The 115343-nt window shown below is 44.1% G+C and carries 116 protein-coding genes, 17 tRNA genes, 2 rRNA genes, 1 pseudogene and 1 riboswitch (1 of these 137 running past the window's edge); of the genes and pseudogenes, 95 read left to right on the forward strand and 41 right to left on the reverse strand.

The genetic code is table 11. The features are described from left to right. From CW370_RS00005 to CW370_RS00090, 18 genes are all read left to right on the forward strand, one after another. Positions 1 to 85 (forward strand): 23S ribosomal RNA (locus tag CW370_RS00005); the annotation flags it as partial. A gap of 111 nt (positions 86 to 196) precedes the next feature. Further along, positions 197 to 312 (forward strand): 5S ribosomal RNA (gene rrf, locus CW370_RS00010). Positions 313 to 321: 9 nt separating this feature from the next. Then, positions 322 to 396: transfer RNA gene (locus CW370_RS00015), tRNA-Asn, on the forward strand. A 5-nt stretch (positions 397 to 401) separates the two neighbouring features. After that, positions 402 to 493: transfer RNA gene (locus CW370_RS00020), tRNA-Ser, on the forward strand. Positions 494 to 527: 34 nt separating this feature from the next. Continuing rightward, positions 528 to 599, forward strand: a tRNA-Glu gene (locus CW370_RS00025). A gap of 9 nt (positions 600 to 608) precedes the next feature. Then, positions 609 to 684 (forward strand) — tRNA-Val (locus CW370_RS00030). Positions 685 to 693: 9 nt separating this feature from the next. Further along, positions 694 to 770 (forward strand) — tRNA-Met (locus CW370_RS00035). An 11-nt stretch (positions 771 to 781) separates the two neighbouring features. Continuing rightward, positions 782 to 858 (forward strand) — tRNA-Asp (locus tag CW370_RS00040). Between the two features lie 12 nt (positions 859 to 870). Next, positions 871 to 946 (forward strand) — tRNA-Phe (locus CW370_RS00045). Positions 947 to 951: 5 nt separating this feature from the next. Further along, positions 952 to 1024: transfer RNA gene (locus CW370_RS00050), tRNA-Thr, on the forward strand. 22 nt (positions 1025 to 1046) lie between these two features. Then, positions 1047 to 1131, forward strand: a tRNA-Tyr gene (locus tag CW370_RS00055). A gap of 5 nt (positions 1132 to 1136) precedes the next feature. Beyond that, positions 1137 to 1210 (forward strand) — tRNA-Trp (locus tag CW370_RS00060). 24 nt (positions 1211 to 1234) lie between these two features. Beyond that, positions 1235 to 1310 (forward strand) — tRNA-His (locus tag CW370_RS00065). 9 nt (positions 1311 to 1319) lie between these two features. Further along, positions 1320 to 1391 (forward strand) — tRNA-Gln (locus tag CW370_RS00070). Between the two features lie 49 nt (positions 1392 to 1440). Continuing rightward, a tRNA-Gly gene (locus CW370_RS00075) sits at positions 1441 to 1515 on the forward strand. A 5-nt stretch (positions 1516 to 1520) separates the two neighbouring features. Beyond that, positions 1521 to 1591 (forward strand) — tRNA-Cys (locus CW370_RS00080). 7 nt (positions 1592 to 1598) lie between these two features. Further along, positions 1599 to 1687: transfer RNA gene (locus CW370_RS00085), tRNA-Leu, on the forward strand. A 264-nt stretch (positions 1688 to 1951) separates the two neighbouring features. Next, positions 1952 to 2033, forward strand: a tRNA-Leu gene (locus CW370_RS00090). Between the two features lie 78 nt (positions 2034 to 2111). On the opposite strand, the gene spo0M is transcribed toward CW370_RS00090, so the two are convergent. Further along, a complete protein-coding gene (gene spo0M / locus CW370_RS00095) occupies positions 2112 to 2888 on the reverse strand; it encodes a sporulation control protein Spo0M (protein WP_024572631.1) in 777 nt (258 codons plus the stop codon). Between the two features lie 141 nt (positions 2889 to 3029). Here spo0M and CW370_RS00100 point away from each other — a divergent pair, with 141 nt between their 5' ends. Continuing rightward, a complete protein-coding gene (locus tag CW370_RS00100) occupies positions 3030 to 3233 on the forward strand; it encodes a hypothetical protein (RefSeq protein WP_024572630.1) in 204 nt (67 codons plus the stop codon). A gap of 74 nt (positions 3234 to 3307) precedes the next feature. On the opposite strand, the pseudogene CW370_RS21440 reads toward CW370_RS00100, so the two are convergent. Beyond that, positions 3308 to 3579: pseudogene (locus tag CW370_RS21440) on the reverse strand (spore coat protein). A 41-nt stretch (positions 3580 to 3620) separates the two neighbouring features. On the opposite strand from CW370_RS21440, the gene CW370_RS00110 reads away from it, so the two are divergent. Both CW370_RS00110 and thiC read left to right on the forward strand, forming a co-directional pair. Continuing rightward, the gene (locus CW370_RS00110) at positions 3621 to 4313 is read left to right on the forward strand and encodes a Type 1 glutamine amidotransferase-like domain-containing protein (protein WP_024572628.1); all 693 of its coding nucleotides are present in this window, start codon (positions 3621 to 3623) and stop codon (positions 4311 to 4313) included. Between the two features lie 69 nt (positions 4314 to 4382). Beyond that, positions 4383 to 4490: riboswitch (TPP riboswitch) on the forward strand. Positions 4491 to 4622: 132 nt separating this feature from the next. Further along, the gene (gene thiC / locus CW370_RS00115) at positions 4623 to 6395 is read left to right on the forward strand and encodes a phosphomethylpyrimidine synthase ThiC (protein WP_024572627.1); all 1773 of its coding nucleotides are present in this window, start codon (positions 4623 to 4625) and stop codon (positions 6393 to 6395) included. 37 nt (positions 6396 to 6432) lie between these two features. Here the strand turns inward: thiC and CW370_RS00120 are convergent, their stop codons facing one another. Beyond that, positions 6433 to 7788, reverse strand: a complete 1356-nt coding sequence (locus tag CW370_RS00120) for an FAD-binding oxidoreductase (RefSeq protein WP_024572626.1) — start codon at positions 7786 to 7788, stop codon at positions 6433 to 6435. 250 nt (positions 7789 to 8038) lie between these two features. Between CW370_RS00120 and senS the strand changes: the two genes are divergently transcribed. Next, positions 8039 to 8236 carry a transcriptional regulator SenS gene (gene senS / locus CW370_RS00125; protein ID WP_003245192.1) on the forward strand — a complete coding sequence of 66 codons (198 nt, stop codon included), beginning with the start codon at positions 8039 to 8041 and terminating at the stop codon, positions 8234 to 8236. Between the two features lie 26 nt (positions 8237 to 8262). On the opposite strand, the gene katA is transcribed toward senS, so the two are convergent. Further along, positions 8263 to 9714, reverse strand: coding sequence for a catalase KatA (gene katA / locus CW370_RS00130; protein ID WP_014476225.1), 1452 nt, complete (start codon positions 9712 to 9714; stop codon positions 8263 to 8265). A 407-nt stretch (positions 9715 to 10121) separates the two neighbouring features. Between katA and CW370_RS00135 the strand changes: the two genes are divergently transcribed. The 6 genes from CW370_RS00135 (at position 10122) to rpsN (ending at position 14906) form a co-directional block, all read left to right on the forward strand. After that, complete coding sequence (locus tag CW370_RS00135; RefSeq protein ID WP_024572625.1) at positions 10122 to 10889, forward strand: ABC transporter ATP-binding protein; 768 nt, start codon at positions 10122 to 10124, stop codon at positions 10887 to 10889. Positions 10890 to 10906: 17 nt separating this feature from the next. Continuing rightward, complete coding sequence (locus CW370_RS00140; RefSeq protein ID WP_024572624.1) at positions 10907 to 11905, forward strand: aliphatic sulfonate ABC transporter substrate-binding protein; 999 nt, start codon at positions 10907 to 10909, stop codon at positions 11903 to 11905. Further along, on the forward strand, positions 11902 to 12732 hold the full coding sequence (locus CW370_RS00145) for an ABC transporter permease (protein ID WP_080263052.1): 831 nt from the start codon (positions 11902 to 11904) through the stop codon (positions 12730 to 12732). The genes CW370_RS00140 and CW370_RS00145 overlap by 4 nt, the downstream gene beginning before the upstream one ends. 22 nt (positions 12733 to 12754) lie before the next feature. Then, positions 12755 to 13885: an FMNH2-dependent alkanesulfonate monooxygenase gene (gene ssuD / locus CW370_RS00150; protein WP_101169432.1), complete on the forward strand. Its 1131-nt coding sequence runs from the start codon at positions 12755 to 12757 to the stop codon at positions 13883 to 13885. A gap of 102 nt (positions 13886 to 13987) precedes the next feature. After that, positions 13988 to 14524, forward strand: a complete 537-nt coding sequence (locus CW370_RS00155; RefSeq protein WP_029878548.1) for a hypothetical protein — start codon at positions 13988 to 13990, stop codon at positions 14522 to 14524. A 112-nt stretch (positions 14525 to 14636) separates the two neighbouring features. Continuing rightward, entirely contained in the window at positions 14637 to 14906 is a 270-nt protein-coding gene (gene rpsN / locus CW370_RS00160; protein ID WP_024573218.1) for a 30S ribosomal protein S14, read from the forward strand. A gap of 17 nt (positions 14907 to 14923) precedes the next feature. On the opposite strand, the gene CW370_RS00165 is transcribed toward rpsN, so the two are convergent. After that, positions 14924 to 15397 (reverse strand): membrane protein, encoded by a 474-nt coding sequence (locus tag CW370_RS00165; RefSeq protein ID WP_014476230.1) that lies wholly within the window; start codon positions 15395 to 15397, stop codon positions 14924 to 14926. A gap of 1 nt (position 15398) precedes the next feature. Then, positions 15399 to 15599, reverse strand: a complete 201-nt coding sequence (locus CW370_RS00170) for a helix-turn-helix transcriptional regulator (RefSeq protein WP_009966860.1) — start codon at positions 15597 to 15599, stop codon at positions 15399 to 15401. A gap of 193 nt (positions 15600 to 15792) precedes the next feature. Here CW370_RS00170 and CW370_RS00175 point away from each other — a divergent pair. Continuing rightward, positions 15793 to 15866 (forward strand) — tRNA-Gly (locus tag CW370_RS00175). Between the two features lie 90 nt (positions 15867 to 15956). Here CW370_RS00175 and CW370_RS00180 read toward each other — a convergent pair. Further along, positions 15957 to 16580 carry a B3/B4 domain-containing protein gene (locus CW370_RS00180; RefSeq protein ID WP_024573217.1) on the reverse strand — a complete coding sequence of 208 codons (624 nt, stop codon included), beginning with the start codon at positions 16578 to 16580 and terminating at the stop codon, positions 15957 to 15959. Positions 16581 to 16662: 82 nt separating this feature from the next. On the opposite strand from CW370_RS00180, the gene queG reads away from it, so the two are divergent. The 19 genes from queG (at position 16663) to CW370_RS00275 (ending at position 32899) form a co-directional block, all read left to right on the forward strand. Beyond that, positions 16663 to 17823, forward strand: a complete 1161-nt coding sequence (queG, locus tag CW370_RS00185; protein ID WP_024573216.1) for a tRNA epoxyqueuosine(34) reductase QueG — start codon at positions 16663 to 16665, stop codon at positions 17821 to 17823. Between the two features lie 66 nt (positions 17824 to 17889). Next, entirely contained in the window at positions 17890 to 18825 is a 936-nt protein-coding gene (locus tag CW370_RS00190) for an amidase domain-containing protein (RefSeq protein WP_072592515.1), read from the forward strand. Between the two features lie 37 nt (positions 18826 to 18862). Beyond that, the gene (trmL, locus tag CW370_RS00195) at positions 18863 to 19345 is read left to right on the forward strand and encodes a tRNA (uridine(34)/cytosine(34)/5-carboxymethylaminomethyluridine(34)-2'-O)-methyltransferase TrmL (protein WP_003233442.1); all 483 of its coding nucleotides are present in this window, start codon (positions 18863 to 18865) and stop codon (positions 19343 to 19345) included. A gap of 125 nt (positions 19346 to 19470) precedes the next feature. Next, a complete protein-coding gene (locus CW370_RS00200; RefSeq protein ID WP_014479247.1) occupies positions 19471 to 20112 on the forward strand; it encodes a YhbD family protein in 642 nt (213 codons plus the stop codon). Beyond that, entirely contained in the window at positions 20103 to 20816 is a 714-nt protein-coding gene (locus CW370_RS00205) for a bactofilin family protein (protein ID WP_029946417.1), read from the forward strand. Before CW370_RS00200 ends, CW370_RS00205 begins: the two co-directional genes overlap by 10 nt. Positions 20817 to 20827: 11 nt before the next feature. After that, complete coding sequence (locus tag CW370_RS00210) at positions 20828 to 21535, forward strand: polymer-forming cytoskeletal protein (protein ID WP_024572712.1); 708 nt, start codon at positions 20828 to 20830, stop codon at positions 21533 to 21535. A 349-nt stretch (positions 21536 to 21884) separates the two neighbouring features. Next, entirely contained in the window at positions 21885 to 23780 is a 1896-nt protein-coding gene (gene prkA / locus CW370_RS00215) for a serine/threonine protein kinase PrkA (protein ID WP_014476240.1), read from the forward strand. Between the two features lie 179 nt (positions 23781 to 23959). Beyond that, on the forward strand, positions 23960 to 25138 hold the full coding sequence (gene yhbH / locus CW370_RS00220) for a sporulation protein YhbH (RefSeq protein WP_003233432.1): 1179 nt from the start codon (positions 23960 to 23962) through the stop codon (positions 25136 to 25138). 159 nt (positions 25139 to 25297) lie between these two features. Further along, the gene (locus CW370_RS00225) at positions 25298 to 25762 is read left to right on the forward strand and encodes a MarR family transcriptional regulator (protein ID WP_003233431.1); all 465 of its coding nucleotides are present in this window, start codon (positions 25298 to 25300) and stop codon (positions 25760 to 25762) included. Positions 25763 to 25797: 35 nt separating this feature from the next. Then, complete coding sequence (locus CW370_RS00230; RefSeq protein WP_014476241.1) at positions 25798 to 26463, forward strand: HlyD family efflux transporter periplasmic adaptor subunit; 666 nt, start codon at positions 25798 to 25800, stop codon at positions 26461 to 26463. A 40-nt stretch (positions 26464 to 26503) separates the two neighbouring features. After that, on the forward strand, positions 26504 to 28102 hold the full coding sequence (locus tag CW370_RS00235; protein ID WP_003233429.1) for an MFS transporter: 1599 nt from the start codon (positions 26504 to 26506) through the stop codon (positions 28100 to 28102). 22 nt (positions 28103 to 28124) lie between these two features. Next, positions 28125 to 28655 (forward strand): NAD(P)H-dependent oxidoreductase, encoded by a 531-nt coding sequence (locus CW370_RS00240; RefSeq protein WP_003233428.1) that lies wholly within the window; start codon positions 28125 to 28127, stop codon positions 28653 to 28655. A gap of 12 nt (positions 28656 to 28667) precedes the next feature. After that, positions 28668 to 29042, forward strand: coding sequence for a hypothetical protein (locus tag CW370_RS00245; protein ID WP_003233427.1), 375 nt, complete (start codon positions 28668 to 28670; stop codon positions 29040 to 29042). Then, positions 29042 to 29197 (forward strand): hypothetical protein, encoded by a 156-nt coding sequence (locus CW370_RS00250; RefSeq protein ID WP_003233426.1) that lies wholly within the window; start codon positions 29042 to 29044, stop codon positions 29195 to 29197. The genes CW370_RS00245 and CW370_RS00250 overlap by 1 nt, the downstream gene beginning before the upstream one ends. A 4-nt stretch (positions 29198 to 29201) precedes the next feature. Then, on the forward strand, positions 29202 to 29963 hold the full coding sequence (locus CW370_RS00255; protein WP_024572922.1) for a hypothetical protein: 762 nt from the start codon (positions 29202 to 29204) through the stop codon (positions 29961 to 29963). 2 nt (positions 29964 to 29965) lie between these two features. Beyond that, positions 29966 to 30331, forward strand: coding sequence for a GntR family transcriptional regulator (locus CW370_RS00260; RefSeq protein WP_015252495.1), 366 nt, complete (start codon positions 29966 to 29968; stop codon positions 30329 to 30331). A gap of 1 nt (position 30332) precedes the next feature. Beyond that, on the forward strand, positions 30333 to 31031 hold the full coding sequence (locus CW370_RS00265) for an ABC transporter ATP-binding protein (protein WP_015252494.1): 699 nt from the start codon (positions 30333 to 30335) through the stop codon (positions 31029 to 31031). A gap of 16 nt (positions 31032 to 31047) precedes the next feature. Beyond that, the gene (locus CW370_RS00270) at positions 31048 to 31965 is read left to right on the forward strand and encodes an ABC transporter ATP-binding protein (RefSeq protein ID WP_024572923.1); all 918 of its coding nucleotides are present in this window, start codon (positions 31048 to 31050) and stop codon (positions 31963 to 31965) included. Then, positions 31958 to 32899, forward strand: a complete 942-nt coding sequence (locus CW370_RS00275; protein ID WP_024572924.1) for an ABC transporter permease — start codon at positions 31958 to 31960, stop codon at positions 32897 to 32899. The genes CW370_RS00270 and CW370_RS00275 overlap by 8 nt, the downstream gene beginning before the upstream one ends. A 90-nt stretch (positions 32900 to 32989) precedes the next feature. Here CW370_RS00275 and cspB read toward each other — a convergent pair whose 3' ends face one another. Next, positions 32990 to 33193 (reverse strand): cold shock-like protein CspB, encoded by a 204-nt coding sequence (cspB, locus tag CW370_RS00280; protein WP_003224086.1) that lies wholly within the window; start codon positions 33191 to 33193, stop codon positions 32990 to 32992. A 435-nt stretch (positions 33194 to 33628) separates the two neighbouring features. Between cspB and CW370_RS00290 the strand changes: the two genes are divergently transcribed. Continuing rightward, positions 33629 to 34459, forward strand: coding sequence for a MetQ/NlpA family ABC transporter substrate-binding protein (locus tag CW370_RS00290; protein WP_024572925.1), 831 nt, complete (start codon positions 33629 to 33631; stop codon positions 34457 to 34459). A gap of 2 nt (positions 34460 to 34461) precedes the next feature. Here the strand turns inward: CW370_RS00290 and dgcK are convergent, their stop codons facing one another. Further along, positions 34462 to 35541 (reverse strand): diguanylate cyclase DgcK, encoded by a 1080-nt coding sequence (gene dgcK / locus CW370_RS00295; protein ID WP_003233417.1) that lies wholly within the window; start codon positions 35539 to 35541, stop codon positions 34462 to 34464. Positions 35542 to 35713: 172 nt separating this feature from the next. Between dgcK and tcyP the strand changes: the two genes are divergently transcribed. Continuing rightward, positions 35714 to 37105 carry an L-cystine transporter TcyP gene (gene tcyP, locus CW370_RS00300; protein ID WP_003244685.1) on the forward strand — a complete coding sequence of 464 codons (1392 nt, stop codon included), beginning with the start codon at positions 35714 to 35716 and terminating at the stop codon, positions 37103 to 37105. Positions 37106 to 37145: 40 nt separating this feature from the next. On the opposite strand, the gene CW370_RS00305 is transcribed toward tcyP, so the two are convergent. Then, positions 37146 to 37592, reverse strand: coding sequence for a hypothetical protein (locus CW370_RS00305; protein ID WP_029946540.1), 447 nt, complete (start codon positions 37590 to 37592; stop codon positions 37146 to 37148). 149 nt (positions 37593 to 37741) lie between these two features. Here CW370_RS00305 and CW370_RS00310 point away from each other — a divergent pair, with 149 nt between their 5' ends. Together CW370_RS00310 and CW370_RS00315 are read left to right on the forward strand one after the other, a co-directional pair. Continuing rightward, on the forward strand, positions 37742 to 38311 hold the full coding sequence (locus CW370_RS00310) for a YhcN/YlaJ family sporulation lipoprotein (protein WP_024573573.1): 570 nt from the start codon (positions 37742 to 37744) through the stop codon (positions 38309 to 38311). Between the two features lie 120 nt (positions 38312 to 38431). Next, positions 38432 to 39400: a hypothetical protein gene (locus tag CW370_RS00315; protein ID WP_024573574.1), complete on the forward strand. Its 969-nt coding sequence runs from the start codon at positions 38432 to 38434 to the stop codon at positions 39398 to 39400. Here the strand turns inward: CW370_RS00315 and CW370_RS00320 are convergent. Next, entirely contained in the window at positions 39332 to 39985 is a 654-nt protein-coding gene (locus CW370_RS00320; protein ID WP_024573575.1) for a spore coat protein, read from the reverse strand. The two genes, CW370_RS00315 and CW370_RS00320, sit on opposite strands and share 69 nt — an antisense overlap. An 82-nt stretch (positions 39986 to 40067) precedes the next feature. Between CW370_RS00320 and yhcR the strand changes: the two genes are divergently transcribed. Next, complete coding sequence (gene yhcR / locus CW370_RS00325; RefSeq protein WP_101169433.1) at positions 40068 to 43712, forward strand: endonuclease YhcR; 3645 nt, start codon at positions 40068 to 40070, stop codon at positions 43710 to 43712. Beyond that, positions 43709 to 44305, forward strand: coding sequence for a sortase SrtA (gene srtA, locus CW370_RS00330; protein WP_024572803.1), 597 nt, complete (start codon positions 43709 to 43711; stop codon positions 44303 to 44305). The genes yhcR and srtA overlap by 4 nt, the downstream gene beginning before the upstream one ends. A gap of 29 nt (positions 44306 to 44334) precedes the next feature. Here srtA and CW370_RS00335 read toward each other — a convergent pair whose 3' ends face one another. Then, positions 44335 to 45243, reverse strand: coding sequence for an RluA family pseudouridine synthase (locus tag CW370_RS00335; RefSeq protein ID WP_024572802.1), 909 nt, complete (start codon positions 45241 to 45243; stop codon positions 44335 to 44337). Between the two features lie 110 nt (positions 45244 to 45353). Here CW370_RS00335 and CW370_RS00340 point away from each other — a divergent pair, with 110 nt between their 5' ends. From CW370_RS00340 to yhdA, 13 genes are all read left to right on the forward strand, one after another. Then, complete coding sequence (locus tag CW370_RS00340; RefSeq protein ID WP_003233401.1) at positions 45354 to 45749, forward strand: YhcU family protein; 396 nt, start codon at positions 45354 to 45356, stop codon at positions 45747 to 45749. A gap of 136 nt (positions 45750 to 45885) precedes the next feature. Further along, positions 45886 to 46308: a CBS domain-containing protein gene (locus CW370_RS00345; protein ID WP_003245462.1), complete on the forward strand. Its 423-nt coding sequence runs from the start codon at positions 45886 to 45888 to the stop codon at positions 46306 to 46308. A 126-nt stretch (positions 46309 to 46434) separates the two neighbouring features. Continuing rightward, positions 46435 to 47097, forward strand: coding sequence for an HAD family hydrolase (locus CW370_RS00350; RefSeq protein ID WP_003245030.1), 663 nt, complete (start codon positions 46435 to 46437; stop codon positions 47095 to 47097). Between the two features lie 15 nt (positions 47098 to 47112). Then, entirely contained in the window at positions 47113 to 48654 is a 1542-nt protein-coding gene (locus tag CW370_RS00355; RefSeq protein ID WP_003239590.1) for a bifunctional GNAT family N-acetyltransferase/carbon-nitrogen hydrolase family protein, read from the forward strand. A gap of 420 nt (positions 48655 to 49074) precedes the next feature. Further along, on the forward strand, positions 49075 to 50427 hold the full coding sequence (locus CW370_RS00360) for an aspartate aminotransferase family protein (RefSeq protein WP_101169434.1): 1353 nt from the start codon (positions 49075 to 49077) through the stop codon (positions 50425 to 50427). A gap of 27 nt (positions 50428 to 50454) precedes the next feature. Further along, positions 50455 to 51033: a glycerol uptake operon antiterminator GlpP gene (gene glpP, locus CW370_RS00365; RefSeq protein ID WP_101169435.1), complete on the forward strand. Its 579-nt coding sequence runs from the start codon at positions 50455 to 50457 to the stop codon at positions 51031 to 51033. A gap of 178 nt (positions 51034 to 51211) precedes the next feature. Continuing rightward, positions 51212 to 52036 (forward strand): glycerol uptake facilitator protein GlpF, encoded by an 825-nt coding sequence (gene glpF, locus CW370_RS00370; protein ID WP_003233386.1) that lies wholly within the window; start codon positions 51212 to 51214, stop codon positions 52034 to 52036. Between the two features lie 18 nt (positions 52037 to 52054). Then, positions 52055 to 53545, forward strand: a complete 1491-nt coding sequence (gene glpK, locus CW370_RS00375; protein WP_003233384.1) for a glycerol kinase GlpK — start codon at positions 52055 to 52057, stop codon at positions 53543 to 53545. Between the two features lie 140 nt (positions 53546 to 53685). Continuing rightward, positions 53686 to 55353 carry a glycerol-3-phosphate dehydrogenase gene (glpD, locus tag CW370_RS00380; RefSeq protein WP_015715569.1) on the forward strand — a complete coding sequence of 556 codons (1668 nt, stop codon included), beginning with the start codon at positions 53686 to 53688 and terminating at the stop codon, positions 55351 to 55353. 129 nt (positions 55354 to 55482) lie between these two features. Continuing rightward, positions 55483 to 57228: a phosphoglucomutase gene (pgcA, locus tag CW370_RS00385; protein ID WP_042977697.1), complete on the forward strand. Its 1746-nt coding sequence runs from the start codon at positions 55483 to 55485 to the stop codon at positions 57226 to 57228. Between the two features lie 148 nt (positions 57229 to 57376). Beyond that, entirely contained in the window at positions 57377 to 58516 is a 1140-nt protein-coding gene (gene yhcY, locus CW370_RS00390) for a two-component system sensor histidine kinase YhcY (protein WP_024573283.1), read from the forward strand. Next, the gene (yhcZ, locus tag CW370_RS00395) at positions 58513 to 59160 is read left to right on the forward strand and encodes a two-component system response regulator YhcZ (RefSeq protein ID WP_021479675.1); all 648 of its coding nucleotides are present in this window, start codon (positions 58513 to 58515) and stop codon (positions 59158 to 59160) included. Before yhcY ends, yhcZ begins: the two co-directional genes overlap by 4 nt. Continuing rightward, complete coding sequence (gene yhdA / locus CW370_RS00400; protein ID WP_101169436.1) at positions 59157 to 59681, forward strand: FMN-dependent NADPH-azoreductase; 525 nt, start codon at positions 59157 to 59159, stop codon at positions 59679 to 59681. Before yhcZ ends, yhdA begins: the two co-directional genes overlap by 4 nt. A 14-nt stretch (positions 59682 to 59695) precedes the next feature. Here yhdA and CW370_RS00405 read toward each other — a convergent pair whose 3' ends face one another. Beyond that, entirely contained in the window at positions 59696 to 59938 is a 243-nt protein-coding gene (locus CW370_RS00405) for a YhdB family protein (protein WP_003233373.1), read from the reverse strand. A 200-nt stretch (positions 59939 to 60138) separates the two neighbouring features. On the opposite strand from CW370_RS00405, the gene CW370_RS00410 reads away from it, so the two are divergent. Further along, complete coding sequence (locus CW370_RS00410) at positions 60139 to 60462, forward strand: YqzG/YhdC family protein (protein ID WP_014476269.1); 324 nt, start codon at positions 60139 to 60141, stop codon at positions 60460 to 60462. A 41-nt stretch (positions 60463 to 60503) separates the two neighbouring features. Here the strand turns inward: CW370_RS00410 and lytF are convergent, their stop codons facing one another. From lytF to CW370_RS00425, 3 genes are all read right to left on the reverse strand, one after another. Then, positions 60504 to 61970: a peptidoglycan endopeptidase LytF gene (lytF, locus tag CW370_RS00415; RefSeq protein WP_101169437.1), complete on the reverse strand. Its 1467-nt coding sequence runs from the start codon at positions 61968 to 61970 to the stop codon at positions 60504 to 60506. 153 nt (positions 61971 to 62123) lie between these two features. Continuing rightward, a complete protein-coding gene (gene nsrR, locus CW370_RS00420; RefSeq protein WP_014479293.1) occupies positions 62124 to 62564 on the reverse strand; it encodes a nitric oxide-sensing transcriptional repressor NsrR in 441 nt (146 codons plus the stop codon). 106 nt (positions 62565 to 62670) lie between these two features. Continuing rightward, positions 62671 to 64197: a mechanosensitive ion channel gene (locus CW370_RS00425; RefSeq protein WP_423779684.1), complete on the reverse strand. Its 1527-nt coding sequence runs from the start codon at positions 64195 to 64197 to the stop codon at positions 62671 to 62673. Between the two features lie 162 nt (positions 64198 to 64359). On the opposite strand from CW370_RS00425, the gene spoVR reads away from it, so the two are divergent. Further along, positions 64360 to 65766, forward strand: a complete 1407-nt coding sequence (gene spoVR / locus CW370_RS00430; protein WP_003233364.1) for a stage V sporulation protein SpoVR — start codon at positions 64360 to 64362, stop codon at positions 65764 to 65766. A gap of 29 nt (positions 65767 to 65795) precedes the next feature. On the opposite strand, the gene phoA is transcribed toward spoVR, so the two are convergent. After that, positions 65796 to 67172 carry an alkaline phosphatase PhoA gene (phoA, locus tag CW370_RS00435; RefSeq protein ID WP_029946211.1) on the reverse strand — a complete coding sequence of 459 codons (1377 nt, stop codon included), beginning with the start codon at positions 67170 to 67172 and terminating at the stop codon, positions 65796 to 65798. Between the two features lie 537 nt (positions 67173 to 67709). Here phoA and lytE point away from each other — a divergent pair. Next, positions 67710 to 68714: a peptidoglycan endopeptidase LytE gene (gene lytE / locus CW370_RS00440; RefSeq protein WP_003244816.1), complete on the forward strand. Its 1005-nt coding sequence runs from the start codon at positions 67710 to 67712 to the stop codon at positions 68712 to 68714. Between the two features lie 69 nt (positions 68715 to 68783). On the opposite strand, the gene citR is transcribed toward lytE, so the two are convergent. Then, positions 68784 to 69659 carry a transcriptional regulator CitR gene (gene citR, locus CW370_RS00445; RefSeq protein ID WP_003233357.1) on the reverse strand — a complete coding sequence of 292 codons (876 nt, stop codon included), beginning with the start codon at positions 69657 to 69659 and terminating at the stop codon, positions 68784 to 68786. A gap of 108 nt (positions 69660 to 69767) precedes the next feature. Between citR and citA the strand changes: the two genes are divergently transcribed. The 4 genes from citA (at position 69768) to CW370_RS00465 (ending at position 74934) form a co-directional block, all read left to right on the forward strand. Continuing rightward, positions 69768 to 70868: a citrate synthase CitA gene (gene citA / locus CW370_RS00450; protein ID WP_024573277.1), complete on the forward strand. Its 1101-nt coding sequence runs from the start codon at positions 69768 to 69770 to the stop codon at positions 70866 to 70868. A gap of 73 nt (positions 70869 to 70941) precedes the next feature. Then, positions 70942 to 71811 (forward strand): SDR family oxidoreductase, encoded by an 870-nt coding sequence (locus CW370_RS00455; RefSeq protein WP_015483011.1) that lies wholly within the window; start codon positions 70942 to 70944, stop codon positions 71809 to 71811. Between the two features lie 251 nt (positions 71812 to 72062). Then, positions 72063 to 73460, forward strand: a complete 1398-nt coding sequence (gene bcaP, locus CW370_RS00460; protein ID WP_003245791.1) for a branched-chain amino acid transporter BcaP — start codon at positions 72063 to 72065, stop codon at positions 73458 to 73460. A 118-nt stretch (positions 73461 to 73578) separates the two neighbouring features. Further along, the gene (locus CW370_RS00465; protein WP_003245615.1) at positions 73579 to 74934 is read left to right on the forward strand and encodes a sodium-dependent transporter; all 1356 of its coding nucleotides are present in this window, start codon (positions 73579 to 73581) and stop codon (positions 74932 to 74934) included. Between the two features lie 33 nt (positions 74935 to 74967). On the opposite strand, the gene pdxR is transcribed toward CW370_RS00465, so the two are convergent. Continuing rightward, positions 74968 to 76377 (reverse strand): MocR-like pyridoxine biosynthesis transcription factor PdxR, encoded by a 1410-nt coding sequence (gene pdxR, locus CW370_RS00470; RefSeq protein ID WP_024571733.1) that lies wholly within the window; start codon positions 76375 to 76377, stop codon positions 74968 to 74970. 109 nt (positions 76378 to 76486) lie between these two features. Here pdxR and CW370_RS00475 point away from each other — a divergent pair, with 109 nt between their 5' ends. Continuing rightward, positions 76487 to 76915, forward strand: a complete 429-nt coding sequence (locus tag CW370_RS00475; RefSeq protein ID WP_009966899.1) for a GNAT family N-acetyltransferase — start codon at positions 76487 to 76489, stop codon at positions 76913 to 76915. Positions 76916 to 76946: 31 nt separating this feature from the next. Here the strand turns inward: CW370_RS00475 and CW370_RS00480 are convergent, their stop codons facing one another. From CW370_RS00480 to sigM, 3 genes are read right to left on the reverse strand one after another with little or no spacing between them, the layout of a single operon-like run. Continuing rightward, positions 76947 to 77237, reverse strand: coding sequence for an anti-sigma-M factor (locus CW370_RS00480; protein WP_003233341.1), 291 nt, complete (start codon positions 77235 to 77237; stop codon positions 76947 to 76949). Then, positions 77225 to 78301, reverse strand: coding sequence for an anti-sigma factor (locus CW370_RS00485; protein ID WP_015252469.1), 1077 nt, complete (start codon positions 78299 to 78301; stop codon positions 77225 to 77227). Before CW370_RS00485 ends, CW370_RS00480 begins: the two co-directional genes overlap by 13 nt. Further along, positions 78291 to 78782 (reverse strand): RNA polymerase sigma factor SigM, encoded by a 492-nt coding sequence (gene sigM, locus CW370_RS00490; protein ID WP_003224177.1) that lies wholly within the window; start codon positions 78780 to 78782, stop codon positions 78291 to 78293. The genes CW370_RS00485 and sigM overlap by 11 nt, the downstream gene beginning before the upstream one ends. Positions 78783 to 78978: 196 nt before the next feature. On the opposite strand from sigM, the gene akrN reads away from it, so the two are divergent. Further along, positions 78979 to 79974, forward strand: coding sequence for an aldo/keto reductase AkrN (gene akrN / locus CW370_RS00495; RefSeq protein ID WP_003245422.1), 996 nt, complete (start codon positions 78979 to 78981; stop codon positions 79972 to 79974). Positions 79975 to 80108: 134 nt separating this feature from the next. Then, entirely contained in the window at positions 80109 to 80708 is a 600-nt protein-coding gene (locus CW370_RS00500) for a 1-acylglycerol-3-phosphate O-acyltransferase (protein WP_003233335.1), read from the forward strand. 68 nt (positions 80709 to 80776) lie between these two features. Here CW370_RS00500 and CW370_RS00505 read toward each other — a convergent pair whose 3' ends face one another. Both CW370_RS00505 and cueR read right to left on the reverse strand, forming a co-directional pair. Next, positions 80777 to 82111 carry a hemolysin family protein gene (locus CW370_RS00505; protein WP_009966903.1) on the reverse strand — a complete coding sequence of 445 codons (1335 nt, stop codon included), beginning with the start codon at positions 82109 to 82111 and terminating at the stop codon, positions 80777 to 80779. A gap of 60 nt (positions 82112 to 82171) precedes the next feature. Continuing rightward, on the reverse strand, positions 82172 to 82603 hold the full coding sequence (gene cueR, locus CW370_RS00510) for a Cu(I)-responsive transcriptional regulator (RefSeq protein ID WP_010886460.1): 432 nt from the start codon (positions 82601 to 82603) through the stop codon (positions 82172 to 82174). Between the two features lie 155 nt (positions 82604 to 82758). On the opposite strand from cueR, the gene CW370_RS00515 reads away from it, so the two are divergent. Continuing rightward, the gene (locus CW370_RS00515) at positions 82759 to 83940 is read left to right on the forward strand and encodes a pyridoxal phosphate-dependent aminotransferase (protein ID WP_024572997.1); all 1182 of its coding nucleotides are present in this window, start codon (positions 82759 to 82761) and stop codon (positions 83938 to 83940) included. 326 nt (positions 83941 to 84266) lie between these two features. Beyond that, positions 84267 to 85652 carry a hemolysin family protein gene (locus tag CW370_RS00520; RefSeq protein ID WP_003233322.1) on the forward strand — a complete coding sequence of 462 codons (1386 nt, stop codon included), beginning with the start codon at positions 84267 to 84269 and terminating at the stop codon, positions 85650 to 85652. A gap of 13 nt (positions 85653 to 85665) precedes the next feature. On the opposite strand, the gene crcB is transcribed toward CW370_RS00520, so the two are convergent. From crcB to CW370_RS00535, 3 genes are read right to left on the reverse strand one after another with little or no spacing between them, the layout of a single operon-like run. Next, positions 85666 to 86022, reverse strand: a complete 357-nt coding sequence (gene crcB / locus CW370_RS00525) for a fluoride efflux transporter CrcB (protein WP_024572970.1) — start codon at positions 86020 to 86022, stop codon at positions 85666 to 85668. After that, a complete protein-coding gene (locus CW370_RS00530; protein WP_029946195.1) occupies positions 86019 to 86414 on the reverse strand; it encodes a fluoride efflux transporter FluC in 396 nt (131 codons plus the stop codon). Before CW370_RS00530 ends, crcB begins: the two co-directional genes overlap by 4 nt. Beyond that, positions 86401 to 87132, reverse strand: a complete 732-nt coding sequence (locus CW370_RS00535) for a glycerophosphodiester phosphodiesterase (protein ID WP_021479659.1) — start codon at positions 87130 to 87132, stop codon at positions 86401 to 86403. Before CW370_RS00535 ends, CW370_RS00530 begins: the two co-directional genes overlap by 14 nt. Positions 87133 to 87365: 233 nt before the next feature. Here CW370_RS00535 and CW370_RS00540 point away from each other — a divergent pair, with 233 nt between their 5' ends. The 3 genes from CW370_RS00540 to srtN all read left to right on the forward strand — a co-directional run bounded on the left by CW370_RS00540 (position 87366) and on the right by srtN (position 89550). Next, on the forward strand, positions 87366 to 87473 hold the full coding sequence (locus CW370_RS00540; RefSeq protein WP_009966908.1) for a YhdX family protein: 108 nt from the start codon (positions 87366 to 87368) through the stop codon (positions 87471 to 87473). A gap of 148 nt (positions 87474 to 87621) precedes the next feature. After that, complete coding sequence (gene mscY / locus CW370_RS00545; RefSeq protein ID WP_015383218.1) at positions 87622 to 88737, forward strand: small-conductance mechanosensitive channel protein MscY; 1116 nt, start codon at positions 87622 to 87624, stop codon at positions 88735 to 88737. Between the two features lie 69 nt (positions 88738 to 88806). Further along, positions 88807 to 89550, forward strand: a complete 744-nt coding sequence (gene srtN, locus CW370_RS00550; RefSeq protein WP_024571683.1) for a sirtuin NAD-dependent deacetylase — start codon at positions 88807 to 88809, stop codon at positions 89548 to 89550. A gap of 23 nt (positions 89551 to 89573) precedes the next feature. On the opposite strand, the gene CW370_RS00555 is transcribed toward srtN, so the two are convergent. Then, a complete protein-coding gene (locus tag CW370_RS00555; protein ID WP_021479657.1) occupies positions 89574 to 90422 on the reverse strand; it encodes a polysaccharide deacetylase family protein in 849 nt (282 codons plus the stop codon). A gap of 284 nt (positions 90423 to 90706) precedes the next feature. Here CW370_RS00555 and dat point away from each other — a divergent pair, with 284 nt between their 5' ends. Further along, on the forward strand, positions 90707 to 91555 hold the full coding sequence (gene dat / locus CW370_RS00560; protein WP_024571682.1) for a D-amino-acid transaminase: 849 nt from the start codon (positions 90707 to 90709) through the stop codon (positions 91553 to 91555). Positions 91556 to 91597: 42 nt separating this feature from the next. Here dat and nhaC read toward each other — a convergent pair whose 3' ends face one another. Further along, positions 91598 to 92959: a Na+/H+ antiporter NhaC gene (nhaC, locus tag CW370_RS00565; RefSeq protein ID WP_024571681.1), complete on the reverse strand. Its 1362-nt coding sequence runs from the start codon at positions 92957 to 92959 to the stop codon at positions 91598 to 91600. 126 nt (positions 92960 to 93085) lie between these two features. Continuing rightward, positions 93086 to 93586: a universal stress protein gene (locus CW370_RS00570; protein WP_015252456.1), complete on the reverse strand. Its 501-nt coding sequence runs from the start codon at positions 93584 to 93586 to the stop codon at positions 93086 to 93088. 163 nt (positions 93587 to 93749) lie between these two features. On the opposite strand from CW370_RS00570, the gene CW370_RS00575 reads away from it, so the two are divergent. The 3 genes from CW370_RS00575 to bmrD all read left to right on the forward strand — a co-directional run bounded on the left by CW370_RS00575 (position 93750) and on the right by bmrD (position 97806). Then, a complete protein-coding gene (locus CW370_RS00575; RefSeq protein ID WP_010886461.1) occupies positions 93750 to 93911 on the forward strand; it encodes a hypothetical protein in 162 nt (53 codons plus the stop codon). A 119-nt stretch (positions 93912 to 94030) separates the two neighbouring features. Beyond that, positions 94031 to 95788 (forward strand): multidrug ABC transporter ATP-binding protein BmrC, encoded by a 1758-nt coding sequence (gene bmrC, locus CW370_RS00580; protein ID WP_017695382.1) that lies wholly within the window; start codon positions 94031 to 94033, stop codon positions 95786 to 95788. Continuing rightward, complete coding sequence (gene bmrD / locus CW370_RS00585) at positions 95785 to 97806, forward strand: multidrug resistance ABC transporter ATP-binding protein/permease BmrD (RefSeq protein ID WP_024571680.1); 2022 nt, start codon at positions 95785 to 95787, stop codon at positions 97804 to 97806. Before bmrC ends, bmrD begins: the two co-directional genes overlap by 4 nt. Before the next feature lie 49 nt (positions 97807 to 97855). Here the strand turns inward: bmrD and CW370_RS00590 are convergent, their stop codons facing one another. From CW370_RS00590 to spaC, 6 genes are all read right to left on the reverse strand, one after another. Then, positions 97856 to 98476: an SDR family oxidoreductase gene (locus CW370_RS00590; protein WP_024571679.1), complete on the reverse strand. Its 621-nt coding sequence runs from the start codon at positions 98474 to 98476 to the stop codon at positions 97856 to 97858. Positions 98477 to 98514: 38 nt separating this feature from the next. After that, a complete protein-coding gene (locus CW370_RS00595) occupies positions 98515 to 98640 on the reverse strand; it encodes a hypothetical protein (RefSeq protein WP_003245136.1) in 126 nt (41 codons plus the stop codon). 104 nt (positions 98641 to 98744) lie between these two features. Next, on the reverse strand, positions 98745 to 98948 hold the full coding sequence (sspB, locus tag CW370_RS00600) for a beta type acid-soluble spore protein SspB (protein WP_003233287.1): 204 nt from the start codon (positions 98946 to 98948) through the stop codon (positions 98745 to 98747). Positions 98949 to 99157: 209 nt separating this feature from the next. Further along, on the reverse strand, positions 99158 to 99376 hold the full coding sequence (locus CW370_RS00605) for a YheE family protein (protein ID WP_010886462.1): 219 nt from the start codon (positions 99374 to 99376) through the stop codon (positions 99158 to 99160). Positions 99377 to 99525: 149 nt separating this feature from the next. Next, positions 99526 to 100887 carry a spore coat associated protein YheD gene (gene yheD, locus CW370_RS00610; protein WP_024571678.1) on the reverse strand — a complete coding sequence of 454 codons (1362 nt, stop codon included), beginning with the start codon at positions 100885 to 100887 and terminating at the stop codon, positions 99526 to 99528. Then, positions 100877 to 101968 (reverse strand): spore coat associated protein SpaC, encoded by a 1092-nt coding sequence (spaC, locus tag CW370_RS00615; protein WP_003245845.1) that lies wholly within the window; start codon positions 101966 to 101968, stop codon positions 100877 to 100879. The genes yheD and spaC overlap by 11 nt, the downstream gene beginning before the upstream one ends. Before the next feature lie 266 nt (positions 101969 to 102234). On the opposite strand from spaC, the gene CW370_RS00620 reads away from it, so the two are divergent. Further along, positions 102235 to 103368: a DUF445 domain-containing protein gene (locus CW370_RS00620; RefSeq protein ID WP_024571677.1), complete on the forward strand. Its 1134-nt coding sequence runs from the start codon at positions 102235 to 102237 to the stop codon at positions 103366 to 103368. A 92-nt stretch (positions 103369 to 103460) separates the two neighbouring features. Beyond that, the gene (locus CW370_RS00625) at positions 103461 to 103814 is read left to right on the forward strand and encodes a YlbF family regulator (RefSeq protein WP_003224239.1); all 354 of its coding nucleotides are present in this window, start codon (positions 103461 to 103463) and stop codon (positions 103812 to 103814) included. A gap of 43 nt (positions 103815 to 103857) precedes the next feature. Here the strand turns inward: CW370_RS00625 and CW370_RS00630 are convergent, their stop codons facing one another. After that, positions 103858 to 104931, reverse strand: coding sequence for a DNA alkylation repair protein (locus CW370_RS00630; RefSeq protein ID WP_024571676.1), 1074 nt, complete (start codon positions 104929 to 104931; stop codon positions 103858 to 103860). Positions 104932 to 105416: 485 nt separating this feature from the next. On the opposite strand from CW370_RS00630, the gene CW370_RS00635 reads away from it, so the two are divergent. Further along, positions 105417 to 106283 carry a Cof-type HAD-IIB family hydrolase gene (locus tag CW370_RS00635; protein ID WP_003233277.1) on the forward strand — a complete coding sequence of 289 codons (867 nt, stop codon included), beginning with the start codon at positions 105417 to 105419 and terminating at the stop codon, positions 106281 to 106283. A gap of 111 nt (positions 106284 to 106394) precedes the next feature. Then, entirely contained in the window at positions 106395 to 107900 is a 1506-nt protein-coding gene (locus tag CW370_RS00640) for a coproporphyrinogen III oxidase (protein WP_024571674.1), read from the forward strand. A gap of 17 nt (positions 107901 to 107917) precedes the next feature. On the opposite strand, the gene khtU is transcribed toward CW370_RS00640, so the two are convergent. The 3 genes from khtU to khtS all read right to left on the reverse strand — a co-directional run bounded on the left by khtU (position 107918) and on the right by khtS (position 110020). Beyond that, a complete protein-coding gene (gene khtU / locus CW370_RS00645) occupies positions 107918 to 109135 on the reverse strand; it encodes a K(+)/H(+) antiporter subunit KhtU (RefSeq protein WP_003233272.1) in 1218 nt (405 codons plus the stop codon). Positions 109136 to 109141: 6 nt separating this feature from the next. Then, on the reverse strand, positions 109142 to 109639 hold the full coding sequence (gene khtT, locus CW370_RS00650) for a K(+)/H(+) antiporter subunit KhtT (RefSeq protein ID WP_003233269.1): 498 nt from the start codon (positions 109637 to 109639) through the stop codon (positions 109142 to 109144). A 63-nt stretch (positions 109640 to 109702) separates the two neighbouring features. Continuing rightward, on the reverse strand, positions 109703 to 110020 hold the full coding sequence (gene khtS, locus CW370_RS00655) for a K(+)/H(+) antiporter modulator KhtS (protein ID WP_015383234.1): 318 nt from the start codon (positions 110018 to 110020) through the stop codon (positions 109703 to 109705). 185 nt (positions 110021 to 110205) lie between these two features. Between khtS and CW370_RS00660 the strand changes: the two genes are divergently transcribed. Next, entirely contained in the window at positions 110206 to 110973 is a 768-nt protein-coding gene (locus tag CW370_RS00660; protein WP_024571673.1) for an enoyl-CoA hydratase, read from the forward strand. Positions 110974 to 110993: 20 nt separating this feature from the next. On the opposite strand, the gene CW370_RS00665 is transcribed toward CW370_RS00660, so the two are convergent. Further along, entirely contained in the window at positions 110994 to 111179 is a 186-nt protein-coding gene (locus CW370_RS00665) for a YhzD family protein (RefSeq protein WP_015715596.1), read from the reverse strand. A 126-nt stretch (positions 111180 to 111305) separates the two neighbouring features. On the opposite strand from CW370_RS00665, the gene CW370_RS00670 reads away from it, so the two are divergent. The 4 genes from CW370_RS00670 to sbcE form a co-directional block, all read left to right on the forward strand. Next, positions 111306 to 112202, forward strand: a complete 897-nt coding sequence (locus tag CW370_RS00670) for an ABC transporter ATP-binding protein (RefSeq protein WP_003233262.1) — start codon at positions 111306 to 111308, stop codon at positions 112200 to 112202. Next, on the forward strand, positions 112195 to 113454 hold the full coding sequence (locus tag CW370_RS00675) for an ABC transporter permease (RefSeq protein WP_024571672.1): 1260 nt from the start codon (positions 112195 to 112197) through the stop codon (positions 113452 to 113454). The genes CW370_RS00670 and CW370_RS00675 overlap by 8 nt, the downstream gene beginning before the upstream one ends. A 106-nt stretch (positions 113455 to 113560) precedes the next feature. Continuing rightward, positions 113561 to 114787, forward strand: a complete 1227-nt coding sequence (locus CW370_RS00680; protein ID WP_024571671.1) for a metallophosphoesterase family protein — start codon at positions 113561 to 113563, stop codon at positions 114785 to 114787. Between the two features lie 4 nt (positions 114788 to 114791). Next, positions 114792 to 115343, forward strand: partial view of a DNA repair/recombination ATPase SbcE gene (gene sbcE / locus CW370_RS00685; RefSeq protein ID WP_080262589.1) — the beginning only. It continues 2340 nt past the right edge of the window; 552 of the gene's 2892 nt are visible here — the first part of the coding sequence; its start codon is at positions 114792 to 114794; its stop codon lies off the right edge, out of view.

Below are 115343 nucleotides of genomic sequence, written 5' to 3' on the forward strand. Positions count from 1 at the left end.
AAAGATGATCAGGTTGATAGGTCTGAGGTGGAAGTGTGGCGACACATGGAGCTGACAGATACTAATCGATCGAGGACTTAACCATATTTTTGAATGATGTCACACCTGTTATCTAGTTTTGAGAGAATAAGTTTTTTCAAAAAACACTTGATTTTCTCAAGAATACATAGTATAATGTTAAATGTCACTGAAATTGTCTGGTGATGATGGCGAAGAGGTCACACCCGTTCCCATGCCGAACACGGAAGTTAAGCTCTTCAGCGCCGATGGTAGTCGGGGGTTTCCCCCTGTGAGAGTAGGACATCGCCAGGCAGACTTCATTCCGCAGTAGCTCAGTGGTAGAGCTATCGGCTGTTAACCGATCGGTCGTAGGTTCGAATCCTACCTGCGGAGCCATTATTGGAGAGCTGTCCGAGTGGTCGAAGGAGCACGATTGGAAATCGTGTAGGCGGTCAACTCCGTCTCAAGGGTTCGAATCCCTTGCTCTCCGCCACTGATACTTATACATAATTACAATTGAAAGTCTGGGCCCGTTGGTCAAGCGGTTAAGACACCGCCCTTTCACGGCGGTAACACGGGTTCGAATCCCGTACGGGTCATTATATGATGGAGGATTAGCTCAGCTGGGAGAGCATCTGCCTTACAAGCAGAGGGTCGGCGGTTCGAGCCCGTCATCCTCCACCATTATATCATCGCGGGGTGGAGCAGTTCGGTAGCTCGTCGGGCTCATAACCCGAAGGTCGCAGGTTCAAATCCTGCCCCCGCAACCAAATTTTAAAATGGTCCGGTAGTTCAGTTGGTTAGAATGCCTGCCTGTCACGCAGGAGGTCGCGGGTTCGAGTCCCGTCCGGACCGCCATTTAAATACTTAGGCTCGGTAGCTCAGTTGGTAGAGCAACGGACTGAAAATCCGTGTGTCGGCGGTTCGATTCCGTCCCGAGCCACCACCTATGCCGGTGTAGCTCAATTGGTAGAGCAACTGACTTGTAATCAGTAGGTTGGGGGTTCAAGTCCTCTTGCCGGCACTGTTTTTTCAAAATTTAATGTGGAGGGGTAGCGAAGTGGCTAAACGCGGCGGACTGTAAATCCGCTCCCTCAGGGTTCGGCAGTTCGAATCTGCCCCCCTCCACCATTTATAGGGGCATAGTTTAACGGTAGAACAGAGGTCTCCAAAACCTCCGGTGTGGGTTCGATTCCTACTGCCCCTGCCAAATTTATGACATCTTGAGATTATGGCGGTTGTGGCGAAGTGGTTAACGCACCAGATTGTGGCTCTGGCACTCGTGGGTTCGATTCCCATCAATCGCCCCATATTATCATTGGGCTATAGCCAAGCGGTAAGGCAACGGACTTTGACTCCGTCATGCGTTGGTTCGAATCCAGCTAGCCCAGTCTAACTTTTTATATCAACTGCATATAGTGTATTAAGTCCATTAAAAATGCGGAAGTAGTTCAGTGGTAGAACATCACCTTGCCAAGGTGGGGGTCGCGGGTTCGAATCCCGTCTTCCGCTCCAATTACGGCGGCATAGCCAAGTGGTAAGGCAGAGGTCTGCAAAACCTTTATCCCCGGTTCGAATCCGGGTGTCGCCTTCTTATTGCCGGGGTGGTGGAATTGGCAGACACACAGGACTTAAAATCCTGCGGTAGGTGACTACCGTGCCGGTTCAAGTCCGGCCCTCGGCACCAATTTTACTTACATGGTAAGTTGAATTGGTGTTTGTGTTTTATCATTATAACTAATCATATTAATGATCTACATAAGTAGATCATTTTTTAATGCTTTGATTTATCATAACAAGCTAAGTTCCGAGGCCTATTATAAAGCGGCTGTTGAACTAGTCTCTCAACACTTTTATTTTATATTTCCAAAAAAACTTTTTTGAAATACGTTGACACTTTATGAGATCCATGATATATTTATATTCGTCGGTTAGATACGACGTAAAACTTGCCGGTGTGGCGGAATTGGCAGACGCGCACGACTCAAAATCGTGTTCCTTCTGGAGTGTCGGTTCGACCCCGACCACCGGTATACTGAAAAACCCGTTTCTTAACAGAAACGGGTTTTTATTTTTTATTAAAGAAAAGGAGCCTCGGCTCCTTTTTATACTTACTCAGCGTATTGGTCTAGGATCTCTTCTAGCACCTCTTCTAGCTCTTCTGTATCTTCAAGCTCTGATTGGCTGAAACGGACGCGTACAAGCTGTTCTCCGTCATTATACATCTCTTCCAGCCACCCTCGGAGTCCTCTTGCTCTGCGGTCGACTTCGAAAATGATTTCCAAACCGTCTTCGTCTAAAAGGAAAATGAGCTCTAATTCATCAAGCATCTGACGATAATATCCGGAAGTCGGAACGAATTCGAATTCCTGAACGAACGGAAGACGACGCTGGAAGTAGGGCGCTTGTTCGCAGTCTGCTTCGTTAAGACGGAAGCCCAGGTTTTCGATTGCTTCAAGCACATTTTCAATCCAAGGGTGCGCTTCAACGAAAATGCGGTCATGATCGGATTTATCGATACCGCCTTGAATGTCAAGGTCTGTCACCACGGCAACCTCTACTTTCCCTACAGTGATCGGCGTATCTAGAGGCAGAGTGAATGTGAACGGAAATTGATGCTCTTCACCAGGCTGAATGGTAAATGAACCAGTGACCCGGAAAGAATGAATTGTAGCGTATTTCCGGTGCTCTTCATCGTCTTTTACAATGACATACCGTGTAATAAGCTGTAAATCGATATAACGGATGTCCTGAGCGATTTTTCCGCCTTTGACATGTATCGTTCCCTGTACTTCTTCTCCAGGAAAATATGCGTCTTTCTCTAAAATAGTATCAACTTTTGCTGCTCCAATTCCGGCACTTGCCGCAAGCTTCTTAAAAAGTGACATGTTAGATCTTCCCCTTTTTCTTTTTTCTCAACAGATATACGTAAGAAGGAGGAAAAAAGATTCATTCGATCCATACTTTTTTCCTATTATTCGTCTCGGCCTAGGGACAGACTAAGAATAATATTGAAAATAAAGGAGTGGATGGAAGTGAATAAAGAAAGTTTGGTTGCAGATGAATTACACAGAATGTTTTTGGCCGGTGAGCTGCAAATCACAGTAGAGGAGGATATAAACAGTATTTCCGAAAGGCTGAGAAACTGTGATCTCAGTTTAGACCGATTAAGCGGTGAAGACGCGTTTATAAAAGAAACGGTAAACGAGGCTTTAAGAAGAGTGGAGCAATAAAAAAGAGACGGCATCTCATCTTTGAGATCCCGTCTCTTTTTGTGGTCTTTACTGCAAGATAAAAGCGTAATTGCTCACCCGAGCCACCCCTTTTCTAACAGAAGATCTGACAGTTCATCATGGAGATAAACAGTTGTTTCTAATTGATCATGCAATGCTCTTCTGATGTGGGGATTTTCGGCTTCTGTTATTGCGACAGTGTATTTGTTAATGCTGGTTTTTATTGTTGTTAACAAATCAAGAATATCTTTGGGACAAAGACTTTGTTCAATGGGAAACCACCTCCTTTGTTTTTTAGCAGCTCCTGATAAGAAAGTATTTGACTTTGTTTCTTGCTTCTATACAAAATGCTATAATAAGCAACAAATTTTGTTGGGGGGTGTGATGATGAAGCAGATTATTGCGATGGGGGGCGGGGGTTTTTCGATGGAGCCGGATAATTTGTCCCTCGATCAATATATCCTCAATCAATCAAAACGAGAGCAGCCTCGTATTTGTTTTTTGCCGACGGCGAGCGGAGATTCCCAAAACTATATTCAGCGGTTTTATCATGCATTTCAAACATTGGATTGTGTGCTGTCTCACTTATCTTTGTTTAAGCCGTCATCAACAGATTTAGCTTCTTTTGTTATGGAAATGGACGTGATTTATGTTGGCGGTGGAAATACGCGGAATTTACTTGTGTTATGGAAAGAGTGGGGGCTGGATCATATTCTCAGGGAAGCATGGAAGAACGGTGTGGTTGTAGCTGGATTAAGTGCCGGTGCGATCTGCTGGTTTGAAGAAGGGGTGACAGATTCAGCCGGACCGCTGACAAGTTTGAAAAGTTTAGGTTTTTTGCAAGGGAGCTTTTGTCCCCATTATGACGGGGAAAAGGATCGGAGACCGGCATACCACCAGCTGATATCTAACAAGTTCTTATGCAGTGGCTATGCAGCGGATGATGGGGCTGCTCTCCATTTCATAAATGATCAGCTGTTTCAGACTGTGAGTTCAAGGTCGGGTGCAAAGGCATATCGGGTGATGATGGCTGAACATGAAATAGCTGAAATCCCGTTGCCGGCCAAATATTTAGGGTGAAATTGGCTGAATATTATCTATATTCCTCTTTTTTTCAGATTGATTTTATGATAAGATGAGTGCGAAATCAATAGTTACTGGGGGTGCCCGCTTTCGGGCTGAGAGAGAAGGTAAGCTTCTTAACCCTTTGGACCTGATCTGGTTCGTACCAGCGTGGGGAAGTAGAGGAATTGTTTTTGTTATTGTCGTGCTGGGCAATAATATGTTTCTTTCTGACTGTAACCGGGTTCATTTATATGAATCCGGTTTTTTGTGCTGGTTATGGGCTTGATTTTGTCCTTTCAAACGTAGAGAGGGGAAGGAAAAGTAATGCAAAACAATTCAGTGCAGCAAGCCAACATTTCCATTATGTCAAGTTTTTCAGGCAGCAAGAAGGTATACGTGGAGGGTTCTTCTTCGGACATCCAAGTGCCGATGAGGGAGATTGCATTGAGTCCGACGACGGGATCGTTCGGCGAAGAGGAAAACGCGCCTGTGCGTGTCTATGATACAAGCGGACCGTATACGGACCCTGAAGTAACCATTAATATTCAAGAAGGATTAAAGCCGCTCCGCCAAAAATGGATCACAGAGCGCGGTGACGTGGAAGAGTATGAAGGTCGGGCTATAAAACCAGAAGATAACGGTTATAAAAAAGCAAATCCAAACGTAAGCTACCCAGGATTAAAGCGGAAACCGCTGAGGGCGAAGGCAGGTCAAAATGTCACTCAAATGCACTATGCAAAAAAGGGGATCATTACACCTGAGATGGAATTTATCGCCATTCGTGAGCATGTGTCTCCTGAATTCGTCAGAGACGAGGTAGCCAGCGGCCGGGCGATTATTCCTTCAAACATTAATCACCCTGAAAGTGAGCCAATGATTATCGGCCGGAATTTTCATGTGAAGATTAATGCGAATATCGGGAATTCAGCGGTTACGTCATCCATTGAAGAAGAAGTGGAAAAAATGACGTGGGCCATCCGCTGGGGAGCAGATACAATGATGGATCTCTCTACCGGAAAAGATATTCATACGACGCGTGAATGGATTATCCGCAATTGCCCCGTGCCTGTGGGAACTGTTCCGATTTATCAGGCGCTTGAAAAAGTAAACGGCGTAGCGGAGGATTTAACGTGGGAGATTTATCGTGATACGCTAATCGAGCAGGCAGAGCAGGGAGTGGATTATTTTACGATTCACGCGGGTGTTTTGCTTAGGTATGTACCGCTGACTGCCAAACGGACAACTGGTATTGTGTCACGCGGGGGAGCGATTATGGCGCAGTGGTGTCTGGCTCATCATCAAGAAAGCTTTTTATACACACATTTTGAAGAAATCTGTGAGATTATGAAAACGTATGATATTGCTTTCTCTCTTGGGGATGGTTTGCGTCCCGGATCAATTGCTGATGCCAATGACGAAGCGCAGTTTGCTGAATTAGAGACGCTTGGAGAGCTGACGCAAATTGCCTGGAAGCATGATGTTCAGGTGATGATTGAGGGTCCTGGACATGTTCCGATGCATAAAATCAAAGAGAACGTCGATAAACAAATGGACATTTGTAAAGAAGCGCCTTTTTACACATTGGGGCCGTTGACAACGGATATTGCTCCGGGATATGACCATATTACTTCAGCGATCGGAGCGGCGATGATCGGTTGGTATGGGACAGCAATGCTTTGTTATGTAACGCCGAAGGAGCATTTGGGGCTGCCAAACCGTGATGATGTTCGTGAAGGAGTCATTACATATAAGATCGCTGCGCACGCTGCGGACCTTGCAAAAGGGCATCCCGGAGCGCAAATCCGGGATGATGCGTTATCGAAAGCCCGTTTTGAATTCCGCTGGCGGGATCAGTTTAATTTATCTCTTGATCCGGAGAGAGCCCTTGAATACCATGATGAAACCCTGCCTGCTGAAGGAGCAAAAACCGCTCACTTTTGTTCCATGTGCGGTCCGAAATTTTGCAGCATGAGAATTTCACAGGATATTCGGGATTATGCGAAGAAAAACGATCTCAGTGAAGCAGAAGCCATAAATAAAGGATTAAAAGAAAAAGCAAAAGAGTTTGTTGAGACGGGAAGCAATTTATATCAATAAAAAAGATGAAGATGGAGAATGCTCCATCTTCATTTTTTTAGAAAAACAGAGAGCGTCGAAGCGGCGGAATGCTCTGTTCAAAACGGAATACATTTTCGGGATCATATTTCGTTTTGACACGGCGGAGTCGTTCAACGTTTTCGCCGTAATATGTTCTTGGCCAGTTTCTGATTTCGATATCTGGCCAATTTACGTAGTCTCCCATCGTTTCTCTCGAAAGGGACGTTCTCAGCCCCTCAATCCAGCGGACGTTTTGTCTTTTTTCTCCAGGGGATGTCCAGTTTGTTAAGTATTCCTGGGCGATGATTGCATCACGATAATAAAATGCCGTTTGGTCGGGAGCGATCCGTCCGGCTGCCCCGCCGAGTGCTTGCTGCCAGACACTGGCGTTTTGATTCGGAGCGTGCTCTAAAAAGTGTTTTATTGTTGAAATCGCACGTTCTGATAATGGCTTTTCAATGAAAGAGCCGGAGCGTTTCATTTTTTGAGGCTGATTGCCTCCCGGGCTGTTAAAAAAGGTTACCGCTTCGATGAACGGCATTGTTTTTACCATTCCGCTTGTTGGGCTTCCTGCTTTCAATAAAGGCTTTAACAGTTTTTTTAACTCTGTTTTTGGCCCGACAAATTGGCCGAGGGCTTCTATGCGGTTTACTTCTTTAGGCCAAAACTCTATTGATGATGTAAGCCGGTCATCTGTATACGGGGCCCAGTGCTGCCACGTGTTAAATACTTCCTCAAAATCATCCCATCCCCATGTTATAGAAAAAATCGACACTTGAGAGATGGGCACTGCTTTAAATGTCATGGAGGTGACTATGCCGAAATTGCCTCCTCCGCCTCCCTGAGACGCCCAAAATAAGTCTGGATGATTTGAACAGCTGACTGTAATCAGATCAGCGCCCTCTTTTTCGTCTGCTACGATCATCTCAAGCTGCACGAGGCTGTCGCAAGTAAGGCCGGCAGCCCTTGTTAAAAGTCCAATTCCCCCTCCGAGAGTTAAACCTGTGAGCCCTACATTAGCAATGGTGCCTGCGGGAAGCGTCAGGCCGTATTGCCAGAGTGTCCGATAGACTTCTCCCAATTCAGCCCCCGCTTCAATATAGGCCAGCTTTTTATCCTGATTCACAGTTATTTTTTTCATTTCGCTTAAATCAATAACAAGACCGTTATTTAAAAGGGAAAAGTTCTCATAGCTGTGTCTGCCGCCTCTAATACGGAAAGGCACACGGTTTTCACGCGCCCATTTCAGCGCATTGAGTGCATCCTGTTTGTTTTGGCAAAACACAATGATGTCAGGATACCTTTCTAAGCTTAGGTTAATATTGGTTCTTGCTTCGTTATAGTCCGGATCATCCCGTGTCACGATACGTCCGGTCAATTTTGTTTTTTCCACACTCCCACATCTCTTTCTCTCGTATTCTAGTTTCTCTAGCTTATGCGTCAGGGGAAAAGAGTGTATAAGGAAAAAGCGGGGATGCAATCTGATACAGTGTCAACACCCTCAAAAAATAGTTGACAGGTCGGTATTGTATGAATTAACATGGTCAGTACAAATTTTTCAAATTTATCGCGCTGATCGGAACACCGAAGGCTCTTATCGTTTAGATAAGGGCCTTTTTTGTATGAAAAAGGAGGGATTATTGATGGGAGTCAAAAAAGAAAAGGGGAGAAAACGATTCAGGAAGCGAAAAACCTACGGGAATCAGATTTTGCCGCTTGAGCTGCTGATTGAAAAAAACAAACGAGAGATTATAAACAGCGCGGAGCTCATGGAAGAAATTTATATGAAGATTGATGAGAAGCATACGCAATGTGTAACTAAATATAAAAAAACCCGCTGATTACAGCGGGTTTTTGCATTTCTACATTAAGCATCTTTTTTAATCGGCAATCCAAGGCCTTCTGCCACGCGTTTTCCGTATTCAGGATCCGCTTTGTAGAAGTGCTCGATTTGACGAAGCTTGATTTCTTCTTTTTCTACCGGCTTCATAGCATTAACGATATTTTCAACAAGGCGGGTACGTTCATCTTCACTCATTAAACGATACAGATCACCGGCTTGAGTGTAGTGATCGTTGTGATCGTAGCTTACGCTGTCAGCGATACCTTGTACCGGATATGCTGCTTGCTTATCCTCAGGTGACTCTTTTGGACCGCCGAAGCTGTTAGGCTCGTAATACACAGATCCGCCGCCGTTATCGTCAAAACGCATTTGTCCATCACGCTGATAATTGTTTACTTTGTTGCGTGCGCGGTTGATTGGCAGCGCTTGATGGTTTGCACCGACACGGTAGCGGTGTGCATCATGATAAGCAAACAGTCGGCCTTGAAGCATTTTATCCGGTGAAACATCAATACCAGGCACGAGTGTTCCAGGTGAAAATGTCGCTTGTTCTACCTCTGCAAAGTAGTTTTCCGGATTCCTGTCTAGAACCATGCGTCCGACCTCGATTAACGGGTAGTCTTTTTGAGACCAAACTTTTGTGACATCAAACGGATCGAAACGATACGTGTTTGCATCTTCTAAAGGCATGATTTGCACATATAGTTTCCATGCAGGATAATCACCGTTTTCGATTGCATTGAAAAGGTCTTCTGTATGGTAATCAGGGTTTTCACCAGCAATTTTTGCTGCCGTATTGACATCAAGGTTTTTCACGCCTTGTTCCGTTTTAAAGTGATATTTAATCCATACGCCTTCGCCTTCGGCATTTGTCCATTTGAATGTATGGCTTCCGAAGCCGTGCATGTGGCGAAGTGTTGCAGGAATTCCGCGGTCAGACATCAGGATTGTCACTTGGTGAAGTGACTCTGGTGAAAGTGACCAGAAATCCCATACAGCCGTAGGGTTTTTCAGGTGTGTTTTAGGATCTCTTTTTTGTGTATGGATGAAATCAGGGAACTTAATCGCATCGCGGATAAAGAATACAGGCGTATTGTTGCCGACGATGTCGTAGTTTCCTTCTTCAGTATAAAATTTAACAGCAAATCCGCGCGGGTCGCGAACTGTGTCAGCAGAGCCAAGTTCACCGGCAACTGTTGAGAAACGGATGAACAACGGTGTGCGTTTGCCGACTTCAGAAAGGAAAGCGGCTTTCGTGTATTTTGTTACGTCGTTTGTCACTTCAAAATATCCGTGTGCGCCTGCTCCTTTGGCGTGAACAACACGTTCAGGAACACGTTCTCGGTTGAAATGGGCCAATTTTTCGAGTAGATGTACATCTTGAATTAAAGTTGGTCCGCGAGAACCGGCAGTCATTGAGTTTTGATTATCTCCAACCGGAGCGCCCCAGCTAGTTGTCAGTTTATTTGAACTCATGTTATCACCTCTTGGAATTTATAAGAACATAATATCATCTCTAAGTAAAAAGTCAATATTATTTTATAATTATTATAAAATAGTTATCTCTATTAAGCGATATCTAGTATTGAAAGTGTGGAGAAACCTTGTTGGAACAGCTTTTTATGGTACTTGGTAATTTTTGAAGAAATAATTTTTTCTTCTCTATTTGCGAAATAAGCAGAGTAAGTGATAAACAAGGATATCAAAAATCGTATTTAAAAAAGAGTTGACATATCGGAATAATTTGAATTAACATGTTATTCAAACAAAAAAACAATTGGGCAGCTGATCGGACCGCCGAAGGCTCTCATCTCTACAAGAACAGAGATGGGGGCCTTTTTGTTTTTTTTGAAGGCGGGGTTGGCAGAAAGAGAGGGATAAAAGTGGCTGTGACCATCAGCATCAAAGAAAAGGCATTTGTTCAAGAGGGCCGCAAAAACACGGTCTTAGAGAACATAGAATTATCAATCGCACCAGGCGAATTTCTAACGCTTATCGGACCGAGCGGGTGCGGAAAAAGCACCCTGTTAAAGATTATTGCAGGGCTTGATTCTGAATATGACGGGAGTGTTGAAATTAACGGCCGCAGCGTAACAGCTCCGGGTATTCAGCAAGGATTTATTTTTCAGGAACACCGCCTCTTTCCTTGGCTGACTGTTGAGCAGAATATTGCCGCCGACTTGAATTTGAAGGACCCAAAAGTCAAACAAAAGGTGAATGAACTGATCGAGATTGTCAGATTGAAAGGATCGGAAAAAGCATATCCGCGCGAGCTGTCAGGCGGCATGTCACAAAGAGTAGCCATCGCCCGGGCCCTTCTGCGGGAGCCTGAGGTGCTGCTTTTAGATGAACCGTTTGGTGCACTCGACGCATTTACAAGAAAACACTTGCAGGACGTGCTGCTGGATATATGGAGGAGGAAAAAAACAACGATGATTCTCGTGACTCATGATATAGATGAATCTGTTTATTTAGGAAATGAGCTTGCGATCCTTAAGGCCAAACCGGGGAAAATCCATAAGCTGATGCCCATTCACCTGACGTATCCGCGGAACCGGACGACTCCGGATTTCCAGGCGATCAGACAGAGAGTGCTGTCGGAATTCGAGAAAACAGAAGATTTGGAGTACGCAGAAGGATCAGGGATATAGAAAGGGCGGAAGCGGAAATGAAAAAAGGACTCATTGTATTGGTTGCCGTTATTTTTCTGCTCGCAGGCTGTGGAGCAAATGGAGCCAGCGGTGACCACAAACAATTGAAGGAAATTCGTATTGGTATTCAGCAAAGCTTAAGCCCGCTTTTGATCGCAAAGGAAAAAGGCTGGTTCGAAGATGCATTTGAAAAAGAAGGCATCAAAGTGAAATGGGTGGAGTTTCAAAGCGGTCCGCCCCAATTTGAAGGCCTTGCGGCAGACAAACTTGATTTTTCTCAAGTCGGTAATTCGCCTGTGATTGCTGGACAGGCGGCAGGCATTGACTTTAAAGAAATCGGTTTGTCTCAGGACGGTTTGAAAGCAAACGGCATCCTTGTCAATCAAAACAGCGGCATTCAAGACGTTAAGGACTTAAAGGGAAAGAAAATTGCAGTCGCCAAAGGCAGCAGCGGGTTTGATTTTTTGTATAAAGCGCTTGATCAAGTGGGGTTGTCAGCTAACGATGTGACAATTATTCAGCTTCAGCCTGATGAAGCAGCTTCCGCATTTGAAAATGGATCTGTTGATGCCTGGTCCATTTGGGAGCCGTACTTGTCCTTAGAAACAATGAAACACGGAGCAAAAATCCTTGTGAACGGAGAAAGCACAGATTTATATTCACCGGGTTTTACTTTAGTAAGAACAAAGTTTTCAGAAGAGCATCCAGACGAAGTGGTCCGTTTTCTGAAGGTGTTTAATAAAGCCGTTGTATGGCAAAAGGAACATCTGGATGAAGCAGCGGACTTGTATTCTGACATTAAAGATCTCGATAAAAAGGTCGTCGAAAATGTGCTGAAAAATACTGAACCTCTGAATGAGGTCATCAGTGACGACATTGTGAAAGCGCAGCAGGAAACAGCAGATTTTCAATTTCGAACAAAGGCGATAGATAAGAAGATTGATGTGAAGGATGTTGTCGATAACACTTTTATCAAAAAAGCATTAAAGGAACATTCCTCAGGAGGTGATCAATGATGAAAGCAGAGGCTGCGGGCTCGCTGCCCAAAACGAATGCGGAAGCGGTGCGAAAAAAGCCCGGAAGGAAGAGATACGGCTGGATGAAGGGGATTTTACTGCCCGCTGTCATCATTGCCATCTGGCAGGTCATCGGCGGGCTGGGGGTTGTGTCCGCTACAGTGCTGCCTACACCTGTTACGATTGTTCTGACCTTTAAGGAGCTTATTTTGTCCGGCGAACTGTTCGGCCATCTGCAAATCAGCATTTATCGGGCGGCACTTGGTTTTTTGCTTGGCGCGGGGCTTGGATTGATGATCGGGATTTTGGCCGGATTCTCCAAACGGACGGAGCTGTATCTTGATCCGTCGTTGCAAATGCTTAGAACCGTACCTCATCTGGCCGTCACGCCGCTGTTTATTTTATGGTTCGGATTTGACGAAGTATCTAAAATTTTGCTGATTGCGCTCGGTGCCTTCTTTCCTGTCTATATCAATACGTTTAACGGCATCCGCGGGGTTGACGCGAAGCTGTTTGAAGTCGCCCGGGTGCTTGAATTTAAATGGCATCAGCAGATATCCAAAGTGATATTGCCGGCAGCCCTGCCCAATATATTGCTAGGCATTCGCTTATCGCTCGGCATTGCATGGCTCGGGCTCGTTGTGGCAGAGCTGATGGGCTCAAGCTCGGGAGTCGGCTATATGATCATGGATGCGAGACAGTTTTCACAAACGAATAAAGTCTTTGCAGGGATTATCATTTTTGCAGTGGTTGGAAAGCTGACGGATTCCTTCGTCAGGCTGCTGGAACGAAAGCTGTTAAAGTGGAGAAACAGCTACGAAGGATAAAAGATATAAAGGGGAGATGAATATGGAAATTCTTTGGTTTATACCGACTCATGGAGACGCGAGATATTTAGGATCTGAAAGTGATGGACGGACTGCGGATCATCTTTACTTTAAACAAGTCGCGCAGGCGGCAGACAGGCTGGGATATACAGGAGTTCTTCTGCCAACGGGAAGATCGTGCGAGGACCCGTGGCTTACAGCGTCGGCGCTGGCAGGAGAAACAAAGGACTTAAAGTTTTTAGTCGCGGTAAGACCTGGTTTAATGCAGCCTTCTCTGGCAGCCAGAATGACATCAACCCTAGACCGCATTTCAGACGGCCGGCTGCTGATCAACGTTGTGGCTGGGGGCGATCCGTATGAGCTGGCAGGCGATGGCCTGTTTATCAGCCATGATGAGCGCTATGAAGCAACAGACGAATTTTTAACCGTTTGGCGGAGACTTTTGCAGGGAGAAACGGTTTCCTATGAAGGAAAGCATATAAAAGTGGAAAACAGCAATCTGCTTTTCCCGCCGCAGCAAGAGCCGCATCCGCCCATCTATTTCGGTGGTTCGTCACAGGCTGGGATTGAAGCTGCCGCAAAGCATACAGACGTATACTTGACATGGGGTGAGCCGCCTGAACAAGTAAAAGAAAAGATAGAGAGAGTCAAAAAGCAAGCGGCAAAAGAAGGGAGATCCGTTCGATTTGGCATTAGGTTGCATGTCATTGCCCGTGAAACTGAACGAGAGGCGTGGGAAGCGGCAGAGCGCTTGATCAGCCACTTGGATGATGACACCATTGCCAAAGCGCAGGCAGCTTTGAGCCGTTACGACTCTTCAGGCCAGCAGCGGATGGCCGTCCTTCATCAAGGCGATCGGACGAAACTTGAAATCAGCCCGAATCTGTGGGCGGGGATCGGCCTGGTCAGAGGAGGGGCAGGAACAGCTCTTGTCGGTGATCCGCAGACGATTGCCGACCGGATAGCGGAGTATCAGGCACTCGGCATAGAATCGTTTATATTCTCCGGCTATCCGCATTTAGAAGAAGCGTATTATTTTGCAGAGCTTGTATTTCCGCTTTTGCCGTTTGAAAATGATCGGACGAGAAAGCTTCAGAACAAAAGGGGAGAAGCGGTAGGAAACACTTATTTTGTCAAAGAGAAAAATGCATGAGTTTAACTAAAATACAGTCCCCGAACATGGTATGATATTCAAAAAAAGGGGGCTTTTTTTCTGAAAACATTGAGAAGCGCGGCAGTCATTTGCCTCATAGCTATGCTGTCAGCATGCGGACATTCAAAACAGATGGAAATCAAAGCGGCGGACATATCAGAACTTGAAAAAAACAGAATGGATGTTGCAGCTTCACAGGCATTCACTGCTGAAGCCGTCAATATCGGTGAAGGTATTTCTTCAGCTGACATGTACATCGAACATTATCAAAAGGGAAAGCTTGTTGAGAGGTTAGGACCGGCTAGTGCAGATTATTCAGAGGAAAAACCCGATACCATACAATTTGTTTATTTTGAGAATGAAGAGGGGGCAGGAAAGAATAAACATACCACCATTCATTTTGGCATTGTGGATAAACAGGGAAATATAGCGGCTGATTCATCGGTGAAACGCGACGATAGCACAACACGGGAAATGACTCAGAATATTTCATCGCCGGAACCGATTACTTTCGAGAAGCCTGCTTTGATCGGCAGCAGTATTAGAGGGACTGACGAGACAATGCACACCTCTGAACATAAAAAAGAGCTCATTAAGCATCAAGATGCGTTACTGTATTATGTGGAATTGCATCATTAGAATGGGCGGCTTCAGGCCGTCTGTTTTACAAAGCGGTATGCTTGCTTTTTTGAATGGTGCATGATACATTTTAAATCGTAATAATTTCGATTTAAAAGGGAGGCTATGTGACTTGGCTAAAAAATCAAAAGTGGCAAAAGAGTTAAAACGCCAACAGCTTGTTGAACAATACGCTGATATTAGACGCGAGTTGAAGGAAAAAGGAGATTACGAGGCACTCAGCAAGCTGCCAAGAGATTCAGCACCGGGAAGGCTTCACAACCGCTGCATGGTAACGGGGCGCCCGAGAGCATATATGAGGAAGTTTAAAATGTCCAGAATCGCTTTCAGGGAGCTGGCCCATAAAGGCCAGATTCCCGGTGTGAAAAAAGCAAGCTGGTAAGAAAAAACTCCGGCCGATTACAGCGCGCCGGAGTTTTTTTCGTTTTTCTTGAAAGAGATGACGTAGGAAAGGTGCTGGATGATCATGATGATAAACACAATAATAATAGGGAAAAACGGAATACGCGATTGAAAAAGCGGATAAAAAATGAGAAGAACGGCTGCGGCAGGCAGCGAGAAGTAGACAGCGATATATGACGCGCGGCATGCTTTTGCCGTCATCATCTGCTCTCTTTCATCCTGCTCTTCAAACTCATCAGGCAGAAGAAGCTGCTTTCTGGCAGGGCGGCTTTTTTTCTGTAAGTACAAATAAACCGCAGACGCCGCAACAAACAGAATAAAGGGGGTGAGGTTTAATTCAAATACCATCCCGCCGCTCTTTGTGCCGAAAAAAGATGCTATGCCTTCTGAGGCTTCAAAGTATGAAATCAGCGTCCAGCATGCAAGGCCAAATAATACAAGGTGAAAAGCTGCTTTTGTTTTCATGCTCATCTTAGTTTTCCTCCTCTAACCAAAAGACATCCTCCATTTTCATGGAGAAGGCTTTGCAGATTTTCAGTGCTAACAGCAGTGAGGGAACATAATCGCCTTTTTCAATCGCTGCCACAGTCTGTCTTGTGACGCCGACCGTTTCTCCGAGTTTTTCCTGAGAATAGCCGAAGCGTGCCCTCAGCTCTTTTACTTTATTTTTCATCATGACGTCTGTCCCCTTCACTTTCTCGATTGATTATATTGTATAGTATACTTAACATTATGTAAATGAAACTTAACAAATTTACAAAAAGATAACTTTTTTTCGACAAAATTTTTATATTCCCTTGACGAAAAATAAATAAACATGTAATATAAAAAAAGTCAGAGCGGTACTGTTACTGACAACCACAAATGCGGGTGTAGTTTAGTGGTAAAACCTCAGCCTTCCAAGCTGATGTCGTGAGTTCGATTCTCATCACCCGCTCCATACATACGTTATTAACGCAGTGTTTCGTTTCTCAGATAAACGAAGTATTGCGTTTTTTTATGTAAAAAAGAACACGACATTCGTGTTCTTTTACGTAAGCCAATGTACTGTATGGGTGCCGCCGTGAATTTGTTCAAACATTTTCGTTAATGATGATAAGAGGTTAACAGCGCTGCTTTTCTCAATAGATGGCGGGAAAAAAATGATTTGCAGCATATTCTTAGTCTCGTTTGAAACGGGATAGTGGTTGACGCTGTTTTTGAAATCGCCAAAAATGCCGTTTTCATCAGAGAAAAGCAGTATATTTTCTTTTTCTCCCAATGAGATTTGGACCGGCTCATGAAGCTTTCCGGCATCATAAATCATAATAGGCAGAGAATATTTTAATGCGAAAAAATCGATTGTGTCATGGGCCGAATCTTTACTTTCCATGAATTGTTCCTTGGATATCGGGACCAGCATGTCCTCCATTGGGGTTGTTTCTCCCTCAAATGAAGGGTTAAGCTGTTTAAAGAGTTCCTGCCATTCCTTGACGAAGGATTCATCGGATATACCGCCGTCCGCATAGTCGAAAAACAAGGATTCTTGAAACAGGCGGAGTCTGCCTTTCAGCATTTGCGGTGAGGAGCCGACTTCGATATTCTCATAAATGACAGCAGCTGCATGTAAGCCGGCCGCACGTTCAGTAATAACAGAATCAAGTTTGATATTCACTAGCATTCACTCCAGTTACGTGATATCAACCTATTATAAACGCTGTATCGTTTTATCACAAAGAAAGGAGGCTGTGCAAAACATGAACGTTTATCAGCTCAAAGAAGAATTAATTGAATACGCGAAAAGCATTGGCGTGGACAAGATTGGTTTTACGACCGCTGATACTTTTGACAGTTTAAAAGACCGTTTGATTCTTCAAGAATCACTCGGCTATCTCTCCGGCTTTGAAGAGCCAGATATCGAAAAAAGGGTGACGCCGAAGCTTCTTTTGCCGAAAGCGAAATCAATAGTGGCAATTGCTCTCGCATATCCTTCCAGAATGAAGGATGCGCCGAGAAGCACGAGAACTGAGCGCAGGGGCATTTTTTGCAGAGCTTCCTGGGGAAAAGACTATCATGATGTGCTGAGGGAAAAGCTTGATCTGCTGGAGGATTTTCTAAAAAGCAAGCATGAGGATATCAGAACGAAGTCAATGGTTGATACAGGTGAATTGTCTGATCGCGCCGTTGCGGAACGTGCCGGAATCGGATTCAGTGCGAAAAACTGTATGATCACAACACCCGAGTATGGCTCTTATGTGTATTTGGCGGAAATGATCACAAATATCCCTTTTGAGCCTGATGTGCCGATTGAAGATATGTGCGGGTCCTGCACGAAATGTTTGGACGCCTGTCCGACGGGAGCACTGGTTAATCCCGGGCAGCTTAATGCGCAGCGCTGCATCTCTTTTCTGACCCAGACAAAAGGATTTTTGCCTGATGAATTCCGGACAAAAATCGGAAACCGCCTGTACGGGTGCGATACGTGCCAAACGGTATGCCCTCTCAATAAAGGGAAGGATTTTCATCTACATCCGGAAATGGAGCCTGATCCTGAGATTGCCAAACCGTTATTGAAGCCTCTTTTGACCATCGGTAATCGGGAATTTAAGGAGAAATTCGGGCATGTCTCAGGTTCTTGGCGCGGGAAAAAACCGATTCAGCGAAACGCCATTCTCGCGCTTGCGCATTTTAAGGATGCTTCCGCACTGCCTGAATTGACGGAACTGATGCACAAGGATCCGCGTCCTGTCATCAGGGGGACAGCCGCATGGGCAATCGGAAAAATCGGAGACCCCGCCTACGCGGAAGAGCTTGAAAAAGCGCTGGGAAAAGAGAAGGATGAAGAGGCAAAGCTGGAAATTGAAAAAGGAATTGAGTTGCTAAAAGCTTCAGGCATGACTAAACAAGGCCTGTCCTGACATACGTATAGAGCAGAAGGAAAAAACACTTGAGATCATCCAAGTGTTTTTTCTCTATAAAAAAGTATGGCGGGTGGGGTGAGCTTGAAGCACATTTTAGAACAATTAGCGGAGGAGCGGCTGGGCTTTCTGGTTAACGGGCATGCTATGAGACAGGAGTCTCAAGTCGGAGACCTTAAAGTCATGGAGCGTAAGAAAAAGCTTCTGGAAAAACGTAAAGTTGACATCATAAAAGCGAAAGCAAAGGCCGTGATTAATCATGTGCGGGTTGAGGATGACGGAACGACCTGCCTTTCGTATACCATCCATTACGAATACGTGTGTAAGGAACAAGATGACAGCTTGTATATAGAAGAGCACATAGAGGAGCGAATGGCTTTCCTGTATGATCACATTTTGATTAGTGATCAGGAAATTGCGAAAAAGCCGGCTGGATTTCATGAAGGGACCAGTATTATTGACTATTCTGAAGCTGAAGAGGAAAGAGAAGCGTTTGGCAGGGCTTTTCAATACGATCGTCTCGGCGCTGTCCAATATGCCGAGAAATTTTGGAACAAGCGCAATCCTGCTTATAAAAATTTCAGCGATAACTGTACAAATTTTATTTCTCAGTGTCTTCATGCAGGAGGCGCGCCGATGCGCGGTCATCCGAACAGGGGATCAGGCTGGTGGATGAAACAAAGCTCATGGAGCTACAGCTGGACGGTGGCGCACTCTATGAAAATGTATTTGTCGAATTCAAAGGCCGGACTGCGTGCGGTGCGGGTGAAATCAGCGGAAGAACTGATGCCGGGCGATGTGATTTGCTATGACTTCGAAGGAGACGGCCGCTTTAATCATACAACGATTGTCGTGGCAAAGGACAAAGGCAATATGCCGCTTGTCAACGCCCAGACCTATGACAGCCGGATGAGGTATTGGTCATATGAGGATTCTACGGCATACACGCAGTCAATACGATATGCCTTTTTTCATATCGTTGATGATACGACAAAAGAGTAATTAATGTTATAATGATGGGCGGATAAGAAAAACAGAGGTGAACATTGTGGCATTACATGTCGTTTTATATCAACCAGAAATTCCCGCTAACACAGGGAATATTGCACGTACTTGTGCAGCAACCAATACAACGCTACACCTGATTCGTCCGCTCGGCTTTTCAACGGATGATAAAATGCTGAAGCGTGCCGGACTCGATTATTGGGAGTTTGTTAACGTTGTGTATCATGATTCGTTAGAAGAATTGTTTGAGGCATATGAAAAAGGCCAGTTTTTCTTTATTACAAAATTTGGCCAGCAGCCTCATACATCATTTGATTACACTGATCTTGACGAGGATTATTTCTTCGTGTTCGGAAGAGAAACAAGCGGTTTGCCAAAGGATTTAATTCAAAATAATATGGACCGCTGCCTGCGTCTTCCGATGACAGAGCATGTCAGATCGTTAAATCTGTCCAATACTGCCGCGATTCTTGTTTATGAAGCGCTGCGCCAGCAAAATTACCGTGATTTAAAATAGTGAAAAAACCCGCTCATCGATGATGGGCGGGTTTTTTTGCGGATGTTGAAATGCTTTGTTTCGTTTTTGGGCTTAACAACGTAACAGTGTTATGTTACAATGTACCCATCAAAGGAGCTGGACTTATGGAAGAACAATTAATCTCTAAAAAAGAATTACTTGAAAGAACATCGATTTCATACGGTCAGCTGTATCGATGGAAGCGGAAAAACTTAATACCTGAGGAATGGTTTATTCGTAAATCCACATTTACAGGGCAAGAGACGTTTTTTCCGAGAGAGGAGATTTTAAAACGTATATCAATGATTCAAAAGATGAAAGAAAATTTGTCTTTGGATGAAATGAGGGAAATGCTGTCGCCGAAAATGAAGGATGTCAGCATGACCGCTGATGAATTGCTTCATAAAGGTTTGGTTTCAAGGCCTGCTCTTGAAGCCTATTCAGAAGACGGAGGAAGTCCGGTTTTTTCATCCAGCGATTTGCTTTCGCTATATGTGCTTGAGGGACTGCTGCAGTCTGGAAATGTCAGCCTTGCAGAAGCAAAAATGGCTGCAGAGGTATTAAAGAAGCATGATAATGAAGAGATTGAAAAACAGACGGAGCTGATTGTGCTCCGCAAGCTCGGTGTCACAACTTGTTTTATAGCGGCTGCGGCGGACAGCATTTTGTTTGAATCATCCGTAAAGGTTGTGGAACGGGTAGATTTATTAAAAGCTTCAGAGGAATTAAAAACAACATTTATGCAGGAGGGCCATCAATGGATGTAGTGGAAAAGCTGGTGATAAACGGATCAGGAAGTTCAAAGGGAGGAACATTTCAATCTGTTGAGATTAATGGCAGCGGGACAGTGGCCGGGGACGTGGAGTGTGATACTTTTTCTTTTAATGGAAACGGAAAAGCTGACGGCAGCGTCAAAGCGAAAGCGGTAACCATCAGCGGTTCAGGAAAGATACATGGAGACGTTGAAGCAGAATCTATCCGGATTAATGGCACTGGTTTTATCCAAGGAGAGGTATCTGCAAAACAATTGAAAATCGCTGGATCATCAACATTTGGCGGCACTGTCAAGGCTGATGGCATTGACATTAGCGGAAAAGCTGTCATGGAAGCAGATTGTGAAACGGAAACCTTTCAATCAGAAGGGAAATGCAAAATCAGCGGGCTTTTAAATGCAGACCAGGTGATCATTAAGCTTTCTGCAGGGGAAAGCTATGCGCGGGAGATCGGCTGCCGCCATCTTCAAGTGACCTGCAGAAAAGGAATGCTGACATTGCTCAGATTGATGTCGCAGCCTGTTCTAACAGCAGAGCTGATCGAAGGTGACGTGATTGAATTGACAAATACAAAGGCGAAAACCGTGCGCGGAAATAAAGTGGTCATCGGCCCGGATTGCCAGATTGAAACTGTCGAATACAGCGGGGACTATACCTGTGATCCAAGCGCATCGGTTGAAACATCCACAAAGTTGTAAGGAGGATCGTAATGGAGACAACAAAACTGGGAAATTTAAAATTATATGGCGCTGGGCATGCCGCAGGAGGCGCGTATCACAATGTCAGCATCAAAGGAGAAGGTGTAGTTGGAGACGGGCTGTCTGCTGTAGGCTGCCGCATATACGGAACGGGCCTTTTTCTCGGAAAAGCAGAGACTGAGCGGTTGCGTGTGCTCGGAGAAAGTGAATGTAAAGGCGATCTGACAGCCGGCAAAATCAATATATATGGGACAATGAAAGTCAGCGGCTCACTTCAATTTGATCGATTCAATCTGAAAGGCCAGACTGAAATTGGCGGGAATATGACTGGAGAATCCTGCGATGTGAAAGGGAAGCTCAGCGTAAAAGGTGATTGTGAAACAGAAATGTTCCATGTCACAGGCTGTGTTGATGTATCGGGGTTATTAAATTCGGGTGAGATCAAGCTGGGATTGAGCCATGATATAAGCCATGTGCAGGAAATCGGCGGAACAACAATTACAGTGAAAAGACGCGCGAGTTTTTTTAACCGGAAGAAAGTGAAGCTGATCGCCGATGTCATAGAAGGAGATCGGGTTTATTTGGAGAATACCGAAGCGGCAGTTGTCAGGGGAAAAGAAGTGATCATCGGGCCGGGATGCAGTATCGGAACAATTGAGTACGAAAACAAATATGAATGCGATCCGCATTCACAGATTAAAGAAAAAACAAAACTGTAAAACATTGTTCTGTTATACAAAAAGGGTGCTCTTTCAGGAGCACCCTTTTTTATTCTTTTCCAGGCTTGCTTTCGTATCCTGCGGTAAAAATTGATACTAAAAAAGTGACAATGACACCCATCATGATGATTGTTTTCACCGTCTCTCCCCCTCTTCAATTTTTCCGTGCTGTCCGAGTCTGGATGATTCTGTATTTTTCTTTATTATGAACGGTCGCAGTCTGCCTTGTCAACGATGTATAAGTATCTTTATTTTTAAGAAACCAAAGCATGTATCACGAGATGGCGGCATAGATTGTATCAAAGTACCTTATTTGCATAGTGTATCAAACATGATAGAGGAGGTCCTTATGGATATATTAAAGAAAATTGAACAGTACAGAGAGGAAGAGCAGCGGCTGAAATGGGAGGGAACTTTCGCCGATTATTTGGAGATTATTAAAGAAAATCCGATGGTCGCGCAATCTGCTCATTCTCGAGTTTTTAATATGATAAAAGACAGCGGGATAGAGGAGATTGACGGACGCAAGAAGTACAGTTTTTTTGACCGCGAGCTGTTCGGGCTTGAAGAATCTCTGGAGCGTCTAGTGGAAGAGTATTTTCATCCGGCTGCCAAACGTCTAGATGTCAGAAAGCGGATTCTATTGCTGATGGGACCTGTGAGCGGCGGTAAATCCACGTTGGTCACGATGCTCAAAAAAGGTCTCGAAGCGTACACGCTGACAGATAATGGCGCTGTATATGCGATTAAAGGCTGCCCGATGCACGAGGACCCTCTACATTTAATCCCCCATCATTTACGCGATGACTTTTACAGAGAATACGGCATTAGAATAGAAGGAAGTCTTTCTCCTTTAAATGTCATGAGGCTGGAGGAAGAGTACGGAGGAAGAATTGAGGATGTGAAGGTGGAACGCATCTTCTTTTCAGAAGATAAGCGTACGGGAATTGGAACATTCAGTCCCTCTGATCCGAAATCTCAGGATATTGCCGATTTGACGGGGAGTATTGATTTCTCAACAATCGCCGAGTACGGTTCAGAATCGGATCCGCGCGCTTACCGGTTTGACGGAGAGCTGAATAAAGCGAACCGCGGGATGATGGAGTTTCAGGAGATGCTGAAATGTGATGAGAAATTTCTCTGGCATTTGCTTTCCTTGACACAGGAAGGGAATTTTAAAGCTGGACGGTTTGCGTTAATTTCTGCTGATGAGCTGATCGTGGCTCACACGAATGAAACGGAGTATCGCTCATTTATTGCTAATAAGAAGAATGAAGCCCTGCACTCAAGAATCATTGTGATGCCGGTTCCTTATAATTTAAAAGTGTCTGAGGAAGAGAGAATTTATGAAAAAATGATCGCAGAAAGCGATGTGGCGGATGTTCATATTGCCCCGCATACGTTGAAGGTCGCCGCGATGTTCTCAATCCTTACCCGGTTAAAGGAGCCGAAGCGGTCGGATATTGATCTGGTCAAGAAAATGAGACTGTATGATGGAGAAAGTGTGGAAGGATATAATTCTGTCGACGTTGAGGATATGAAAAAAGAATATAATGATGAAGGCATGAGCGGCATTGATCCGCGGTACGTGATCAACCGGATTTCTTCAACGATTATCAGAAAAAATATGGAATCGATTAATTCTCTCGATGTCCTTCGCTCCTTAAAAGAAGGTCTTGATCAGCACCCATCAATTTCAAGCGAGGACAGGGAGCGGTATTTGAATTTTATTTCTGCCGCCCGCAAGGAATATGACGACATTGCGAAAAAGGAAGTTCAAAAAGCGTTTGTGTATTCGTATGAAGAATCAGCAAAAACACTTATGGACAATTACCTCGATAACGTAGAGGCTTATTGCAATAAAAATAAGCTTCGTGATCCTTTGACAGGAGAGGAAATGAACCCTGACGAAAAGCTGATGAGATCCATCGAAGAGCAGATCGGCATTTCGGAAAACGCCAAAAAAGCGTTCCGCGAAGAAATTTTAATCCGCATCTCGGCCTATGCGAGAAAAGGCAAGCGGTTTGATTACAATTCCCATGAAAGACTGCGTGAAGCTATTCAGAAAAAGCTGTTTGCTGATCTGAAGGATGTCGTTAAAATTACGACTTCAACAAAAACGCCGGATGAACAGCAGCTGAAAAAGGTAAACGAAGTCGTGGCCCGTTTAATTGATGAGCACGGCTACAACTCGACGAGCGCCAATGAGCTGCTGAAATATGTCGGCAGCCTGCTGAACCGATAAGCAACGTGACCCGTCCGAATAGGGCGGGTTATTTTGTCCCATTTTCTAAATAGTTTGTCAATTAAATGTGCTTTTATGCATATGATGAATATAAATCTTTTCGAAAGACTTGTTTCATAATCTGGCACAAGCCGGAATACGTATGTATCACGACCACAAATGGTTAAGGAGGGGAATTCATGTCCCAAAATGACAGCGGCCATTTTTTGATTTCTGAGGAAAACTGGTCCCTCCATCGCAAAGGCTTCGATGACCAGCAGCGCCACCAGAAAAAAGTGCAGGAAGCGATCAAAAACAATCTTCCGGACCTCGTAACTGAGGAAAGCATTATTATGTCTAATGGAAAAGATGTAGTGAAGATCCCAATCCGTTCACTTGATGAGTATAAAATCCGTTATAACTATGATAAAAATAAACATGTAGGGCAAGGAGACGGCGAGAGCCAGGTTGGAGATGTTGTGGCCCGGGATGGATCAGACAAAAAACAAGGGCCTGGAAAAGGGCAGGGTGCCGGTGATCAGGCAGGCGAGGATTATTATGAAGCGGAAGTTTCATTAATGGATTTAGAAGAAGCGCTTTTTAAAGAATTAGAGCTTCCGAATCTCCAGCAAAAAGAGCGGGACAATATCATTCATACAGATATCGAGTTTAATGATATCCGTAAAACAGGGTTAACCGGTAATATTGATAAGAAAAGAACGATGATGTCAGCCTTTAAACGAAACGCAATGTCAGGAAAACCGTCGTTCTATCCAATTTATCCGGAGGACCTGAAATATAAGACGTGGAATGACATCACAAAGCCCGAATCAAAAGCCGTCGTTTTAGCCATGATGGATACAAGCGGCAGTATGGGGGTTTGGGAAAAATACATGGCCAGAAGCTTCTTTTTCTGGATGACCCGTTTTTTGCGGACAAAATACGAGACTGTGGAAATTGAATTTATTGCCCATCATACAGAAGCAAGAGTGGTCTCGGAGGAGGATTTTTTCTCAAAGGGAGAAAGCGGCGGAACAATTTGTTCTTCCGTATATCGGAAGTCGCTTGAGCTTATTGATGAAAAGTACAATCCCGCCCGCTATAACATTTACCCGTTTCATTTTTCTGACGGTGACAATCTGACATCTGATAACGCGCGCTGTGTGAAACTGGTCAATGATATTATGAAGAAGGCCAATCTATTCTGTTACGGCGAGGTCAATCAGTACAACAGGCATTCAACGTTAATGTCTGCATATAAAAATGTAAAAGATGAGAAATTTAAGTACTATATTTTAAAACAGAAATCTGATGTTTTTCAGGCTCTAAAGAACTTTTTCAGAAATGAAGAGTCTGGTGTAAGCCATCAATTTTCGTAATGAAAAGCCCATTTCAGGGCTTTTTTTTATTTAATAAAAGCAAGAAAACGCTTGCGAAAAAAATACGGGAGAAAAAGAAATTTTTCCTTTGACAAATCTTCTTTCATTTATTAATATTTTATCTTGTGAACTATTATTGAGGAATGAGGTGAAAAGGAGTTGACTGAATCAGAACGTGCTTTGCTCACTTTTGAACAGCTCTTCGATACGTCTCGGGCGATATATAAAAAACAGAAGAAGATATTGGAGATTGTGCTTGAGCCTTTTGATATTACAGTCCTTCAATATTTGCTGATGTTTAAAATTCATCAAAGCGGAAGCACCCCGCTGAGCAAGCTGGCAATGTCGCTTGATCTTAAGCCTGCTTCTGTGACGCGGATGACAGATATTCTGTATAAACGCCAATTGATGAATCGATATGACAGTCCGGATGACCGCCGTATCGTCATGATTCAGTTAACCGAAGAGGGGGAAGAACTGATAGAAAAAGCCGCTGTGCAATATGCAAAAATGGGTGCTGGCTTGTACCAAAAGCTTGATACCTCCCAGCTGCAGTATTTGCGCAAACTAGCCGGAAGCTTAACGAAGCTTGCTGAAGGCTGTTCAGAAAAAAGCGGTAATTAAAAACTTCTCACATATTTTCACCAGCTTTCCGCAAAATGATAGAGGATGAAACGAAAGGAGAAAACAAAATGAACAGAGGACGTTTAATTCTGACCAACATTATCGGTTTGATTGTTGTTCTTGCAATTATAGCTGGAGGTGCTTATTACTATTATCAAAGCACAAACTACGTAAAAACAGATGAAGCAAAAGTAGCGGGCGATATGGCTGCTATTACTGCTCCAGCAGCAGGTAAAGTATCTGACTGGGATCTGGACGAAGGAAAAACAGTGAAAAAAGGCGACACAGTTGCAAAAATCAAAGGCGAACAAACTGTTGACGTAAAATCCATTATGGATGGAACAATTGTGAAAAACGAAGTGAAAAACGGACAAACCGTACAAGCTGGTACAACAATTGCACAAACGATTGACATGGACAACCTATACATCACAGCAAATATTAAAGAAACAGATATTGCGGATATTGAAGTAGGAAATAGTGTAGACGTAGTAGTTGACGGAGACCCTGATACAACATTTGACGGTACTGTAGAAGAAATTGGCTATGCGACTAACTCAACTTTTGATATGCTTCCATCTACAAATTCAAGCGGAAACTACACAAAAGTAACACAAAAAATTCCTGTGAAAATTTCAATCAAAAACCCATCTGATAAGGTGCTTCCTGGAATGAATGCATCTGTTAAAATTTCTGAGTAAAACAGATCAGTCATCAAACCATGAAAGGAGGTTGTCTTAGATGGCTACAGGCAAAGAAAAAAATGCAAAAAACCCTATGTCATTGCTGATTGTGCTAATGGCGGGTTTATTTTTGGCAATCCTAAACCAAACACTGCTTAATGTTGCAATGCCGCACTTAATGACTGAATTTGGCGTAAGTGCAACGACGATTCAGTGGCTGACAACAGGTTACATGCTTGTTAACGGTGTATTGATTCCGTTATCTGCTTTCCTGATTACACGATTTGGCCAGCGGAGTCTCTTTCTCGTCGCGATGTTTTGTTTTACGCTCGGTACGTTAGTCTGCGGTATCGCACCTAACTTCTCTACAATGCTGATCGGCCGTTTGATTCAGGCCGTGGGCGGAGGTATCTTGCAGCCGCTCGTTATGACAACCATTCTGTTAATTTTCCCGCCTGAAAGCAGGGGGAAAGGAATGGGGATTTTCGGGCTAGCGATGATGTTTGCTCCAGCGGTCGGCCCGACTCTTTCCGGGTGGATTATTGAGCATTATACATGGCGCATTATGTTTTACGGACTTGTGCCGATCGGCGCAATTGTTATCATTGTGGCTTTCTTCATCTTTAAAAATATGGTGGAGCCGCAAAAAATCAAACTCGATACTCTTGGCGCAATCCTCTCGATTGTCGGATTCGCCTCCTTATTATACGGGGTCAGTGAAGCCGGATCTGACGGCTGGACCGACCCGATTGTATTGTCTACAGTTATTATCGGAGCCATTGCAATTGTTGCTTTTGTTGTTCAGCAATTGCGTCATGATGATCCGATGCTTGATTTCAGAGTGTTTAAATATGACATTTTCTCACTCTCGAGTGTCATTAATATCATTATTACAGTGGCACTTTACACTGGTATGTTCCTTTTACCGATCTATCTGCAAAACCTGGTCGGCTTTACGGCGCTTCAATCCGGTCTGCTTCTGCTTCCGGGTGCGATCGTTATGCTGATTATGTCACCGATCTCAGGTATTTTGTTCGATAAATTCGGACCGAGACCGCTTGCGATTATAGGGCTTCTCGTGACAGTGGTAACAACCTATCAATACACGCAATTGACAATTGATACACCATATACACACATCATGCTGATCTATTCAATTCGTGCATTTGGTATGTCTCTCTTAATGATGCCAGTCATGACAGCCGGGATGAACCAGCTACCTGCCCGTCTGAACAGCCATGGAACGGCGATGAGCAACACGCTTCGCCAAATCAGCGGATCAATCGGAACAAGTTTAATTACGACGATTTATACAAACCGGACGACATTCCATTATTCACAAATTGCAGATAAAACAAGCACGGCGGACCCGAACTTCCTCCATGCGTTCCAAAATGCAGTTTCGAATTTAATGGTGAATATGAATGTGTCTTATGATACGGCGAAAACATATGTGTACTCACATATTTATAAACACGCGTCACTCGATTCCAATGTCATGGGGATAAATGATGCCTTTATGTGGGCAACCTTATTCTGTGTAGCAGGTTTGATTTTAAGTATCTTCCTGCGTGACGTCAGAAAAGATAAATTGCGTAAGAAGAAAAAAGAGGAGCTTTCATTACTTCCTGCTCCAAAAGAAGCTAAGGAATCTTAATCTGTACAGGGAGGTTTCCTGAATGAAAATTTATGTAGTGTATGATAGTGAAGGCGAACATACTAAAGTGCTTGCAGAAGCAATTGCTGAAGGCGCGCGAGAAAACGACGCGGCTGAAGTGTTCATCGACCATGTAGATCAGGCTGATATCCGCAAGCTTAAAGATATGGATGCGATTATTTGGGGATGCCCAGGGCATTTCGGAACAATCAGCTCCGGTCTTAAAACTTGGATCGACAGACTTGGCTACTTGTGGGCTGAAGGCGAGCTGATCAACAAAGTCGGTGCTGTCTTCTGCACAACGGCAACAACACACGGCGGCTTGGAAATGACAATGCACAATTTAATCACGCCGATGTTCCACCAAGGCATGATTGTTGTCGGACTGCCTGGCAACGTGCCTGAAAACGCACTTTATGGCTCTTATTACGGAGCAGGTGTCACTTGTCCGGTAGACAGTGATGAGTTAATGTCTGAGGAAGGTATTCAGCTTGGACGCGCGTTGGGAAGACGTGTCAGCCAAGTTACAGGAAACCTAACAGCAGGACAGTAAGGAGAGGTTGAAATGGCCATTATTATAGCAATAATTGCTGCTGTCATTGTCATTGCGGCCCTTATTACATTTAACGTCCGCAACGCCTCACCTGGACCTGAGAAGCAAGAAGCAACTGATAGAATCGCACCTCCAGAAGAGGAAAAAAACGAAGCGCATTACCCTGCTGAAGCAAGGGCTGCCGAGCATACGCCATCCGTTGTCAAAAACGATTCTCCAAAAGAGAAGCGTGACACAATGGGTGATGATATTTACAGGCAGGCGCTGCAAAAGTTTAAGCATTCTGATGAAGTTCATGCAGAAGAAGAGGTCACTGAGGAAAGTGACAAAATGCAGGACCGCAGCTATCGTGATGCGCTGCTCTCTATGAAAAATAAGAAAAAGTAATGAAAAAGGCAAATCCGTTTACTCATGCGGGTTTGCCTTTTTTGCTGTTTCCATCAATTATGTTTTTATCAAATAAATCCATGGAATATGTTGTATTCCATCTTGATCTAGTGTACTATGTTACTCATACACCGAGGATTTTTTCCGGGAGGTAAAGACATGAATTCTTTTTTAGGTTTATTAAAGAAAGATATCAAGCTTTCAAGAATGTGGCTGCTATTATGGATATGCGGAATCATTTTCTTATTGGGAACAGGCCATATTATAGCTTCTCGCACGAAAGAACCTCTAGTCATTTTTGGTTTTTTTGTTGCAGTTGCTTTTTTTCTGCTTTTCTTATCTCCTGTTTTTGTTTTTTATCACCTTCGCAAGGAAGGGAAATCACAGCTTTGGCTGTACAATCCAAATGGCGGCTTATGGCTGTTTTCTTCTAAATTGGCAGCATCTTTGCTCTATCAATTTGTGATTCAGTTGGCATTAACAGCCTATGGCATATGGATGTATCATATGCTCTCTGTAAAAAATCTGCTGGAGCATCAAGTTGATATAACGAGTACAGTGGCTTTGCTGAATATGTATGGGCTTATTTCTTCGTTAGATATGTCAGTAACAGTCATTGTGTTTTGGACTGTTTTTCACTCTCTCAGAAATTGGCGCGGAATGCGGTGGGCTGCGATGGTTCTGTTGGTCGCAATGTGGTTATTCTTCGATGAATACATCATAAGCCCTTTGGTTGAATCTCAAAAGCATTTCTGGCCTGTAACAGTCTATTGCAATTTTGATTTCCACTTCCATAACGTTTGGAGATTGGAACTAAAACCTATCCATCTGTCTGTGCTAGGGTTTCCTATTGCTATAGTCATCACGTTCTTGCTGCTCATCATGGCTTCAAAACTGCTTGATCGTAAAGTAGAGGTGTAAATATGGACAATCAATTCCAATCCTCGAAACCGATTTATCTGCAGATCGCTGATCAGATCTTTTATAGGCTGGTCAGGAAGGAGCTGCTCCCAGGAGACAAGCTTCCTTCAGTAAGAGAAATGGCGATTCAAACTAAGGTAAATCCCAATACAATTCAAAGAACTTACAGTGAGATGGAAAGGCTGGGTATTGTGGAGACAAGAAGAGGTCAAGGGACGTTTATTGCGGAAAAAGCAGAAATCGTAGACGAGCTGAAAGACAAGCTGACACGAGAGGTGCTGGAAGGCTTTGTCAAGCAAATGAAAGAGCTGGGGCTAACGAAAGAGGAAATGGTAGAAGGGATTAAAACATTCACAGAGGGAGGCTAAAATGGAAATCAAGCTAGAACATGTATCAAAAAAATACGGCCGCCATACGGCCGTCAATGATGTGTCAATCACCCTATCATCCGGACGGATTTATGGCCTGATCGGACCGAACGGCAGCGGCAAGTCAACGACCCTGAAAATGATGGCTGGCCTTCTGTTTCCGACTTCAGGATTTGTGAAAGTTGATGAAGAGCAGGTTACGAGAGAAATGGTGCGTCAAACTGCTTATCTTACTGAGCTTGATATGTTTTATCCGCATTTCACTGTTAAAGATATGGTGAATTTTTATCAGTCGCAGTTTCCTGATTTTCAAACAGAACAGGCTTATAAGCTATTGAATGAGATGCAGCTGAATCCGGAAAAAAAGATCAAAAAGCTATCAAAAGGAAATCGGGGCCGGCTGAAAATCGTTCTTGCTTTAGCGAGACGGGCAGACGTCATCTTGCTTGATGAACCTTTTTCCGGGCTTGATCCGATGGTCAGGGATTCCATCGTAAACAGCCTTGTGTCGTACATTGATTTTGAGCAGCAGATTGTCGTGATCGCGACACATGAAATTGATGAAATTGAGACTTTGTTAGATGAAGTAATCATCCTCGCCAATGGAGAAAAAGTTGCGCAGCGTGAAGTAGAAGATATTCGTGAACAGGAAGGCATGTCTGTTTTGCAATGGTTTAAATCAAAAATGGAAGTTTGCTAGAAAGAGGAGGAATATGATGAAAACAGTGTTGGAATTGAAAAACGTGACTAAAAACATCAGAGGCCGAACGATCATTGATGATCTCAGTTTTACGATTCGTGAAGGCGAGGTATTCGGTTTTTTGGGACCAAACGGAGCGGGGAAAACGACAACCATCCGGATGATGGTGGGGTTAATGAAGCTGTCGAAAGGTGATGTCCTCATTTGCGGCCAATCAATTACGAAAGAATATGCCAAGGCGATTAAGCATATTGGAGCGATCGTTGAGAATCCCGAGCTGTATAAATTTTTGAGCGGATATAAAAATCTCCAGCAATACGCAAGGATGGTCAAGGGTGTCACGAAGGAAAAAATTGATGAAGTTGTTGAGCTGGTCGGTTTAACAGACAGAATCCACGACAAGGTGAAAACATATTCTCTAGGGATGAGACAGCGTCTTGGCTTGGCACAATGCCTTCTGCACGATCCGAAAGTGCTGATTTTGGATGAACCGACAAACGGCCTTGATCCGGCGGGGATCAGAGAAATCAGAGATCATTTAAAGAAGCTGACCCGAGAAAGAGGAATGGCTGTCATCGTTTCAAGCCACCTGCTGTCAGAAATGGAACTGATGTGTGATCGAATTGCGATTCTGCAAAAAGGAAAGCTGATCGATATTCAAAATGTAAAAGATGAAAACATTGATGAGAATGATACATATTTCTTCCAGGTTGAGCAGCCGAGTGAAGCCGCTGCTGTTTTAAATCAGTACGATTTGCTGAGTAAGACAAATGGTGTAGAAATCAAACTGGCTAAAGAGGAAGTCCCTGCGGTTATTGAATTGCTGGTGATGCAGCAAATCCGTATTTATGAGGTCAAGGTCATAACAAAATCATTAGAGGACCGTTTCTTAGAAATGACAGGTGAAACAAAAGAGGAGGTTCAGCATGCTTAATTTGATTTATAATGAGTGGCTCAAAATTTTCAGCCGAGCCGGAACATGGGTGATGATCGGAATTCTGGGGCTGACAATGGTTGGATTTGCATTTTTGGCGAATCATTTTTCTGCTGGTGAATCAAATTCCCATTGGAAACAAGAACTTCAAGCACAAAACGCCGAATTAAAGAAAGAAATCAAAGAAGATCCTTCACTGAAAGATGGGTATAAAGAAACAATCACACTCAACGACTATCGCATCGAGCATAATATCCCTAGTGACACGGGCTATACGGTATGGTCTTATGTAACGGATTCAGCAAACTTTACCATCCTTACCGGTCTGTTTACTATTATCATCGCGGCCGGAATTGTCGCGAACGAATTTAATTGGGGAACGATTAAGCTATTAATGATTCGGCCGCTCAGCCGTTTTCAAATTTTGATGTCCAAATATATTACAGTTCTCCTGTTTGGGCTCCTGTTGCTGTTGATTTTATTTATCGGTTCTACTTTATTAGGGTTGATCTTCTTCGGAACGGGTGGTGAAACCGCCGCGAATATTCATTTAATCTATAAGGATGGCCATGTCATTGAGCAAAACATGATGGGGCATTTGGCCACAACGTATCTTTCTGAATCCGTCTCGGCTTTAATGGTGGCGACGATGGCGTTTATGCTGTCTGCGGTATTCAGAAACAGCTCTCTTGCGGTTGGTTTTTCCATCTTCTTGTTGGTTGCCGGTACGACTGCAACTGCATTTATTGCAGCGAAATTTGACTGGGCAAAGTATATATTGTTTGCTAATGTCGACTTGACTCAGTATGTGGATGGCACACCGTTAATAAAAGGGATGACTATGACGTTTTCTATCGTCATGCTGGCGATATACTTTATTATCTTCCTGTTGCTTGCTTTCGGAATCTTCATGAAGCGGGATATTGCAAACTAATAAAAAAGCTGTTTTGCTTATGCAAAACAGCTTTTTTGTCAAAATAAAAACTGCAGGTTTGCACCTGCAGTTTTTCATATCAATTTATGCTTACGCTTCTTTAGTAACGTTAGCAGCTTGTGGTCCGCGGTTTCCTTCAACGATTTCAAAAGAAACAGCTTGGCCTTCTTCTAAAGTTTTGAAGCCTTCGCCTTGAATAGCAGAGAAATGAACGAATACATCGTCTTGACCTTCTACTTCGATGAATCCGAAACCTTTTTCAGAGTTGAACCATTTTACTTTACCTTCTAACATGAAATTTCCTCCTAAAGCGATCATAACGCTTAAATTCACTATTCTTGCTCTTAACAAACTTTCAAGACGAAAACTCTTACAAAACTTTCTTCTTAAAGATAGTTCGAACAAAAATAATTACCTTTACTCTACCAGTAATCTTCGGAAAAAACAACTGCTTATTGAAACTTTTTTCGGAAAATACCATATTTATTTTTCAATTTGATATTTATTTGCGGAAATTCATCTGCTTTCTCGATATGTGATCATACGTTTGCCTTAGTATTTCTTCATTTTGGGAAGATAAGTAATAGGAATTGACAACCTTATTGGATATGAGTAAGGTAAAAGTTAATCAATATTACAAATGACAACGTTTATCAACTAAGAGAGCGTATGATTTTTATGTCTGATATTGCTTGCATGCTCTAATACATAGATAGGAGTATGGTCACAATGAAAAAGTGGCTTATATGCAGTTTTGTCCTTGTTCTTCTCGTTTCATTTACTGCATGTTCACCGTCTGCAGAACATGAATCGATAAAAATCGGGATTGCTGAGTCTGACGGGGCAATATGGAACTATATTGCTCAAAAGGCTGAAGAGGCAGGGCTGGATATTCAGCTGATCCCTTTTTCTGATTATGCGGAGTCTGATATCGCACTTGCTAACAAAGAAATTGATGCCAACGCCTTTCAAACCATTTCATATTTTCAGTCGTTCACTCAAAAATACAAACTTAATTTGGCACCGCTCGGAACGACATACATAACGCCCATGGGCATTTATTCAAAACGATATGACCGAATCCGAGATATACCGCGAGGAGCTGTCGTTTCTGTTCCGGATAAAGCGTTCGATTTTGGCAGGGCGCTTACGGTGCTCCAGGAAGCGGGTTTGCTAACGCTGAAAAACGGATTTAACGGAACAGGTTCAGTTGATATGATTAAAGATAATCCGAGACACCTGAAATTAAAAGCTGTCCGGCAACAGGATGCAGTGAGCGGTGCCGACGTGTTTGTCATGAAACCATCAGAAGCAAAAAAAGCGGGCCTGAACCCGAAAAAGCATACGCTAAAGAGCGGCGGACCCATGTCTGAGGAAGAGATGAATTTGATTGTTGTCAGAGCGGAGGATCAAGATCGGGAAGCGCTGCAAACCATTCTTGAGCTTTATCAAGCTGATGATACAGCGGCATTTATAGAAAAAGAATATCAGGGAGATCTTGTCCCGGCTTTTCTGCCTTTGAAACGTCTTTCAGATTGGAAGAATGAATTCGAACATTGAATTCATTCTTTTTTTTCTGAAAAACACACTCTGTTCCGTCCCGTTTCTTTCGCTTTGTAAAGCATTTGATCGGCAAGAATGGGCAAGGATCCTGGCTGTTCCGTATTATTGGGGTAATGAGCGGCCCCTAGTGATATCGTAACTGAAAGCTCTTCACCGTTTGTTAATACAATCGGTGCATCACTTACAGTTCTCCTGATCCGTTCAGCGATTCGGGCTGCTTTATCAAGAGAACAGTTCGGCAGGAGAACGGCAAATTCTTCACCGCCGATCCGAGCGGCAGGATCTGTATTTCGGATGCTCTGCTTCAGACGTAACCCCAGCTCTTTGAGCACCTGATCTCCTTCATGATGGCCATATTGGTCATTGATGGTCTTAAAATGATCGATATCCATATAAATCAGTGCAAATTGAAAATGCGGGGTATCGGCCGCCTGCTGATACAGAGCTTTCGTGGTTTCTTCAAACTTTCTTCGGTTATACACGCCTGTTAAAAAGTCAAAGTGCGCCTGAAACTTATATTGTTTAAAAAGAAGATGTGCATTTGTTTCATGATCAATAATATATAAACTGAGCATGCCGCCCGCTATTGATATGATCCAAAAATACAAATGAAGTTCGTATGAATGTAAATCTATAAGAAAATAAAAGGAAAAGGAGATCAAGCTATTTGTGATTATTAAAAGATAGAAAGCATGTTTTAGTTGAACTTTTTTTCTTCTAGAAACAATGAGTGACGGAATGGCAGCGATACAAATGATAATAACCGAGTATAGTGCAGATGTGTTCATCGTAATCAGCAAGCGGCCTGCAGTGATCATGGCCAGGGCCGTTGCCGTTGAAACCCAGCCTCCATAAAGAGCGGCAATCATAATAGGGATATTTCGAAGATCAATAATTGAATGCTGATAGGTAAATCCAAAAACCATCAGAATAACCCCGAGCAAACCGCAGGCCAGTCCTTTAACAGCTTGAAAAGATATGCTGTCTTTTTTATGTACTAGCCTTTCTTTAAACAGGTGGGTGAAGAGATAATTAAATGTGATTAAAATGGTCAAATTTACAAACAGTTCTTTCAGCAAATATTATCACCCTTATATAAGGTACTAAAGATGGAAGGGAAAGAAAAGAACAAAAAAGGCATTATATAAGGTTTTTTTACTTGAATTGATAAGTTAAAATAATTCGCACTTGACCCATCGGAATTAGTGTAATATAGTAAATGAGAAAATTTGAAGGGAGAGTTTACCTGCTTTGGAGACTTTACTGGTTGTATTACATGTATTTATTTTATTTTTACTTATCTTAGGGCTCTTTGTTATGCAGAAAAAACATGTTTCCTTCTCTAAACGTGTATTTACTGCGCTGGGGCTGGGGATTGTATTCGGATTTGCGCTTCAGCTGATTTACGGCCCGACTTCAAATATAGTCATTCAAACAGCCGACTGGTTTAATATTGCCGGGGGCGGATATGTCAAATTGCTTCAGATGGTTGTCATGCCGCTCGTCTTTATTTCGATTCTCGGTGCATTTACAAAGCTGAAGCTGACAAAAAATCTTGGGAAAATCAGCGGTTTGATTATCGGGATTTTAGTAGCAACAACAGCAGTTGCTGCAGCTGTCGGTATCGCGTCCGCGCTTTCATTTGATCTGCAGGCGATTCAGGTTGACCAAGGAAGTACAGAGCTTTCACGGGGACAGGAGCTTCAGCAGAAATCAGAGGATATGACAGCGAAAACGCTGCCGCAGCAGATTGTTGAACTGCTGCCTGGAAACCCGTTTTTAGATTTTACGGGAGCTAGACCGACTTCAACGATCGCTGTCGTTATTTTTGCCGCTTTCCTTGGAGTGGCATTCCTCGGCGTAAAACACAAACAGCCGGAACAGGCAGAAACATTTAAAAAACTGGTTGATGCCGTTTATGCCATTGTCATGCGTGTTGTCACACTCATTTTGAGACTGACGCCTTATGGGGTGCTGGCCATCATGACAAAAACAATTGCAACGAGTGATCTTGACAGCATTCTAAAACTGGGCATGTTCGTGATTGCATCATATGCCGCGTTAATCACTATGTTTATCATTCATTTGCTGCTGCTGACGTTCAGCGGCTTGAATCCGGTGATTTATTTGAAAAAAGCGGTGCCTGTACTTGTATTTGCATTTACGTCAAGGTCTAGCGCAGGTGCTTTACCGCTGAATATTAAAACACAGAGAAGCATGGGTGTACCGGAGGGAATCGCAAACTTTGCCGGTTCGTTCGGTCTTTCGATCGGCCAAAATGGATGTGCCGGCATTTATCCTGCGATGCTGGCGATGATGATTGCTCCGACTGTCGGCCAAAATCCATTTGACCCGGTGTTTATTATCACTGTTATCGCAGTCGTTGCCATCAGCTCCTTCGGGGTTGCCGGAGTCGGCGGCGGAGCGACATTCGCGGCGCTTCTTGTTTTATCATCATTAAACATGCCTGTCGCGCTCGCCGGTTTGTTAATCTCAATTGAACCGTTAATCGACATGGGGCGTACTGCTTTGAATGTCAGCGGAAGCATGACATCCGGTCTTATTACAAGTAAGGTCACAAAAGAAATTGATCAAGGGGCATTTCATGATCAATCCAGAGTGATTGAAGCTGAAGAAGCGTAACATATGAAAACGTGTAATCCAAAGAGGATTACACGTTTTTTTAACGGCCGGGTTCTAAGTCCTCCAGCATTTCCATCATCGTGTTGTCGTCCATGACATTCATTGCGCTTTGTTCAAAATGAATGGGTTCAGCATAATGCGGCTGTCTTTTTTTCGCGGCTGACTCAGTTTGCCTAGTTTGAGACTGTGTATGCTGATGCAGTGGTTGCTGCTGTCCGGCGTGCTGGTGCTGACGGCCATTTTGCCGCTGGCTTTGATGTTGCGAACGGTCTTGGTTATCCCCGCTGCCTCCGCCAAATGCTTGTTTGACTATGTTTCCTACATTAGAAGCATCAAATGTGTTATTTTCTGAATTTCTTCTGTTCATTTGGCCTGTGATAAACCCGCTGATTCTTTGGCGGATCTGAGGTGATAATGCAGCAATAAGCATAGTTGATCCTATGATCAATGCTGCGGGGCTGATTCCTCTTCGCTGGTTGAACAACATGATCCCTCCTTTGCAGTGTATTCATATTTTCCCCCTCGTTAGACAAATTAACCGTTATATTTCCCGGGAAAGCATTTCCTCCAGATTTGCATGCATAATTAAACCCAGTTAGAAAAACCTATAAGTAAAGTGATAAAGGAGGAATTCACATGTTTGGAAAAAAACAAGTCCTTGCGTCTATGCTTCTAATCCCTTTGCTTATGACTGGCTGCGGTGTGGCCGACCAAGGTGAGGGCAGACGTGATAATAATGATGTAAGAAACGTAAATTATCGAAATCCGGCCAATGACGATATGCGCAATGTAAACAATCGGGATAACGTTGACAACAATGTTAATGATAATGTCAATAACAATCGTGTAAATGACGATAATAACAACGACCGAAAACTTGAGGTTGCTGATGAAGCAGCTGATAAAGTAACAGACCTAAAAGAAGTAAAGCATGCCGATATCATTGTGGCTGGAAATCAAGCCTACGTTGCAGTCGTTTTAACCAATGGAAATAAAGGTGCAGTAGAAAACAATCTGAAGAAAAAAATAGCCAAAAAGGTAAGATCTACTGACAAAAACATTGATAATGTTTACGTTTCAGCTAACCCTGATTTTGTAGAGCGTATGCAAGGATATGGAAAGCGTATTCAAAATGGTGACCCAATCGCCGGATTATTTGATGAATTTACACAAACTGTACAGCGCGTATTCCCTAACGCTGAATAAATGAAAAAAGCCGCACAATTTGTGCGGCTTTTTCTTTGCGTTAATGACACACTGCGAACTCAGGCTGCATAGAGTAAAAATAAAAAGGTACAAGACGGACCGGCTCAGGGAGGGAGACGTTTGCGGGATGGCATAGGAAAGCGTGCGGCATCCGCTCTATTCCTGTGCGGAGTCCTTGTGATGCTGGCTGTAAGCTCAGCCATCGTATCAAGCGCGATGTATATCCTGTCTTTTCCAGGTCAGGCATCTGGAATAACAAAAGAACAAGTGACGAAGCACATGAAGAAAGAGTCATTCAAACAGGCCGATATTTATTACACTTCTAAGGAAAAGTCCTTACTGCCATTGACGAAAGAAACGCTTGAATATGCGGTCAGTATTAATCAGATTATGATTGGATATTCGAATCAAAAGCCTATCGACATTATTTTTTTTCCTAATGAAAAACAGATGGAGGCTTACTCCGGTTTATTGGATGTAGTTGGTTTTTATTCTGAACGGGAGCAGCTGATCGGATTGTTGCCTGAAGAGAAAAAGAAACTGTTAGAAGGGGACGAGGTAGCGGTTTATTTGTACCAGAGATTGTTGATTCATGAATACTCGCACCATGCGTTTCACCAGAAATTGAAGGAGCTTGAGACGGATCCCGATGAGTTTCCGTTATGGTTTCATGAAGGGTTAAGCGAGTGGATTGCGAACTATGAATTGCTCATAGATCCGATCACGTTTTCTGTCGTGCCCTTTGACCGTTTGCAGACTGATCGAGACTGGCAGGAAGCCAGAGCCGAATATGACACTGATGTCTATTTGCAAAGCTTTTATATGATCGATGAGCTGACGGACAAATACGGGAAAGACATTATTTCAGAAATGATTAAGGAAACGGCAAAAAAAGGGGACTTTGAAAAAGGGTTTAAATCAGCAACAAAGGAAAGTCTTGATCAATTTGAAAAAGATTTTAAGAAAAAATTTGAAAAAAACAGTGCGGCATTGGATAGTATCTATCCAATGCCTTTGTTATTAGTGAAGTCCTTGCTGACCCATTCCGCCTTGTGTCGGAGGCATTTGTCCTTGGGCAGGATCGAATGAATTTCTCAGCTGTTCCATATCCTGCGCATCAAGCTGAGGAACCTGGTAATAGCCGTGTTTGTTTTGGTATAGGAAAATTTCAAATGCCATTTCAACATACTCCTGAATTTGCGCAGACAGTACGCGTCTTACGGCCGGATTTGTCATTTCCAGAGAAGCCATCGTCAGCATAGAAGCTTGTGCTTTAATCGCGCAAAGCATTTGTCGGCTGATGATGCTGTCATCAATATCATTCATGGATTGAACAGGTTTTTTAGGCTGTGACGGCTGCATGCCGTAAACAGTCTGGTTGTCTTCCTTCATCATATAAGTTGCTGTTTTTTGTGAAGGTTCGCTTCCTGTTTTGAAGCATTCTGCAGTTATATTGTATTGAGATGTGATGAATTGATGTTGACGATCAAGGATGTTTAGTAATTCTTGATCCTTACAGAATTGTCTCAGCATCATAAACTGATCAAGCACAGTAAGTGTTCCGGAAAGCACCTCATGCATATCAAACATTTCATGTCCGCCGTGGTTTTTATGCGGTTTGCCAGGAATACCTTTGTTCATTTGGGATTGCTGCTGCTGATTGAACTGATCCAAACCGAATTCCTCCTTTTTTTTCAGATCAGCTGTATTTTGTGTCAGTCTGCCGTGTATTATGCAGAAGCCTGAAAGGAATTATATGCTGTCTGTCGAAATGATAAGCAGACAAAATCGTTGTCATTATGTGTATAAGGGAGGAAATATGATGAGGCGTATTCTGCATATTGTGTTGATCACGGCATTAATGTTCTTAAATGTAATGTACACGTTCGAAGCTGTAAAGGCAGCTGAACCGCAACAGCCTATATCGATTGAGAAGGCAATACAGCAAAAAGAAGGACAGGCGCTTGTCGAAGGATATGCAGTCGGCCAGGCTGTTTCCCCGCAGCATTATAAGCTGACAAGCCCTTTTTCAAATGATTATAATGTTGCGCTGGCAGACCGTAAAAACGAAACATCGCCCGAACACATCCTTCCTGTGCAAATCCCCTCCGCCTTCAGAAGCCAATTTGGGCTGCAAACCAATCCGCTTCTTCTTGGGAAAAAGATAACGGTTCAAGGAAAGCTTGAAAATTACTTTAACACGACAGGACTTAAAAACGTTCAGTCGATGAACGTAACCGATGACACGAAAACTCCGCCGGCTGAACAGCAAGTGACCATAAATGAAGCACGGGGAAGGCTGAATGAAGAAGTAACGATAAAAGGGATCATTACAGCTGATCAAAACGCAATCGGAGGCGGGAAGCTGTCGACCTTTTTGCAAGATGAAACCGGAGGCATTAACATTTATTCGCCATCCCCTGAACAATTTCCCGAATTAAAAGAGGGTATGGATGTCACGGTGACAGGGAAAATCACGTCTTACCAGGGGCTGAAAGAAATCGTTCCAAGCTCATCAGGCATCAAAATCAACCAGTCAAATCAATCCCTCCCCGCCCCCAAACACTTAACAATCAATGAACTTATTAACGGCAGCCTAGGTGATCAGTATGAAGGAAGCCTTGTGAAACTAACCGCTTTTGTTTCCTCAATTCCAAGTTCTCCTGCCGGCGGCGGTTACAATGTAACAATGATTGATGACGACCATCATGCAATGACGCTCCGGGTTATGAATGAAACAGTGATAAACGAGCTTGATGAGGGCAAATGGTATGAATTTACCGGTGTGTTAAGCAGATACCAAACCTTTCAGCTGCTTCCGCGAAAATCGGCTGACCTGAAGCTGCTTGAAGAGCAGCCCGCACCTCCGTCTGCAGAGGGAGAATATGAAGGGATTGTTGACCGGGTTGTTGACGGCGATACCATTCATCTCAAATCTCCGGTGCTTGGAACGACAAAAATCCGGTTTGTAAATGTAGATACACCTGAAACATATCACACACCAAAAAATGACGCAGATGAAAATCAATTAAGATTTGGCAAAAAAGCATCTGACTATCTAAAAACGGTTCTGTCCCCAGGTGATAAAATTACTGTCAAGGTCGGGAGTGAAGCCAAGGACAGCTATGGCAGACTGCTCGGACAAGTCATAACCGAATCAGGATCAAACGTGAACTTAGAGCTTGTAAAAAACGGCTATGCTCCGACGTATTTTATTTGGCCGGTTGACAATGAAGAGGATTATCAGCAATTTCAGGCCGCAGTAGCCGCTGCAAAAAAAGATCAAAAAGGAATTTGGAATGAAAACGATCCCCTCATGGAAATGCCGTTTGAATTCAGAGCCAGAGAGCAAGGGAAAGGCCTGACAAGATATGTGGGGGACTCGTCGAATAAAACATATGTGCAGCCAGCTGATTGGAAGAAGATAGCTGTGGAAAACAGAATTTTCTTCGCCTCAGCAAGTGAAGCGGAGAGCGCGGGATATAAAAAAAGGCAAACGGCACCTCAAGAACATGTGCCGCTTAGAATTCTCAGCATGAATGATTTGCATGGCAAAATCGATCAGCAATATGAGCTTGATCTTGATGGAAATGGAACTGCAGACGGCACGTTTGGACGCATGGATTATGCCGCCGCATATTTAAAAGAAAAAAAGGCTGAAAAGAAAAACTCGCTGATTGTGCACGCGGGAGATATGATCGGCGGAAGCTCTCCAGTTTCCTCTCTTCTTCAGGATGAACCGACTGTAGAACTGATGGAGGACATCGGATTTGATGTCGGAACCGTGGGAAACCACGAATTTGATGAAGGCACGGATGAACTTCTGAGGATCTTAAATGGCGGTGATCATCCGAAAGGCACAAGCGGATATGATGGACAGAACTTTCCCCTTGTATGTGCCAATTGTAAAATGAAATCAACTGGAGAGCCCTTTTTGCCGGCTTATGACATCATAAATGTGGAGGGCGTACCCGTTGCTTTTATCGGGGTTGTCACACAGTCGGCAGCTGGCATGGTTATGCCTGAAGGAATAAAAAATATCGAGTTTACAGATGAAGCAACAGCGGTGAATAAGGCGGCCGAAGAGCTCAAGAAAAAAGGCGTGAAGGCCATCGCGGTTCTCGCACATATGTCAGCTGAACAAAACGGCAACGCCATTACCGGTGAGTCTGCTGATCTTGCAAACAAAACAGATTCTGAAATTGACGTGATTTTTGCCGCGCATAATCATCAGGTTGTTAACGGTGAAGTGAATGGAAAACTGATTGTTCAAGCGTTTGAATATGGAAAAGCGATAGGTGTCGTTGATGTAGAGATCGATAAAACGACAAAAGACATTGTCAAAAAGTCCGCGGAAATCGTATATGTTGATCAAAGTAAAATCGAACCGGATGTCAGCGCGTCAGCCATTTTAAAGAAATACGAAGCTATTGCGGAACCGATTATCAGCGAGGTAGTCGGCGAAGCCGCTGTTGATATGGAAGGGGGGTATTCAAATGACGGCGATACACCTCTTGGAAACCTGATTGCGGATGGAATGAGAACTGCCATGAAAACGGATTTCGCCCTTATGAATGGCGGCGGCATACGTGAAACGCTGAAGAAGGGCCCGATTACGTGGGGAGATCTTTACAATATTCAGCCGTTTGGAAATGTGTTAACGAAGCTTGAGATTAAAGGAAAAGATTTAAGAGAGATTATCAATGCTCAAATCTCGCCGGTTTTTGGGCCTGACTACAGCATCAGCGGGTTTACGTATACGTGGGATAAAGAAACCGGAAAAGCAGTTGATATGAAAATGGCAGATGGCACCGAGATCCAGCCCGATGCCACATATACATTGACCGTCAACAACTTTATGGCGACGGCGACAGGAGCCAAATATCAGCCAATCGGACTGCTGGGAAAAAATCCGGTGACAGGGCCTGAGGATTTGGAAGCGACAGTTGAGTACGTGAAGAGTTTTGATGAGCCAATTGCGTATACAAAAGAGGGAAGAATTAAGCTTGCTGAAGCCAGTGATATTGAAGACCCTGTAACAGAAGACCCGATTACGGAAGAGCCTGGAGATGATCCGGGGACGGAGGATCCGATTAAAGAGGATCCAAGGCCAGGTGAAGATTTGCCTGATATAAAAGAAACTCCGGGAACAGCACCGGTTCATCAGCTGCCGCCTTCAGCCATTTCGAGATTCGATGAAATACCTATCAATAACACAAAAAACGCTGCTAATAGCATCAGCACATTGCCGTTACAAACCGAGACTGCGGAAAGCGGGTCTGATCATCAGCTTCCGGATACGTCAGCGGGCTACTATAACTTTATGGTAATCGGTGCGGCGGTGACATTGTCAGGAACTTATCTATATGTCAGAAGAAAAAGGAGCGCCTCCAGAACGTGAAAAAAGTTATTCCACTATTCATCATTGCTGCCGGCCTAGTGATCGCAGGCTATGGAGGCTTTAAATTGATCGATACGAATATGAAAACGGAACAGACATTAAAAGAAGCAAAACTTGCGGCTGAAAAGCCGCAGGAACCTTTGGGGACGAAAAATAGCACAGATCAAGCAAAGAACAAAGCATCATTTAAGCCTGAGACAGGCCAAGCGAGCGGCATTTTAGAAATACCGAAAATCAATGCAGAGCTTCCGATCGTGGAGGGCACCGATGCTGATGATTTAGAAAAAGGTGTCGGGCATTACAAGGACAGCTATTATCCTGATGAAAACGGGCAAATTGTGCTGTCGGGGCATCGGGATACCGTGTTTCGCCGGACGGGAGAGCTGGAAAAGGGGGATCAGCTCCGTCTTCTCCTGTCATATGGAGAATTCACATATGAAATTGTAAAAACAAAAATTGTCGATAAGGATGACACATCTATTATCACGCTCCAGCATGAAAAGGAGGAGCTTATTCTGACGACCTGCTATCCGTTTTCATACGTCGGAAATGCCCCGAAACGCTATATTATATATGGAAAACGAGTGACTTAAAAAGCCGAGGCAGTGCCTGCGGCTTTTCTTCATGAAAAATATGTGCGGCAAAGTTTTTCCATATCAGCAGGGAAAGGGGCTTCAGCAACTATGAGCTCGTCTGTTATCGGGTGAACCGCTTGTACTTTATTGGCGTGCAGCGCCTGCCTGTTTAGCAGCTTGCTCCCGCCTCCGTAAAGCGAGTCTCCTGTCAACGGATAGCCGAGGCTCGCCATATGAACACGAATTTGGTGTGTTCTGCCTGTTTCCAGCTCTAATTCAACGAGCGACAGCCGTTCTTTAGCATTGCTGGCCATTACCTTGAAATGAGTGACGGCTGTTTGCCCGCCTGGTGAAACCCGGCGTCTTGTCGGGTGTGATCGGTCTCTGCCGATCGGTGAATTAATTGTCCCTTTTTTCGTCCGTAGCTTACCTTCAGCGATGGCGGTATACGTACGCTTCAGCGTCTTTTTCTCTAACTGCTGGTCTAAGATGGCGTGTGCCAAACGATGCTTGGCAAAAATGATAGCGCCAGATGTATCCTGATCAAGACGATGGACGTGGCGCACCTTACATGTTTCGCCATTTATCTGATAATGATACGCGATCAAATTAGCCAGTGTGCCGGTTTGCCCATCCTCATTCGGATGCGTCGCTATGCCAGCGGGTTTATTGACGATGAGCATATGATTGTCCTCATATAAAATATCAAGCTCGCCATACTCCGGAATGACCGAAGATGCTTCACTTTCCTGAAGATCAATGAACACGCGGTCTCCCTTTTTTACAATCATATTGTTTAAGACGGATTCGTGATTGACCTTTATCTGTTGATGGGACATCCAGTCTTGTATCACTGGTTTAGAAGCTTTGAGCGCTGTTTTGAGTACGGAAAACAGCCATTGGCCGTCCTGCTTTTCATTGATGAGGATCTCAAGCCCTCTGCCTTTTTGGTTCATGTTAAATGGCTCCTTTTCGAAGCGGAAGGCTGCTGTTTCTCATAGGAAACACTTACCTTAGCTTTCGCGTTTTTTTCTGTGCTATTCTTGAGTAAGACTTAGGATATTCGATGGCAAGAAAGGTGATTGACGTGAGAATTGTGAACGCAGCAACTGCAGAACAGGAGAGCTTTATCAAGGAGCTGTCTATGGAGTTGATCCATGATGTATTTCCTCTTTATTTCTCCGAACTGGACATTCAGCGCTTTAAAAAGAAAGGCGTTCTGTCTTTAAATAACCATTATTACCAAGGAACATTAAAAGAAGCATTTCAAATTATGGCTTGTCTGCAAATGATACATATTATCCTGACCAAGCCTTCGCCGCACTCTGATTTAAGTGATCAGGCGATTTTTGAAAAAAACAGCAAGATGCTGAATGATTTTGGGATTTATTTTCCGTTTGCTTTTTCTGACTTTCAAAAGAAGACTAACAAAGCCTTTTTCGGTCAAAGAAGGCTGATATAATCATGCGGCAAGGGCTTTTCTATTTTTAGAAAAGCTCTTTTTGTATCAGAGAAATCATATCATAAAACCTTTCCTCTAACTCCCTTTTTAAACGGCTCGTGTCTGAACATACTAATGATTGAAAGGGGTGCTGACAATGAGTTCAGTTAAAGATACAATGACAACGCAGGTGGCAACCGTTTCTCCGAATCAAACGATTCAGGAAGCGGCTTCTCTAATGAAACAGCATAACGTCGGGGCGATCCCCGTTGTAGAGCAAGGTGTTTTAAAAGGAATGCTGACTGACCGTGACATTGCATTAAGAACTACAGCTCAGGGCCGTGATGGCCAGACACCCGTTTCAGAAGTGATGTCAACAGAACTCGTATCAGGAAACCCTAATATGAGTCTGGAAGACGCGTCGCAGCTGATGGCCCAGCACCAAATCCGCCGCCTTCCTATTGTAGATCAAAACAATCTAGTCGGGATCGTTGCGCTTGGAGACCTGGCAGTCAATCAGATGTCGAACGAGTCTGCGGGATCAGCGCTGACAAACATTTCTCACCAAAACATTCATTAATAAGAAAGAGCTTGCAGTGTGCAGGCTCTTTCTTCACATAAAACCTTACTTTTTGAAAGCAGACTTGTTTCGGGGTATAGTGAGTGTATACATATGTCTCAATTCGTACTAAAGGAGTTGTACCCAGTGATTAAAGCGTTAATTTTTGATTTTGACGGGCTTATTCTAGATACAGAAACACACGAATATGAGGTTCTTCAGGAAATATTTGAAGAGCACGGCTCAGTGCTGCCGCTATCTGTCTGGGGAAAGGTCATCGGAACTGCTGCGGGTTTCCGGCCTTTTGAATATTTAGAAGAGCAGATCGGGAAAAAGCTGAACCATGAAGAGCTCACACAATTGAGAAGAGAGCGGTTTGCCAAACGCATGGAATCAGAAAAAGCGAGACCTGGTGTCGAAGCGTATTTGAATGCGGCAAAGGATTTAGGCTTAAAAATAGGCCTTGCCTCCAGCTCTGATTATAAATGGGTGTCCGGCCATTTGAAGCAAATCGGCCTGTTTGATGATTTTGAAGTTATTCAAACGGCTGATGATGTGGAAGAGGTGAAGCCGAATCCTGAACTCTATTTATTGGCGGCAAAGAACCTGGGGGTATCGCCAGCGGAATGTCTCGCGTTTGAGGATTCTGTCAATGGTTCGATTGCTGCGAAACGCGCAGGAATGAAGTGTGTCATTGTCCCGAATAAAGTAACGGGCACCTTGATGTTTGAAGACTATGATCACAGGCTTGAATCAATGGCGGAAATGGAGCTCGCCCTATTGCTTGATCATCTGAACTCACAAAACTAGAAAGGAGCGAGTAGGTTGTCTGAGAAATTAGATTTGACCCGGTTTGAAAAGAAAATGGTTATCCGCAATATCGAAGAGAAAGACATCGACAAGATTATCGATCTTCAAAAGGACTGCTTTCCGGGGATGGAACCTTGGAAGCGAGAGCATTTAATCAGCCATTTGGAGCATTTTCCAGAAGGACAGTTTTGTGCAGAATTCGAAGGTGAAATTATCGGTTCGTGCTCAAGTCTCCTGATTAACTTTGATGAATATGATGACCGCCATACGTGGCAGGACATTACAGATGACGGTTATATCACCAACCATAATCCTGACGGCTTGAATATGTACGGAATTGAAGTCATGGTGCACCCGAAATACAGACGAATGAAGATCGGCCACCGTTTGTACGAGGCGAGAAAGGACTTAGCCAGACGCTTAAACCTGAAAAGCATCATCATAGGCGGACGGATTCCAAACTATCACAAATATGCAGATGAAATGACAGCGAGAGAGTATGTTGAACAGGTGACACGCCACCAAATATACGATCCGGTTCTTTCTTTTCAGCTGATGAACGGCTTTACCCTTATGCGAATTAACCCGAATTATCTCCCAGATGATACAGCTTCGATCAAGTATGCGACGCTGATGGAATGGAATAATGTCGATTATCTACCTCAGCAGACAAAACGCTATTATAAATCGGCGTTCCCTGTTAGAATTTGTGTGATCCAATACGAAATGAAGAAAATTTATTCCTTTGAGGAATTTGCGAATCAAGTAGAATACTATGTCGATGTTGCTTCAGACGCAAGATCTGATTTTGCGGTGTTCCCGGAAATTTTCACAACCCAGCTGATGTCCTTCCTTGAGGAACGGTCACCGAGCTTGGCGGTGCAGAGAATTACCGAGTATACAGAAGATTACATCAGCCTGTTTACTGACTTGGCTGTGAAGTATAACGTCAACATTATCGGCGGATCTCATTTCGTCGAAGAGGAAGGCAAGATCTATAATATCGCTTACCTGTTCAGACGGGACGGAACAATCGAAAAGCAATACAAACTCCATATTACGCCGAATGAACGCAAATGGTGGGGGATCAGCGCAGGTGACCAGGTTCGCGTGTTTGATACGGACTGCGGAAAAATCGCGATCCAGATCTGTTATGACATTGAATTTCCTGAGCTTGCCCGGATTGCGGCTGATAAAGGAGCCAAAATCATCTTTACGCCATTTTGTACAGAAGACCGTCAAGGCTATCTGCGTGTCAGATACTGTTCGCAGGCAAGAGCGGTTGAAAATCAAATTTATACGGTTATCTCGGGAACGGTTGGAAACCTTCCGCAAACGGAAAACATGGATATCCAATACGCCCAGTCAGGCATCTTTGCCCCGTCTGATTTTGAATTCGCCCGAGACGGCATTGTTGGCGAAACAAACCCGAATATTGAAATGGTCGTCATCGGCGATGTTGACCTGGAAATTCTCAGAAGACAGCGCCAAAACGGTACAGTGCGCCAGCTAAAAGACAGACGGCGTGATATTTATCATATTCAATATAAAAAATAATTCCCAAAAAACCCGCCTGAATTGGCGGGTTTTTTTAACAAAAGCGGAATTGTTTAGGTGCTTTCTTTAAAATAAAAGTAAATTGTATAGTGGAGGTGCCTTATGGAGTTTCTGTATTTTCGCCATTTCCTATATCATACAGAAAACGGCTAGGCTTCACATTGCTATTGCAATGGCTGTCCAAGTTGTTTCGAGTGCGACCCCTTTATCAGTACGATGCTGAGCATTGTCACTTTGCCTGTTTTGCTTTGGATGCTGCATCCTCTTTCTTCTTGAGAAAGAGGATGTTTTATATTTACACGGTTTATTGACTCTGACCCGGTCTGGCTTTATATTGAAGGCAGGGAAATCATCACCAAGACATCACATAAAGAGAAGGTCTGTTTCAATTGAATTGGCATTATAGGGAACGCTAATGAAATGGAGATGATGGGGATGGAAAACATTCAGCAAAATCAGGGATTAAAGCAAAAAGATGAGCAATTTGTGTGGCATGCCATGAAGGGAGCGCATCAAGCGGACAGCCTGATCGCCCAGAAGGCCGAGGGGGCCTGGGTAACCGACATAGACGGACGCCGCTATTTGGATGCGATGTCCGGTTTGTGGTGCGTCAACATTGGTTACGGCAGAAAGGAGCTTGCGGAGGCTGCCTATGAGCAACTAAAGGAGCTGCCTTACTACCCGTTAACGCAAAGTCACGCACCCGCAATTCAACTGGCGGAAAAGCTGAATAAATGGCTTGGCGGCGATTATGTTATCTTTTTTTCCAACAGCGGATCGGAAGCAAACGAAACTGCTTTTAAAATTGCCCGCCAGTACCATCTGCAAAACGGCGACCACAGCCGTTATAAATTCATCTCAAGATATCGGGCATACCACGGCAATACATTGGGAGCGCTCTCAGCTACCGGACAGGCGCAGCGGAAATATAAATACGAGCCTTTGAGCCAAGGATTTCTGCATGCAGCTCCGCCAGATATATACCGGAATCCTGATGATGCAGACACGCTTGAAAGCGCAAATGAAATCGACCGCATCATGACATGGGAATTAAGCGAAACGATTGCCGGGGTCATTATGGAGCCCATCATTACAGGCGGGGGCATCCTAATGCCGCCGGACGGATATATGAAAAAGGTGGAGGACATTTGCCGGCGCCACGGAGCCCTTTTGATTTGCGATGAAGTGATCTGCGGATTTGGACGGACAGGTGAGCCGTTCGGGTTTATGCACTACGGTGTGAAGCCTGATATCATTACGATGGCAAAGGGAATCACAAGCGCGTATCTGCCATTGTCAGCGACTGCTGTGAAACGGGACATTTTCGAAGCGTATCAGGGGGAAGCTCCTTATGACCGTTTCCGCCACGTGAACACGTTCGGCGGAAGCCCGGCTGCCTGTGCCTTGGCGTTGAAAAACCTGCAAATTATGGAGGACGAACAGCTGATTCAGCGATCCCGCGATCTTGGAGCAAAGCTTTTAGGTGAGCTTCAAGCTCTGAGAGAACACCCGGCAGTCGGGGATGTTAGAGGAAAAGGGCTGCTGATCGGAATCGAACTCGTCAAAGACAAATTGACTAAAGAGCCGGCTGATGCTGCCAAAGTAAACCAAGTGGTTGCGGCGTGCAAAGAAAAAGGGCTGATCATCGGCAAAAACGGCGATACAGTCGCCGGTTACAACAACGTCATCCAGCTCGCACCGCCATTTTGCCTGACAGAAGAGGACCTTTCCTTTATCGTGAAAACGGTGAAAGAAAGCTTTCAAACGATATAATATAAAAGTGATTTATTAAAGGAGCACATGATGAGTTTTCACAACCAGCCGATTTTACCGGCTATTCGCAATATGAAGCAATTTGATGAGTTTTTGAACAGTTCGTTCTCTTACGGTGTTATTCTTGATATTCATCTCGGCCAGCTGAAGGGCGTGATCAAAGAAGCGCAAAAGCACGGAAAGAACATGATGGTGCACGTCGATCTCATTCAAGGGATTAAGCATGACGAATACGGTGCGGAATTTATATGTCAGGATATCAAGCCCGCTGGGATTATTTCCACAAGATCGAACGTGATTGCCAAAGCGAAGCAGAAGAAAATTTATGCCATTCAGCGCCTGTTTTTGCTTGATACAAGCGCGATGGAGAAAAGCATGGAGTTTATCGGCAAGCATAAGCCTGACTTCATCGAAGTGCTTCCCGGCATCGTTCCGTCACTCATTCAGGAAATAAAAGAGAAAACAGGGATTCCCATCTTTGCCGGGGGGTTCATCCGTACGGAAGAGGATGTAGAGCAGGCATTGAAAGCGGGGGCTGTAGCTGTCACAACATCTAATACCAAATTGTGGAAAAAATATGAAAACTTTTTGACGGAAAATGATTGACACCGCTTTCATGCACTGATACAATTGCACTAGGTTAATACATTGTGATGGAGAACTCGGAGACCACAGCAGCTCTTTACGGCAAATGTTTATGCACCCGTAAAGCGGTTTGTTGTGGTTTTTTTATTCTCTTCTTCTCTATCATGCTTTTTAATCGTGACTTTAGGAGGAATGTGCTATGACAGCATTTTGGGGAGAAGTCATCGGTACGATGCTGCTTATCATTTTTGGTGCAGGTGTTTGTGCAGGTGTCAATTTAAAGAAATCGCTTTCATTTCAGTCTGGCTGGATTGTTGTTGTATTTGGATGGGGATTGGGTGTTGCGATGGCGGCATACGCGGTTGGCGGCATCAGCGGTGCCCATTTGAATCCGGCGCTAACGATAGCGCTTGCATTTGTAGGAGATTTTCCTTGGAAAGAGGTTCCGGTTTATATTGCGGCGCAAATGATCGGAGCGATCATCGGTGCGGTGATTATCTATCTGCATTACCTCCCGCACTGGAAGTCAACGGATGATCCCGCTGCCAAGCTGGGTGTTTTCTCAACAGGGCCCAGCATTCCGCATACATTTGCAAACGTTTTAAGCGAAGTGATTGGGACATTTGTCCTTGTGCTTGGAATCTTGGCCATTGGGGCAAATCAATTTACAGAAGGACTTAATCCTTTAATCGTCGGTTTCCTCATTGTAGCAATCGGTATTTCTCTGGGAGGCACCACCGGCTATGCTATCAATCCTGCACGTGACTTAGGTCCGCGGATAGCCCACGCTTTTCTTCCGATTCCGGGGAAGGGCTCATCAAACTGGAAATACGCATGGGTTCCGGTAGTCGGCCCGATTTTAGGCGGATCATTCGGCGGCGTATTTTACAACGCTGCATTTAAAGGGCACATCACAAGCAGCTTCTGGATTGTAAGCGTTATATTGGTTGTGGTATTGTTAGGACTCTATGTTTATACGAAATCACATTCTGCTAAAACATTATCAAATTCAAAATATATTTAATCAAAGGGGAGACATCTTATGGAAACGTACATTTTATCCTTAGATCAGGGGACGACAAGTTCAAGAGCGATTCTGTTTAATAAAGAAGGCAAAATCGTTCACTCTGCTCAAAAGGAATTTACACAATACTTCCCGCATCCTGGCTGGGTTGAGCATAATGCCAATGAAATTTGGGGCTCTGTCCTCGCGGTTATCGCCTCAGTCATCTCTGAATCAGGAATCAGCGCTTCTCAAATTGCCGGCATCGGCATCACGAACCAGCGCGAGACGACGGTTGTGTGGGATAAAGATACAGGAAGTCCTGTCTATAATGCAATCGTTTGGCAGTCCAGACAGACGTCCGGCATTTGTGAGGAACTTCGTGAAAAAGGATATAATGATAAATTCAGAGAAAAAACTGGGCTTTTAATCGATCCATACTTCTCCGGCACGAAGGTGAAGTGGATTTTAGACAATGTGGAAGGCGCAAGAGAAAAAGCGGAAAAAGGCGAGCTGTTGTTTGGAACGATTGATACATGGCTCATTTGGAAAATGTCAGGCGGAAAAGCGCATGTGACCGATTACTCCAATGCCTCAAGAACACTGATGTTTAATATTTACGATTTAAAATGGGACGATGAACTGCTCGACATTCTAGGCGTACCGAAATCCATGCTCCCTGAAGTGAAGCCGTCCTCTCATGTGTATGCGGAGACTGTTGATTATCACTTCTTCGGAAAAAATATCCCGATTGCTGGAGCGGCAGGCGACCAGCAGTCCGCGCTGTTCGGCCAGGCATGCTTTGAAGAAGGCATGGGGAAAAACACTTACGGCACAGGATGTTTCATGCTGATGAATACCGGGGAAAAAGCAATTAAGTCCGAACATGGGCTTTTGACAACAATCGCTTGGGGCATTGACGGAAAAGTGAACTATGCGTTAGAAGGAAGCATTTTTGTCGCAGGCTCTGCCATCCAGTGGCTTAGAGACGGTTTGAGAATGTTCCAGGATTCATCGCTAAGCGAATCTTATGCAGAAAAAGTGGATTCAACTGACGGCGTGTATGTTGTTCCAGCATTTGTCGGACTGGGAACGCCTTACTGGGACAGCGATGTGCGCGGTTCGGTTTTCGGCCTGACAAGAGGGACAACAAAAGAGCACTTTATCCGTGCGACACTGGAGTCATTGGCTTATCAGACAAAAGATGTGCTTGACGCAATGGAAGCAGATTCAAACATTTCATTAAAGACGCTTCGTGTAGACGGAGGAGCTGTAAAAAACAATTTCCTAATGCAGTTCCAAGGAGACCTGTTGAATGTTCCTGTGGAGCGCCCGGAAATTAATGAAACGACTGCACTTGGCGCGGCTTATTTGGCGGGTATCGCTGTGGGATTCTGGAAGGACCGTTCTGAAATCGCGAACCAGTGGAATCTGGATAAACGGTTTGAGCCTGAATTAGAAGAAGAAAAACGAAATGAGCTGTATAAAGGCTGGCAAAAAGCCGTGAAAGCAGCTATGGCTTTCAAATAAAGTAATACTATGGTATAATGGTTACAAGTTAATAAGAACGGTCCTGAGATGAGGAGAGACCACAGCACCAAAGTGTAAGCATGCACTTTGGCTGTTGTGGTCTCTTTTTCTATTTACCGTGACAACAAGGAGGAAACGTAATGATGAAACATCAATTTTCAAGTCTTGAAAGAGATCGCATGCTGACAGACATGACGAAAAAAACATATGACCTATTTATTATCGGAGGAGGAATTACAGGAGCCGGAACAGCTCTTGACGCGGCATCAAGGGGAATGAAGGTCGCACTAAGCGAAATGCAGGACTTTGCGGCGGGAACATCAAGCCGATCAACGAAGCTGGTACATGGCGGCTTGCGCTATTTAAAACAATTTGAAGTGAAAATGGTCGCTGAGGTAGGAAAAGAGCGGGCGATTGTGTATGAAAACGGCCCGCATGTCACTACACCGGAATGGATGCTGCTTCCGTTTCATAAAGGCGGCACATTCGGTTCATTTACAACATCTATCGGGTTAAGAGTTTATGACTTCCTTGCAGGTGTGAAAAAGTCAGAACGAAGAAGCATGCTTTCAGCAAAAGAAACGCTGCAAAAAGAGCCTTTGGTGAAAAAAGACGGCTTAAAAGGCGGCGGGTACTATGTGGAATACCGCACTGACGATGCGAGACTGACCATCGAAGTCATGAAGGAAGCGGTGAAATTCGGGGCAGAGCCTGTGAATTACTCCAAAGTGAAGGAGCTTCTTTACGAAAAAGGCAAAGCCGTCGGCGTATTAATTGAAGATGTGCTGACAAAGAAAGAATATAAAGTGTATGCGAAAAAAATTGTCAATGCTACAGGCCCTTGGGTCGATCAGCTCAGAGAAAAAGACCATTCGAAAAACGGAAAGCATTTGCAGCATACAAAAGGCATTCACCTTGTATTTGACCAGTCTGTCTTTCCGCTGAAACAGGCTGTATATTTCGATACACCTGATGGACGGATGGTATTTGCGATTCCTCGTGAAGGCAAAACATACGTGGGAACAACAGACACTGTTTACAAAGAGGCGCTGGAGCATCCGCGGATGACAACGGAGGATCGTGATTATGTCATCAATTCAATCAATTACATGTTCCCGGAACTGAATATCACTGCGAATGACATCGAATCCAGCTGGGCGGGGCTGCGTCCGCTGATTCATGAAGAAGGCAAAGATCCTTCTGAAATTTCACGGAAAGACGAGATTTGGACATCTGACTCAGGCCTGATCACCATTGCCGGCGGAAAATTGACTGGATACAGAAAAATGGCGGAGCACATCGTTGATCTTGTCCGTGATCGCTTAAAAGAAGAAGGCGAAAAGGATTTTGGACCGTGTAAAACGAAAAACATGCCAATCTCTGGCGGGCACGTCGGCGGTTCGAAAAATCTCATGTCCTTCGTTACCGCAAAAACAAAAGAAGGAATTGCAGCCGGTTTATCAGAAAAAGACGCAAAACAGCTTGCGATCAGATACGGCTCTAACGTAGATCGCGTCTTTGACCGGGTAGAAGCGCTGAAAGATGAGGCCGCGAAACGCAACATTCCGGTTCATATTCTTGCTGAGGCAGAATACAGTATAGAAGAAGAGATGACTGCAACCCCTGCTGACTTCTTTGTCCGCAGAACGGGACGTTTATTTTTCGATATCAATTGGGTAAGAACATATAAAGATGCCGTTATTGATTTTATGAGCGAGCGATTCCAATGGGATGAGCAGGCGAAAAACAAACATACAGAAAACCTCAACAAGCTTTTACACGATGCGGTCGTACCGCTTGAGCAATAAATCATAACGGGCTGTCTGCAGCCCGTTATTTCTTTTTACGTAGAAAGGGCCAGATCTCAGGTTATCAAGTGACAGAGGCACCCGCTTCATATAAAATAATGGCATAAGCTGATACATAGGAGGACGAATATGACTTGGAGAAAGAGCTATGAACGCTGGAAACAGACAGAACATTTAGACCCGGAATTAAAAGAGCGCCTTATTGAATTAGAGGGGAATGAACAGGCCCTTGAGGACTGTTTCTATAAAGACCTTGAATTCGGTACCGGCGGAATGCGCGGGGAAATCGGCGCCGGGACAAATCGGATGAATATTTACACTGTGCGCAAAGCATCGGCCGGGTTTGCGGCATACATCTCGAAGCAAGGTGAGGAAGCGAAAAAACGGGGCGTTGTCATTGCTTATGATTCCCGCCATAAATCTCCGGAGTTCGCGATGGAAGCGGCAAAAACACTTGCGACACAAGGCATCCAAACATACGTGTTTGATGAGCTTCGCCCGACGCCAGAGCTGTCATTCGCTGTCAGACAGCTGAACGCTTATGGGGGAATTGTAGTAACGGCAAGCCATAACCCGCCTGAATATAACGGCTACAAAGTATACGGGGATGATGGCGGCCAGCTGCCTCCAAAGGAAGCGGACATCGTCATTGAGCAGGTAAACGCGATTGAAAATGAGCTGACGATCACAGTGGACGAAGAAAATAAGTTAAAAGAAAAAGGCTTAATCAAAATCATCGGTGAAGATATTGATAAAGTTTATACAGAAAAACTGACGTCCATTTCTGTACATCCTGAATTATCGGAAGAAGTAGATGTAAAGGTTGTTTTCACACCGCTGCATGGAACTGCAAATAAACCGGTCAGACGCGGACTTGAAGCACTCGGCTACAAAAATGTAACGGTTGTCAAAGAACAGGAACTGCCGGATTCAAACTTCTCCACTGTTACATCGCCAAACCCGGAAGAGCATGCGGCATTCGAATATGCCATTAAGCTTGGGGAGGAGCAGAATGCAGATATTCTCATCGCGACAGATCCTGATGCTGACCGCCTCGGCATCGCGGTGAAAAACGATCAAGGCAAATATACAGTGCTGACAGGAAACCAAACCGGAGCGCTGCTGCTTCATTACCTGCTTTCTGAAAAGAAAAAACAAGGCATCCTGCCTGATAACGGTGTTGTTCTCAAAACGATCGTCACAAGCGAAATCGGCCGTGCTGTAGCTTCTTCATTCGGCCTTGATACGATTGATACGCTGACAGGCTTTAAGTTTATCGGTGAAAAGATTAAGGAATACGAGGCATCAGGCCAGTATACCTTCCAATTCGGTTATGAAGAGAGCTACGGTTATTTAATCGGGGATTTTGCCCGCGATAAGGACGCCATTCAGGCTGCGCTTTTGGCAGTTGAAGTTTGCGCGTTCTATAAAAAACAGGGAATGTCTTTGTATGAGGCGCTCATCAATCTCTTTAACGAGTATGGTTTTTATCGTGAAGGGCTGAAATCCCTGACGCTGAAAGGCAAACAAGGAGCAGAGCAAATTGAAGCGATTCTTGCTTCCTTCAGACAAAATCCGCCGCAGAAAATGGCGGGCAAACAGGTTGTCACAGCAGAAGATTACGCTGTAAGCAAACGGACGCTTCTGACTGAAAACAAAGAAGAAGCCATCGACTTGCCAAAATCAAATGTATTGAAATACTTCCTGGAAGACGGGTCTTGGTTCTGTCTTCGTCCTTCTGGAACTGAGCCGAAGGTGAAATTTTATTTTGCCGTAAAAGGGTCATCTTTGGAAGACAGTGAACAGCGTCTTGCCGCCCTTTCTGAAGATGTAATGAAGACGGTGGATGAAATTGTTGAGTCGACGGCAAAATAATTCAAGTATGAGCTGGGTCATTGTAAATGATCCAGCTTTTTCTTTTTCTCATTCAAAAGTCTGAAAGAAAATCATCCTACAAGTGAAGCAATGAAATACAAAAAACTGGTATAATCTTAAATACAAGATCAATGCCGGAGTGAGAAACGTGAGCAAAACGAGGATGGAAAAATTAAAAACGCTGAAAACGATTGCGGAAACCTTAAATCAAGGGCACGATATCAAAGCAACATTGGATCAGGTTTTAAAAGAGTTGCTGAGTCTGACAAACCTTCAATCCGGATGGATTTTTCTGATCGAAGAAGATGGGTCTTATACGTTAGCGGCCGACGCTTATCTGCCCCCGGCTTTAAGCCGCAAGGAAAAAGTGCTGATGTGCGAGGGGGAGTGTTACTGCCTGACGAAATTCAATAACGGAGGGCTTAGAAAAGCTGCAAATATCATGAACTGCAAACGCATCGAATCAGCAGAAAACCTGCATTGTTTTGACACAGAAGGGATTACGCATCATGCAACTGTGCCTTTAGAAGACGGGGACAGAAGATTCGGATTGTTAAATGTAGCGGCGGCCGGAAAAACCATGTTTGATGAGGAAGAGCTGCATTTACTCGAATCTGTCGCCTTTCAGATCGGAACGGCAATCCAGCGTATGAGGCTTTCCGAATATCAACAAAAAAATGCTCTTTTAATGGAGCGTAACCGACTCGCTCAGGAGCTTCACGATTCTGTCAATCAAATGCTGTTTTCCGTCAGTTTAACTGCCAAAGCTGCGAAGACACTAACAAAAGATGAGAATTTACAGCAGATGATTGATTTCATCCAAAACCTATCACAGGACGCGCTCGCAGAAATGAAAGCGTTAATTTGGCAGCTTCGCCCCGGAGGATTGGAAAAAGGGCTGGCTGAAGCCATTAAAAGTTATGGTGCGCTCATTGGATTGAAGATCATTTTTACACAAAAAGGCAGTCCTGTTCTGACTGATGAGCAGGAGCATATGCTATGGCGTGTCGTACAGGAAGCTTTAAATAACTGCAAAAAGCATGCCGGAACGGATACGGCTTATGTTAGTCTGACTGCTTCTTTGTGCCATGCGGAGCTGGATATAATCGATCATGGGGCAGGATTTCGCTATGAAGCGCATGCCGGTCTGCCTTCACTTGGCATCAAGGGTATGAAAGAACGGGCGGAAAAAGCCGGCGCTAAGTTTTGGATTGAGTCAGCGCTTGGAACTGGAACAAAGCTATCCATCAGGCTTCCGCTAACAAGCCGAAAAGGAGGGGCGGTATGAAAATTGTCATTGCTGATGATCATCATGTTGTCAGAAAGGGTCTGCGTTTTTTCTTTGCCACCCAGGATGATATTGAAGTTGTCGGAGAAGCTGCAACCGGAATAGAAGCTCTCCGTGTCATCGAAGAGACAAAGCCGGATCTTGTGCTAATGGATCTGTCTATGCCCGAGATGGACGGCATTCAAGCCATTAAAAAAGCAATACAGCAATTTCCGGAGACGAATATCATTGTGCTGACGAGCTACTCTGATCAGGAGCACGTCATCCCCGCGCTTCAGGCAGGCGCGAAGGCGTATCAATTAAAGGATACGGAGCCCGAGGAATTGGTGAAAACACTAAGACAAGTGCATGCTGGAGAATACAAGCTTTCTACAGCTATTATGCCCCATGTGCTGACACATATGAAAAATCAGCACGACCCGGAAAAAGAAAAATACTATCAATTAACAAGAAGGGAAAAAGACGTTCTGACTGAAATAGCAAACGGGAAAAGCAATAAAGAAATCGCAGCAGCCTTGTTTATTTCAGAAAAAACAGTAAAAACCCATGTATCGAATCTTTTAGCAAAACTTGAAGTGGCTGATCGCACGCAAGCAGCGCTTTTCGCAGTGAAATATAATCTGAATGGAGAGATCTCAAAATGAACATGTTAGTCATAAATGGCACGCCAAGAAAACATGGCAGAACAAGAATTGCAGCATCCTATATTGCAGCTCTGTATCACACGGATTTGATTGATCTAAGCGAGTTTGTATTGCCAGTTTTTAACGGTGAAGCGGATCAATCTGAACTGTTGCAGGTACAGGAGCTTAAGCAACGCGTTACGAAAGCGGATGCGATTGTATTATTATCGCCTGAATATCACAGCGGCATGAGCGGCGCTTTAAAAAATGCCTTGGATTTTCTAAGCAGCGAACAATTCAAATATAAGCCCGTTGCATTATTGGCAGTAGCGGGAGGCGGAAAAGGCGGCATCAATGCGCTGAACAATATGAGAACTGTGATGCGGGGTGTCTACGCCAATGTCATTCCGAAGCAGCTGGTGCTTGATCCGGTGCATATTGATGTTGAAAATGCTACAGTGGCTGAAAACATTAAGGAAAGCTTAAAAGAGCTTGTTGAAGAACTCAGCATGTTCGCAAAAGCAGGAAATCCCGGCGTCTAAACGCCGGGATTTGTTTATGTGAGAAGGGCTATTTGATCTTCATAAGTCAGCTCTGTGGCATGATCAATATAACGGAGAAGGGAATACAGCATCTTTTCTAAAACGGCGTAATCCTGTTCAAAATGATACGCATGCAGAAAATGCTCAATTCGTTTTGACAACAAATCGTCCTCTGTACGCACCATTAAAATTAATAAATTATCCCATTGAGAACGATGGGTGTAATAAAGCGCTTTATCGTAATCGGCATAATCCATGAATCGCTTCTCCTTTCTTGGGTGAGAAGTTCATGATTAGTTTATGCCGCATCCTCTGTAATTGACGGGGCAAAACTTGGCGTCTGCGGCAGTAAAGGGGTAGCAATATGAGGGAGACATAAAATCAAAATGCCTGAATGAAGATATCGCTTTTGGTAAACCTATGAGGGAACATATTCTGGGTACAGGAGACTGAAAAAATGAAATCTCTGCCGTATACCATCGCGCTTCTTTTTTGCGGATTGATTATCGTGTCAATGGCTGCAAAAGGTCATTCAACGGACACAAACGAGTCCGTTCAAAAGTGGGAACAGCTTGCCTGGAGCAAAATTCAGGATGAATATAAGGGCGCTTCATTTTCTGATTATGCTTATATGGGGCGTACAGAGGTGAATGATCAGCAGACGAAAGATGTCTTTCGGGTAACAGTCAGACAAAAAGATGACACTTTTTCTGTTCGGGCCGAAGTCTATTTTCATCCGGTGACAAATCATATGATTAGCATCAACGTCTTTAGGCTCTAATAAAAAACTGTACAGCCGTTAAGGCCGCACAGTTTCTGTTTTTAGAAATATCGTTTTGCACCGAGATAGCGCTGTTTCCAGTAAGAGTTGTTCATATTGGAAATGACAACTCCGGAATCGTTGGCATTTATGAATTCCCCGTTGCCTAGGTAAATTCCGACGTGGGAAGGGCCGGCTTTATATGTTGTAAAGAAAACGAAATCTCCGACAGCAGGCTGGCTAACTGATTTCATTGTGTTCCAATATCCCGCTGCCGTTAATCTAGATACGGAAGTGACTTTGTTCAGTACATAGTAAATGAATCCGCTGCAGTCAAACCCGGACGGTGTCGTGCCTCCCCAGCGATACGGAACCCCAAGCTGCGCTTTAGCGGCCGAAATCATTGTGTTAATCTTCGCACTCGTTGAGCTGGTGGTGTTTGAAGAACCGGATGAAGACGATGATGAAGCTTTTCCGGAAATGACCAGCTTTTGGCCAACCTGCAAGACATCCGTTTTTAAATTGTTTTTCTCACGAATCTGCTGAGCTGTTACATTAAATTTTTGAGCAATCACCCATAAGGAATCACCGCTTTTCACCGTGTATGTAGTCGTCGTGCCGGAGCTTGCATTTGACGAAGAAGACGACGATGATGAAGAGCCTGAAGATGCTTTACCTGTCAGCTTCAATACTTGTCCAACGTAAAGCACATCTGATTTCAGATTGTTGATATTTCGGATTTGCTGTACAGTCAGGTTATAGTTGTTTGCGATTTTCCAAAGTGAATCACCGCTTTTAACGGTATATTTAGTTGTTGCTGAAGTTTGGTTCGATTTGGATGAAGTGTCTTTAGAAGACGTATCAGAGCCGTTTGATTTTGTTTTCAACACCTGATTCACGTAAATGGTGTCTGATTTTAAGTTGTTCAAGACCTTCAATTCAGCGATGGACATATTGACTTTGTTTGCAATTTTCCAAAGTGAATCTCCAAGCTGCACCTTATATGTTCCCGTAGAAGATGAGGAACTTGAACTCTTATTAGAACTGCTTTTTGAACTGGAGCTTGAACTCTTATTAGAGTTGCTTTTTTTACTGGAACTAGAGCTTGAAGAAACAGTACCGGACACCTTTAATTTCTGCCCAGCACGAATTAAATCGCTGCTTAGTCCGTTTAATTTTTTCAGTTCCTGCACCGTCATTTTAAACTCATTTGCGATTAGCCAAAGTGAATCTCCGCTTTTCACTGTGTAAACAGAACTTCCGCTCTTCTTGGTTGTTGAGCTTGAAGTAGATGAAGAAGTGCTGGATTTGCTGCCTGGAATAGTAAGCGTCTGGCCGATCGACAGAACAGTAGTCGAAAGATGATTGGCGGATGTGAGGGCCGCCACACTTGTGTTATAGGTTTGGGCCAGTTTCCATAAAGAATCTCCGCTTTTGACCTTAATCGTTGCTGCTTCAGCTGGTGTCACTGCTAAAGTTGTGCCGACAATCGCAGATGCTGTCAGCCCTGCTGCTAATTTCTTTTTCATCTTAGCTCTCCTTTTTCCCCCAATGATTTTGCATTTGCTGTTTCTTTTTTATATCGGCACATTTGTCTCATCGTTTTGCCTTTTTATAAAAATAGCCAAATTATCTTAACAATAAGGGGGAAAAAGGGCATAAAAAAAGAAGGAATCATGGATCTATTCCTTCATTTTTAAAAGCTTCATGATATCTTCCTTGTTTTTGACGAGGTCGCGCAGTGTATATTTGTCTAAAACCGCAAGATAGGCCAAAAGCGCTTCATTCAGCACATGTTTTAAGCCGCAAACCGGGGAAATAACGCAGAGATTCTTGTTCGCATCAAAACATTCAACAATATTAAAATCGTCCTCCGTTTTTCTGACAACCTCACCGATGTTGATGTCTTCAGGTTCCATGCCTAATCGTATGCCGCCGCCCCGTCCGCGTATCGTTTCTACGTAGCCGAGCTGGCCGAGCCTGTATATGACTTTCATGAGATGATTTTTTGAAATAGAATACGTTTCGGCAATCTGTTTTATATTTGAAAGTTCTCCGGGACGCTCTGCAGCCAGAAAAATCAACACTCTTAATGAATAATCTGTATAATTGGTTAACTTCATAATAAGACCTCAGAATAAGACATTTTCTATATCTTATCATAATCGATTGAAAAATGAAAAAAAAGGAATTAAAAAACATGCACCCAGCTGGGTGCATGTTTTTTGCTTACATGTCATTCGGCGGATTTTGGTTTTTACGGTTTTTTTCGATTTCTGTGTTTTGCATTTTGCGTTCAAATGTAGACAGATAACGTGATGCAAAATCCTTACCGCCAAGGCCGAAGGATAAACCGAAAGCGAGTGCGAAGCCGCTAAGAACGATGATGAACGCGGAATTGACGATTGTCGCAGCGACACCGAGCTGATCCAGGGCCATAAAGAAAGCAAGTGCGATAATCGTATATTTAGCAATAGGCGCTAAAGACTTGAATTCCTGGCCTTTTATCATGCTTGCGAGCACTTTTCTCACCAATTCTCCTGCGTAAAGGCCGAGTCCGAGAATGAATACTGCGACAAGGACATTCGGCAGATACGCGATGATGCCAGTGGCAATTTCTACGAGGAAGTGCAGCCGAACAATTTGAAGCGCCTCAGCTGTAAAGAGCAGAATGACAATGATTTGCGCAATCATACCGACAACTTGAGACAAGGACAGCTTTGCAGGCGTTCCGGCATCCATGCCCATTTTCCCTAAGACAGAATCAAAGCCTGCGCGATGGAGCAGTCCGGACACCATGGATTTCACCCATTTTCCTGCCCAGATACCCGCTAAAACAAGCACGATGGCAATCATGATGTTCGGAAGCATGTTTAAAATCGTATTCAGCATAGAGACAGCCGGTTTTGAAATGCCGGCGACATCCAGCTGATCAAGCGCTGAAATGACCACCGGAATCATAATCAGCACATAAGCGATTGTTCCGATGACTGCTGAAAGGCTTGTATCTTTTAAGTAAATTGATAAACCCATACGTGCCGCGAATCTTTCCGTGCCGATGCTTGCAAGGAAATTCGTAATGATATCACGAACAAGGCGGGCAACAAGCCAGCCGATTAATACGATAAGCGCCGCTGCAAATAATTTCGGCAGAAAAGCGAGCACGCTTTCCATCATATTTGTAAAAGGACCTGAAATGCCGCTGATTTTCAAAGAAGATAAGACCCCTGGCAGAAAAACAAGCAGCACGAGATAAAAGACAATTTGTGAAGCGGTATTGACAGCCTGGTGAATATCTTTTCCTTCAGACACCAAATTCCACTTGCGCAGTTTGTCACTCGTGTTCAGCTTCATCCCGATTTTTTTGACAAGGAAGCTCAAAACAGAGGCTGCAGCCCATCCTAACAGCAGAATGAGTCCGGCTTTCAGCACGCTTGGGATCGCGGCTGCAATCGCCGAAAGCATACTGACAAACGGCGATGCCACTGTTGTCAGGTGCAAAATGTTAAAGAATAAAATAAAGACGATGATCAGTGCGATAAAATAAACGACCTTGCTTATGACTTTTTCCGAGGAATAGCGTGAAGGCTTTTTCCCAGCAAAGAGCTTGTCGTCGATTTTTGTTTTGCTGAGTCCTTTGTATACCGCTTTTTCAATGATTTTAGCAATAGCCCAGCCGATTAATAAGACGAGTAAAGCAATGATTACGTTTGGCAGCTTACTGAGATAAGAAGAAAGCACGTCTGCTACATTCAATTGGTATCGCTCCTTTTTCGTAGTATGGTGTGTGTTTACCCACTGATCCAATAAGCAAACAGATGAATGTGCCGGGGGAATTTTTTCTTGCCCGAGTGAGACTATCATCTTTTGTCTGGCGGGCTCATACATTATAGATAAGTCCAAGTAGGGGGGATTCGGTTGAACGCGGAGGAGAAGAAGGGATTACAGCGGGCAATTGAGGAAATTACCGAAATTGCAAAAGGATTCGGCCTTGATTTCTACCCGATGAGATATGAAATCTGCCCGGCTGAAATTATTTATACATTTGGCGCGTACGGGATGCCGACAAGATTCAGCCACTGGAGCTTCGGCAAGCAGTTTCACAAGATGAAGCTGCACTATGATCTAGGGTTAAGTAAGATCTATGAGCTGGTCATTAACTCAGATCCATGCTACGCTTTTTTGCTGGACAGCAACTCACTGATCCAAAATAAATTGATTGTCGCACACGTTCTTGCCCATTGCGATTTCTTCAAAAACAACTGCCGTTTCCAAAACACGAAGCGCGATATGGTGGAAAGCATGGCGGCAACGGCTGAACGGATAAAACACTATGAGCAGGTTCACGGGATTAAAGAAGTCGAATCTTTTTTAGATGCGATCCTTTCGATTCAGGAGCATATCGATCCGTCGTTGGTCCGACCAAAGCTCCAATGGAGTGTGGATGATGAGGAAGAGGAGATTGAAGAGGCAGCCACGCCTTACGATGATCTATGGTCTTTGGATGAAAAGAAACCGAAAAAACAAGTGAAAAAATCGAAAAAACCGTTCCCGCCGCGGCCTGAAAAAGATATCCTGCTTTTTATCGAGGAGCATTCCCGGGAGCTGGAGCCATGGCAGCGTGATATATTAACGATGATGAGAGAGGAAATGCTTTATTTCTGGCCTCAGCTGGAAACCAAGATTATGAATGAGGGCTGGGCTTCCTATTGGCACCAGAGAATTATACGTGAGCTTGATTTGACCTCTGATGAAGCGATCGAGTTCGCCAAGCTGAATGCAGGTGTCGTTCAGCCGTCCAAAACAGGCATTAATCCTTATTATTTAGGGCTGAAAATATTTGAAGACATTGAAAAGAGGTACAACAACCCGACGGAGGAAATGAAGAAAATGGGCGTGCAGCCTGACTCCGGCCGGGAGAAAATGTTTGAGGTCAGGGAGATTGAATCCGATATCTCTTTCATCCGCAATTATTTAACCAAAGAATTAGTCATGCGCGAGGATCTTTATTTGTTTCAAAAACAGGGCCGAGATTATAAAATCATCGATAAACAGTGGAAGTCGGTGCGCGACCAGCTCGTAAGCATGCGGGTAAATGGCGGATTTCCATATTTGACAGTAAACGACGGCGATTATATGAAAAATAATGAGCTCTATATTAAGCATTGGTATGAGGGCATAGAGCTGGATTTGAAATATTTGGAGAAAGTGCTTCCTTATTTATTCCAGCTTTGGGGTAGAAGCGTGCACATTGAGTCTGTGCTTGAGGATAAGGAAGTCATGTTTTCGTACGACGGAAAAGGTGTTCACCGCAGATATTTATAAAAAAGAGGATGCAGCGTTCTGCATCCTTTTTATTTTCCAGTTTTTAAAATCTTAAATATGATGTTTGCCTGGTCCGTATTGTTAATCAATCCGCGGAATTTTTCTTTTCCGGGGCCGTACGCGTATACCGGTACTTCTTCGCCGGTATGATCGGTACTCGTCCATCCGCTGTTGGAGCGAGTATTAAAAATCTTGATGATGGCTTTGTAGGCCCCTTTGCTTTTGTCAGCCTGTGCAGCTGCTTCAACGCTTTTGATTTCTTCAGACGTGAAGTCAAGGTCAGTATAGCGGGCGAGCACATCTTTAACCGGCTTGCCTTCACTGATTTTTTTGGCCATGAATTCAGGTGTTTTCTTAGCGGAGAGAATCGGTTCTGCGTGCCAATTCTTTTCCCCGTTTGCGCCAATGGTAAAGCCGCCGGTTGTATGGTCAGCAGTTGCAATCACAAGTGTATGTTTGTCTTTTTTCGCAAATTCAATCGCGGCTTTATAGGCCTGTTCAAAATCTTTAACCTCGCTCATGGCTCCTACTGTATCATTGTCATGGGCCGCCCAGTCAATCTGGCTCCCTTCGACCATCAAGAAAAATCCTTTTTTATTTTGGTTCAGGCGATCAATTGCTGAAACCGTCATTTCTTTGAGAGACGGTGTTTTGCTATCACGGTCGAGCGCCTTAGCAAGCCCTCCATCTGCGAAAAGCCCGAGCACCTGCTGATCTTTATTTTTCTTCAATGCTTGTTTAGTTGTTACATAGCTGTAGCCGGCTTGTTTGAATTCCTTTGTCAAGTTTCTGTCCTTGCGGTTAAAATAAGATTTTCCGCCGCCGAGCAGCACGTCTATTTTATGTTTGCCTTTTATTTTGTCATCCATATAGCTGTTGGCGATTTGGTCCATGTTTTTCCGTGATTCATTGTGGGCACCATATGCGGCTGGAGTGGCGTGGTTAATTTCAGACGTGGCGACAAGCCCTGTTGACTTGCCTTGCTGTTTGGCCTCTTCAAGTACTGATTTCACTTTTTTCCCGTTTTTATCGACACCAATTGCATTGTTATATGTCTTAACGCCTGTCGCTAATGCTGTTCCGGCTGCTGCTGAATCTGTAATATTATAGTCAGGGTCATCCGGATGCGTCATCATCATGCCTGTCAGGTTCCGGTCAAATTCTGTTAACTTCGGGTTATTCGGTGTGTCACCGTTATTTTTCATGGAACGGTAGGCTCTTATGTAAGGCGTCCCCATGCCGTCGCCTATCATCACAATGACATTTCTGATCTCAGCTTTGTCTTGTTTTTTGGCGCTGGCCTTTTCTGTTTGCTGCAGCTCAACTCCGGCAAAGATTCCAGCTGTAAGGACAGAAACAGCAGCGATTGGCAGAAATTTTGATTTCATATTTTGAAACAAATTCATTTTCTCATGCCTCCTTTAATGTATTCCGTTTATCATGTTAGGGAAATTTTGTTAAATGCGGCTGTTGATCATGTAAACAATAAGTAAAGCCTTGTAAGGAAATGAAAAAACGCTTTTCGTTATCTTGCCTTATTTGATGTAAAGCATTCATTTTTCAGAAAAATCTTTACCTCTCTGTCTTTGCATGATATGTTTGTTTAAATAAAAAAACTGCGGATAACCGCAGCTCTCCTCGAATATTCTTTACCACTCATTTTTCCGGTATGTGAGCCGACCCCGAAAGTTTTTCATTTATTTCCTTTATGTTGAAAAACATCCCATAAAACATGACAAAAGCACTCGTTTTTTGTCACCTTTGCAACGAAAATGAAATATTTAATACCCTTAAAAACTTTTTTTTAGAACGAATAATTAAGAAATTTGTCACATGAAGTCAAGACTATTTCTGATGGGAATCTATCCTTATAATAGAAATCAATAAGATTAATTTAAAAAAAGAGATACATATATAGAGAGTTAACATTTGGGGAGGAAAATATGAAAAAGCAAATCATTACAGCTACGACAGCAGTTGTTTTAGGATCGACGTTATTTGCAGGAGCGGCATCTGCACAAAGCATTAAGGTGAAAAAAGGCGACACGTTATGGGATCTTTCAAGAAAATACGACACAACGATCAGTAAAATTAAATCAGAGAACCACCTTCGTTCAGACATTATTTATGTGGGACAAACTTTATCGATTAACGGCAAATCTACGAGTTCAAAAAGCAGCAGTTCTTCTTCCTCTTCTTCTACATACAAAGTAAAGAGCGGGGACAGCCTTTGGAAAATTTCAAAAAAATACGGCATGACAATCAATGAACTGAAGAAGCTGAATGGCTTAAAATCAGATTTGCTTCGTGTTGGACAAGTCCTGAAACTGAAAGGTTCAACTAGTTCAAGCAGCTCCAGCTCATCAAAAGTGTCATCGTCTTCAACTTCTACTTATAAAGTGAAGAGCGGAGACAGCCTTTCTAAAATTGCGAGCAAATATGGCACTACGGTTAGCAAATTAAAAAGCTTAAACGGCTTAAAATCAGATGTAATCTATGTCAACCAAGTATTGAAGGTGAAAGGAACAAGCACAAGCAGCTCAAAACCTGCTTCATCTTCATCATCTTCAAGCAGCAAAACGTCATCTACATCACTTAATGTGAGCAAACTGGTTTCTGATGCAAAAGCGTTAGTCGGAACGCCATATAAATGGGGCGGAACGACAACTTCCGGCTTTGACTGCAGCGGATTCATTTGGTACGTACTGAATAAACAAACAAGTGTGGGCAGAACAAGCACTGCAGGATACTGGAGTTCTATGAAGAGCATTGCCAGCCCGTCTGTTGGTGATTTCGTCTTCTTCACAACATATAAATCCGGCCCTTCTCACATGGGGATTTACATTGGAAACAACAGTTTCATTCATGCAGGATCTGACGGCGTACAAATCAGCAGCCTGAACAACAGCTACTGGAAGCCTCGTTACCTCGGTGCGAAAAGATTCTAATTTTAGAGAAAACCCGTTCATTGGAACGGGTTTTTTTCATTAGACGGAGCACAGGCGTTTTGGTTGCTTCTAAAAATGAAAATGTGATAAAAAATCCAAGAATTTTTTTTCTTTCTTATTTTCATAAAGGGCAATCGCGTAAGCGCCGGCATAGGGCAGCTGTACAGACTGATAAGGAATTCTGATCATCTGTTTCTCTGCTAACTCACGCTTTACTGTAGATAAAGGCAGAAATGAAACTCCGAGTCCTTCCTTGATAAACCGTTTCGTTATATGTGTTTGAGTGACCTTCATTGTTCTCACAAATGGAAATGTCATTCTGACTTGACGGAGCAAGTCGTCCCAGTAATCAGGATGATTATGGGTCAAAAGCAGGTATTGTTCGAGCACCTCTTTGGCATCAATTTCGTTGTCTTCTATGAAACGCTTATCGGGCGGGGCAACAAGGACGACAGGGTCTTTGTATAAGCAGTGGCAGCTTAAAGAAGAAGACTGTACCTTTAAACAGCTTAGTCCGATATCTGCTTCCCCGGCTTTAATCAGTGACGCGATTTCCGCTGATTCGAAAATCGTAACCGCCATTTCTGTTTCCGTATTCATTGCTGTGTACCGCTTCATGACAGAAGGAAGCACAGTATCTGCAATAAGCGGAGAAACCGCGAGCTGTAAGGTTTGAGAGTAGCCTTGTCTCACTCTGTGAAGCTCTGCCATGCTGTTTTCATAATCATCAAGAAGCCTGAGCGCATACGGCAAATACGCCCTGCCTTCATCAGTCAGCTGGATTTGCCTGCCTTTACGCTCGAACAGCTTGCAGCTGATTTCTTTTTCTAATTGCTTGATATGTACGGTCACAGTAGGCTGAGATAAGAAAAGCGTTTCCGCCGTTTTTCGAAAGTTCTCATATTTTGCAGCGGTCACAAAGGTGTGAAGCCATTTGAAATCCATTTCTATTCTCCCTCTGATTAATATTTTTAATTAATTCCCTTTAAAATATTCATTATTTTTTAAATATTATATTTACTATAATAACAGAAAAGGATAGGGGGAATACAAATGGTACATTACGGATTAAAGGGAATTACATGTGTGGAAACATCCATCAGCCATATTGATGGTGAAAAAGGGCGTCTGATTTACAGAGGACATCATGCAAAAGACATCGCACTGAATCACAGCTTTGAAGAAGCGGCTTATTTGATTTTATTTGGAAAACTGCCTTCAACTGAAGAATTGCAGGTATTTAAAGATAAGCTGGCTGCGGAACGGAATCTTCCGGAACATATTGAGCGCTTGATTCAATCACTGCCAAACAACATGGACGATATGTCGGTGCTGAGAACGGTTGTTTCAGCATTGGGGGAAAATACGTACACATTCCATCCGAAAACAGAAGAAGCAATCCGGCTGATTGCAATCACGCCTTCCATCATTGCATACAGAAAAAGATGGACGCGCGGTGAACAAGCAATTGCACCTTCTTCCCAGTACGGACATGTCGAAAACTACTATTATATGCTCACAGGTGAACAGCCTTCAGAGGCAAAAAAGAAAGCGCTTGAAACCTATATGATTCTGGCCATGGAGCACGGCATGAACGCATCCACTTTTTCGGCACGGGTCACGTTATCTACAGAGAGTGATTTAGTATCAGCCGTCACGGCTGCTCTCGGTACGATGAAAGGTCCGCTGCACGGAGGTGCTCCTTCTGCGGTGACAAAAATGCTTGAAGACATTGGAGAAAAGGAACATGCTGAAGCATATCTGAAAGAAAAACTCGAAAAAGGAGAGCGCTTGATGGGATTCGGCCACAGGGTGTACAAAACAAAAGACCCGCGGGCAGAAGCTTTGAGACAGAAAGCAGAAGAGGTGGCCGGCAATGACCGTGATCTTGATCTTGCGCTGCATGTAGAAGCAGAAGCGATTCGTTTGCTAGAAATCTACAAACCGGGACGAAAGCTGTACACAAATGTTGAATTTTACGCAGCTGCAGTGATGAAGGCCATCGATTTTGACGATGAATTGTTTACTCCGACCTTTTCAGCAAGCCGAATGGTAGGGTGGTGCGCCCATGTACTGGAACAGGCAGAAAACAACATGATTTTCCGCCCGTCAGCGCAATATACCGGTGCCATTCCCGAGGAAGTTCTTTCATAACATATTTTGGCGTTTATTCATTTCTGTCGTGTGGTAACGTTCAGTATCAACCACATGTCTAGGAGTGATGAATGTGAACCCAATGGACAGACAAACAGAAGGACAAGAACCGCAGCATCAGGACAGACAGCCGGGCATTGAGTCAAAAATGAATCCGCTGCCGCTGTCAGAGGACGAGGATTATCGAGGAAGCGGAAAACTGAAAGGAAAAGTTGCGATCATTACCGGAGGCGACAGCGGAATAGGGAGAGCAGCAGCTATTGCCTTTGCTAAAGAGGGGGCTGATATCTCCATTCTATACTTAGACGAGCATTCGGACGCAGAGGAAACACGCAAACGGATCGAAAAGGAGAATGTCCGCTGCCTGCTTATCCCGGGAGATGTCGGGGACGAGAACCATTGTGAACAAGCTGTGCAGCAAACAGTGGACCATTTTGGTAAACTCGATATCTTAGTGAACAACGCCGCTGAACAGCATCCCCAGGACAGCATTCTCAATATTTCAACAGAACAGCTGGAAAAAACCTTTCGCACAAATATTTTTTCCATGTTTCATATGACGAAGAAAGCTTTGCCTCACCTGCAAGAGGGGAGTGCCATTATTAATACGACATCGATTACCGCTTATGAAGGGGATACGGCGTTAATTGATTATTCCAGCACAAAGGGTGCGATTGTTTCCTTTACGCGTTCCATGGCGAAGTCGCTTGCAGATAAAGGCATCAGAGTGAATGCGGTGGCGCCCGGTCCGATTTGGACACCGCTTATTCCGGCGACATTCCCTGAGGAAAAAGTGAAACAGCACGGCTTGGATACCCCAATGGGAAGACCGGGACAGCCGGTTGAGCATGCAGGCGCCTATGTTCTGCTGGCGTCTGACGAATCTTCCTATATGACAGGGCAGACCATTCATGTGAATGGCGGACGTTTTATTTCAACGTAATCAACGAAAAACCAGCTCAAGAGCTGGTTTTTTTGTGTGGTGAAAAAATTCAAAATAAAAAATTTGTCGATTTTTCTAACAATTTTGTTTTCATTTTTGCAATTTTATATATAATATTGAGTAGGAGAAAGGAATGATTCGCGACCAGTACAAATATAGTAGAAAAAAAGAAAAATGACCATTGTTGCTCATGAATTCAGAAAATTCAAATAAAATATATATAAAAATAGATGATCGGGAGTTGAAGGGGAATGAAAGGGAGCGTTTTTAGGAAGAAAAGCATTCAGGATTTAATCGCTGCGACGAGCGGGGAAAAGTCTTTAAAAAGAGAATTAGGAGCATTTGATTTAACGTTGCTTGGAATCGGCGCCATTATTGGCACAGGGATTTTTGTTCTGACGGGAACAGGCGCAGTCACGGCCGGTCCCGGGCTGACGATTTCATTTGTTGTGGCGGCGTTGGCTTGTTTATTCGCCGCCCTGTCTTACGCGGAATTTGCGTCAAGTGTGCCTGTTTCAGGTTCGGTGTATACATTCACTTATGCGACATTGGGAGAGCTTATGGCCTTTATTATCGGGTGGGATTTAATTTTAGAATACATGCTGGCGGTAAGTGCAGTGTCGGTCGGCTGGTCTGGTTATTTCCAATCGTTTTTATCAGGGCTTGGCATTCATCTTCCGGTTGCTTTAACAGCGGCACCGGGCGCAGTGAAAGGCACCTTTACCCTGTTTAATCTTCCTGCATTCGTCATTGTAATGGCGATCACATATTTGCTTTATTTAGGCATCAAAGAATCAAAAAGAGTCAACAATATCATGGTTATCTTGAAGATACTGGTTGTTCTGCTGTTTATCGCGGTGGCAGCCGTTTACGTGAAGCCGCACAACTGGCAGCCGTTTATGCCAATGGGCTTTGGCGGCGTATTCAGTGCAGCGGCGCTCGTATTCTTTGCTTTTATCGGATTTGACGCTGTATCCTCTGCTGCGGAAGAGACGAAAAATCCTGCGAAAGATCTGCCTAAAGGCATTATTTTCTCTTTACTGGTCTGCACGATTTTATATGTCACCGTATCAGCGATCATGACTGGGGTTATCCCGTTTGCTCAATTTGCGGGTGTGGATCATCCGGTTTCTCTAGTTCTTCAAAGCGCAGGACAAAACTGGGTGGCTGGCATCATTGATATTGGCGCCGTGTTGGGAATGACAACAGTTATGCTCGTGATGCTTTACGGGCAGACACGCGTCATGTTTGCCATGTCGCGTGACGGACTTGTGCCGGGCTCACTTTCTAAAGTGCATCCAAAGCACAAAACACCTTATGTAGCCACTTGGTTTTTCGGAACGATGTCGGCGCTTCTCGGCTCACTTGTTCCGCTGGATGAACTTGCAAAGCTGGTAAACATCGGGACGTTGTCGGCATTTGTCCTGATTTCTGTGGCAGTTATCGTTTTGAGAAAGAAACAGCCTGATCTTCCGAGAGCTTTTAAATGCCCGGGAGTTCCCGTGATCCCAGGCCTGGCGATTCTGTTCTGCCTGTTCTTGATTTTAAATCTGGGATGGGTGACGATTGTCCGCTTCCTAGTGTGGCTGTTAATCGGCTTGGTAATCTATTTTCTGTATTCAAGAAAGCATTCAAAATTAAATCAATAACCTTTTGATAAAGAGAGCGGCCATACAGGCCGCTCTCTTTTCTGTTCTTGGCAAATGAATCTATAGAAATGAAGACAAAAATAAGAGATAATATAGGCTGGAAAGGAAGTGACGTTTATTGTCTGAGCAAAAACCAGTCCAATGGGCTTCGAAAATCGGTTTCGTCATGGCAGCCGCCGGCTCGGCTATCGGCTTGGGCGCGATTTGGAAGTTCCCTTACGTAGCGGGGACCAATGGGGGAGGAGCCTTTTTTCTTATCTTCGTGTTATTTACCATCCTCTTAGGCTATCCGCTTTTGGTGGGGGAATTTATTTTTGGAAGACGGAACCAGACGAATGCCATTGATGCATATAAAAAAGAAGCGCCGCGATCAGCTTGGTTTCTTACAGGGTGGATCGGTGTAGCCGCGTGTTTCTTAGTGCTGTCGTTTTACAGTGTAATCGGGGGATGGATTTTGCTGTATATCGTGAAAACAGCGTCAGGATCACTGTCCGGGCTTTCTCAAGCACAGTATGGCGCTCTTTTTGCTTCTATTATCCAAAATCCGGTGCAGACGCTCGCGGCTCAGCTTGTCTTTATGGCACTGACTGTACTCGTTGTCGCAAGAGGGGTTCAAAAAGGGATTGAACGGGTAAGCGCGGTGATGATGCCGATTTTGTTTTTATTGTTTATTCTGCTCGTTCTTCGGTCTCTTACGCTTAATGGTGCAATGGAAGGCGTAAAGTTTCTGCTTGTGCCTCATTTCGGCGATTTGACTCCGGAATCCATATTATTCGCGCTGGGACAGGCCTTCTTTACGTTAACACTGGGGGTTTCGGTGATGGTGACCTACAGCTCCTATTTGCCGAAAACACAAAATATCCCTCGTTCGGCAGCCTCCATTGTCTTGATGAATATCATTGTGACACTCTTGGCAGGTTTGGCTATTTTTCCGGCGGTTTTCTCATTCGGTTTTCAGCCAAATGAAGGACCGACATTGCTGTTTACAGTGCTTCCGGCCGTTTTTGAACAGCTTCCGTTCGGCACGTTGTTTTTTATCGGCTTTCTCGTTGCATTTTTATTTGCAGCCTTAACCTCAGCATTTTCGATGGTTGAAATTATCGTTGCCACAATCGGAAAAGGGGACGAAAAGAAGAGAAAAAAACTGTCATGGACGAGCGGGCTTTTGATCTTTTTGGTCGGAATCCCATGCTGCTTGTCTTATGGCGTTTTGAGTGATGTGCACCTATTTGGCAAAACGTTTTTTGATATTGCCGATTTTACCGTCAGCAATGTTTTGATGCCTTCAGGCGCTCTGTTAATTTCTCTATTTATCCCGCTGAAAATTTCGAAAAGCGAACTCTTGGCTGAAATGCGAAATGGATCAAATGCAGGTAAAGCATTCTTTTACACATGGTTTTATTTGCTTCGTTTTATCGTGCCGCTTGCCATTATTATCGTGTTCTTAAATTTAATCGGAATTTTATCATTTTAAAAAACAGGCTCCGTTTCCGGGGCCTGTTTTTATTTAATAAGTTGATATCAACGGTGCCCATGCCGTTTTCAGTTTTTGGATGCCGAGCCTGATGTCCTCTTCTGACAAACCTCCATAACCGATTAAGACAGAAACAAAAGGCGTTCGTTCTTTATATGAAGGGGAGACGGGATAGATGGTTACACCGTTGTTTGCGGCTGCTTTTATTGCTTCTTCCTCACTTGCTGGAAACAATAGTCGCAGCAGAATGTGAAGCCCCGAGTTTTTACCGAGAATCTCAACGGTGTTTCCTAGTTCAGAGCGGATGGCTTCTAACAGGACAGCGTGTTTTTTTCGGTATAAGCTTCTCATTCTATTTATGTGTTTTTGCCACTCTCCGGTTTCGATGAAGTCTGCCAGTGCCAATTGCGAGTGAACAGAGACGGTCTGCTTCATTAACTGAGCATTGTCTTTGATCGGTTCCATGAGTTCAGGGGGCACAATCATGAAGCTGAGCCGCAAGGAAGGCAGAAGTGACTTTGAAAAAGTGCCCAGATATATGACTCTGCCATTCGGATCAAGACCCTGTAAAGACGGAATGGGGTGGCCGCTGTAGCGAAATTCTCCATCGTAATCATCTTCTATAATGAATGAATTTGTTTCTGCCGCCCATGCCAGCAGCTCCTGTCTGCGGGTAATCGTCATAATGGTCCCAATCGGAAACTGATGCGAAGGAGTCGTATACATGAGATAAGGATTCTGGCGGTAGAGCTCATCCGGCAGGACGCCTTCTGAATCAGAACAAATCGGAGTGACATCCATGTGATTTGCTTCAAACATCCTTCTTGAACGGTGAAAGCCCGGTTCTTCAAAGCCGATTTTTGTACCTGGCTTTAGCGAAAGGCAAAGAATTTGCAGAAGCACGGTGATTCCTGCGCCGATGATAATCTGGCCGGGTTCGCAAATTACTCCCCGAGACAGCCTGACGAATCGGGCAATCATGTGCCTGAGTTCGTATTCTCCTTGAGGGTCGCCAGAGGTGTGAAACGATCCGGAATAGTGATCAAGACTTTTTACTATGCTTTTTCTCCATGCGTTAAAGGGAAAGAGGGTCGGATCAACGTTGCCCTGATGGAAGTCAATAGCAGGTGCGTTCTTTTCATGTAATCCCGGCTGTACAGACTGCTGAAAATGGTCAGGAGCTGTCGGGAATCCTTGTTCTACTTCCGCCGCGAACCAGCCGATTTTCGGCTTGCTTTTGACATAGCCCTCAGCAGTTAATTGCTCATAAGCCCGTTCTATAGTTGCCGTGCTGACATCGAGCAAGCTGGAGAGCCTGCGTTTTGACGGAAGTCTTGTTCCCTTTGTTATTCGCGCATGTGAAATTTCTTGTTTAAAAAAGGTATAAAGCTGCTCATACAGCGGTGTTTTGCTCTTTTTATCAAGAAACGGCGTAATATCCATCTCATGTCTCCTTTGTATCTGGCATGGTCATTTTTTCTGAGATTGGCTATTTGGAAAATGCCATTTATTAGCTATGCTCATTGTAACGAAAGGAAAGGGGATTGAGAAGATGATCCATATGAAACAATTAACCTCGAAAGAAGAATGGGCTGAGTCGTATCCGATTATGAGTGAATTGAGAACAGAACTGGATATAGAGACGTATTTACAAAGGCTTGAAGCCTGTGTGCAGAAAGAATCGTATATGCTGTTTGCCTTATATGAAAATACAGCAATCAGAGCGCTGTGCGGGGCTCTGCCGAGAGTTTCCATTCATAAAGGAGAGCACTTGTGGATTGCGGATCTTGTTACAACGGCACCTTGCCGATCAAAGGGATACGGCAAAATGCTTTTGGATTATGCCTCAGACTGGGCGAGAAAAGCCGGACTTGGTTTTGTCAGTCTTTCATCTGGCCTTCAGCGTAAAGACGCACATCGATTTTATACAGATAAAATGGGTTTTACTATAGAAAGTTATTTGTTCCGAAAACCGGTGTAATGAAAAAAAGACGCCTGAAAAGGCGTCTTTTTTAAAAGCCAAACTGTAAATTCGTATCTACAGATACAATGGTATACACACAAATAATCACAAAGAGATTAAGGATGACGCCGAGCAGGCCTGGACCTGTGCGCCCTCTCTTGATGAAGAGTTCAACAACGCCGAACGGAACGGCAGCCATGGCGAACGGAAGCATTTGATAGGAATAAAACGTGACGTTGCTGATAATGGCCAAATTCAGCAACAGCAGGGACAGAACCGCTGTCCCGACAGAGATCCAGCCGAATACATTGTGTTCTTTAAAAATTCTTACCAGTTCCATAATTCCACCTCGCCGACATTCGCTGATTTTACAGATTTATTTTTCAGCATGCGCTGGATTTCCTTGGTTGGCCCTGTAACGACCGAACCGTATACATTGACACCGTTTTTCTCTACATAATCTAATCGGTTATCTACATTCAGGTCTTTCCGTTTTGAAATGACCTGAGCCCATTTTTCGTGTTTGGACATGAATTTCAGGGCGTTGATAAACTGATCGCCATTCGACTTGCCTTTTGTATTAAGGGCGGCCAGGAACTTTGAATCCTTTCCAGGATAGCCAAGAGGTTCTGTGGAAGCTGTCTTATTTGTGTTTTTCTCTGTTTCGATTGCGTTCCACAAAAAGCTCACATCATAGCCTTTGAATTTGTTATACACGTCTTTTGTCGGATATGCACGGTCATATGAAAGGTAGACCTCTGATACCGTTCCTTCAGGCAATGTGCTTAACGTTTTTTCTGCTTTTGCGGTCGTTTGTTCAGACTTGTTTGAAGGATGTGTAAAGTAATGGCCGGTTTTATTCACTTCTAAGTCATAGTAGTTTACTGCCGGCGCTTTTACTTTGTTATAAAACATTTCAACCCGTTCATTCCCTACGGCAGCCGTCTTCGTGCCAATCTGCTTTTGCAGCGGGAATTCCGTATTCATTCCAAATAGCTTCACTTGGCTTTTCAGTCCGGAAGTATCAACAAGAACATTTGGCATGGTCAGGGCTACAGTGACTGCGGCAGTTTCCATAAACTCATTGCCGGTGCTGTGTTTTCCACCCATTCCGTAATAGAGGTAGCTTCCCAGCGTACAAAGCGGCAAAATCATCAATGTCGAAATGACGGCAAGCACAGAAATTCGCAAATAAGACTTGCGTTTGCCGTAGGCTAAAATCGCTTTTTGTTTTTCAGGACTGATGCTGAGATCCCAATCGTTATCGTCCTCGAGTTCGCTTTCAATCAGTTCCTGATATACTTCGAGCTTCTCAAGTTCTTCCTCAAATGCAGTCATTTCCTGGTCGCTCATTTCCCCATTTTTATATTGATCAAAACGCTTTTTAAATTCTTCATTCATCATTAACACCTCTATTATAAAGTGCTTTCAGCCGCTGTCTGGCACGAAATAAAACACTTTTAAAATTCGCCTCTGAAATATTCATAATATGGGATGCTTCTTTGTAGTTTAACTCTTTTAAATAATATAGCGTTAAGGCCTCCCGATAATTATCGGGGAGCTCGGACATATAACCAGTCAGCACTTCCTTTATCTCTACCTGATGGGCAGGACTTTGAACAGCATTTTGAAAGAGGCTTCCGATTAAGTCATCAGAAATGGTTACTTCTTTCTTATGCTTTCTGACGTAATCAATGAAGGCGTTTCGCGCCACTTGAAAAAGCCAGGGCTTTACTTTGCTGTGATCATAGGAGTGAATGTGTATGTATGCCCGCATAAAGGTTTCCTGCAGTAAGTCTTCAGCAAGATGCTTGTCTTTTGTCATGGAGAGCAGGAACCTGTAAACATCATTCATGTACATTTGGTAAATTTCATCGATCGTCACTGCCTTTTCTCCCCTCTATGTTATACACGCATAAGAAAGGTTTAAAGTTGCACATTACATGCAAACGGCTTTTTTATACCTAATCAAACACCATTACTATATAGTACCCAAAAATGCCCGCAAAAGATAGTGCGGAGAAATGTTTAACATTTTTTCCAGAGGGGAAAAGATAGTGAAAAAGTGAAGGAGTGGCACAATGGAATATACCAGTATAGCAGATACAGGAATAGAAGCCTCCAGAATCGGCCTCGGCACATGGGCCATTGGCGGAACGATGTGGGGAGGCACTGATGAAAAAACATCGATTGAAACAATCCGAGCCGCTCTTGATCAGGGGATTACACTGATTGACACCGCGCCGGCTTACGGCTTCGGGCAGTCCGAGGAAATCGTCGGAAAGGCAATCAAAGAGTACGGCAAAAGAGACCAGGTGATTCTCGCAACGAAAACGGCTCTGGACTGGAAGAACAACCAGCTGTTCCGCCATGCGAACAGAGCGAGAATTGTAGAGGAAGTTGAGAATTCTTTGAAGCGGCTTCAAACAGACTATATTGATCTTTATCAGGTGCATTGGCCCGATCCGCTTGTGCCAATTGAAGAAACGGCTGAAGTCATGAAGGAATTATATGATGCGGGAAAAATCCGGGCGATTGGCGTCAGCAATTTTTCAATTGAGCAAATGGATACATTTCGCGCCGTCGCACCTCTCCATACGATTCAGCCTCCATATAATCTGTTTGAAAGAGAGATGGAAGAGAGTGTTCTTCCTTATGCGAAAGATAACAAGATAACAACATTATTATACGGCAGTTTATGCAGAGGGCTGTTAACAGGCAAAATGACCGAAGAGTATACATTTGAGGGCGATGATCTGCGTAATCACGATCCAAAATTCCAGAAGCCCCGCTTTAAAGAGTATCTTTCTGCTGTCAATCAATTGGATAAGCTGGCGAAGACACGTTATGGAAAATCAGTGATTCACTTGGCTGTCAGATGGATCTTAGATCAGCCGGGAGCGGATATCGCTCTTTGGGGAGCAAGAAAGCCTGGGCAGCTTGAGGCCCTATCTGAAATTACAGGCTGGACGCTGAACAGTGAAGATCAGAAAGATATCAATACTATATTGGAAAATACGATATCAGACCCTGTCGGACCGGAGTTTATGGCCCCGCCGACCAGAGAGGAAATATAACAAAAGCTGAGGGCGAATTCTCAGCTTTTTGGCGTTTTAACGGGAGAAATCTTAAAAATTAGTACCAGGTAATAAAAAATGTTGTTATAATAGATGACAGAAAGAATCATTGATTACGACAAAGGAAGTGCGATATGTATAAGTTTTGTGCAAATGCTTTAAAAGTTATTCTTTCTCTTCGCGGAGGAGTGAAGGTGTATAACAAAGAAAACCTTCCGGCCGATTCAGGTTTTGTCATCGCGTGTACACATTCCGGCTGGGTTGATGTGATTACACTCGGAGTCGGGATTCTTCCTTATCAAATACACTACATGGCGAAAAAAGAGCTTTTTCAAAATAAATGGATCGGTTCGTTTCTGAAGAAAATTCATGCCTTTCCGGTAGATCGGGAAAATCCCGGGCCAAGCAGTATTAAAACGCCGATTAAGCTGCTGAAAGAAGGAGAGATCGTCGGTATCTTCCCAAGCGGAACAAGAACCTCTGAGGATGTGCCTTTGAAAAGAGGTGCGGTGACGATTGCGCAAATGGGGAAAGCGCCGCTTGTCCCCGCTGCATATCAGGGCCCTTCAAGCGGAAAAGAATTATTCAAAAAAGGAAAAATGAAGCTGATTATCGGTGAGCCTCTTCACCAGGCTGATTTTGCCCACCTGCCTTCAAAGGAAAGACTTGCAGCAATGACAGAGGCTTTGAATCAGCGGATTAAAGAACTAGAGAATAAACTTGATCAGCTATAAGGCGTTCTGAGAGATTGCCCTGAAACTGTAAAAATAAGAAAAGCACCTTATACAAGGTGCTTTTCTTATTATGCTTCCTGCTGGTTAGCTGTCTCCAGAAGTTCTTCTTCTTGAAGCTTTTTCACTTCAATATATGCGACGTGGTGGCCGTCAATTTCATTAATGATGAATTCGCAGCCCTCTTCGATGATGGAATCATCTTTTTCAACATCGTATTTTTGAGTAAGGAACCAGCCGCCGATCGTATCGACTTCTTCGTTCTCTAAATGGATGCCTAGCAGGTCGTTTACTTGGTCAATTAACACTTTTCCGTCAAGAATATAATGGCCTTCGCCGATTTTGCGGATTTCGCTAATTTCATCAATATCAAATTCGTCGCGGATTTCACCGACAATTTCCTCAATGATGTCCTCAACCGTCACAAGCCCGGCAGTACCGCCGTATTCATCAGACAATATGGCCATGTGGACCCTCTCTTTTTGCATTTTGACAAGCAGGTCTTGGATTGGCGCAGATTCAATGACATGAATGATCGGGTTGACGAATTGAGAAATGGTGGAATCAACAGATACCTCACCGCTTATGCAGGCGGTCAGCACTTCTTTAATGTTAATAACTCCGATAATGTTATCTTTATCGCCCTCTTCCACAGGGTAGCGGGTATATTTTTCAATCTGAATGATGTCCATCATTTCAGAAATCTTGATATCATGCGGAAGGCTGACAATTTCGGTCCGCGGAATCATAATTTCTTTCGCGAGCCTGTCGTCAAATTCAAAGATTTTATTCACATATTTAAACTCTGATTGGTTGATTTCACCGCTTTTATAGCTTTCAGACAAAATGATTCGCAGCTCTTCTTCTGAGTGTGCCAGTTCGTTTTCTGAAACGGTCTCCAGGCCAAATGCTTTGGTCAATAACCGTGCGGAATTGTTCAAAAGCCAAATGAATGGGAACGCGATGCGGTAAAACCAAATCAGCGGTTTCGCAAACAGCATAGACACTGCTTCCGCCTTTTGGATAGCGACTGTCTTAGGTGCAAGTTCTCCGACAACAACGTGTAAGAACGTGATAATGGCATACGCAAAAATAAACGATATGACATGTGAAAGGGAACCTGGTACGTTCATTTGTACGAAAAGCGGGTGAAGCAGCCTTTCGATCGTTGATTCACCTAAAACCCCTAATCCGATGGAAGTCAATGTAATTCCGAGCTGACACGCAGATAAATATTCATCAAGATGCGTGGTCACTTTTTTTACGGCTATTGCTGCTTTATTTCCTTCCGCGATCAGCTGATCGATCCGTGAGCCTCTGATTCTGATAATGGCAAACTCAGATGCCACGAAAAATGCCGTCAGGGCGATTAAAACAGCAACTAAAATCAAATTCACTATGTCCAATTAGAACCTTCACTCTAGCAATGAGAATGAAGGTAACACCTCCTGTTAGATAAAATGGTTTTAACTTAACAGCAGCATAAATGATTGGAACACGGCGAGCTTTTCAGGCGGGAGTTTGCTTTTCAGCTTGTCACGATCCTCGGGCTTCAGCCGTTCAAACCGATGCAAGATTCCGGAGATGTTTTGATTCATATGATCAATTTCTAATGCCAGATTTCCAATTTCATCATCAAGTTTAGCTGAAGAGGGAAACTGGTTCTCCAGTCGATCTTTAATATCGGACAGGGCCAATCGCTGCTTCTTGCAATCTACAATAAATATAAGTCGTTTGAGTGCATTTTCGTCGTAGTAACGGTAATTTGAACAGGATCTGGCCGGCGTAAGCAGACCGAGATTCGTATAATAATCAACTGTCCGTTTCGTTACTCCGGCGAGTGCCGCTAGTTCACTGATGCGATAAGTCTCAGCCCCATCTATATCCCTCCCAACCATCACGTTATAGTTATGAGAATAGTTTAATATATGAACGGTGTCTTGCACAAGTTTATTGTTTTTTTAGACCGGAATTGGAAGTTGTGGAATTCATCATCTGATTGAAGTAACATAGGAAGATAGAATTTTCAAATTTTTATATGCGGAAGGGACAGATGAAATTGGCTGGGTTATCCCGGGAAGTTGAAGAAAACTTAAATAAAGGATCATGGATTCGCAAGCTGTTTGATGAAGGTGCAAGGCTGAAGAAGGAGTTCGGAGAAGACCAGGTATTTGATTTTTCACTCGGCAACCCGATTGTTGAACCGCCTGAAGCTTTTAAGAGAGCGTTAATAGAGGAAGCTGAAAAAGGCAGCCACGGATACATACAAAACCAAGGGCTTCCTGCAGCGAGAGAAAAAGTCGCGCAATTTCTGGGGTCGCGTTTTGAAGCTGATTTCTCAGCGGAGCGTATCGTCATGACGGTGGGCGCGGGAGGCGCTTTGAATGTTGCGTTAAAAAGCATCGTAAACCCTGGGGAAGAGGTCATTATTCTCGCACCTTATTTTGCCGAATATAAGTTGTATATTGAGAACTACGGGGGAAAGGCCGTCAGCTGCCCGTTGACAGGCCGGTTTGAGATCGACATTGAAGCGGTAAGGCAATCGATCACTCCACAGACGAAAGGGCTGATCCTCAATACACCGCATAACCCCACAGGCACGGTTCTCAGCCAGAAAAATATAGACGATTTAGGCGCTTTATTAAAAGAAATAGAAGAGAAGAGCGGCCAGACGATTTATGTGCTGTTTGATGAACCGTACAGTCAATTAATCTATGATGAAGAGCTGGCAAATCCGTTTCAATCGTACCATCGTGTGATATTGGCTAGCTCATTCAGTAAAGATCTCGGCATAGCCGGGGAGCGGCTCGGATATATCGGATTGGACAGCCGAATGCCGGATGCGGACCTTTTGATCAACGCTTTTGTGTATTGTAATCGAACGCTTGGATTTGTGAATGCCCCTGTCATGATGCAGCGGGCTGTGGCACGAATGGATGATTTAAGAGTAGACGCGAGCGCTTATAAAGAGCGCCGGGATTTAATGGTAGACATTTTAAAAGAAGCCGGTTTTGAATTTGAAATGCCAAAGGGAGGTTTCTTTGTTTTTCCGAAATCGCCGATTGAAGATGAAGTTGCATTTTGCGTGCATGCCGCCCAAAAATACAAATTATTAATTGTGCCGAGCAGCGGTTTTGGAATGAGCGGGCATTTCCGATTATCCTTCAGTGTGCCGATCGAGCAGATTAAAAACTCACGGGACATTTTCATTTCTTTATATAAAGATTTTGCTTAAGAAGGCAAAGAAAAGAAAACAGTTTTCAAGGCTGTTTTCTTTTTATATCCGCAAAATCCTTCCTCTTCCAATCCAGACAGGCGCAGAATTGACAAGCAGGCATGCAGTTAAGGCTTTCCTCATGATAAAAGTCTAAAAATTAAAAATCATTTTTGGAATGAGTTGTGTTACAATAAAATATACAATTTATAATCAAACTTTGACTTTTGGAGGTGGTATGATGGGGCCCTCTGCTTAGGCAACAATACACCGCGTACCTCAATGTTAAGGAAAAATGATTATATCAGGAGGTGACTCCTTATCCTTTGTTGAGAGGATAGGGTTAAATGGACGATATTGACAGTCTGATTTTAATTGGCGTGCTCATTGCTTTAACCGCGTTTTTCGTTGCAAGCGAGTTTGCGATTGTTAGAGTGAGGAGATCCAGAATAGATCAGCTTATCACAGAAGGAAACAAACGGGCGATACTCGCAAGGCGTGTCATTACAGATTTGGATGAATATTTATCCGCATCCCAGCTAGGCATTACATTGACATCAATCGGGCTTGGCGTACTGGGTGAGCCGGCCTTTGAACGGCTGCTGCATCCACTGTTTGAACCGCTCGGCTTGCCGGACTCGGTTTCACATGCAGCCTCTTTTGCAGTCGCGTACGGCTTGATCACGTTCCTGCACGTTGTTGTAGGTGAACTGGCCCCGAAAACGGTCGCGATTCAAAAGGCAGAACAGCTGACTTTACTGATAGCGGGCCCTTTGCGTTTATTCTATTTGCTCCTGTTTCCGTTTATTTGGATCCTCAATGGATCGGCGCGGCTTTTATGCGGGATGTTCGGTTTGAAGCCTGCGTCAGAACATGATGGTTCCCATTCTGAGGAAGAACTCAGGATGCTGTTATCTGAGAGTTTAAAAAACGGAGAGATTAATCCGTCTGAATATAAATATGTGAATAAGATTTTTGAATTTGATAATCGGATCGCGAAAGAAATTATGATACCGCGGAAGGAAATGGCTGCTGTGTCAACTGAGATGACGATGGCCGAGATGCTTGAAGTCATGCTGAAGGAAAAATACACGCGCTGGCCAGTCACAGATGGAGACAAAGACAGTGTGATCGGTTTGGTCAATACGAAGCATTTGTTTTCTGATTTGCTGTTTATGACAGAAGAAGAACGAATGAAGATGACGATCCATCCGTATGTGAGGCCGGTCATCGAAGTGATTGAAACGATCCCGGTTCATGACTTGCTGATTAAAATGCAGCGCGAGCGCATTCATATGGCTATATTGTCGGATGAATACGGAGGAACCTCGGGACTTGTGACGACAGAGGATATTCTTGAGGAAATTGTCGGAGAGATCAGAGATGAATTTGATGAAGATGAACAGCCGCTGATCCAAAAGCTTGGCGACGGCCATTATGTGATGGATGGAAAGGTTCGGATCGATCAGGTGAACAGCCTTCTTGGCGCATCGATTCAAGAAGACGTCGATACGATCGGCGGGCTGATATTAAAAGAAAACATCGATATTGAGGCTGGTGAATCCATTCGCATCGGTTCATATACGATAAAGGTGCTGAAGATGGACGGCCGATTAATCAAGCAAATCGATATAAAAGAAGAAGCCGGCAACACAACCGGGATTACGGCGCACCACAAGCTGCCGCTGCCCGAGCCTGTGATGCTGAACAGTGCAACCTTGAGCGAGAAATAAGCTCAAGGTTTTTTTACATTGTGATTGTCCAGCCGCACCAAAATGCCAAAAGCGACCCGCAAAGTGTCAGGGCGATGTACAAGATGCTTTCTTTTACACGTTTGGCCATAAGGAGTTGAATACTTTCAACGCTGAAAGTGGAAAAGGTCGTAAAGGCGCCAAAAAACCCCGTGCCGATGATAAGCGAGACCGAAGCATTTGCAACGTGAAGTCCTGTAAATATTCCGAGCCCGAGAGCTCCGAGAATATTGACTGTCAGTATGGCAATGGGCAGGCTGAGACCTTTGGTTTTGGCGGTTATGACATTGCCAAGCCAGAAGCGAAGCATTGCGCCAAGTCCGCCCCCTATGAAAATACCCGCTAGTGTCATCTTTCCTGCAGCCCCTTTCTTTGCTGAATGCCTGCTATGCGCCGTCCCGAAAAAACACCAATCAGTGCAAATATGATCCCTGATATCAATGAGGCTGCCACATATAAAAGAGCCAATGAGGGTTGTCCTTGCAAAAGCATCACTGTTTCCTTAGAAAACGTGGACATTGTTGTGAAGCCTCCGCAAAAGCCGGTGCCTAAAAAAGCCGACAGCAGAGGCCGTTTTACCCCGATCATAAAAAATCCGGTCAAAATGCCTAATAGAAGGCTGCCTGCCGCATTTTCCAGCCAGGTTGCCGCCGGGAACTGACCGGTGTGTATCCATAAGTTTAATCCGTATCGGAGGCAGGCGCCAAGCGCGCCTCCGATAAAAACCGCGCTATATATTTTCATGTTTGCCATCCTTTATGATGAAATCCGGGTAATCTGTAACGATGCCGTCCACGCCCATGGCTTGTAATTTTGCCGCTGTCTTTTGATTGTTGACAGTCCATGCAAATATGTTTAAGCCATTTTTATGGACGGAGCCGATCATCAGACGGTTGAGCCGTGTGTATTTTATATTGACATAGTTTGCAAAAGAGCGGAAGGCCTTCATCTGATTTCTGGACAGCATGCCAAAGTTGGGCCTTGTAATGACCGCTGTCGGAATCGAAGGATAAAGCTCGCGGAACCTTTGGACGGAGCGGAACTGAAAGGATTGAACAATATTATTGATAGAAAAAGAAAATTGCCCTAATAGCTGTCCCACCTCTTTTTCAATTCCGACTTGAGACGGATGGCCTTTTAGTTCAATTAAAAGTCCGATTTTTTTGTGGTAGCGCTTGAGCACCGCTTCCAGGGTCGGAATACGCTCTCCTTGAAAAGCGGGGCCGTACCAGCTTCCTGCATCGAGTTTTTGCAATTCCTCCAAGGTAAAATCCTTAACAAAGCCCGATCCGTTTGTTGTTCGGTCAACCCTGTCATCGTGTATTACAACAATCTGCCTGTCTTTTGTAAGCTGGACATCCAGTTCAATCATATCTGCATTCATTTTCACCGCAAGGTCAAATGCGGCAATCGTATTTTCCGGAGCGTAGCCGGATGCTCCGCGATGGGCAATGATGTACAAGCTAAGTCAGCTCCTCGTATGGGCATTTCTGTTATTGTATCAAAACCATATATGCACCGCGATACAAACTGGTGAATTTTTTCTGCCATATCGGAATGGTCCGGGCTGAGGAATGCGTATAACTAAAAAAAGACACTCAGCGTATCAGAACACATTTCGTCAGAAAATTAGGTCTTTCGACATGTTCACAACAAAATATGATCCTTTATAATAGCAAAAAAGGAGGCGAGATCATGGGAAAAGGGAGAATCAGAGTGGAGGAAAGAATTAAAGCCGAAACGGATGCTGAAATGCAAAAAGCAACTCTCCTTGATCAGACACAAACGAAAAAAGGTAAGTGACTGTCCCTATTGAATCTGGCTGATAGATGAATCGAGAAATGACCCCGGCGTTTCGCCGGGGTTTTGTGCTGCAAAAGACATTTAAATGAACATCTTTACGAATATTTTAGTATAATAAACAATTGATTGGGATAGAGGGGAGACAGTCATGCCGGATTATCTGCAGCAGTATTTTACGCTTGATATCATCATTCAAATCGGCATCAGCTTGGCGATTTTGCTGGTGTTTCTTATACTTAGAAAATTATTCACAAGATATTTCTTTAACCTGCTTTTTAATTTGACAAACCGGCCGAAAACAGAAATTTTTAAACAGGTGGTTCTGGCGTTTGATAAGCCGGCCAGATGGTTTTTTGTTGCCCTTGGGCTGTTTTTAGCGATCCGGTATTCACCGTTTTTAGATGAGCAAATGCCGGTCATCAGCAAAATATACCGCTCACTGATTGTGGCGCTCTTGTGCTGGGGTCTTTGTAATTTGACCGCAACATCGTCGTTTATCTTCCATAAGGTGAATCAGCGCTTCGAGCTTGACATGGATGACATTCTGGCCCCGTTTTTATCCAAATTGCTCCGTTTTGTGATCATTGCGCTCAGTGTCAGTGTGATCGCTCAGGAATTCAATTATGATGTCAACGGATTTGTAGCGGGCCTAGGTCTTGGCGGGCTGGCTTTTGCGCTTGCCGCGAAGGATACCATCAGCAACTTCTTCGGCGGTATTATTATTATTACTGAAAAGCCGTTTACAATTGGTGACTGGGTGGAGACGTCAACAGTAACAGGATCAGTCGAGGATATTACCTTTAGGAGCACGAGATTCAGAACAGCACAGGGGGCGCTTGTAACGGTGCCGAACTCTACGCTGTCGATGGAAGCGATCACGAACTGGACAAGAATGACCAAACGCCAGATTACGTTTTCCATCCATGTGTCCTACGCTACGCCGATTGAGAACCTTGAACGCTCCATTCATTCTCTCAGAACAATGCTTTTAGAGCATGAGGGCGTTGATAATGAAACAATCATGGTCAACTTTGATACGTTTGCCGACAGCTACTACAATTTATTTTTTAACTTCTATACAAAAACGACAGTTTGGGCTGAAAACCTTAATATTAGAGAGGATATCAACTATAAAATTATTGAGATTTTAGGTGCAGAAGGTGTCCAGTTTGCATATCCCGGCCAAATGGTTGTTGTCAAGCAAAAGCACGAAAGCGACCCATTCCAGGTGAATCTAAATAAAGAGGAAAAGGAACGGGCTTAAAAGAGAGACTTCGTCTGACAGAGGCGGAGTCTTTTTCATGGTAAAATAAGAGAAAAAGGCGGTGTTGAGTTGGAAGCATTCAAAAATATTCTACATGAAGCACAGAGAATTGTTGTGCTGACAGGAGCGGGAATGAGCACAGAATCAGGGATTCCCGACTTTCGTTCAGCAGGGGGCATTTGGACGGAAGATGCCTCAAGAATGGAAGCGATGAGCCTTGATTATTTCTCAAGTCATCCGCGTCTGTTTTGGCCCAAATTCAAAGAATTGTTCCAGATGAAAATGAGCGGCAGCTTTGAACCGAATGAAGGACATTTGCTTTTAGCTGAGCTGGAGAAGCAAGGGAAGCAGGTCGATATTTTTACGCAAAACATTGACGGTCTTCATAAAAAAGCGGGGAACAGGCATGTATACGAACTGCATGGTTCTATCCAGACAGCAGCTTGTCCGGCATGCGGCGCCCGATATGATCTTCCCCATTTGCTGGAGCGGGAGGTGCCGGAGTGCACGGCGGCCGGAAACAATGGGGACATTTGCGGAACGGTATTAAAAACCGATGTTGTTCTCTTTGGCGACGCCGTCATGCACTTTGACACCCTTTATGAAAAGCTGGATCAAGCAGATCTTTTATTGGTTATCGGCACGTCTCTCGAAGTGGCTCCGGCTAGATTTGTGCCTGAGGATGCAAGCCTGATTCCCGGCATGAAGAAAGTCATCATAAACCTTGAACCAACGTATTGCGACAGCTTGTTTGACATGGTCATCCATCAAAAAATCGGCGAGTTTGCCCGAAGTTTGGGCATAAAAAAGTGAGCCGCCTTATGCGCCTCACTTTTTTATTCATGAACAGGAACCATTGTGTCCTCTAACACTCCGAAGGAATATCCTTTTTCTTTTAATTTATTGATTAGTACCGGCAGCGCATTTACGGTAGCGGGAAGATCATGCATGAGAATCACATTCGGGCGGCCTGAAGAGCTTTGTTCCATATTTTCAAGCTGCTCTAACACGGCCGTCACATACTTTGAATTTCGGTATTTCCAGTCCATGCTGTCAATCGTCCAATCCCAGTACACAAAACCGTCTTTCTCAAGATTGCGGATTTGTGAGGGGGTTAGTGACGGCTTGCTTCCGTAGGGCGTTCTGACAAGAGCGGTTTTATATCCTGTAATGTCCTGCAGCGTGTCACGCGCCTCCTGCATTTCTTTTAACGGAGATGTCGGTGATTGATAGAACAATCTGTTATTGTGGGTAACGCCATGTAAACCGAGTGCGTGGCCTTCCTTTTCTGCTCTTTTCACAGCTTGTTTGAATTCGTTCATCCGCGGTGACAGCATAAAAAACGTCGCTTTTACATCAGCGCTTTTCAGTACATCGAGCAAGCGATTTGTAAAGGCTGACGGGCCGTCATCGAAGGTTAAGTAAACCGTTTTATCTCCCATGTCCTGCTTTGTCTGCAGATGTTTTATCAGCAGATCGGGGGAGTCGTTTTTCAGCTTAAGGCTTTCCTTCTCATCTCGAAGCTGTCCGTTAGTTGTGACAGTGACTTCCTTTGCTTTCGTTGAACTGTTAGAATAACCCAAAATCACCATAAGCAAAAGCAGCACACATAAAACTGCTAAACTTGCAAATTTAAAAGCAAGCGAAACTGCAGAAGGAGAAGCTTCTCCTCTCGTTTGTCGCATAACAATCTCTCCATTGGCATAAAATCTCTACATAATGCTGTACAGCAGGCAGCTTATGAAGATGCCTTATGTTTACAACCTATGTATTACCAATCAAGTATACAGGAATAAAACTGGAAAGCACATAGAAAATTTGTCGAAATGTCAGATTTTAAGGAAAAAATAAACTCCTTTCCGCTATAGATCTCTTGATCTTTCTGTTTTTCAGCTTGTCCAATATGGTAGAATTAGTGACAATGACAGCTTGAATGACATCAGGGACATCTCGAAAAGGGAGGGCTTTTATGAAGGTTTTAGTCAATGGCCGGCTGATTGGGCGCAGTGAAGCATCAATCGATTTGGAAGATCGCGGTTATCAGTTTGGTGACGGCATCTATGAAGTGATCAGGGTGTACAAAGGAGTATTGTTCGGCTTACGTGAGCATGCAGAGCGTTTTTTCAGAAGTGCTGCTGAAATTGGAATTTCACTTCCATTCAGTATAGAAGATCTCGAGTGGGACCTGCAAAAGCTTGTACAGGAAAATGCGGTCAGTGAGGGAGCGGTATACATTCAGACAACAAGAGGTGTGGCCCCGCGAAAACACCAGTATGAAGCCGGGCTTGAGCCGCAGACTACTGCTTATACGTTTACGGTGAAAAAACCGGAGCAAGAGCAGGCATACGGAGTGGCGGCCATTACAGATGAGGATCTTCGCTGGCTAAGATGTGATATCAAAAGTCTGAATTTACTGTATAATGTCATGACGAAGCAAAAGGCCTATGAAGCGGGAGCATTTGAAGCCATTTTACTTAGAGACGGCGTTGTTACGGAGGGTACTTCCTCTAACGTTTATGCCGTTATCAACGGCACGGTGCGAACACATCCGGCTAACCGGCTCATTCTCAATGGAATTACACGGATGAATATTTTAGGACTGATTGAAAAGAATGGGATCAAACTGGATGAGACTCCTGTCAGTGAAGAAGAGTTGAAACAGGCGGAAGAGATCTTTATTTCGTCAACGACGGCAGAAATTATTCCGGTCGTGACGCTCGATGGACAATCGGTCGGAAGCGGGAAACCCGGACCGGTGACCAAACAGCTTCAGGCTGCTTTTCAAGAAAGCATTCACCAGGCTGCTAGCATTTCATAAATGAACGAAGAAAAGAGCCCGCTTTTTACAGCGGGGCTCTTTTTATTTTTTAACAAATCCAATCAAAATGGAGATCATCGGCGATATATAGAGGAAGAACGTAAACGGGATGTAGTCTATGACTGGAACACCAAGTGCGCTCGCCATAAATGCGCCGCTGACGCCCCAAGGAATCAATGGGTTAATTAATGTTCCGCCGTCCTCTAATGATCTTGTCAGAAATTTTCGCTGGATGTTTTGTTTGTCATATAAGGATTTAAATGATTGTCCCGGTATTAATATCGATAAATACTGTTCGCCGGTTGCCAAGTTGACGCCGATGCTTGAGCAGACAGTTGCTGCAACAAGACGGCCTTTTGAGCGGATGCCTTTCATGACGCCTTCCAATAGTGCAGAAATCAATCCGATTTTCTCCATCAATCCGCCGAGTGCAAAAGCAATCATAATGAGAGAGACAGAGCCCATCATGGATTGCAGTCCGCCTCTGTTGATAATTTTAGCGGCTGCCTCATTGTCAGTTTCGAAAGTTGTGCCATTTTGCAAAGCTGTCATAAACGCCTGCAGGCTGCTGTCGGGTACAAAAATAGCAGTCAAAATTCCCGAGGAAATAATTCCGGCAGTCAGAACGGGGATTACTGATACCCGTTTAATTGCCAGCAAAACGACTAAGAGCGGAGAAAGAAGGGCCCACGGTGTCACGTTTGCGGCATCTTTTATTCCGGTTATGACCTGCTGAATATTATCGGTTGAAGCAGCGTCCGCTGACACTGATGAACCGAGAAAGTAAAACAGAACGACAGTGATGAGCAAAGCTGGAATGGTTGTACCCATCATATGGCGAATGTGTTCAAAGATCGGTATTTCGCCTATTCCGGCTGCAAAGTTGGTTGTGTCCGACATCGGCGACATTTTATCCCCAAAACAAGCGCCGCATATGACTGCGCCTGCTGTCCATTCAAGCGGAACGCCGGCCGCGCTCGCCACGCCGATCAGCGCTACCCCGATTGTGCTAACAGTTGTCAGGCTTGAGCCAACAAGTGTGCTGATAATCATACATGAAAACAAAGCAGTCAACAGAAGATGGCTTGGTTCAATAAAGGATAGGGCATAAACTGTCACAGTCGGTATGGCGCCACTGTACATCCAGGCGCCGATTAAGATGCCGATCAGCGCTAGAACGATAATCGGCTGTACGCCGTTTTTGATCCCGTCTACAATCCCTTTTTCAATGCTCTTCCAGGGAAATCCAAACCATAAAGCTGCTGCTGAAAGCATGACAACACTTAAAAACAGCGGGATATGAGGTTCTACATGAAGCAAGAATAAGCAAGAAATAATAATGCATAACATGAATATAAATAAACCGACGGCTAACGGAAACGTCAGCTTTTTTTGAGAATCCAAAATAACACCCCATATTTATCTTTAATGCTTTTGTGCTTTTGGGCACGAAAGCATTATAACAGAAAAAAACGAAAATCTATGTTTTTTCACAATTATGAATATAAAAGAAGTGAGCACAGGGCGTGCTCACTTTACAATCAGGACGGGTATATCCGATTTCGCTGAAAGCTTTTCACTTACACTTCCGAATATTAGCTTTTTCAGCCTGTTTTGGTCTCTGCTTCCGGTTACGATCATATCGGCAGAAATGCGGTTTGCATGCTCGATAATTGATTCAGCCGGATCGCCTTCTAATATATCGATATCTCCATCTGCCTGCTGTTCATTCAGCATCATTCTGGCTTCGGCGATGACTTCTTCCGTACGGTCTTCATAGATCATTGGCTCAGGTGATGTTACATCCGATATCAGCGGATCAGGAACACTTGTCATGCCTCCGCTGATATAGCTTGCCTCAGCTGCGGGTCTGGGCGGGTCGATGACGGTCTGATTGTCTTTCATATCATGTGAATGGGCGACGGTAATAGCGGCATTTACGGTTTTAGCAAGATCAATGGCTGTCTGAAGCGCTTTCTTACTATTTTCACTTCCGTCAAACGCAACGATGATACGGTCAGCATGGAACATCCTTCTCACCCTTTCAAAGCGTCTTACAACACTACTACCCGAATTTGAGCACAATTAACCTTTTCCTATTCAAGTAATGATTGACAATAAAAGGTTTTGTTTATATGATGATAAAAAGATGAAATCAGAATGGAAGGAGGGTTTGCTATGCCAAGGAATTTGCATGTTTATCAAACAGTTTCATATTGGCGCGGCAAACCTTTTGTTCTGTTTTCGTGAACGGTTTTTTAGGTCGGACCGCGCGCTGAAAAGCGCTGTGCGTAACATATCGGTTAAAAAAGGCATGGAGCTGACGCTTCATGCCTTTTTTATATACAAAATCTAAGGAAAGACAGGTGTATGGGATGTGAAGACAAATACAGAGGCGAGGGCTGTTCGTGCCAAACTGGATGAAAAAAGCTGCAAGGAAAAAATTGAAGGCGGCTGATGAGGAGATGGGGATAGATGTTTTCAGTTTTGAAAAAGCTTGGCTGGTTTTTTAAGGCGTACTGGCTGCGCTATACGATTGCGATTGTCCTTTTATTAGCAGTCAATGTCATTGAAATGTTTCCGCCTAAGCTCTTGGGGAACGCCATAGATGATATGAAAGCAGGGGCGTTTACTGCGGAAGGACTGCTGTTTTATATCGGTATCTTTTTTGTGCTGACGGCGGCCGTGTATATCATGTCTTATTTTTGGATGCATCAGCTGTTTGGCGGAGCGAATCTGATGGAGAAAATTCTTCGTACGAAGCTGATGGGGCATTTGCTGACTATGTCGCCGCCGTTTTATGAAAAAAACCGGACAGGCGATTTAATGGCACGAGGGACAAATGATCTTCAGGCCGTCAGTTTAACGACAGGGTTTGGCATCTTGACGTTAGTCGATTCTACGATGTTTATGATGACGATCTTTTTGACGATGGGGTTTTTGATCAGCTGGAAGCTGACCTTCGCCGCCATTATCCCGCTTCCAGTCATGGCGATTGCAATCAGTCTATATGGAAGTAAAATTCATGAGCGGTTTACTGAGGCCCAAAACGCGTTCGGGGCGCTGAATGACAGAGTGCTGGAATCTGTTTCAGGCGTGCGGGTGATTCGCGCGTATGTTCAGGAAACAAACGATGTTCGCCGGTTTAATGAAATGACCGCTGATGTTTATCAGAAAAATATGAAAGTGGCTTTTATTGATTCACTGTTTGAGCCGACGGTGAAACTGCTTGTCGGCGCAAGCTATCTGATTGGGCTCGGCTACGGAGCGTTTCTTGTATTCCGGAACGAGCTGACGCTTGGAGAGTTAGTGTCCTTTAACGTTTATCTCGGCATGATGATTTGGCCGATGTTTGCAATCGGTGAACTCATTAACGTGATGCAGCGCGGCAATGCGTCATTAGACCGGGTAAATGAAACTCTTTCTTATGAAACGGATGTGACAGATCCAAAACAGCCCGCTGATCTTAAAGAGCCTGGAGATATCGTTTTCAGTCATGTCAGCTTTACATATCCAAGCTCAACAAGTGACAATCTTCAGGATATTTCATTTACGGTGCGAAAAGGGCAGACTGTCGGGATTGCAGGTAAAACCGGGAGCGGAAAAACGACAATTATTAAGCAGCTTTTGCGCCAGTACCCTCCAGGTGAAGGGAGCATTACATTTTCAGGCGTACCGATTCAGCAAATCCCTCTTGACCGGCTCCGCGGGTGGATCGGATATGTGCCGCAGGATCATTTACTGTTTTCACGGACTGTAAAAGAAAATATTTTATACGGAAAACAGGATGCAACTGATAAAGAGGTTCAGCAAGCGATTGCCGAAGCACATTTTGAAAAAGATTTGCACATGCTTCCGTCCGGTCTGGAGACAATGGTCGGTGAAAAAGGCGTGGCACTGTCAGGCGGGCAGAAACAAAGAATTTCGATTGCGAGAGCACTCATGGCGAATCCGGAAATCTTGATCCTGGATGATTCGCTTTCCGCTGTAGATGCCAAAACAGAGGCTGCAATTATCAAGAACATCAGAGAAAACCGCAAAGGAAAAACGACATTTATTTTGACGCACCGATTATCCGCGGTAGAGCACGCTGACCTGATCCTTGTGATGGACGGCGGCGTCATTGCTGAGAGTGGCACGCATCAAGAACTGCTGGCCAATAATGGGTGGTACCGGGAACAATATGAAAGACAGCAGCTGTTCACTGCGGAAGAAGGGGGAGCAGGGGCATGAAAATAGGAAAAACGTTATGGAGATACGCACTTCTTTATCGAAAATTGCTGATTACAGCCGTCCTTTTGCTAGCTGTTGCCGTTGGTGCAGAACTGACTGGGCCCTTTATTGGCAAAAAAATGATAGACGACCATATCCTCGGCATTGAGAAAACATGGTATGAAGCTGCGGAAAAAGATAAAAATGCCGTTCAGTTTCACGGCGTCTCATATGTCAGAGAGGACCGATTGCAGGAGCCTGTTTCAAAAGCAAAAGAAGCGCATATTTATCAAGTGGGAATGGCGTTCTATTTTGTTGATCAGGCTGTCAGCTTCGACGGGAATAGAACGGTTTCTGACGGGAAGCTGACGATCACAAACGGAGACAAGAGCCGGGCATATGCTGCCGAAAAGCTGACTAAGCAGGAACTTTTCCAGTTCTATCAGCCGGAAATAAAGGGAATGGTGTTACTGATCTGCCTGTATGGGGGCTTGCTTGTGTTTTCGGTATTCTTTCAATACGGACAGCATTATCTGCTGCAGATGAGCGCCAATCGGATTATTCAAAAGATGAGGCAGGACGTGTTTTCGCACATACAGAGTATGCCGATTCGCTATTTTGACAACCTTCCGGCCGGAAAAGTCGTTGCGCGGATTACCAATGATACGGAGGCTATCAGGGATTTATATGTCACAGTGCTTTCAACATTTGTGACAAGCGGAATCTATATGTTCGGGATATTCACGGCTTTGTTTCTGCTTGATGTGAAGCTTGCGTTTGTATGTCTGGCAATTGTGCCGATTATCTGGCTGTGGTCGGTCATATACCGGAGATATGCGTCATATTACAACCAAAAAATCCGCTCGATAAACAGTGACATTAACGCAAAAATGAATGAGTCAATTCAAGGCATGACCATTATTCAGGCTTTCCGCCATCAAAAGGAAACAATGAGAGAATTTGAGGAATTAAATGAATCACATTTTTATTTCCAAAACAGGATGCTGAATTTAAACTCCTTAATGTCCCATAATCTGGTCAATGTCATCCGCAATCTTGCATTCGTCTGTTTGATCTGGCATTTTGGCGGTGCGAGCCTGAATGCGGCCGGGATTGTTTCTATCGGTGTGCTGTACGCGTTTGTCGATTATTTGAACCGGTTATTTCAGCCGATCACAGGCATCGTCAATCAGTTTTCAAAGCTGGAGCTTGCAAGGGTCTCCGCCGGGCGTGTTTTTGAACTGCTTGAAGAAAAGAATACGGAAGAAGCGGGTGAACCGGCGAAGGAGCGCGCGCTGGGGCGGGTTGAATTTCGTGATGTGTCATTTGCGTATCAAGAAGGTGAAGAGGTATTAAAGCATATTTCCTTTACTGCGCAAAAAGGCGAAACCGTAGCGCTCGTCGGCCATACCGGATCAGGAAAAAGCTCGATTTTGAATCTTCTGTTTCGTTTTTATGATGCGCAAAAAGGGGATATTCTGATTGATGGAAAAAGCATTTACAACATGTCAAGACAGGAACTCAGATCCCATATGGGCATTGTGCTTCAGGACCCGTACTTATTCTCGGGTACAATCGGATCTAACGTAAGACTGGATGACGAAAGAATGACTGAAGAAGAAATAAAAAATGCACTGCGGCAAGTCGGTGCTGAGCCTCTTCTTAAGAAGCTTCCGAAGGGCATTAATGAGCCCGTGATTGAAAAAGGCAGCACGCTATCCTCTGGAGAGCGGCAGTTAATTTCTTTTGCTAGAGCTTTGGCGTTTGATCCCGCGATCTTGATTTTAGATGAGGCAACGGCGCATATTGATACAGAGACAGAGGCCGTAATCCAGAAAGCGCTTGATGTCGTCAAACAAGGACGCACCACCTTCGTCATCGCTCACCGGCTTTCAACAATCAGAAATGCTGATCAGATTTTGGTTCTTGATAAAGGAGAAATTGTTGAGAAAGGGAACCACGAGGAATTGATGGCATTAGAAGGCCAATATTATCAAATGTATGAACTGCAAAAGGGACAGAAACATTCCATTGCATAATGCTCAAAAAACCCAAAACAATTGTGTTTTGGGTTTTTGGTTTATGTAGTCAATAAGCCAGTCCGACACGGTATCCGACATACTCACCTGTAACGAGCTCACGATATAAAAAGTCCGCAGTATCGCCGACCGAAATGCTTGTGCCGCCCTCAGGCAAAACGTTACGCTCCGTACGATAAACGCCGGTTGCTGTTCCGTCCGGGAGGTAAGTGGGGCAGATGATTGTCCAGTCTAATGATGATTCTTTAAGCATTTCGTATACTTTTGCATGCTCCTTGGCTGCGCGGGTCTGCTTTCGTTTCGATTCATTTGTTTCAAACCGGTATTTTCCCGGTTCATATCGGGAATCTAGGATCCCTGCGGTGCCGATCGTAATAAGCCGTTTGATATGCTGTTCCTCCATAGTGGAGAGAATGTGTGCCATAGCAGTTGACAAGGTATCATCACCATCTGTGCCTAGACAGCTGATCACGATTTCAGCATTTTCCATTATTTTTTTCACATCTTCTAAGCGGCGGGCGTTCCCCATGACGGTTCTGTCTTTTGAAAGGGGAAGATCAGCATGTTGAGATCTGGTCAGAGCGAAAATATCAAATCTTTCATCTGCTGCAGCTTGTGTTAAAAAGGCTTGTCCGACGCGGCCGCTGGCTCCTAATAAAGCGATTTTCATCAAAAAACCTCCTCGCCTTTTATTATAAAAGGATGTTTTCAGTTTGAACAGCGCGGGAAAGAATACCTGTACAAATAAACAGAACGATGGGAAACATATTCATGAATCATAGATACACTTACGAACTGAACCAGCTCCCAATTCACAATGGTGATGAATGACACCCCGATTCCCTCCCTTTTTTTCTAGGATATGTGGAGCAGGAAAAAAGGGTGTCAAAATAAAGAGAGCGCGGAAACCGCGCCCTCTATAGCCATATATTGAATTGTTATTGAACTCTGCCGCCCATTTGCTGCTGAGCGAAAGATACTAAACGTTTTGTGATTTCTCCTCCGACAGAACCGTTAGCGCGAGAAGTTGTGTCCGCTCCAAGGTTAACGCCGAATTCAGAAGCGATTTCAAGTTTCATTTGATCGATAGCCTGAGCTGCGCCAGGAACTAGTAAGTCATTTGAAGAGTTTTGGTTAGCCATGTGTAAAATCTCCTTTTTTGTTTAGTATGGTTGGGTTAACTGGAGTTGCACCAATCTGTGAACCCTTCTCGGGTGTCACTGCCGCCTCGGCGTAACCCAATGCTTTGCCGGCTTGTTACTACGTATTATGTTAAAATGTCCGGAAACTCATGCGGAGAATTGTGTGGTAAATCTTGAGAAAGAAAAAAAGCTTAGCCGTTTAGGCTAAGCTAGTCATAAATATGAAAAAGCATCAGTTCATGTATCTCGTTTGTAAGAGCAGGCTCGTCAGCGCGGGCGGGAAACAAGTCTCCCCATTCAATCTCACCGCTCTTATGATAGATGCCTTCATAATGGGTCCCTTTATAATAAAATGAAATTTTCCATCCGGGCAGCTTTTCTTTTGGGAACAAAGGTTTCCAGCTGAAATGAGAAATCATTACGGCCACGCTCCTTACATTTGGTATCAATTGACCTGAATATAAACGGCTTATGTTCATTGTATCATTGTTCCAGAACATCATTGAAGAGGCCTTAATATGCAGTTTGTCCCAGCCTTGGATAAAGATAAGCCCGCTTTATTAAAAAAGCGGACAGGTTACGAAGGCCACAATGCTTCAGGAGATATGATTGCCTTCTCAGATAAATATGACGCGTATTCAAAGCTTCTTCGTTTTGTAAGAGAATCAACATGATGCAAATTTGGATGAGAAAAAATGCTTCGGCCCGGGCGCGAATTCGCTTCAAACATCCATACTTTACCGTTCTGATCAATGCCAAAATCGAAACCGATCTCCCCGATAAACCCCTCGATATGATCATGAAGGACATGGCTTGCCGTCAGTGCCGCTGCAGAAAGCTTTTTAATGACCTCAACTCTTTCAGCGGGATCATCGTACACTTCCGCAAGTGTCTTTACAGTGCCGCCGTTAGAAAGATGTGTTGTAATGCTGTTCTTTCCGGAAATTTTTACGGCGATTGCTGTCACTGTCCATTTTCCTTTTCTGTTTTTATTGGTATGGACACGGAAATCCGCTGGTTTGCCTTGAAATTCGATGAGATCAACACCTTGCTGAATGAGAAAGTCGGACGGGTTGTGCTGTTTTTGAAATTCTGCAAGGAATGAGGCGGCATCGGAATAATCAATCGAAGTAAATGTTTTGGCGTCATTCGTATGCTTTACCGTCAGGCCGCCATCTGTTCTTGTCAGCTGATAAATGCCGGTGCCGAGTGCTCCATTTGCCGGTTTGATATAGACTTTTTTGTATGCGCCACAGAGCTCATCAATCAGCTCCACAGACGGTGTCAGCTCGGATCTAGGCAAAAAGGGTGCCGTTCTCGGATCTTTTTCGAGCAATTGATGAACGTTCCATTTATTGAAAAACGTTTTATTAAACCATGGGATCTGATATTCATCGATCAGCCTCTTTTTTGTATGTTGCAAGAGAAGTGAATCTTCAATTTTTCGGTTCGGCAAACGGTCATAAACGACGTTCGGCAATGGAACTATTTTTTTCTCCCAGCCGTTTTCCCTGTAAAGGAGGCCTTCAATCGTGCCTTCCTCCCAATTGATTTGGTGCGCGCCAAAAACGAAGCAGTAGCCCCCGGCTTGCTCGTGTAACGTGACAAGTTTAGAAAAAAAGAGGGAACGATCCTTAAATGGACGTTCAAGAGATACAGTAAACCCTGCCGTAAAGATGCCGACTAACGGCCCGATATGCACTGTATGATCATGAATCAGTATATCAGCCCTGCTTCGGTGGGGAAGCAAAAGCTCATGAAACAGATTTTCAGAGAGAAGCACGGTTTGTTCCAGATGCCGTCTGTAAGCAACGTGGCATCTGACAACCTTCGTTCCGAATGCGGCATGCAAAAGTCCGTCTTGCTTCAGCGAAGAGGGCAGAAACAGGGTGTTTTCACTGGTTTTGTCTATGCCGATCAAAAACCGTTTAGGATTCACGCGGAAGAACTCCTTTCTGGCTTTGCTCAGAAAACAGATATTGGCAGCGCTTTAGGGGACAAGTGTACAGCTGTTCTTTTTGCTCGGGAGAGACACGCAGGATTGACTTCCTGCCTGGTTTGGAATTGATATCTAAAATCCAAATTCTCCCGTCCTTTGCAAGACATATATCAAGACCGAGTTCAAACAACGGCCCATAGCGCTCGTCAAGATAATACGGAACCGATTGGGTAATCGAAAACACATCATCTAGTAAAACCACTTGCTGTTTTTTCGGTATATCTTCAAACCAGGAGTCAAATGTCAGCGCATCAGATCCGCCTGACAAATTGGCGAGCAACCCGTGTTTGTATCCGCGTCTTACTGCCTTTCCGACTGTATTCCATTCACCTGCTTCGTTTTTTTCCATAAACAGGCGAATATCACAAGGGTATTGTTCCTTATCTTGAATGTTTAAGTAAGGCTGAAGCAAATATTGATGCTGAAGCACTTTTTTGCACCATGTCTTAAAAGAAGTCTGGTTGGAAAACGTTTTTGTCTGCTTATCCTTTCCGATGTGATAAGTAGCTGTGATGTTTTTTTTGCCCAGCTTCAAAAGAATCACGCCTCTGCCTCCCGCGCCGAATGCCGGTTTAAGGATGCAGGCTTTTTCTTTGGATAAAAAGGAGTGAATTTGTTCGTAGCGGCTCACCTTTATCGTTTCGGGAATATAGGGATTGATTACAGAGTGCTGCTGCAAATCGTGAAGGACGGTCCACTTATCGGGAAGACCCCGCCCGATAAATTCCGTTTTCGGATATTTTTTGAGCCACTCAACGATTGGTTTTGCTTTTTGGGAATGTGAATCCTTGCCGTAAAAACAGCGATCATAAATATAATCTGGAATCGCCATTTCAGTTTCGTTCCATGTGCTGCTGGCCGAATGATAGACCGATGCTTTGACACGCAAAGTGTCAGGTGAAATATCAAATGGTGTAAACCGGATGAAACGTATGCCGAATTCGGGTGCTCTTTTGGCCAGTTCTGCGGAATAATCCGCTTCATGCTGGCGGGATAAGGACATAAAACCGAGTGTTATCATGGTGAGACTCCCCCTTTTATTCAAAAGCTGCCGGCGAGTGTCCGCAGCTTTACGCTAAATACATGTAAGACGAACGCAGCTGACGGTATTCTACTTTACAGAATACGATTCTCCACCTTGCCCTATTCCAAAAGAACAAGCTGATTTTCTAAGAACAGGAATTTGTCTCCTCGTTTGCTAAGTGATTGCATGAGCCTCTATAATACGTATAGGTACATAATCTATATGAAAAAAGCTGAAGCACAGATGGAGGAAGATGAATAGGAATGGGTATTGCAGGAACCTTTATTTTTATGATCGTGATCGGCGCTGCCATTGGAGCGGTGACCAATCATTTAGCAATTCAAATGCTGTTTAGGCCGTATAAAGCGTACTATTTGTTTGGGAAACGAGTTCCTTTTACGCCCGGGCTGATTCCAAGACGGCGAGATGAACTTGCAAAACAAATGGGACTGATGGTAGTCAATCATCTCTTAACCCCTGAAGGCATTAAAAAGCGGCTCGTCTCTGATGCAGCCAAAACGCAGGCTCTTCGAGCGGGGGAACAGCTGATTCAAAAGCTGTCACTTTCTGAAGTGACAGTAAAAGAAGCGCTTGAAAAAGCCGGGATGAAGCGCCCCGAAAAAGCTGCTGATGCATGGATCAGCAGCTGGACGGATGATAAGCTGAATGAGCTTTTCCGCCAATACGGGGACCAATCGTTAAAAGAGCTGGTGCCTATAGAGGTGCAGGAAAAGCTTGAGGAAAAAATTCCGATGATTTCAGGATATATATTGTCACGGAGTGTCCGTTATTTTGAAAGTGATGAAGGAAAAATCCGTCTTGGCAATATGATTGATGACTTTTTAAAAGAGCGCGGCATGCTTGGAAGCATGGTGCAAATGTTTCTTGGCAATTCAAGCCTTGCGGATCGCGTGCTGCCGGAGCTGCTGAAATTCTTGCGGAATGAGGAAACAAATAAATTGCTTTCTGATCTCTTAAAAAACGAATGGGGCAAGCTGAGGGAGTATACGTTTAATGAAGCAGACGAAAAATGGAATGCAAAGGCGCTCATTTTCAGTTTGAAACGAAGAATGCTGCAAGCATTTTCGACTGCCCCTTTCTTCAACAATACGATTGGCACGCTTACCGTCCGCTATGAATCTGAGCTGACCCAGCAAATGCTGCCGGCACTATTAGACAAATTGCTTGAAGGGATTTCGTCCAACCTTGAAAGTGTCTTAAAACGGTTGCGTCTTGAGGAAATTGTCAAGGAGCAGGTGGATCAGTTCCCGGTGGAGCGTCTTGAAGAAATGGTGCTGTCCATTTCAAAAAAAGAATTTAAAATGATTACCTATTTGGGGGGCCTTCTCGGCGGAATTATAGGCGCGATTCAAGCACTGTTTGTCATCCTTTTTTAAGAAGAAATGGTTTTTGATTAATGAAAGGAGCTCCATAGTCTGTTATAGTGGAGTGGTATGTCAAACGGCAATGATGAAAGGAGCTATTTACAATGGCTGTTAATTTTTATGATGTAGCGTATGATCTGGAAAATGCATTACGCGGGAGCGAAGAGTTCACCCGTTTAAAAAACCTTTACGACGAAGTTAACGCAGATGAATCAGCGAAGCGCATGTTCGAAAACTTCCGTGATGTACAGCTTAGACTCCAGCAAAAACAAATGGCAGGAGAAGAGATTACACAAGAAGAAGTGACGCAGGCTCAAAAAACAGTAGCGCTTGTACAGCAGCACGAAAAAATTTCTCAGCTGATGGAAGCGGAGCAGCGCATGAGCATGCTGATTGGTGAATTGAACAAAATCATTATGAAGCCTTTGGAAGAGCTTTACGGCAGTGTTGAAGGCTAATCAGCAAAATCCCTTCTTGGATAAGAAGGGATTTTTTATTCATTCAGCAAACTTGGAAATCCAATGAATCTTTTACCTCTCCATTGATGATCACTGATAATGTATGAATACCTTTGTAATGCTTTCTGGTGGTTAAATCCTTAAAGGATTGGATTCTTGTGTATAACTTTGTTTCGTTTTTTCGTATATTTGTTTCAGTTATTTTAAATACTTTCTGATGACGCTGGCCTCTTGTTTTTACAAAATCAATTGCGTACTCAATTCTTACTTTTTGATCCCTGTCTGAATGAATATAGAAAGAAAATTCAAGGCTTTCGCCAATAACTATACGTTTGGGCTGACATGTTAAATCATGTAGTTGTATCGAATCAGCATTTTCATAACCAAAAAGCGCTAAGGCCTGTTTATCACCCTTTTTTAATAAGGTCCGATAGGCGTGTTTGATAATCCAGTCTGTATGGGGATGTGTTCCGTACCATTGATCTGCGACTTTTCTCAGTAAATGAGGATGCGTTTTTGATATATCATTAAGGTTGTTGGCCACGCTTTTCCTTACATATAAGGACTCGTCCTGCATCAGCTTCTCAAGGATCGGCAATACGGGGGAAGGGTCCGATTTCAAAGCCGGTATCGATTTTCCCCATGGCAGGCGGGGCCTGCTGCCTTCGCTCGCAAGTCTTCTCACGTGTTCATTTTTATGCTCAGACCATGCAAGCAATTGTGCAAACATCTTTTCTTGATCTAACAGCAAAAAAGGCCTTACAGCAAATTCTGAGGTCGAATATTGCGTAAAGTATTCCAATGCCTTTATTGATTCTTCCCAATGCGCTAACCCGTACTGTTCCACATAATCTGGAAATAAAATTCCGCTGAGTCCTTTAAAATGAGGTGCTGTATCCCGTAAAATTGCGAGCGCTTCAACGTATTGTTTTGGCAAAGTTTCGTATAAAGAAACTGTCACGCGGCGCATCCGCTCTTTTAAAGTGAGTTCAGGCCAGTCCTCCAGCCGTAATGTATCCAAGAATCTGTTTTTGTTAAAATCAGGATAGGATGACCTTACATGATGGATCAACTGAGATATCAGTTCTTCATTATATATTTCTTTTAAATCAGCCATATAAACACCGCTTTTTCGTTTATTATTTATATTGTATGGGAATGTACGTTCTGGACCAAGTGTATGGTCCTAAAAATTAACAACTGATCCTACCACGGATATACAAAAGTTGGTTACTTTTTTTAGTTAAAAAAACCCTTGTCATCGGTAAGGAAAACTGAGATAATAGCATTGAAAGCGCCTACACTTACCTATTTCAAATGGATACGGTCGCATATCATGCCGTTATATAGAGGGGATAAGCAACAGAGAGTAAGTGTTCGGAGCGCATCATTGGTCAAACAAGGGGTTCCTGATACATGATTTTTCGTAAATCGAAATAACGATATTAGGGAGAATGGCTGCTTCGATCGTATCCTATCAACAAGCCATACATAAAGTCTGCTGAGCCAGGCTTTTTTTGCTTTAAGAAAAGGTTGTTCTAAACACAGAGACAGGGTCATATCCTATACACAAGTACAGTCATCAAGGAGGGGGACATCTCTGTGTCAAAACAATTGCTTGCCTTAAATATAGATGGAGCGCTGCTTCGGTCGAACGGGAAGATTCATCAGGCAACGAAAGACGCGATTGAATATGTAAAGAAAAAAGGGATTTACGTCACACTCGTGACCAACCGTCATTTTCGTTCAGCACAGAAAATTGCGAAATCGCTAAAGCTTGATGCCAAGCTGATCACCCATAGCGGGGCATATATCGCTGAGAAAATTGACGCCCCGTTTTTTGAAAAAAGAATTTCTGATGATCATACCTTTAACATTGTTCAAGTGCTGGAGAGCTATCAATGTAATATTCGGCTTCTTCACGAAAAGTATTCCATCGGAAACAAGAAAAAGGTGAATTCAAATTTATTGGGGAAAGCACTCATTCATCCGTCTGACCCGATCTTTTATCCAGTCCAGTTCGTTGAATCATTAAGCGATCTCCTCATGGATGAGCCGGTGAGTGCACCCGTCATCGAGGTGTATACGGAGCACGACATTCAGCATGACATTACAGAAACAATTACAAAAGCCTTCCCTGCGGTGGACGTGATTCGCGTAAACGATGAGAAGCTGAATATCGTCCCGAAAGGTGTCTCGAAGGAAGCGGGTTTGGCCCTCGTCGCTTCAGAGCTGGGCCTGAGTATGGATGATGTCGTGGCCATTGGGCATCAGTATGACGATCTGCCGATGATCGAACTTGCCGGTCTTGGGGTAGCGATGGGGAATGCCGTTCCGGAAATTAAGAGAAAGGCAGATTGGGTTACAAGGTCCAATGACGAGCAAGGTGTCGCTTATATGATGAAGGAATATTTCCGAATGCAGCAGCGAAAAGGATTTCTTGATAAGTTCCACATGAAACGTGTGTAAAAAAGCCGCTCGCGCCCTGACAGGTGCGGCGGCTTTTTTGCCGGATTGATTTTAGCAGTTTATTTCTGTACACTAAAGAAAGTTTTGAATCTGATAAATTAGGTGATGAAATTGCAAATTAAAATAGAAGGCATACATGATGACCGCCTGCATCGGCCTCTTCAAAATATTGCAAATTTATTTTATGAAGAGTGCGAGCTTGCGTATGGCGGAGAGGAGCCCGCAGATTTTGTCATTTCTTTAGCGTTGTCACAAACGGATGAGCATGTGACGGTTTCGGGAGAAGTGAAAGGAACTGGCATAAAGGAACAGCATACAAAATTCTTTTCTCCCGGCATGAATGAAAAAGAAGCTTTTAAGCAAGTGAAAAACACAATTTCTTATGTGTATCTCAATCTTCTTCAGGCGTATACGGGCATTACGCAGAAGTGGGGAATCCTCACAGGAATCCGGCCCACAAAGCTGCTTCATAAAAAACTGCAAAACGGAATGTCCAAGGAGCAAGCGCATGCTGAGTTGAAAAAAGACTATTTAATTCATGATGAAAAAATCATGCTAATGCAGGAAATTGTTGACCGTCAGCTGGCGGCAGTTCCGGATTTGTACCGAGTAAAGGATGAAGTCAGCATTTATATCGGCATTCCGTTCTGCCCGACAAAATGCGCGTATTGCACATTCCCTGCGTACGCCATCCAAGGACAGGCAGGCAGAGTCGGCTCATTCCTATGGGGACTGCATTACGAAATGCAGAAAATCGGTGAATGGCTGAAGGAGCATGATGTTAAGGTTACAACCATTTACTTTGGCGGCGGGACACCGACAAGCATTACAGCGGAGGAGATGGATCTGCTGTATGAAGAAATGGTCCGCTCCTTCCCGGATGTGAAAAACATTCGTGAGATTACGGTGGAGGCCGGTCGTCCTGACACGATTACAGAAGAAAAACTCGCCGTTTTAAACAAATATGACATTGATCGGATCAGCATCAATCCGCAATCCTATGAAAACGAAACGCTAAAGGCGATCGGGCGGCACCATACGGTTGAAGAGACCATTGAGAAATATCATCTGTCACGCCAGCACGGCATGAATAATATCAACATGGACTTGATTATTGGTTTGCCTGGGGAAGGCGTGAAGGAGTTCAGGCACAGTCTTTCAGAAACAGAAAAACTGATGCCGGAATCCCTTACCGTTCATACTCTTTCATTTAAACGGGCGTCAGAAATGACGAGAAACAAGCATAAGTACAAAGTTGCCGGCAGGGAAGAGGTTTCTCAAATGATGGAAGACGCGGTAGCCTGGACGAAAGAGCATGGGTACGTGCCTTATTATTTATACCGCCAGAAAAACATTCTTGGAAACCTTGAAAACGTCGGATACTCTTTGCCGGGACAAGAAAGCATCTACAACATTATGATTATGGAAGAGGTGCAGACGATTATCGGCATCGGCTGCGGCGCTGCTAGTAAATTTATTGATCGGGATACAGGGAAAATTACGCATTTTGCGAATCCGAAAGATCCGAAATCGTACAATGAGCGCTTCGAGCACTACACGGACGAAAAAATCAAATATTTAGAGCAGATTTTTGAAAAAACGACAAAGCAGCACTGATTACAGTGCTGCTTTTTTTATCCCTGTTTTTTTGCGGGCTGAACCTCAGGCTTCCATTTAAATACCTTGTTCAGCAAGCGGTAAATTCGTTTTGATTCCTTTGTGACAAGCGGTCCCAAAATCGCCAGAATGAGGACATATAATGCGGCAAACGGCTTTAATGTGGCCGACAGTCCGCCGGCTATTCCGAGATTCGCAACGATAATCGAAAATTCTCCCCGCGATACGATCGTCAGCCCGATATTCGATGAAGCCTTATGAGAAAGCCCTGCGCGTCGTCCTGCCACCATTCCGGCGATAAAATTTCCCAGAATGGTCAAAATCACTGCACCCAACGCAAGCCAAACCGCTTCACCAAGCGAAAACGGATCGATACTGAGGCCGAAGCTGAAAAAGAACATCGCACCGAAGAAGTCGCGAAACGGAACAACGAGGTGTTCAATCCTATCGGAATGCTCTGTTTCTGAAAAGACCAAACCGAGCAGCAGCGCGCCGATTGCTTCTGCTACATGAATCGTCTCGGAAAACCCGGCGATAAAAAAGAGTGCTGCGAAAATGACGATAATAAACACTTCGTTTGAGCGAATGTCCAACAGTTTGTTCAACAGCGGCGGGAGTTTTCTTGCTGCGATAAAAAACAGCAGCATATAACCGAAGGCGATCAAAATGGACAAGAGTGCACTCCCTACGGATGTCGCATCACCTAGTATAAGGCCGGAAACAACGGACAGATATACGGCAAGGAAAATATCTTCAAACATGATGATGCCGAGAATCAATTCGGTTTCCGGGTTGGCGGTTCTTTTTAAATCAACGAGCACTTTTGCGACAATCGCACTTGACGAGATTGTGATGACTCCTGCGAGGATGAGGACTTCCAGAAAGGAAAATCCGGTGATAAACCCGTAAAGCAGTCCGAGGCTGAAGTTAATCAAAATATAAATCGTCCCGCCGACCGCGATTGATTTTCCTGATTTGATTAACTTCCCGACAGAGAATTCGAGTCCGAGATAGAAGAGGAGGAACAGTACGCCCATTCGCCCGAAAAACTCGATGATTTCACTGCTTTGAATAAATGTTAGATCAATAATCCCCATTTTCGGCGCGTGCGGTCCAACAAGCATTCCCAGCACAATCAGAAACGGAATAATCGAAAATTTAATTTTATTGGCGATCACACTGGCGATTGCTACAAGGACAAGTGCAGTTCCGACTTCAAATACAAGATGGTCCATCGGGGCTCACACGCCCTCTCCAGAAAGAAAATCGTGAATCAGTTTCTTCAGATGCTTTCTCTCACCTGAGAGGACAAGGGTGTCATTTTCTTCAATAATCGAATCGGCTCCGGGATTTAGGAGCTTTTCCTGGTTGTGTTTGATAATGGCAATCACAGTGACATCGTAATTCTGGCGGACATCAAGCTCTCCGAGTGTGCGCCCGATCGATTTGGCGCCTTTTTCGACCTTAAACCATTCAATAATAAGATCGCTGAAGGCCATTTCGATGGACTCCAGAGCTTGCGGTTTATAGACCATGCCCCCGAGAATAGCTGCAATTTGCCTTGCTTCAGAATCATCCAATGAAATATTTGAAAGAAGCTCATCCGGGTCCCGGTCATTAAACCGGTAAATTTCCCTTCTTCCGTCATCATGAATGATAATCGTCATTTTTTCGTGGCTTCTTGTTTCGATTTCAAACTTTTTGCCGATGCCCGGCAGATCGTTTTCTTTAATATTCAATGAAAATCCCTCCGAATGTAGTGTTGGCAGTATGGGGTGAGTTACAAATAAAACTTGAGCAAATTATATTCGGAGGTAATTAGACTGGTATTTGACAGGGACGGCCCAAGCCTTTTCCAGCCTGTTTATCAGCGGTTCGTCAAGTGGTTTGACAGAGAGCTGCCTGACAGACTGTGCCAGCGGGCTGTACTCTTTGATCAGCTCAGCCGGGTGCATGCTGCCCGGCGACGGGGTTTTTGCCGATTGTGTTTCCTGCGGATATGAGGACATAGGCACATAGCTGTCAGTGCTTGCTTCAAACTGGGAAGGCAGAACCACGTCCGAAGGGGGAAAGTACACCATAAATAAACTTAACAGAAAACTGATCAGCAATTTATCCATGTTCCTTTCCTCCCTTCTCGTCAAGATATCCCTTCTTTTTCACTATATAAAACTTTATGTTTCCATTCAAACAATATGCATTTTTCAGTATCTATTGACCTTGAAAAATAAAAAGGTTTATTTGAGGATGGCGAGGAATGTATAGGAGAAAGAAAAAAGCAAGCGCATACATGGAGGTGCTTCATATGGAGTTTGTTCAATATGCATGTAATGGGGCCGTTGCAGAGATTATCCTGAATCGGCCTGATGCCCATCACGCCCTGAATGAACAGATGCTGTCTGAATTGAAGGAGGCAGTCGAAATGGCGGCTGCAAGCGAGGCGCTCATCGTTCTCCTGAGAGGAAGCGGGAAAGGCTTTTCGGCCGGCGGTGATATCAGGATGATGACATCAGAGCATGACTCTGATCAATTTAAACGGCTGATGGATACGATTGAGGCTGTCACCCTGAATTTATATCAGATGAAGAAAGTGACAATTGCAGCCATTCATGGCGCTGCTGCGGGACTGGGCCTGAGTTTGGCGCTTTGTGCGGACATTGTGCTCGCTGAAAAAAACGCCGTTCTCGCGATGAATTTTATCGGCATTGGGCTTGTTCCGGACGGCGGAGGACATTATTTGCTGAAGAAAAGAATCGGTGAAGCAAAAGCGAAAAAACTGATTTGGAGCGGAAAAAAACTATCTGCCTCGGAAGCTGCCGATATGGGGCTTCTTGATGGGACATTTGCCGGAGACCCTGCCGAAGGCGCAAGACCCATTATCGAAACCTTGTTGGCCTCCCCTCTTTTGGCGATGATCGAAACGAAAGCTATTTTTCAAAGCCTCCAGATTGAAGAACTGAAAAAAGTGCTATCCCTTGAGCGCAGCGCCCAAGAGAGAATGAGAATGACCAAGGATCACCAAGAAGGAATCCGTGCCTTTTTAGAAAAACGGGAGCCGAAGTTTCAAGCGTAACAGATCAGCCGGAAAGCTGATCATCTGTGAAACAAAATCAGCTTTCCGGCTGCATTGACTAAACGATGAGTATGACTATGAAGCTCTTTTTCTTTTAAGAGGGCTTCACCATGCGTTTTTGCCGCTTCTTCATGTTCTGCCTCGAATCGCTCGTTTACCAGCGTGTTCCCCGAAGGATCAAATACGGTAAGGAAATAATCAGCCATCAGGTTTCTCCTCCATTTTAAGGTTTATCAGTCTTTCTTCATTTATATTCTAAAAAGGAAATCAAAATCCTTTATTATGCTTTATCCAAAATTAGTATATAATGGGTCAGGGAAGGAGGAGATTCAGTGCTTACAATTGATCACGTAACGAAGACATTTGGAGATTATAAAGCCGTTGACGGATTGGACTTAGATATTCCGGAACAGCAAATGTTCGGTTTATTAGGCGCAAACGGAGCGGGAAAAACAACGACGTTTCGCATGATCCTAGGATTATTAAGCATTACGGAGGGCTCAATCAGCTGGAAGGGCCGTCCTGTGAATTATCATATCAGCAACAAAATCGGTTATTTGCCGGAAGAGCGGGGCCTTTATCCGAAAATGAAGGTAAGGGATCAGCTCGTCTATCTTGCCAGATTAAAAGGGATGGAGAAGCGGGAGGCTGTAAAAGAGCTCGGGACATGGCTTGAACGCTTCAATATTACAGATTACGAGAATAAGAAGGTGGAAGAGCTTTCAAAGGGGAATCAGCAGAAAATCCAATTCATTTCGGCAGTTTTGCATAAGCCGGAGCTGCTTATTCTTGATGAACCTTTCAGCGGCCTGGACCCTGTCAATGTTGAGCTGCTAAAAGAGGCTGTGATCTCGCTGAAAAACAGCGGCGTTTCTATTTTATTTTCAAGCCATCGGATGGAACATGTGGAGGAGCTTTGTGAGAACCTTTGCATATTGCAGAAAGGAAAACCGGTTGTACAAGGCAAGCTGAAGGAGATCAAGCGTTCTTTCGGTAAAAAGAATGTTACCATTCACTCCGATGACGATCTGCGCTTTTTGCAGTCCCATGAAGGCATTCTTCAATGGAAGGAAACGGCAGACGGCGTCAAGCTGCAGATTGCCAATGAAGACATTTCTCAAGAGATTTTTGCTATGCTCCAAGGAAAAGGGTTTATCAGAAAGTTTGAGCTTGAAGAGCCGTCACTGCATGATATTTTTATAGAAAAGGTGGGGGCCGTCTATGAATAAATTTTGGATCATGCTTTCTCATACATACAAAAATAAGATTATGGCAAAATCCTTTATTATTTCGACTGTCATCACGGTGCTGCTTGTTTTAGTTGTAACGAATCTGGAGTCGATCATTTCTTTGTTTCAAGGTGACGATGCGAAAGAAAAAATCGCCATTGTTGATGAAACAAACGAATTATATCCGGTTTTTTCTAAGCAGCTGAAAGCGGTGGATACAGACGGCGATCTTGATGTGAAGCTGTCGAAGCAATCGGAGGATGAGGTCACAAAGCAAGTCAAAGATGAATCACTCGATGGCATGCTCATCATCAAACGAGATGAAAAAGGGACCATTTCAGGAACATATAAAGCGTTAACGATTTCTGATGAAAGCACGTATCAAACGCTGCAGCAGGCGCTGACGCAAACCAAAACAGCTGTCGGAACAGCGGAGCTCGGCGTGTCGCAGGAAACGATTAGCAGCCTTTATGCGCCTGTTACTGTGGGGCAGAAGGCGCTGAAAGAAGGGGCAAAGTCTGAGGAAGAGCTTGGCCAGACGGTAGGGCTTGTTTACATTATGCTGTTCGTCATTTATTTCTCGGTGATTATGTATGCCAGCATGATAGCGATGGAGGTCGCAACCGAAAAATCTTCGCGAGTTATGGAAATCCTGATCTCAAGTATGCCGCCGATCCAGCAAATGTTTGCAAAGCTGCTTGGTATCGGGCTTGTCGGGATCACACAGCTTGCTATTATTATAGGAGCAGGCTCTCTGTCGCTTAAGCTGAACCAAAAGAGCGAAACGGCTTCATCTGTCGGCGGGTTCCTTAATTTGACCGACGTATCTGCAACTACTGTCATCTATGCTGTCATTTTCTTTTTGCTCGGATACTTTTTGTACGCGACACTTGCCGCGTTTCTCGGCAGTGTCGTCAGCAGAATAGAGGACGTGCAGCAAACGATCACGCCGATGACGCTTTTGGTTGTCGCCGGTTTTATGATCGCGATGTTCGGTTTGAATGCGCCTGACGCAGGATTTATTACGGTAACTTCGTTTATTCCGTTCTTTACGCCAATGATTATGTTCCTGCGCGTCGGCATGCTTGATATTCCGTTCTGGCAGGCGGCTGTCGGAATCGGAATCACACTGCTCACCATTGTCATACTGGCCGTTATCGGCGCCAGAATTTATAAAGGCGGTGTATTAATTTACGGCAATTCAAGCGCGTTCAAAGCGATCAAACAAGCGCTTCGTTTAGCGAAAAACTGATTGGAAAACAGCCTGGGGATTCTCAGGCTGTTTCTTTATTGACAGAACGTGCATTCGTAAGAATTCGGTGCTAAAATAAGGGTACTTCATCCTGGAAAGGAGCAGAATGTTGACTGATCTAACCTTTATTCATGCGGCAGATCTTCATCTTGACAGCCCGTTTTACGGGATATCGCATCTGCCGGAGCCGATTTTTGCCCGGATTAAAGAAAGCACGTTTGCAAGCGTGAGACATATGATAGACGCCGCAGTGAGAGAGCACGTTGATTTCATTTTACTTGCGGGAGATCTGTTTGATGAAGCCAATCGAAGCTTAAAGGCTCAGCTCTTTTTGAAAAAACAGTTTGAAAGACTCAGAGAGTGCGGAATTTCGGTATACGTCATCTTTGGGAATCACGATCATCTTGGCGGGGAGTGGACGCCGATTGAATGGCCTGAGAATGTCCATATTTTTTCGTCCGCTGTTCCAGAAGAAAAATCGTTTTTTAAAGAAGGCAGGCGCATAGCAAGCATTTACGGCTTCAGCTATCAAGCCAGAGCAGTGACGGAAAACCAAGCCGCCCGCTATCGGAGATCAACTGACGCACCGTTTCATATCGGCATGCTCCACGGCACGCTGTCAGGATCTGAAGGACACGATCCGTATTGCCCGTTTACACATGACGACCTCGTGAAAAGCGGGATGGATTATTGGGCGCTTGGCCATATACATAAACGCCAGGTTCTATCTGCCGAGCATCCGGCAGTCATTTACCCGGGAAACACGCAAGCACGCCATATGAAGGAGACGGGAGATAAAGGCTATTATCTCGTTCATGTGACAAACGGAGATATATCTTATGAATTTCAGAGAGCGCATGATGTCCTGTGGGAAAAAGCGGCGGTTGATGTAACGGAGGCAAAGAATATGACCGCCCTCTTCCAAATGGTGGAGAACACGTTTTCGAAGCTGCGGAAAAAGGGGAGCCCTGTTTGTGTAAGGCTTGTTTTACAAGGGACGGCGCCGGAATGGCTGCTGGAGGCGCCAAAAGGCACCTTGGATGAGTTTCTTGAAGCTCTTCAGGAACAAGAAGCGGAGGAGGAACTTTTCGTTTGGCCTCTTAGATTGGACGATGAGACAGAAAACGAAGCAAACCTAACAAACCTTGATCCTTTTTTTGGCGGTTTATTTGAAGACATTGATCGCAGCGATCTGTCAGACGTGCTGGAAGGGCTTGAGCGGCATCCAGTGTATAGAAGGCACGCGGACCGGTTTAGCCAAGAGGAAGTAAAGGAAATAAAAGAGCAGGCACAGATATTATTGAAAAAACAGCTTAAGGTGCTTGATACATGAGGCGGTGACAGCTTTGCGAATTATATCTTTACATATCTACCAATATGGAAAATTTTCCAATCGGACCTTTCACTTTTCCGCCTCTCCTGTCCAAGTAATTTACGGATTAAATGAGGCAGGAAAAACGACGATGATGTCATTTATTGAAAGTATGCTGTTCGGTTTTCCAAAAACAAAAAAATATGAACCGAAAACAGGCGGTGTCTACGGCGGTGTTCTTGAAGCTGAACATCCTGAATATGGGGTGCTGAAGATCGAACGGACGAAAGGGACTGCCGAAAAACTAAGCGTGTACACAGAAAAGGGCGAAGTAAAGCAGGGAGATGTTTTAAAGCAGCTGTTCCAGGGCACAGACAGGTCGTTGTACAAAGCCATATATTCGTTTGACGTATTCGGGCTGCAGGAAATTCACGCCTTTAATCGGGATAAGATAGGGGAATTTTTGCTCTTTTCCAGCTTGTTTGGTGCTGAAGCCGTATCAAAGCTTGATTCAAGGCTGACGAAGGAAAGCGAAAGGCTCTATAAACCAAATGGGCGAAACCCTCAATTGAATCAG

The sequence above is a fragment of the Bacillus sp. SN32 genome, assembly GCF_002837495.1.
GTDB lineage: Bacteria > Bacillota > Bacilli > Bacillales > Bacillaceae > Bacillus > Bacillus subtilis.

What these genes read in the sequence shown, in the direction of transcription:
- spo0M (WP_024572631.1), bottom strand. Translation starts at nt 2,888, where the DNA reads ATGTCACTTTTTAAGAAGCTTGCGGCAAGTGCCGGAATTGGAGCAGCA.
- CW370_RS00100 (WP_024572630.1), top strand. Translation starts at nt 3,030, where the DNA reads ATGGAAGTGAATAAAGAAAGTTTGGTTGCAGATGAATTACACAGAATG.
- CW370_RS00110 (WP_024572628.1), top strand. Translation starts at nt 3,621, where the DNA reads ATGAAGCAGATTATTGCGATGGGGGGCGGGGGTTTTTCGATGGAGCCG.
- thiC (WP_024572627.1), top strand. Translation starts at nt 4,623, where the DNA reads ATGCAAAACAATTCAGTGCAGCAAGCCAACATTTCCATTATGTCAAGT.
- senS (WP_003245192.1), top strand. Translation starts at nt 8,039, where the DNA reads ATGGGAGTCAAAAAAGAAAAGGGGAGAAAACGATTCAGGAAGCGAAAA.
- katA (WP_014476225.1), bottom strand. Translation starts at nt 9,714, where the DNA reads ATGAGTTCAAATAAACTGACAACTAGCTGGGGCGCTCCGGTTGGAGAT.
- CW370_RS00140 (WP_024572624.1), top strand. Translation starts at nt 10,907, where the DNA reads ATGAAAAAAGGACTCATTGTATTGGTTGCCGTTATTTTTCTGCTCGCA.
- CW370_RS00145 (WP_080263052.1), top strand. Translation starts at nt 11,902, where the DNA reads ATGATGAAAGCAGAGGCTGCGGGCTCGCTGCCCAAAACGAATGCGGAA.
- ssuD (WP_101169432.1), top strand. Translation starts at nt 12,755, where the DNA reads ATGGAAATTCTTTGGTTTATACCGACTCATGGAGACGCGAGATATTTA.
- CW370_RS00155 (WP_029878548.1), top strand. Translation starts at nt 13,988, where the DNA reads ATGCTGTCAGCATGCGGACATTCAAAACAGATGGAAATCAAAGCGGCG.
- CW370_RS00165 (WP_014476230.1), bottom strand. Translation starts at nt 15,397, where the DNA reads ATGAGCATGAAAACAAAAGCAGCTTTTCACCTTGTATTATTTGGCCTT.
- CW370_RS00170 (WP_009966860.1), bottom strand. Translation starts at nt 15,599, where the DNA reads ATGAAAAATAAAGTAAAAGAGCTGAGGGCACGCTTCGGCTATTCTCAG.
- queG (WP_024573216.1), top strand. Translation starts at nt 16,663, where the DNA reads ATGAACGTTTATCAGCTCAAAGAAGAATTAATTGAATACGCGAAAAGC.
- CW370_RS00190 (WP_072592515.1), top strand. Translation starts at nt 17,890, where the DNA reads ATGGCGGGTGGGGTGAGCTTGAAGCACATTTTAGAACAATTAGCGGAG.
- CW370_RS00200 (WP_014479247.1), top strand. Translation starts at nt 19,471, where the DNA reads ATGGAAGAACAATTAATCTCTAAAAAAGAATTACTTGAAAGAACATCG.
- CW370_RS00205 (WP_029946417.1), top strand. Translation starts at nt 20,103, where the DNA reads ATGGATGTAGTGGAAAAGCTGGTGATAAACGGATCAGGAAGTTCAAAG.
- CW370_RS00210 (WP_024572712.1), top strand. Translation starts at nt 20,828, where the DNA reads ATGGAGACAACAAAACTGGGAAATTTAAAATTATATGGCGCTGGGCAT.
- prkA (WP_014476240.1), top strand. Translation starts at nt 21,885, where the DNA reads ATGGATATATTAAAGAAAATTGAACAGTACAGAGAGGAAGAGCAGCGG.
- yhbH (WP_003233432.1), top strand. Translation starts at nt 23,960, where the DNA reads ATGTCCCAAAATGACAGCGGCCATTTTTTGATTTCTGAGGAAAACTGG.
- CW370_RS00230 (WP_014476241.1), top strand. Translation starts at nt 25,798, where the DNA reads ATGATAGAGGATGAAACGAAAGGAGAAAACAAAATGAACAGAGGACGT.
- CW370_RS00235 (WP_003233429.1), top strand. Translation starts at nt 26,504, where the DNA reads ATGGCTACAGGCAAAGAAAAAAATGCAAAAAACCCTATGTCATTGCTG.
- CW370_RS00240 (WP_003233428.1), top strand. Translation starts at nt 28,125, where the DNA reads ATGAAAATTTATGTAGTGTATGATAGTGAAGGCGAACATACTAAAGTG.
- CW370_RS00245 (WP_003233427.1), top strand. Translation starts at nt 28,668, where the DNA reads ATGGCCATTATTATAGCAATAATTGCTGCTGTCATTGTCATTGCGGCC.
- CW370_RS00250 (WP_003233426.1), top strand. Translation starts at nt 29,042, where the DNA reads ATGAAAAAGGCAAATCCGTTTACTCATGCGGGTTTGCCTTTTTTGCTG.
- CW370_RS00255 (WP_024572922.1), top strand. Translation starts at nt 29,202, where the DNA reads ATGAATTCTTTTTTAGGTTTATTAAAGAAAGATATCAAGCTTTCAAGA.
- CW370_RS00260 (WP_015252495.1), top strand. Translation starts at nt 29,966, where the DNA reads ATGGACAATCAATTCCAATCCTCGAAACCGATTTATCTGCAGATCGCT.
- CW370_RS00265 (WP_015252494.1), top strand. Translation starts at nt 30,333, where the DNA reads ATGGAAATCAAGCTAGAACATGTATCAAAAAAATACGGCCGCCATACG.
- CW370_RS00270 (WP_024572923.1), top strand. Translation starts at nt 31,048, where the DNA reads ATGAAAACAGTGTTGGAATTGAAAAACGTGACTAAAAACATCAGAGGC.
- CW370_RS00275 (WP_024572924.1), top strand. Translation starts at nt 31,958, where the DNA reads ATGCTTAATTTGATTTATAATGAGTGGCTCAAAATTTTCAGCCGAGCC.
- cspB (WP_003224086.1), bottom strand. Translation starts at nt 33,193, where the DNA reads ATGTTAGAAGGTAAAGTAAAATGGTTCAACTCTGAAAAAGGTTTCGGA.
- CW370_RS00290 (WP_024572925.1), top strand. Translation starts at nt 33,629, where the DNA reads ATGAAAAAGTGGCTTATATGCAGTTTTGTCCTTGTTCTTCTCGTTTCA.
- CW370_RS00305 (WP_029946540.1), bottom strand. Translation starts at nt 37,592, where the DNA reads ATGTTGTTCAACCAGCGAAGAGGAATCAGCCCCGCAGCATTGATCATA.
- CW370_RS00310 (WP_024573573.1), top strand. Translation starts at nt 37,742, where the DNA reads ATGTTTGGAAAAAAACAAGTCCTTGCGTCTATGCTTCTAATCCCTTTG.
- yhcR (WP_101169433.1), top strand. Translation starts at nt 40,068, where the DNA reads ATGCTGTCTGTCGAAATGATAAGCAGACAAAATCGTTGTCATTATGTG.
- CW370_RS00335 (WP_024572802.1), bottom strand. Translation starts at nt 45,243, where the DNA reads ATGAACCAAAAAGGCAGAGGGCTTGAGATCCTCATCAATGAAAAGCAG.
- CW370_RS00340 (WP_003233401.1), top strand. Translation starts at nt 45,354, where the DNA reads ATGGCAAGAAAGGTGATTGACGTGAGAATTGTGAACGCAGCAACTGCA.
- CW370_RS00345 (WP_003245462.1), top strand. Translation starts at nt 45,886, where the DNA reads ATGAGTTCAGTTAAAGATACAATGACAACGCAGGTGGCAACCGTTTCT.
- CW370_RS00360 (WP_101169434.1), top strand. Translation starts at nt 49,075, where the DNA reads ATGGAGATGATGGGGATGGAAAACATTCAGCAAAATCAGGGATTAAAG.
- glpP (WP_101169435.1), top strand. Translation starts at nt 50,455, where the DNA reads ATGATGAGTTTTCACAACCAGCCGATTTTACCGGCTATTCGCAATATG.
- glpF (WP_003233386.1), top strand. Translation starts at nt 51,212, where the DNA reads ATGACAGCATTTTGGGGAGAAGTCATCGGTACGATGCTGCTTATCATT.
- glpK (WP_003233384.1), top strand. Translation starts at nt 52,055, where the DNA reads ATGGAAACGTACATTTTATCCTTAGATCAGGGGACGACAAGTTCAAGA.
- glpD (WP_015715569.1), top strand. Translation starts at nt 53,686, where the DNA reads ATGATGAAACATCAATTTTCAAGTCTTGAAAGAGATCGCATGCTGACA.
- pgcA (WP_042977697.1), top strand. Translation starts at nt 55,483, where the DNA reads ATGACTTGGAGAAAGAGCTATGAACGCTGGAAACAGACAGAACATTTA.
- yhcZ (WP_021479675.1), top strand. Translation starts at nt 58,513, where the DNA reads ATGAAAATTGTCATTGCTGATGATCATCATGTTGTCAGAAAGGGTCTG.
- yhdA (WP_101169436.1), top strand. Translation starts at nt 59,157, where the DNA reads ATGAACATGTTAGTCATAAATGGCACGCCAAGAAAACATGGCAGAACA.
- CW370_RS00405 (WP_003233373.1), bottom strand. Translation starts at nt 59,938, where the DNA reads ATGGATTATGCCGATTACGATAAAGCGCTTTATTACACCCATCGTTCT.
- CW370_RS00410 (WP_014476269.1), top strand. Translation starts at nt 60,139, where the DNA reads ATGAAATCTCTGCCGTATACCATCGCGCTTCTTTTTTGCGGATTGATT.
- lytF (WP_101169437.1), bottom strand. Translation starts at nt 61,970, where the DNA reads ATGAAAAAGAAATTAGCAGCAGGGCTGACAGCATCTGCGATTGTCGGC.
- nsrR (WP_014479293.1), bottom strand. Translation starts at nt 62,564, where the DNA reads ATGAAGTTAACCAATTATACAGATTATTCATTAAGAGTGTTGATTTTT.
- phoA (WP_029946211.1), bottom strand. Translation starts at nt 67,172, where the DNA reads ATGAATTTGTTTCAAAATATGAAATCAAAATTTCTGCCAATCGCTGCT.
- lytE (WP_003244816.1), top strand. Translation starts at nt 67,710, where the DNA reads ATGAAAAAGCAAATCATTACAGCTACGACAGCAGTTGTTTTAGGATCG.
- citR (WP_003233357.1), bottom strand. Translation starts at nt 69,659, where the DNA reads ATGGATTTCAAATGGCTTCACACCTTTGTGACCGCTGCAAAATATGAG.
- citA (WP_024573277.1), top strand. Translation starts at nt 69,768, where the DNA reads ATGGTACATTACGGATTAAAGGGAATTACATGTGTGGAAACATCCATC.
- bcaP (WP_003245791.1), top strand. Translation starts at nt 72,063, where the DNA reads ATGAAAGGGAGCGTTTTTAGGAAGAAAAGCATTCAGGATTTAATCGCT.
- pdxR (WP_024571733.1), bottom strand. Translation starts at nt 76,377, where the DNA reads ATGGATATTACGCCGTTTCTTGATAAAAAGAGCAAAACACCGCTGTAT.
- CW370_RS00475 (WP_009966899.1), top strand. Translation starts at nt 76,487, where the DNA reads ATGATCCATATGAAACAATTAACCTCGAAAGAAGAATGGGCTGAGTCG.
- CW370_RS00480 (WP_003233341.1), bottom strand. Translation starts at nt 77,237, where the DNA reads ATGGAACTGGTAAGAATTTTTAAAGAACACAATGTATTCGGCTGGATC.
- CW370_RS00485 (WP_015252469.1), bottom strand. Translation starts at nt 78,301, where the DNA reads ATGATGAATGAAGAATTTAAAAAGCGTTTTGATCAATATAAAAATGGG.
- akrN (WP_003245422.1), top strand. Translation starts at nt 78,979, where the DNA reads ATGGAATATACCAGTATAGCAGATACAGGAATAGAAGCCTCCAGAATC.
- CW370_RS00500 (WP_003233335.1), top strand. Translation starts at nt 80,109, where the DNA reads ATGTATAAGTTTTGTGCAAATGCTTTAAAAGTTATTCTTTCTCTTCGC.
- cueR (WP_010886460.1), bottom strand. Translation starts at nt 82,603, where the DNA reads ATGGTTGGGAGGGATATAGATGGGGCTGAGACTTATCGCATCAGTGAA.
- CW370_RS00515 (WP_024572997.1), top strand. Translation starts at nt 82,759, where the DNA reads ATGAAATTGGCTGGGTTATCCCGGGAAGTTGAAGAAAACTTAAATAAA.
- CW370_RS00520 (WP_003233322.1), top strand. Translation starts at nt 84,267, where the DNA reads ATGGACGATATTGACAGTCTGATTTTAATTGGCGTGCTCATTGCTTTA.
- crcB (WP_024572970.1), bottom strand. Translation starts at nt 86,022, where the DNA reads ATGACACTAGCGGGTATTTTCATAGGGGGCGGACTTGGCGCAATGCTT.
- CW370_RS00530 (WP_029946195.1), bottom strand. Translation starts at nt 86,414, where the DNA reads ATGAAAATATATAGCGCGGTTTTTATCGGAGGCGCGCTTGGCGCCTGC.
- CW370_RS00540 (WP_009966908.1), top strand. Translation starts at nt 87,366, where the DNA reads ATGGGAAAAGGGAGAATCAGAGTGGAGGAAAGAATTAAAGCCGAAACG.
- mscY (WP_015383218.1), top strand. Translation starts at nt 87,622, where the DNA reads ATGCCGGATTATCTGCAGCAGTATTTTACGCTTGATATCATCATTCAA.
- CW370_RS00555 (WP_021479657.1), bottom strand. Translation starts at nt 90,422, where the DNA reads ATGCGACAAACGAGAGGAGAAGCTTCTCCTTCTGCAGTTTCGCTTGCT.
- dat (WP_024571682.1), top strand. Translation starts at nt 90,707, where the DNA reads ATGAAGGTTTTAGTCAATGGCCGGCTGATTGGGCGCAGTGAAGCATCA.
- CW370_RS00570 (WP_015252456.1), bottom strand. Translation starts at nt 93,586, where the DNA reads ATGTTCCATGCTGACCGTATCATCGTTGCGTTTGACGGAAGTGAAAAT.
- CW370_RS00575 (WP_010886461.1), top strand. Translation starts at nt 93,750, where the DNA reads ATGTTTATCAAACAGTTTCATATTGGCGCGGCAAACCTTTTGTTCTGT.
- bmrC (WP_017695382.1), top strand. Translation starts at nt 94,031, where the DNA reads ATGTTTTCAGTTTTGAAAAAGCTTGGCTGGTTTTTTAAGGCGTACTGG.
- bmrD (WP_024571680.1), top strand. Translation starts at nt 95,785, where the DNA reads ATGAAAATAGGAAAAACGTTATGGAGATACGCACTTCTTTATCGAAAA.
- CW370_RS00590 (WP_024571679.1), bottom strand. Translation starts at nt 98,476, where the DNA reads ATGAAAATCGCTTTATTAGGAGCCAGCGGCCGCGTCGGACAAGCCTTT.
- sspB (WP_003233287.1), bottom strand. Translation starts at nt 98,948, where the DNA reads ATGGCTAACCAAAACTCTTCAAATGACTTACTAGTTCCTGGCGCAGCT.
- spaC (WP_003245845.1), bottom strand. Translation starts at nt 101,968, where the DNA reads ATGATAACACTCGGTTTTATGTCCTTATCCCGCCAGCATGAAGCGGAT.
- CW370_RS00620 (WP_024571677.1), top strand. Translation starts at nt 102,235, where the DNA reads ATGGGTATTGCAGGAACCTTTATTTTTATGATCGTGATCGGCGCTGCC.
- CW370_RS00625 (WP_003224239.1), top strand. Translation starts at nt 103,461, where the DNA reads ATGGCTGTTAATTTTTATGATGTAGCGTATGATCTGGAAAATGCATTA.
- CW370_RS00630 (WP_024571676.1), bottom strand. Translation starts at nt 104,931, where the DNA reads ATGGCTGATTTAAAAGAAATATATAATGAAGAACTGATATCTCAGTTG.
- khtU (WP_003233272.1), bottom strand. Translation starts at nt 109,135, where the DNA reads ATGGACCATCTTGTATTTGAAGTCGGAACTGCACTTGTCCTTGTAGCA.
- khtS (WP_015383234.1), bottom strand. Translation starts at nt 110,020, where the DNA reads ATGGATAAATTGCTGATCAGTTTTCTGTTAAGTTTATTTATGGTGTAC.
- CW370_RS00660 (WP_024571673.1), top strand. Translation starts at nt 110,206, where the DNA reads ATGGAGTTTGTTCAATATGCATGTAATGGGGCCGTTGCAGAGATTATC.
- CW370_RS00665 (WP_015715596.1), bottom strand. Translation starts at nt 111,179, where the DNA reads ATGGCTGATTATTTCCTTACCGTATTTGATCCTTCGGGGAACACGCTG.
- CW370_RS00675 (WP_024571672.1), top strand. Translation starts at nt 112,195, where the DNA reads ATGAATAAATTTTGGATCATGCTTTCTCATACATACAAAAATAAGATT.
- CW370_RS00680 (WP_024571671.1), top strand. Translation starts at nt 113,561, where the DNA reads ATGTTGACTGATCTAACCTTTATTCATGCGGCAGATCTTCATCTTGAC.